The organism is Pseudomonas sp. TWI929 (assembly GCF_039673335.1).
Lineage (GTDB): Bacteria > Pseudomonadota > Gammaproteobacteria > Pseudomonadales > Pseudomonadaceae > Aquipseudomonas.
The window spans coordinates 1-81615 of record NZ_JBDJLK010000020.1 but is presented as its reverse complement, the minus strand read 5'-3'; the positions used below and the strand labels follow the sequence as shown (position 1 = coordinate 81615).

General features: G+C 59.9%; 69 protein-coding genes. 13 read left to right on the top strand and 56 right to left on the bottom strand.

Annotated elements, in window-relative coordinates:
• Positions 1 to 221 precede the first annotated feature (221 nt).
• From ABE456_RS11455 to mtnA, 40 genes are all read right to left on the bottom strand, one after another.
• Positions 222 to 875, bottom strand: coding sequence for an HAD family hydrolase (locus tag ABE456_RS11455; RefSeq protein WP_346644007.1), 654 nt, complete (start codon positions 873 to 875; stop codon positions 222 to 224).
• Positions 872 to 1558, bottom strand: a complete 687-nt coding sequence (locus tag ABE456_RS11450) for an acylneuraminate cytidylyltransferase family protein (protein ID WP_346644006.1) — start codon at positions 1556 to 1558, stop codon at positions 872 to 874. The genes ABE456_RS11455 and ABE456_RS11450 overlap by 4 nt, the downstream gene beginning before the upstream one ends.
• The gene (locus tag ABE456_RS11445) at positions 1555 to 3180 is read right to left on the bottom strand and encodes an aldolase catalytic domain-containing protein (RefSeq protein ID WP_346644005.1); all 1626 of its coding nucleotides are present in this window, start codon (positions 3178 to 3180) and stop codon (positions 1555 to 1557) included. The genes ABE456_RS11450 and ABE456_RS11445 overlap by 4 nt, the downstream gene beginning before the upstream one ends.
• The gene (locus ABE456_RS11440; RefSeq protein WP_346644004.1) at positions 3177 to 5027 is read right to left on the bottom strand and encodes a hypothetical protein; all 1851 of its coding nucleotides are present in this window, start codon (positions 5025 to 5027) and stop codon (positions 3177 to 3179) included. The genes ABE456_RS11445 and ABE456_RS11440 overlap by 4 nt, the downstream gene beginning before the upstream one ends.
• A gap of 53 nt (positions 5028 to 5080) precedes the next feature.
• Positions 5081 to 6202: a hypothetical protein gene (locus tag ABE456_RS11435; protein ID WP_346644003.1), complete on the bottom strand. Its 1122-nt coding sequence runs from the start codon at positions 6200 to 6202 to the stop codon at positions 5081 to 5083.
• 182 nt (positions 6203 to 6384) lie between these two features.
• Positions 6385 to 6843 carry a hypothetical protein gene (locus ABE456_RS11430; RefSeq protein WP_346644002.1) on the bottom strand — a complete coding sequence of 153 codons (459 nt, stop codon included), beginning with the start codon at positions 6841 to 6843 and terminating at the stop codon, positions 6385 to 6387.
• Positions 6844 to 6852: 9 nt separating this feature from the next.
• Positions 6853 to 7548, bottom strand: coding sequence for an ABC transporter ATP-binding protein (locus tag ABE456_RS11425; RefSeq protein ID WP_346644001.1), 696 nt, complete (start codon positions 7546 to 7548; stop codon positions 6853 to 6855).
• Positions 7545 to 9005: an ABC transporter permease gene (locus ABE456_RS11420; RefSeq protein WP_346644000.1), complete on the bottom strand. Its 1461-nt coding sequence runs from the start codon at positions 9003 to 9005 to the stop codon at positions 7545 to 7547. The genes ABE456_RS11425 and ABE456_RS11420 overlap by 4 nt, the downstream gene beginning before the upstream one ends.
• 61 nt (positions 9006 to 9066) lie before the next feature.
• On the bottom strand, positions 9067 to 9624 hold the full coding sequence (gene rfbC, locus ABE456_RS11415) for a dTDP-4-dehydrorhamnose 3,5-epimerase (protein WP_346643999.1): 558 nt from the start codon (positions 9622 to 9624) through the stop codon (positions 9067 to 9069).
• Positions 9624 to 10508 carry a glucose-1-phosphate thymidylyltransferase RfbA gene (rfbA, locus tag ABE456_RS11410; RefSeq protein ID WP_346643998.1) on the bottom strand — a complete coding sequence of 295 codons (885 nt, stop codon included), beginning with the start codon at positions 10506 to 10508 and terminating at the stop codon, positions 9624 to 9626. The genes rfbC (ABE456_RS11415) and rfbA (ABE456_RS11410) overlap by 1 nt, the downstream gene beginning before the upstream one ends.
• Positions 10508 to 11407, bottom strand: coding sequence for a dTDP-4-dehydrorhamnose reductase (rfbD, locus tag ABE456_RS11405; RefSeq protein WP_346643997.1), 900 nt, complete (start codon positions 11405 to 11407; stop codon positions 10508 to 10510). Before rfbD (ABE456_RS11405) ends, rfbA (ABE456_RS11410) begins: the two co-directional genes overlap by 1 nt.
• Entirely contained in the window at positions 11404 to 12474 is a 1071-nt protein-coding gene (gene rfbB, locus ABE456_RS11400; protein ID WP_346643996.1) for a dTDP-glucose 4,6-dehydratase, read from the bottom strand. The genes rfbD (ABE456_RS11405) and rfbB (ABE456_RS11400) overlap by 4 nt, the downstream gene beginning before the upstream one ends.
• A 4-nt stretch (positions 12475 to 12478) precedes the next feature.
• The gene (locus tag ABE456_RS11395) at positions 12479 to 13477 is read right to left on the bottom strand and encodes a glycosyltransferase family 2 protein (RefSeq protein WP_346643995.1); all 999 of its coding nucleotides are present in this window, start codon (positions 13475 to 13477) and stop codon (positions 12479 to 12481) included.
• 719 nt (positions 13478 to 14196) lie between these two features.
• The gene (rfbA, locus tag ABE456_RS11390) at positions 14197 to 15078 is read right to left on the bottom strand and encodes a glucose-1-phosphate thymidylyltransferase RfbA (RefSeq protein WP_346644009.1); all 882 of its coding nucleotides are present in this window, start codon (positions 15076 to 15078) and stop codon (positions 14197 to 14199) included.
• Positions 15079 to 15083: 5 nt separating this feature from the next.
• Positions 15084 to 15980, bottom strand: coding sequence for a dTDP-4-dehydrorhamnose reductase (gene rfbD, locus ABE456_RS11385; protein WP_346643994.1), 897 nt, complete (start codon positions 15978 to 15980; stop codon positions 15084 to 15086).
• Positions 15977 to 17047, bottom strand: coding sequence for a dTDP-glucose 4,6-dehydratase (gene rfbB / locus ABE456_RS11380; protein ID WP_346643993.1), 1071 nt, complete (start codon positions 17045 to 17047; stop codon positions 15977 to 15979). Before rfbB (ABE456_RS11380) ends, rfbD (ABE456_RS11385) begins: the two co-directional genes overlap by 4 nt.
• A gap of 129 nt (positions 17048 to 17176) precedes the next feature.
• A complete protein-coding gene (rfbC, locus tag ABE456_RS11375) occupies positions 17177 to 17719 on the bottom strand; it encodes a dTDP-4-dehydrorhamnose 3,5-epimerase (RefSeq protein ID WP_346643992.1) in 543 nt (180 codons plus the stop codon).
• A gap of 34 nt (positions 17720 to 17753) precedes the next feature.
• Complete coding sequence (locus ABE456_RS11370; RefSeq protein ID WP_346643991.1) at positions 17754 to 19757, bottom strand: nucleoside-diphosphate sugar epimerase/dehydratase; 2004 nt, start codon at positions 19755 to 19757, stop codon at positions 17754 to 17756.
• A gap of 60 nt (positions 19758 to 19817) precedes the next feature.
• Positions 19818 to 20831: a glycosyltransferase family 4 protein gene (locus ABE456_RS11365; RefSeq protein ID WP_346643990.1), complete on the bottom strand. Its 1014-nt coding sequence runs from the start codon at positions 20829 to 20831 to the stop codon at positions 19818 to 19820.
• A 272-nt stretch (positions 20832 to 21103) separates the two neighbouring features.
• Positions 21104 to 22069 carry an SDR family oxidoreductase gene (locus ABE456_RS11360; RefSeq protein WP_346643989.1) on the bottom strand — a complete coding sequence of 322 codons (966 nt, stop codon included), beginning with the start codon at positions 22067 to 22069 and terminating at the stop codon, positions 21104 to 21106.
• Position 22070: 1 nt separating this feature from the next.
• Positions 22071 to 23207: a glycosyltransferase family 4 protein gene (locus ABE456_RS11355; protein ID WP_346643988.1), complete on the bottom strand. Its 1137-nt coding sequence runs from the start codon at positions 23205 to 23207 to the stop codon at positions 22071 to 22073.
• 1 nt (position 23208) lies between these two features.
• Positions 23209 to 25161 carry an asparagine synthase (glutamine-hydrolyzing) gene (gene asnB, locus ABE456_RS11350; protein WP_346643987.1) on the bottom strand — a complete coding sequence of 651 codons (1953 nt, stop codon included), beginning with the start codon at positions 25159 to 25161 and terminating at the stop codon, positions 23209 to 23211.
• A gap of 36 nt (positions 25162 to 25197) precedes the next feature.
• On the bottom strand, positions 25198 to 26271 hold the full coding sequence (locus tag ABE456_RS11345; protein ID WP_346643986.1) for a glycosyltransferase family 4 protein: 1074 nt from the start codon (positions 26269 to 26271) through the stop codon (positions 25198 to 25200).
• Between the two features lie 29 nt (positions 26272 to 26300).
• The gene (locus ABE456_RS11340; RefSeq protein ID WP_346643985.1) at positions 26301 to 27218 is read right to left on the bottom strand and encodes a glycosyltransferase family 2 protein; all 918 of its coding nucleotides are present in this window, start codon (positions 27216 to 27218) and stop codon (positions 26301 to 26303) included.
• Positions 27208 to 28440 (bottom strand): hypothetical protein, encoded by a 1233-nt coding sequence (locus ABE456_RS11335; RefSeq protein ID WP_346643984.1) that lies wholly within the window; start codon positions 28438 to 28440, stop codon positions 27208 to 27210. The genes ABE456_RS11340 and ABE456_RS11335 overlap by 11 nt, the downstream gene beginning before the upstream one ends.
• A complete protein-coding gene (locus tag ABE456_RS11330) occupies positions 28427 to 29713 on the bottom strand; it encodes an oligosaccharide flippase family protein (protein ID WP_346643983.1) in 1287 nt (428 codons plus the stop codon). Before ABE456_RS11330 ends, ABE456_RS11335 begins: the two co-directional genes overlap by 14 nt.
• Before the next feature lie 99 nt (positions 29714 to 29812).
• Positions 29813 to 30838: an NAD-dependent epimerase/dehydratase family protein gene (locus ABE456_RS11325; RefSeq protein WP_346643982.1), complete on the bottom strand. Its 1026-nt coding sequence runs from the start codon at positions 30836 to 30838 to the stop codon at positions 29813 to 29815.
• Positions 30839 to 30885: 47 nt separating this feature from the next.
• Entirely contained in the window at positions 30886 to 32163 is a 1278-nt protein-coding gene (tviB, locus tag ABE456_RS11320) for a Vi polysaccharide biosynthesis UDP-N-acetylglucosamine C-6 dehydrogenase TviB (RefSeq protein WP_346643981.1), read from the bottom strand.
• A 106-nt stretch (positions 32164 to 32269) separates the two neighbouring features.
• Positions 32270 to 33331 carry a Wzz/FepE/Etk N-terminal domain-containing protein gene (locus ABE456_RS11315; RefSeq protein ID WP_346643980.1) on the bottom strand — a complete coding sequence of 354 codons (1062 nt, stop codon included), beginning with the start codon at positions 33329 to 33331 and terminating at the stop codon, positions 32270 to 32272.
• A 233-nt stretch (positions 33332 to 33564) separates the two neighbouring features.
• Positions 33565 to 34989 (bottom strand): MBL fold metallo-hydrolase, encoded by a 1425-nt coding sequence (locus ABE456_RS11310; RefSeq protein WP_346643979.1) that lies wholly within the window; start codon positions 34987 to 34989, stop codon positions 33565 to 33567.
• 102 nt (positions 34990 to 35091) lie between these two features.
• Positions 35092 to 35355 (bottom strand): lipopolysaccharide assembly protein LapA domain-containing protein, encoded by a 264-nt coding sequence (locus ABE456_RS11305; RefSeq protein ID WP_346643978.1) that lies wholly within the window; start codon positions 35353 to 35355, stop codon positions 35092 to 35094.
• 19 nt (positions 35356 to 35374) lie between these two features.
• Positions 35375 to 35677, bottom strand: a complete 303-nt coding sequence (gene ihfB, locus ABE456_RS11300; protein WP_010952810.1) for an integration host factor subunit beta — start codon at positions 35675 to 35677, stop codon at positions 35375 to 35377.
• Positions 35678 to 36037: 360 nt separating this feature from the next.
• On the bottom strand, positions 36038 to 37081 hold the full coding sequence (locus tag ABE456_RS11295) for an acyltransferase (protein ID WP_346643977.1): 1044 nt from the start codon (positions 37079 to 37081) through the stop codon (positions 36038 to 36040).
• A 105-nt stretch (positions 37082 to 37186) separates the two neighbouring features.
• Positions 37187 to 38863, bottom strand: coding sequence for a 30S ribosomal protein S1 (rpsA, locus tag ABE456_RS11290; RefSeq protein ID WP_003252673.1), 1677 nt, complete (start codon positions 38861 to 38863; stop codon positions 37187 to 37189).
• A 124-nt stretch (positions 38864 to 38987) separates the two neighbouring features.
• The gene (gene cmk / locus ABE456_RS11285) at positions 38988 to 39674 is read right to left on the bottom strand and encodes a (d)CMP kinase (RefSeq protein WP_051096740.1); all 687 of its coding nucleotides are present in this window, start codon (positions 39672 to 39674) and stop codon (positions 38988 to 38990) included.
• On the bottom strand, positions 39671 to 41878 hold the full coding sequence (locus ABE456_RS11280) for a bifunctional prephenate dehydrogenase/3-phosphoshikimate 1-carboxyvinyltransferase (protein ID WP_346644008.1): 2208 nt from the start codon (positions 41876 to 41878) through the stop codon (positions 39671 to 39673). The genes cmk and ABE456_RS11280 overlap by 4 nt, the downstream gene beginning before the upstream one ends.
• Positions 41879 to 42057: 179 nt before the next feature.
• The gene (gene pheA, locus ABE456_RS11275) at positions 42058 to 43152 is read right to left on the bottom strand and encodes a prephenate dehydratase (protein ID WP_346643976.1); all 1095 of its coding nucleotides are present in this window, start codon (positions 43150 to 43152) and stop codon (positions 42058 to 42060) included.
• Positions 43152 to 44237: a 3-phosphoserine/phosphohydroxythreonine transaminase gene (serC, locus tag ABE456_RS11270; RefSeq protein ID WP_346643975.1), complete on the bottom strand. Its 1086-nt coding sequence runs from the start codon at positions 44235 to 44237 to the stop codon at positions 43152 to 43154. Before serC ends, pheA begins: the two co-directional genes overlap by 1 nt.
• Positions 44238 to 44507: 270 nt before the next feature.
• Entirely contained in the window at positions 44508 to 47273 is a 2766-nt protein-coding gene (gene gyrA, locus ABE456_RS11265) for a DNA gyrase subunit A (protein WP_346643974.1), read from the bottom strand.
• Positions 47274 to 47634: 361 nt separating this feature from the next.
• A complete protein-coding gene (gene mtnA, locus ABE456_RS11260) occupies positions 47635 to 48711 on the bottom strand; it encodes an S-methyl-5-thioribose-1-phosphate isomerase (RefSeq protein WP_346643973.1) in 1077 nt (358 codons plus the stop codon).
• A gap of 110 nt (positions 48712 to 48821) precedes the next feature.
• On the opposite strand from mtnA, the gene ubiG reads away from it, so the two are divergent.
• The 3 genes from ubiG (at position 48822) to ABE456_RS11245 (ending at position 51081) form a co-directional block, all read left to right on the top strand.
• Positions 48822 to 49520, top strand: a complete 699-nt coding sequence (gene ubiG / locus ABE456_RS11255; protein ID WP_201206748.1) for a bifunctional 2-polyprenyl-6-hydroxyphenol methylase/3-demethylubiquinol 3-O-methyltransferase UbiG — start codon at positions 48822 to 48824, stop codon at positions 49518 to 49520.
• A gap of 2 nt (positions 49521 to 49522) precedes the next feature.
• A complete protein-coding gene (gene mupP, locus ABE456_RS11250; protein WP_346643972.1) occupies positions 49523 to 50194 on the top strand; it encodes an N-acetylmuramic acid 6-phosphate phosphatase MupP in 672 nt (223 codons plus the stop codon).
• Between the two features lie 146 nt (positions 50195 to 50340).
• Complete coding sequence (locus tag ABE456_RS11245) at positions 50341 to 51081, top strand: YciK family oxidoreductase (RefSeq protein ID WP_346643971.1); 741 nt, start codon at positions 50341 to 50343, stop codon at positions 51079 to 51081.
• Positions 51082 to 51205: 124 nt separating this feature from the next.
• Here ABE456_RS11245 and ABE456_RS11240 read toward each other — a convergent pair whose 3' ends face one another.
• From ABE456_RS11240 to ABE456_RS11210, 7 genes are all read right to left on the bottom strand, one after another.
• A complete protein-coding gene (locus ABE456_RS11240; RefSeq protein ID WP_346643970.1) occupies positions 51206 to 51991 on the bottom strand; it encodes an iron-containing redox enzyme family protein in 786 nt (261 codons plus the stop codon).
• 30 nt (positions 51992 to 52021) lie between these two features.
• Positions 52022 to 54478, bottom strand: coding sequence for an EAL domain-containing protein (locus tag ABE456_RS11235; RefSeq protein ID WP_346643969.1), 2457 nt, complete (start codon positions 54476 to 54478; stop codon positions 52022 to 52024).
• A 156-nt stretch (positions 54479 to 54634) separates the two neighbouring features.
• Positions 54635 to 56467 (bottom strand): ABC transporter ATP-binding protein, encoded by a 1833-nt coding sequence (locus tag ABE456_RS11230; protein ID WP_346643968.1) that lies wholly within the window; start codon positions 56465 to 56467, stop codon positions 54635 to 54637.
• Complete coding sequence (locus tag ABE456_RS11225; RefSeq protein ID WP_346643967.1) at positions 56460 to 57092, bottom strand: DsbA family protein; 633 nt, start codon at positions 57090 to 57092, stop codon at positions 56460 to 56462. The genes ABE456_RS11230 and ABE456_RS11225 overlap by 8 nt, the downstream gene beginning before the upstream one ends.
• 3 nt (positions 57093 to 57095) lie before the next feature.
• Positions 57096 to 58028 (bottom strand): rhodanese-related sulfurtransferase, encoded by a 933-nt coding sequence (locus ABE456_RS11220; protein ID WP_346643966.1) that lies wholly within the window; start codon positions 58026 to 58028, stop codon positions 57096 to 57098.
• Positions 58029 to 58236: 208 nt separating this feature from the next.
• Complete coding sequence (locus tag ABE456_RS11215; protein WP_003252644.1) at positions 58237 to 58533, bottom strand: BolA family protein; 297 nt, start codon at positions 58531 to 58533, stop codon at positions 58237 to 58239.
• Positions 58534 to 58543: 10 nt separating this feature from the next.
• Complete coding sequence (locus ABE456_RS11210; protein ID WP_114167997.1) at positions 58544 to 59068, bottom strand: DUF2059 domain-containing protein; 525 nt, start codon at positions 59066 to 59068, stop codon at positions 58544 to 58546.
• Between the two features lie 154 nt (positions 59069 to 59222).
• On the opposite strand from ABE456_RS11210, the gene ABE456_RS11205 reads away from it, so the two are divergent.
• Positions 59223 to 60617, top strand: a complete 1395-nt coding sequence (locus ABE456_RS11205; protein WP_346643965.1) for a class II fumarate hydratase — start codon at positions 59223 to 59225, stop codon at positions 60615 to 60617.
• 123 nt (positions 60618 to 60740) lie between these two features.
• Here the strand turns inward: ABE456_RS11205 and ABE456_RS11200 are convergent, their stop codons facing one another.
• Positions 60741 to 61703 carry a DMT family transporter gene (locus ABE456_RS11200; protein ID WP_346643964.1) on the bottom strand — a complete coding sequence of 321 codons (963 nt, stop codon included), beginning with the start codon at positions 61701 to 61703 and terminating at the stop codon, positions 60741 to 60743.
• Positions 61704 to 61956: 253 nt separating this feature from the next.
• The gene (pap, locus tag ABE456_RS11195) at positions 61957 to 63450 is read right to left on the bottom strand and encodes a polyphosphate:AMP phosphotransferase (RefSeq protein WP_346643963.1); all 1494 of its coding nucleotides are present in this window, start codon (positions 63448 to 63450) and stop codon (positions 61957 to 61959) included.
• A gap of 136 nt (positions 63451 to 63586) precedes the next feature.
• Between pap and mnmC the strand changes: the two genes are divergently transcribed.
• From mnmC to ABE456_RS11170, 5 genes are all read left to right on the top strand, one after another.
• The gene (gene mnmC, locus ABE456_RS11190; RefSeq protein ID WP_346643962.1) at positions 63587 to 65551 is read left to right on the top strand and encodes a bifunctional tRNA (5-methylaminomethyl-2-thiouridine)(34)-methyltransferase MnmD/FAD-dependent 5-carboxymethylaminomethyl-2-thiouridine(34) oxidoreductase MnmC; all 1965 of its coding nucleotides are present in this window, start codon (positions 63587 to 63589) and stop codon (positions 65549 to 65551) included.
• Between the two features lie 246 nt (positions 65552 to 65797).
• Positions 65798 to 67585, top strand: a complete 1788-nt coding sequence (locus ABE456_RS11185) for an N-acetylglutaminylglutamine amidotransferase (protein WP_346643961.1) — start codon at positions 65798 to 65800, stop codon at positions 67583 to 67585.
• 3 nt (positions 67586 to 67588) lie between these two features.
• Positions 67589 to 69334: an N-acetylglutaminylglutamine synthetase gene (gene ngg, locus ABE456_RS11180; RefSeq protein WP_346643960.1), complete on the top strand. Its 1746-nt coding sequence runs from the start codon at positions 67589 to 67591 to the stop codon at positions 69332 to 69334.
• Positions 69335 to 69447: 113 nt separating this feature from the next.
• Positions 69448 to 70632, top strand: a complete 1185-nt coding sequence (locus tag ABE456_RS11175; RefSeq protein ID WP_346643959.1) for an osmoprotectant NAGGN system M42 family peptidase — start codon at positions 69448 to 69450, stop codon at positions 70630 to 70632.
• Between the two features lie 84 nt (positions 70633 to 70716).
• Entirely contained in the window at positions 70717 to 70944 is a 228-nt protein-coding gene (locus tag ABE456_RS11170) for a YheU family protein (protein ID WP_013971435.1), read from the top strand.
• A 114-nt stretch (positions 70945 to 71058) separates the two neighbouring features.
• On the opposite strand, the gene ABE456_RS11165 is transcribed toward ABE456_RS11170, so the two are convergent.
• A complete protein-coding gene (locus tag ABE456_RS11165; RefSeq protein WP_346643958.1) occupies positions 71059 to 71238 on the bottom strand; it encodes a carbon storage regulator in 180 nt (59 codons plus the stop codon).
• Between the two features lie 120 nt (positions 71239 to 71358).
• A complete protein-coding gene (locus tag ABE456_RS11160; protein ID WP_346643957.1) occupies positions 71359 to 72168 on the bottom strand; it encodes an SDR family oxidoreductase in 810 nt (269 codons plus the stop codon).
• 313 nt (positions 72169 to 72481) lie between these two features.
• Here ABE456_RS11160 and ABE456_RS11155 point away from each other — a divergent pair, with 313 nt between their 5' ends.
• Positions 72482 to 72634, top strand: a complete 153-nt coding sequence (locus tag ABE456_RS11155; RefSeq protein WP_003252624.1) for a DUF3309 family protein — start codon at positions 72482 to 72484, stop codon at positions 72632 to 72634.
• Positions 72635 to 72690: 56 nt separating this feature from the next.
• Here the strand turns inward: ABE456_RS11155 and ABE456_RS11150 are convergent, their stop codons facing one another.
• The 3 genes from ABE456_RS11150 to ABE456_RS11140 form a co-directional block, all read right to left on the bottom strand.
• A complete protein-coding gene (locus ABE456_RS11150; RefSeq protein WP_105945961.1) occupies positions 72691 to 74355 on the bottom strand; it encodes a cation acetate symporter in 1665 nt (554 codons plus the stop codon).
• Entirely contained in the window at positions 74352 to 74663 is a 312-nt protein-coding gene (locus tag ABE456_RS11145; protein WP_346643956.1) for a DUF485 domain-containing protein, read from the bottom strand. The genes ABE456_RS11150 and ABE456_RS11145 overlap by 4 nt, the downstream gene beginning before the upstream one ends.
• 243 nt (positions 74664 to 74906) lie before the next feature.
• Positions 74907 to 75767: a glycine betaine ABC transporter substrate-binding protein gene (locus ABE456_RS11140; protein ID WP_346643955.1), complete on the bottom strand. Its 861-nt coding sequence runs from the start codon at positions 75765 to 75767 to the stop codon at positions 74907 to 74909.
• Between the two features lie 197 nt (positions 75768 to 75964).
• On the opposite strand from ABE456_RS11140, the gene ABE456_RS11135 reads away from it, so the two are divergent.
• Positions 75965 to 77530, top strand: coding sequence for a beta (1-6) glucans synthase (locus ABE456_RS11135; RefSeq protein WP_346643954.1), 1566 nt, complete (start codon positions 75965 to 75967; stop codon positions 77528 to 77530).
• A gap of 70 nt (positions 77531 to 77600) precedes the next feature.
• Here the strand turns inward: ABE456_RS11135 and ABE456_RS11130 are convergent, their stop codons facing one another.
• Complete coding sequence (locus ABE456_RS11130; RefSeq protein WP_346643953.1) at positions 77601 to 77954, bottom strand: hypothetical protein; 354 nt, start codon at positions 77952 to 77954, stop codon at positions 77601 to 77603.
• A 190-nt stretch (positions 77955 to 78144) separates the two neighbouring features.
• Here ABE456_RS11130 and ABE456_RS11125 point away from each other — a divergent pair, with 190 nt between their 5' ends.
• Both ABE456_RS11125 and ABE456_RS11120 read left to right on the top strand, forming a co-directional pair.
• Entirely contained in the window at positions 78145 to 79443 is a 1299-nt protein-coding gene (locus ABE456_RS11125) for a serine/threonine protein kinase (RefSeq protein ID WP_346643952.1), read from the top strand.
• Positions 79436 to 80260, top strand: coding sequence for a VacJ family lipoprotein (locus ABE456_RS11120; protein WP_346643951.1), 825 nt, complete (start codon positions 79436 to 79438; stop codon positions 80258 to 80260). The genes ABE456_RS11125 and ABE456_RS11120 overlap by 8 nt, the downstream gene beginning before the upstream one ends.
• 116 nt (positions 80261 to 80376) lie before the next feature.
• Here ABE456_RS11120 and ABE456_RS11115 read toward each other — a convergent pair whose 3' ends face one another.
• Positions 80377 to 81525, bottom strand: a complete 1149-nt coding sequence (locus ABE456_RS11115; protein WP_346643950.1) for a patatin-like phospholipase family protein — start codon at positions 81523 to 81525, stop codon at positions 80377 to 80379.
• Between the last annotated feature and the right edge of the window lie 90 nt (positions 81526 to 81615).

The window sequence follows — 81615 nt, the reverse complement described above, 5'->3', positions numbered from 1 at the left end:
GCGAACGCTTCGCGCATGCTGAAGCCTTGCATGGCGTCGCGGTGTTGCTGAAGCGCCTGCCAGGCGGGCAGGGCCGTCACATCATGGGGTGTACGGTAATACGCCATTGCGGGGGTCCTTGATGCATGGTGATGCCTCTAAAACGGCAGACATTGCCAGGCAGCGATAACGCAAATGGATAAGCCATTGCGCCACAGAGTATGCAGCGCACGGTGCCATCTTTACTGAGTGATTAAATCCGACAATGCGGATTTGCAGGTTACCCCAGTATTTGCAAAGTAATCTTGCCAGCCCTTGAACTCCGTCCAGGCAGAAACAAAAACAAAATCGGTCTTGAACACTTCAGAAACCGTATGATCGTAACGACTGTCCCCAATAAAGAGCGCAGGGAATTCAATGTTACCTGCAGCGATTTCCCGGGCGAAAATGGTTTCTTTGGGGTCGGGACTGCCAAAAATCCCACCATCGAAGTAATCAGATATGCCCCGCTCAGAAAACACATGCCTCAATTCGACCTGAGCACCACCAGAGACAATCAGCCATTTGGCATTCGGCGAAGCGCGTCGAAGATCCTCGAGGCCTTCTGCAATTTTACATTGCATCAGGCCGTCCGCAACTTCCTTGCTATAGGCATCAAGCAGGTACTGCATGTCCGACTCGGACGAGCGCACATCCACTATTTCGTTTAAAAAGTATTCAAACTTTTTAAACCTGGATATGCCGCCGTTGGCAGTATGATGCTCGACGAGCGCTTGCGCAGCTGCCTCACCATAGCGCAGCGCCGCCAAGTAGAAGGCGTGAGTTTTTACACGGTTCGAATCGAGGACGACACCATCACAGTCGAATACAACAGTCTTATATTCGCTGAGTTTCATGCTGTCGCCACGCCACTTGCGATCATGGCTTCAGCCAGTGCGAAATCATCAGGCCAGTCTATGTCAAAACCTTCGAGTTGGCTTGTAACATGCAAAAGTGGATTGACTCCGATACGGTCATTGTATTGCTGATAACCTGCCCTGCTGAGCATAAAAACAGCACTGTCTACTTCATAGATGGTTTTCAACGTTTGCGTACGGGGCCACTTTTCTACGTTGCGATCGTAATTTAGTGGCTTGCGCTCATCCCATAGAAACCCATGAATCGCTTTCACGGACATCAATGAATCGTAGCCATCCTCAAGCGCCTTAAAGTATGCCTGAATGGCTTTACCATAACTTTCAGAGCCATAAAAAGGCGAAGTTACATGCGTCCACAGAATATGCTCTTTACTGGTAACACTCTCAGCCAAGGCAACCAATTCGTCAGTACTGGTTGCGCTGCTCGACAATGAATCCTCACGCTTGTGAATCTTGAGCTTTGCACAATCAAACGCCGATGCGAAATCGATAATTTCTTCATCATTGGTACTAAGAACAATTTCGTCAATAAGCTCACAATACTTCAATTGATTGAGCTTGACTTCGATGAGCCCAAAATCGAAATCAGAAAATTTCTTTATATTCTTGCGAGGCACACGCTCGCTACCTTTTCTGCAAGGCAAGAAACATGAAACACTCATGGCGTAACTTCCAATTTACCGTAGACACTTGCAGCGGGAACATCATAGCGCGACGGGGTGATAGCCAATATATCGACCGCCCCGACGCTGCGGCGGTAGAGCGCTAGCAATTTATTCATCTCGGCATTTCGAGGATCATCTGCCTGATAGCCATCGAAACCAGCGAGCAAGATACGGCTGGCACCGCCACTAGCAGAAATTGCGAGCGCATAGGCAATCACCAATGCTGTAGGCAGTACACAGAAGCCTTCATGAAACTCAAACTGCCCATCCCTTACTTCGATACCGAAGTCTAGAAGCTCTTTACCTTCTAGAGCTTGACGCACCTCTTGCGGAAGCATCCCAGCAGGAGTGATCAGGGGCTGTGGCAATGTTGCATGCTGCTCACAGTCAGCGAGCAATCTGAGCGGGTGGCATGCAAGGCGAGCGTCAATTAATTCTGGAGCAATCTTGGCCTGTGTATTAAGTGCCATGACGAACGGCTTATACCCACGAATATAGGCCTCGATCGCGGCTCTATGCTTTTCCACTCCTGGGCCGGTACCCAGCAGTAATACTTCGCGCCCAGCTAGAACCTGCGCTGGCGCCCAGTTGCCTTGCGTAGGGCTCTGATAGAAGAAACGGGCGGAGTTCAATGTGCGCGAGCTGAACTTCTTACCGCCCTCAATACGCAGATGCTCTATAACGGCCAAGACATCTTCTTCACCGTAGCGCGAGTCCCCCAGCATTTCTTGAATATAAGTAGGGTGTATCCCATACTTACCCGCCAGGTAATAGTAAGCATTGGTACCCCACCCGCACTCGTGCTGCAGAGGTCGGAAGTAGCGATTGATAATGCTCATCAGGGGAACAATGTTCGTGCTTTGGCCACAGCGCTCCGATAGTTCGATTACCAAGTACTCTGTTTTCGCGTTGCCTGGACCACGCCCCATACCGGTAACGGTGGCATCCAACCAAGTGACGCCTTCGTCCAAGGCGCGCAGAGTGTTTTGGAGAGCAAAGCCCATATTGTCATGAGTGTGGATACCCAGAGGACCTTTCCAGCGCGAGCGCAACCAACCGACAACTTGTGCAACTTGATCTGGGCTCATGCTACCCATGCTGTCAGCGAAGTACAGCACATCCAATGGCCATTCAGCCGCAGCAGCTGCCAAGGTCTCGATTTCCTGCTGATTACGGTCAGCAATCTGCATGAGGTTGAATCCAACCTGGAAACCACGCTCTTTCAGCCAGGCGGATGCAGGGAGGGACTGTTCGAACTCGTGTACATGGCAGGCGATACGCACCAGCTCCACAGGCGACGTCGCTGCGGACTCCGGGAACAGCCGGCTCAAGACTTCTTCCATCGGCAAGTCACTTGCGAGCAGTTCCACAGCATTAATCATGACTGCGACTGAAAGTGAACCAGGCACTTCAAGGCTGCGAATGTAGTGATCGGTGGTATAAGCACTTGCCCCTTTGAAGCCGGAGTTATTAAGGGAGCGCAACCCAAGCTCGACAACCTTAACCCCTGCAGCAGCCATTGCCTTGAGATAGTCATCAACTACGGCTGCCGGGAAATCCCAAGAATTGTAGTAGCCACCGTCACGAAGCGTACAATCAATTACAGTACACGCACTCACTTTGAAACCCCCTCAATAACTTGTACAAGCTCATCATATACAACCTGCCAGTTAAGGCTGTAACTGATAAAGTCCATTCTCAAATCAGCATCTTCAGGACGATCGACAATATGCTTGGCATCAATGAGCTTGGTTCGTTTGCGAATATGATTAGTTTCCGTAAGCATCTTGGTATTGAGGTGCGCTACACCTGGGCGCCCTGCAAACCTAGCCACATGGAGACCACCTGTAGCGGAGTTCCCCACATACCCGTCAACAAAACTTGCATATTGAATTTTTTTGACGCTATCCGCACCAACAACACTGAACACCGGAATCGAACTATCCAGCCTTTCTCTTATCTGATTTACAACACCACTATCGAGATCAGTTTCGCGCTGATCTCTAGGTAGCGGGTGTACCGGAGAGGTCCATCCATCGAATACAACACCAACCCCCGGATACAAAAGCTTCAGGGAATTCAATATATTGGCAGCAGCATCAACCTGCTCCAGCCATGAGCGCTTCTGGACTGTGATTCCGAACCATATCAGCGGATAGCAGGACATCAATCCAGTCGTAATCGACGGGCTTAGAGACGCCATCGATTTCCTGGCCGACAAGTTAAATTTCCGGTCAAATCGAGTGACGCTTTCGCTTCGCTCATGGTCAAAATGGGCGCCAACATGGAAGTAGAAACCTTTCGCTTTAATCCCGTTAACCCACAACTCTTCAGCTGTCAGAAACAGCTCAGGGACTTTGACCTCAAACAACTGTGAAAACGAACAGAAATCGCCGCCTTTCAAATAAACAATGCTCGGCAGTCGAGCCAAGAGCCGCGCTTCATGAAGGTCACCCACTGCTGGAGCCACATCATAGTAAAAATGATACGGACGCCCGTGAGACGCAATGACCCCAGAGAATGTTCGAATCCCAGAGGAATACTCGCCAACCGCGGAAAAGTTTCTTATTAACCAATAGACAAATTCCCGCACAAGGCCATCAGTCATGTGCAGAGACAAAACAATCATATTCCGCGTAGGGAAATAGATAGCATCTGCAGAGCCTACCCGCTGGAATATGAAAAATGCTTCGCCAGTAGAAGAAATGAATCTCAGTACATTGATATCATTACTCATTACATAGCTTTCATTACAAAAAGCCATGCCATAACCAAATGGATCTGGAACTATCACCGACCCTTTTGACAAGGACGTTTCAACTGCATTAATGCAAAAATCGCTAGAGGACACATACTTCAAGAACGGCAAGGCTCGCATCATTTCTGCTGGTGCCTTGCCAGACACCAAGTCTTTTAAGGTACTGACCTTCACACCCTTGAATACAATATCATCAAGAATGTCGTCGCTAACCTTAGGCAAAATGGCAGCTAAATCTGGCGTGAGCCTTTTTATATCCCTGCATTTAATAAACTCAGACCACAACTGCTGCACACTTGCAGATTTGAACCCACTTGCTGCAGCTTGAATCAGCCGCCATGGATACTCTTCACCATCAACAACGAAGTTAACCTCAATCGGCTGACCCAGGTCTACCTCGACAGCAGCGTTGAATCCGCAGCGCAACTGGGGATGAACACCGATCAAATCGTCGGATACTTTAAGGATGATGCGCAGTACATCACGACGTTCAACGGTCGGGCGAATCTGGTGTTCCACATCACCGTTCCTGACTAGCAGGTAGACATCCGATTCATTTTTACTTTTTACAAACCAGCCAGCGAAAGAGAGCTTCTTACCACCCAACTGCCTAGTGGATGGAGTATCTAGGCATGAATTAGGCAAGACTTTCTTCAAGCTTGACTTGGCTTTATCGAGCACTGAAAGCTCTAAGATATCAGTATTCACTTCTTCCTCCCCAGCTATCCTTAACGAGCATTCAGCACTCGGACTTGCACTTATCAAATCAAGCCGCGGTAAAATGCGGCGCGTTTCCAACCAAAGAGAACATCACCACCAAAGGGGCGAGAGTACATTATCCAGCGGAACTCCCCACGTTGATCAGGTTCAAGGTCCAGAGCAAGGCGCTCGATATCATTAGATATAAACATCCCGCGATAAACGCCGTCTAACTTGATGATAGGCAAGCCAATACGATGAAGGAAAATTCCATTTTGATGGATTTGCGAACCATGCGCAAAGCAACCGATAAAGTTTGAGATAACCTCACCCTTTACAGTAGTTCGAATGTTCTCACCTGCAGAAGAAGAGTTCGTCACCGCCCCGCACACAAATTCAGAAAACCCTGTCAGGGAATCCGCGTAGTGGACCTCGACCTCTGACAAAGAGTCGAAGTCAGCGTTTAGTGCAGAGACACCAGCAATTGAAGCCGGAGAATGCAGAAACTTACTAATTACTTCTTTGCTGACAGAGGAAAATGAGAACCTCGGCCAGTGAGACAAACCAGAGTTACGAGAGAGATGCGCAATATCTTCCAGCACGACATCATCACTATGAAGTAGTGTCGACGCACGCTCGATATCATACAGCGACTTGAAGTTATCAGGCGAACTCACTATACGCTTGAGCGTTTTAGACAACTCCATCTCACCCGTTTTAATCACCACCGGGCGAACATCAGTACATTTATAATTTTTCCAGTACTTTTTGAGCTTGGGATGGTTTAGAACCTCCCCACTCAGGGCAATACAAAAAGACCCTAAATGGTGTTCAATCTCATAATTTTCTGTTGCTCCAAGCGCCTCTACAGTCGAGCCAAACATTTCTTCCAGGAAACGCATATTGTGCTTGCGACTGAAAAACACACTATCATTAACCAGCATCATACGCGGGCATTGTTCAGCCAACCCGCTAGAATAGAGATAGCCAAAGCCGGACTTATAGCTACCAAAATCGCGCCCATAATTGTACTTTTCAATATAGCAATCAACAACATCGCTATACCGGTCTGGATTTTTAACTTTGAGGGTATTTACACACACTACATACAGACCCAATTCCTTCGCCGAGCGGAGAAAATGGACCACATCATCGCGAATAATACCCTTTTGGTACAACGCCATAAGGACTATCTTTTGGCCCTGATAAGCGGACGAATAAAGTACCTTATCAGCTTTACCCAAGCTCTTGAACCAATTTACGCGAGACTGTAGCGATACGTAAGTATATGCCGCCGGATAAACTAGCTGATCAGCGATCCTATGAAAAATACCCACAAAAAACCCTCAACCCGATCTATTGAAAATTACAATTCAACAATAATATTTTTATTTACAGCACACGCCATCACACGGTCTTTTTCCGGTGTTTTAATCGATATTCCGTAGGCACCTGCTGGCAGATTCGACAAGTCGGCTTTTACGATGAAGCCAGACTGCTTGTAGTCTTCATTGTTGAAGGCTTTGGCAACATCAGGACGGTCATAGCGCGTTGCGCCTTCGAAGGTGTATACCTGCCCTTGAGCGTTTTTCAAAGTAACCAGCATTTTTGAAGTGCCCTGTGCAGTTTCGGCGCCAAGCGCCCACCCACGAAGTTCAACAACCTGTGGACGGACTTTAACACCACGCTCTCTGCTCCCCTGCACCACATCAAGCGAGCAGCGATTGGATTTCTCCACTGGCAAAGAGGCCACGGGATTGTCATTACCGCAACCAGCAAGTGTCATGGCGATTACTGCTGGAACCAATACCAACTTCAAGCTCATAAGATTTCCCTAGCGTTTATTTTCAATTAACTCTTTGTAAATTGCCATGACATGCCCAACACTCTCTCCGGTGATGAGCTTGCCACCCTCCAAGATGACACAACGATCGCACAAAGCTGCAATTTGACCTTGAGAGTGCGATACCAATACAACAGTTTGACCTGATGCAATTTTTTGAATCATGGTGCGCTCAGCTTTCTTTTTGAAACTGGCATCACCCACGCTAAGCACTTCATCCACGAGAATTACATCGGGACTCATAATCGTGCTGATCGCAAAACCCAACCGAGAGGCCATGCCTGTCGAGTAGCTTCTCACCGGCTCTTCGAAATAGTCACCAAGCTCAGAATATGCTTTGATTTCCTCTACCCGCTCGACCACCCGCTTTTTGGGATAACCCAGCAGCATGCCGCCAAAAATTGCGTTATCACGGCCAGTGAGATTACTGTCGAAGCCGGCCTGCAGTGCCAATAGCGCCACCGATGCACCATGGTTCAAAACTTGACCCGAATCGGGATTCAAAGCACCTGACAGGACCTTCAATAACGTCGATTTTCCTGCACCATTCCTGCCAAGAATGCCCAGCGTTTCGCCAGCCTTGATATCCAGGTCAATGCCTTTCAAGGGTTCATGGAACCCTCGTTTACCATTTAGTTTGAACCGCACACCTACGTTACGCAGCGAGAGGACTACATCAGACTTCATGCCATGCCCCGTCTTACAAACTTTTTTCGCTGCAGCTTATAAACAACGTAGTTGACAGCACCCAACAAAAAGCTCACTCCAAACACGTAAAGCAGCCCTTGTATTTCAGGAGCGTTACCTTGCAGAATCACTTCGCGATAGGCAGAAATGATAACCGCCAATGGGTTGTACTGAACCCACTCTCCCACCTTCGCGGGCAGGGACTGGTAGTTGTAAATCACCCCTGACAGGATCATCAGCAGGGTTAAGCCCGTCCCTACAATGTTGGCAATATCGCGAACTATTGAAACCAGCGCCGCAAGCAGCATAGCCAGCACGGTGATCAGCAGAAACTGCAACACAACTATCAGAGGGAAATAAATCAGACTTAAACTTAAACTGTCATCATCCGCCACAAAACGCAAAACAAGCAACAGCACCATGGCTGGACACTGCTTGAACGTCGACTGCACAATGCTGACGAGCGGAAAAAAGGCAGGCTGAACGTTACTATTCAGCATCAACGATTGACCGCCCAATATACTGGTCGCACTGGTCGATACCGCTTTGCTAAACCACATCCAAGGTACTAAACCGCAAAGCAGGAACAGCCCATAATTTTCAACCCCTGCATTCAACACCTTGCCGAACAGGAAGTAATAAATAACGAGGTGCAGCAGAGGCTCCAACACCACCCAGGCGTAATTAAGGTGTGTGCGCGACGACTCTGACTTAAGGTTTAAAATCGCCTTGGTTATCACTAATGCAGAAAAGTGCATAAGCGAAGATGATGGGCCTTTTACCTTTCGCACATCATCTTGAACGACAGTCGCCGGCGAGTTTAAAATTTCAGCCCCGTACTGCATCGCTAACCGGTAGCGCCGTGCCAAGACATGCTGCCCTGCCTGCCCATAAGCGTGTGACAGCTTTTGATAGGCATGGGGGTGTGCTGGTTTCAAGACAATTACGGCTTTCCAATACTCGGCAACTTCTTCCCACTGTTCGAGCTTTTCGGAAAATTCCGAGGCTTGAATTAGCGGTTCAATCTGCTCACTGGCCACATTACGAGCAAGCAGGTTATGCGCTTTTGCGGCGGCTACGTCACCGTTTCGCATCGCCAATGCAGCTATACGGCAAAGCAGCTCCCAGCGGTCCCCCAATACAGCACGACCTTGCGCCAGAAATTCCGCTTCAAGTGCCGCGTCATCTTTCAGCTGCGCCCAGTCTGCACTAACTAGCCAAGTCGAGAGGTGCTTATCAAATTGACGACGACTAAACTCTAACAGTTCACCCGCTTGCTGATACAACTCTTGCTTGAAGCAGCAAATAGCGCCTTGCATCCATGGTGTAGGATGGCCCTTATACTGCTCACGGAAGGCCTGCCATAGAGTACCGGCCTCCACCCAGCGCTTTTGCTGCATCAGCGCGTTCGCCAAATCGAATGCTTGCGCGGGTGCGAGATATTCTATCTGAGTCATAAGTTCCAATGCGCAAAACGCAGGGCATTAGCCCTGCGTCTCGTCGATCGCTACCGTGGTTTTATTTACTGTAATTCTCGAACACATCCACTTCGGCCAGCCGCTTGCCAAGCACGTCTTTCGTCGAAAGCTGCGGCTCAAAGTCAATCGGCCATTCAATGCCGATATCCGGGTCGTTCCAGATAATGCAGCGCTCATGCGCCGGGGCATAGAAGTCGGTGGTTTTGTAAAGAAACTCGGCAGTTTCCGACAGCACCACAAAACCGTGGGCGAAGCCTTCCGGCACCCATAGCTGATGCTTGTTTTCCGCCGACAGGTGCGCGCCAACCCATTTACCGAAGGTAGGCGAATTGCGACGGGCATCGACAGCAACGTCGAACACTTCACCCTGCACCACGCGCACCAGTTTGCCCTGTGGCTGTTGCAGTTGGTAGTGCAGCCCACGCAGCACGCCCTTGGCAGAGCGGGAGTGGTTGTCCTGAACAAATTTGACTTCGCGGCCTACCACTTCATCAAAAATCTTCTGATTGAAGCTTTCGAAGAAGAAACCACGATCATCACCGAAAACCCGAGGCTCAAACAAAATGACTTCGGGTATGGCCAAAGGAGTTGCTTTCATCAGTAGATTTTCTCCTGCAGCAAACGTTTCAGGTATTGGCCATAACCGTTCTTGGCCAGTGGAGCAGCCAGTTTTTCCAGCTGTTCCGCTGTAATCCACTGCTGGCGGAAAGCAACTTCTTCAGGGCAGGCAACTTTAAGGCCCTGGCGGTGTTCGATGGTGGCGATGTAGTGGCTGGCCTCGAGCAGCGAGTCGTGGGTGCCGGTGTCGAGCCATGCGTAGCCGCGACCCATGATCTCGACAGACAGGCTGCCCTGCTCCATGTAGATGCGGTTGAGGTCAGTGATCTCCAGTTCACCACGCGGCGAAGGCTGGATACTTTTGGCGATCTCAACCACTTGCTGGTCATAGAAATACAGGCCGGTTACCGCGTAGTTCGACTTCGGCTGCAGCGGCTTCTCTTCCAGGCTGACAGCTTTGCCCTGGTCGTTGAATTCGACCACACCGTAACGCTCGGGGTCGTTGACGTGATAGGCAAACACGGTCGCACCATGGTCACGGTCTGTTGCGCTGAGCAGCAGTTCGTTGAAGTGGTGCCCGTAGAAAATGTTGTCGCCCAACACCAATGCCGACAGATCGTTACCGATGAACTGCTCGCCAATGATGAAGGCTTGGGCCAGACCGTCCGGCGAAGGCTGGACTGCATACTGGATGTTCACCCCCCAACGCGCACCATCCCCAAGCAGCTGCTCAAAGCGCGGGGTGTCTTGCGGGGTGGAGATGATCAAGATGTCGCGAATACCCGCCAGCATCAGCGTAGTCAGCGGGTAGTAGATCATCGGCTTGTCGTATACCGGCAACAGCTGTTTGGAAATCGACAGCGTTGCAGGGTGAAGACGGGTGCCGGACCCACCGGCCAAAATAATCCCTTTACGTTTATTCATCATTGCTTCTCTATGATTTCTGTCAGCATCCGTGCCACACCGTATTCCCAGGACGGGAGATTCAGCTTGAAGGCGTTTTGCAGTTTTTCGGTATTCAGCCGGGAGTTGCCCGGGCGCTTGGCCGGGGTTGGGTAGGCATCCGTGGCAAGTGCATTGACTGCCTCAGCCGAAACCTTCAGCTCCACGCCAGCGGCAGCAGCCTGGCTGATGACATAGCGCGCGTAACCGCACCATGTGGTTTCACCGCCCGCTGCCAGGTGGTAGATACCATCCAGCTTCGGGTTGTGCCGCGCAGCCGGAATAGCATGCGCCGTCACGTCGGCGATCAGCTCGGCCCCTGTAGGTGCACCAAACTGGTCATCGATCACGCCCAAGGTGTCGCGCTCACGCGCCAGGCGCAGCATGGTTTTCGCGAAGTTGTTGCCGCGGGCTGCGTACACCCAACAAGTGCGGAAGACCAGGTGGCGACAGCCCGATGCCTGAATCGCCTGCTCCCCAGCCAGCTTGCTGACGCCGTATACGTTCAGCGGGCCGACACCATCAGTCTCGCGCCAGGCCTGCGTACCGTCGCCAGGGAACACGTAGTCGGTGGAGTAATGCACCAGCAGCGCACCACTGCTTGCCGCAGCCTCAGCCATTACCGCTACAGCCTCGGCGTTGACCAGGTGTGCCTGGCTCGGCTCGGATTCGGCCTTGTCTACTGCGGTGTAGGCGGCGGCATTGACGATAACGTCGGGGGTGTAACGCGCCAGCGTGTCCTTGAGCCCTTCGAGGTTGACCAGGTCACCGCAGAAATCAACGCTACGCGAATCCAGGGCAAGTACCTCGCCCAAGGGGGCGAGGCTGCGCTGCAGCTCCCAGCCCACTTGGCCATTCTTGCCCAGCAGTAGAATTTTCATGCGTTGCGCTCGGCGTAGTTCTTCTCTACCCAGTCACGGTAATTGCCGGACAGCACACTTTCGACCCAAGGCTGGTTATCCAGGTACCACTGAACGGTCTTGCGAATACCGGTTTCAAAGGTCTCGGCTGGCTTCCAACCCAGCTCGCGCTCCAGCTTGCGAGCATCAATGGCATAACGGCGGTCGTGGCCAGGGCGGTCGGTGACGTAGGTGATCTGGTCGCTGTAGAGCTTGCCGTCGGCACGTGGACGGAACTCGTCCAGCAAACCGCACACACGGTTTACGATTTCCAGATTCGGCTTTTCATTCCAGCCACCAACGTTGTAAACCTCGCCCACGGTACCTGCTTCGAGCACGCGGCGAATGGCGCTGCAGTGGTCTTTGACGTACAGCCAGTCACGAATTTGCTGGCCGTCGCCATACACCGGCAGCGCCTTGCCAGCCAGGGCATTGACGATCATCAGCGGGATCAACTTCTCAGGGAAGTGATACGGGCCGTAGTTGTTCGAGCAGTTGGTGGTCAGTACCGGCAGGCCATAAGTATGGTGGTAGGCGCGTACCAAGTGGTCGCTGGCGGCCTTGCTCGCGGAGTACGGGCTGTTCGGCTCGTACTGGTGCGTTTCCGTGAAAGCTGGCGCATCGCCAGCAAGCGAACCGTACACTTCATCGGTGGATACGTGAAGGAAGCGGAACTTTTGCTGCTCATCAGCTTCCAACCCATTCCAGTAGGCGCGAACGGCCTCTAGCAAACGGAAGGTGCCCACGATGTTGGTCTGGATGAAGTCTTCCGGGCCATGAATCGAGCGATCAACATGCGACTCTGCAGCAAAATTGATAATGGCGCGCGGGCGATGCTCCGCAAGCAGCTTACCTACCAGCTGGTTGTCAGCGATGTCGCCGTGCACGAACACATGCTGCGGGTTACCTTCCAGGGTGGAGAGGTTCTCCAGGTTCCCGGCATAGGTCAGCTTGTCCAGGTTGATGACGATTTCACCCGACTGGCCAACCCAGTCAAGTACGAAGTTGGCGCCGATGAAACCGGCACCACCAGTTACCAGAATTGTCATTTGATCAGATCTTTTTCAGTATTATCGCGAGCAGCAACCCGAGGTTGCCAAGGAGGGTCTGACGATGCAGGCCTGCTTTGATCACTTTGTAGACGCGAACAGGCAGGCTTCGTTTTCGGGCTGTCTTGAACAGCTTCAGGGTTTTGCGGTGGTCCTTGCTCAACCGGTGGCTCATGCTGTCCAAGGCGCGGATGTTCTGGGCATTCCATTCATAGAAACGCCCCTGGAACACCATCACCAAGCGCCGCAGGCGGGCACACCAGTCCGAATTGCTGCCAATGACATTGTCGGCGTGCTGCCGGTAATAAACCCGGGGTTTAGGGTCGTATCGAACGATGCCAGATGCACCCGTGACCAGCTGATAGCACCACCAATCGTGGGAAGGCACAGTCAGCTCAGCGCCGGCTTCCATGATCAAGGCTCGCGCCGCCTTGTTGAAGACCATGGTGTTGCCCCCACTGATGCTCTGCACCAAGGCATTCTTGAAGTGAGGAGGCGAGGCAAAATGTGGCGAAAAGCCGCGATGGATACCCTCGTCGCAAATAAGCAGGGTGCGGCCGCAATAGAGTGCAGGCTGGTCGGCAGGCAAGCTCGCAAGCCAGTCCACTGCTACCTGAAGCTTGCTTGGGCACCAAACGTCATCTTGGTCTGACCAGGCAAAATAGTCCGCGTCGATGTCCGACCTGCAGGTTAACGACAGGAAATTCCGTACATAACCAGCTCGCGGGCCGTTCACCAGCTTTATGCGGTGCTCGCCCCACGCGTCCACGTACCCCTTGATTACGTCGAGCGTACCGTCCTGCGAGTCGTCATCCGACACATGCAGCACCCAGTTTCGATAGGTTTGCTGCTCGAAGGAGTCCAGCTGCTGAGACAGGAAATTTGCACCGTTATAGGTGCACATGAGGATAGCCACACGCGCAAGCTCAGGAATGCTTAATTCCTGTGAAAATAGGAGCTTGGCTGGCGTTTGGACGCCTGGGGGTTGAGTGAGCACCGCCACGCTTGTCTTCCCTGAAATGACAACTGCTTGCGCAGAAAACCCTAATTAATTTTGAGTGCCATCAAAAAGCCATTGCACAAAATCGCGGGGAAGGATAGCACATTCGCACTAGTTTCTAAATATCTCGTGAAATTCTTGTCATACGGATAAATTTTTCTTTAAAAAGCAGGAACCAACACCGCATTTATCGTCATAAAAATTACGACGAATGGAATCTAGACCGAATTCAGACCACAAAGATATTCATCCCCACAGGATGGAGTTCACACAGCAAATACAGTGCCACACGCCGTGACGCGCTGGACTCCAACGGTGGTCTACTGCGCTACTCAAAAAGCGACTCCCCGCACCAATTGCCATCGGTTCGTGTTAATAGGGTTGGTAGTTGCCTGGAAGCGGCCAATGCCGCAGATGGGTACCCGAACCGTTTGCCGGATGCCGTCTTACCACTTGGCAGTGGCCATTTCTCGTGGTTTTCCGTCATCTTGCGAGCCACACCCGGGGACCGGACACGGAGCGGTGGGAACAGGTTGACCTGTTCGGCATGAGCTTTTAGCGGGAGGCCCTGGGCCGCGCAGCATGGCCCTGCAGGGCTGTTGCCGTATGCGCCGTACAAGCGGCAGCGTGGGCATTTGAAGCGAATGTACCCTTACGTAAAGCGTCTGGGTTACCTGAGGGCAGTTTCCTGCCCCCCCGAAGGACCAAGGCAGATGTGTCTTTCAATAAACCTTATCTTGCAGCAGCCCCTTCAAATACTGCCCATACCCATTCTTGGCCAACGGCTCAGCCAGCTTCAACAGCTGCTCCGCCCCAATCCACCCCTGCCTGAACGCCACTTCTTCCGGACAAGCTACCTTCAACCCCTGCCGCCGCTCAATGGTCGCGATATACCCGCTAGCCTCCAGCAGCGAGTCATGGGTGCCGGTATCCAGCCAGGCATACCCACGCCCCATGATCTCCACCGACAGCCGGCTCTGCTCCAGGTACACCCGGTTCAAATCGGTAATTTCCAGCTCGCCACGGGCAGACGGCTTGATACCCTTGGCTATCTCGACCACGTCCTTGTCGTAGAAGTACAACCCAGTCACGGCGTAGTGAGACTTGGGTTTGGCCGGCTTCTCTTCCAGGCTTATGGCCTTGCCCTTGCCATCGAACTCCACCACACCATAACGCTCGGGGTCCTGCACATGGTATGCGAACACGCTGGCGCCCTCGCCGCGCCCCATGGCATTGCGCAGTAACTGCTGGAAGTCATGGCCGTAGTAGATGTTGTCGCCCAGCACCAGCGCGGACAAGTCGTTGCCGATGAAGTCCTCGCCAATCAAAAACGCCTGGGCAAGGCCATCCGGGGAGGCCTGCACGGCGTAGGTGATATTGATACCCCAGCGGTGGCCATCACCCAGCAATTGCTCGAAACGCGGGGTGTCTTGCGGGGTGGAGATGATCAGGATGTCTTGAATGCCCGCCAGCATCAGGGTAGTCAGCGGGTAGTAGATCATCGGTTTGTCATACACTGGCAGCAGCTGCTTGGAAATTGCCAGGGTCGCCGGGTGCAGGCGAGTACCCGACCCGCCCGCCAGAATGATGCCTTTACGCTTCATAGTGGTCATTTCTCGTGTATTTCCGTGAGCATACGAGCCACACCCAGGCGCCAGTCTGGCAAGGTCAGGGCAAAGGCTTTCTGCAGTTTATGGGTGTCAAGACGCGAGTTGGCCGGCCGCTTGGCCGGGGTCGGGTAGGCATCGGTGGTCAACGGGTTGACCTGTTCGGCAAGAGCTTTCAATGGTACGTCCAGAGCAGCCGCTTGCTCCAACACGTAACGGGCGTAGCCACACCAGGTGGTTTCACCGGCGGCGGCCAGGTGGTACAGGCCACTCAGGGCCGGGTTGCAGCGGGTGGCAGTGATGGTGTGGGCGGTGATGTCGGCAATCAGCTCAGCACCGGTCGGGGCGCCATGCTGGTCGCCGATCACGCCCAGGCTGTCGCGCTCCGCGGCCAGGCGCAGCATGGTCTTGGCGAAGTTGTTGCCGCGTGCGGCATACACCCAGCAGGTGCGGAAGATCAGGTGCTGGCAACCAGCGGCCTGGATGGCTTGCTCGCCGGCCAGTTTGCTTGCGCCATAGGCATTCAGCGGGCCGACGGTGTCGTCCTCACGCCAAGCCTGAGTGCCCTGCCCCGGGAATACGTAGTCGGTGGAGTAATGCACCAACAGTGCCCCGCAGTCTGCGGCGGCGCGGGCCAGCACGCCGACGGCTTCGGCGTTTATCTTGAACGCTTGCTCGCGATCGCTTTCAGCCTTGTCCACGGCGGTATACGCGGCGGCGTTGACGATTACATCGGGACCATAGGCCCGCACGGTTTCGGCCAGACCTTCCAGGTTGGAAAGGTCGCCACAATGCGCTTGGCTGCGGGAGTTCAGCGCCAGCACCTGGCCCAACGGGGCCAGGCTGCGTTGCAGCTCCCAGCCTACCTGGCCGTCCTTGCCCAGAAGCAGAATCTTCATGCCGAGCGCCCTGAGTAGTTCTTCTCTACCCAATCTCGGTAGCTACCGGACTGTACGTTCTGTACCCACTCCTGGTTGTCGAGGTACCAGGCCACGGTTTTGCGAATGCCTGTCTCGAAGGTTTCGGCCGGTTTCCAGCCCAGCTCGCGCTCCAGCTTGCGGGCGTCGATGGCGTAGCGGCGGTCATGGCCGGGGCGGTCGGTCACGTAGGTGATCTGTTCGGCGTAAGGCTTGCCGTCGGCGCGGGGGCGCAGCTCGTCCAGCAGCGCACAAACGCGGTTGACGATTTCCAGGTTGGGCTTTTCGTTCCAGCCGCCGACGTTGTAAACCTCACCGGTTTTACCAGCTTCCAGCACACGGCGGATGGCGCTGCAGTGGTCCTTGACGTACAGCCAATCGCGAATCTGCTGGCCGTCGCCGTACACCGGCAGTGACTTGCCGGCCAGGGCATTGACGATCATCAGCGGAATGAGCTTTTCCGGGAAGTGGTACGGGCCGTAGTTGTTCGAACAGTTGGTGGTCAGCACCGGCAGGCCGTAGGTGTGGTGGTACGAGCGCACCAGGTGATCGCTGGCCGCCTTGCTGGCCGAGTACGGGCTGTTGGGCTGGTACTGGTGGGTTTCGGTGAAGGCCGGCTCGTCGGCGGCCAACGAACCGTAAACTTCGTCGGTGGACACGTGCAGGAAGCGGAACGCCTGGCGCGCCTGGTCATCTAGGCCACCCCAGTGGGCGCGCACCGCCTCCAGCAGGCGGAAGGTGCCTACGATGTTGGTTTCGATGAAGTCTTCCGGGCCGTGAATGGAGCGGTCGACGTGTGACTCGGCAGCAAAATTGACGATGGCGCGCGGCTGGTGCTCTTTCAGCAGGCGGGCTACCAGTTCGGAGTCGCCGATATCGCTATGCACGAAGATATGGCGCGTGTCACCCTGCAGGCTGCTCAGGGTTTGCAGGTTGCCTGCGTAGGTGAGCTTGTCGAGGTTGACCACGGGCTCGTTGGAGCCTACCAGCCAGTCCAGAACGAAATTAGCGCCAATGAAGCCTGCGCCGCCGGTTACCAGAATAGTCATTTAAGTTTGCTTCCGCTGTCATGGACTTCTTGTCCGGCCTCTGAATATTAGCCGCTTGGCAGGCAAACCGAGCGGCGGCTAAAAGATGTCATCGTGCTAGTCAATCAGGATGGCACGCCTATCTCCCGCCTAGTCGAAACATTCCATATCCTGCAACGCTTTGCCCAGGCGGTCTTTATCAGACAGCAGCGGCTGCTCAACAGGCCATTGAATGCCGACTGCCGGGTCATTCCAGGCCAGGCAACGTTCATACCGAGGGGCGTAGTAGGCGGTGGTCTTGTACAAGAATTCCGCCTGTTCGGACAACACGACAAACCCGTGGGCAAAGCCTTCGGGCACCCACAGTTGGTGCTTGTTATGCGCCGAGAGCCGGGCACCGACCCAGTGGCCGAAGGTGCGGGAAGAGCGGCGCATATCTACCGCGACGTCGAACACTTCGCCGGCCACCACCCTTACCAGTTTTCCCTGGGGCTGGCGAAGCTGGTAGTGCATGCCGCGCAGGACGTTTTGGCGCGAGCTGGAGTGGTTGTCCTGAACGAAGTTAACGGGGCGCCCAATGGCGCTTTCGAAGGCTGCGTGATTGAAGCTTTCGAAGAAAAATCCGCGGTCATCAGCGAAGACCTTTGGTTTAAGCAAAATGACTTCGGGTATTGCAAGAGGCGTTGCTTTCATTGGACTGCCTTCTAATCCGCGCACCATACCTGAATCAGGGCTCTAGGCGCCGCTGTTGGTAAATCCAGTCAACAATCTCGCCTTCCGGCGAATAGCCACTCACAGTCTCACGCAGTAGCTGCCGTACCCGCATGAAATCATCCACTTCCACTGCAGCCAACAGCTGCCGCAGGGTGTCCTTCAGCGAATCCCATGCGAGCAAGTCTTCGTTGGCACTCATGATCATCGGGTGGCGGGTGGCAATGACGTTATCGCCAATCAGCAGTTCCTCATACAGCTTTTCCCCAGGCCGCAGCCCGGTGAACTGGATGGAAATATCGCCCATCGGGTTACGCTCGGAGCGCACGCTGAAACCAGACAGGTGGATCATCTTCTCGGCCAACTCCACGATCTTGACTGGCTCCCCCATGTCGAGCACGAACACATCGCCGCCCTTACCCATCGAACCAGCCTGAATAACCAGCTGAGCTGCTTCGGGAATGGTCATGAAGTAGCGGGTGATCTTCGGGTGGGTAACCGTCAGCGGTCCGCCGGCCTTGATCTGCTTGTGGAACAGCGGAATCACCGAGCCCGAAGAGCCCAGCACGTTGCCAAAACGCACCATGGTGAAGCGAGTCTTGTTCACCTGCGATACTTTGCCGCTGTCGCCGAACAGCACCGGTGCCACTTCGCGACTCAAGGCCTGCAGGGTCATTTCGGCGAGGCGTTTTGTACTGCCCATCACGTTGGTAGGGCGTACTGCCTTGTCCGTGGAAATCAGCACGAAATTGGCAACGCCAGCCTGCAGGGCGGCTTGGGCGGTGTGCAGGGTGCCGATAACATTATTCATCAAGCCTTCGGCAATGTTGTGCTCCACCATCGGAACGTGTTTGTAGGCGGCTGCGTGGTACACCGTGTCGACTCGCCAGGTTTTCATGATGTCAAGCAACTGCGGTTGGTTGCGTACCGACCCCAGCATAGGCACCAGGCATACCGACAGCGACTCTCGAGCTATGCGCTGCTCCAGCTCGGAGAGGATGCTGTAAAGGTTGAATTCGCTGTGGTCGAACAGCAGTAGGTTTTTTGGCGCCTGGCCTAAAATCTGCCGACACAGTTCCGAACCGATCGAGCCGCCAGCACCGGTCACCAGCACGGTCTGCCCGACAATGCAGCGCTCCAGCAGGTCGGCTTGGGCGGGCACCGCATCGCGGCCAAGCAGGTCGGCAATGTCTACCTCCTGGATGTCGTCCACCTTTACCCGGCCGCTAGCAAGGTCCATGAAGCTGGGGATACTGCGCACGTGCAGTGGGTAGCCCTCAAGGAAGTTGAGGATCTCGCGGCGACGGGTGCGAGTGGAAGACGGTATGGCAAGCAGGATTTCCTGGGCGCCAGTTACATGGATCATGTCTTGCAACTGCTCGGGACGGTACACCTGCAGGCCGGCAATCACCCGGTCGGTAATGCTAGGGTCGTCGTCAATGAACGCGACTGGGCGTAGCGCCTTGTCAGCGCGCAAGGCGGCAACCAGTTGGTTGCCTGCGCCACCGGCGCCATAGATGGCCACCCGAGGCAAGCCGTCGTTGCGGCTAGTACTGGTAAAGGGTACGTGCTGCGCGGCTGCGGCAAACCAGTCGCCCAAGAAGTACTGACGCATAGCCAGGCGCAGACCACCAATCATGATCAGGCTCAGCCACCAGTAATTGAATGTGATGGAACGTGGCACCACGTTCTGATGGTTACCGGCCCAGTAGATGATAAAACCGAGAATAAGCGCAGAAAGAGTGACAGCCTTGGTGATGGCGATGAGCGCGTCGGTACCGAAATAGCGCATTACGGCGCGGTAAAGGCCAAAGCGGATGAACAGCGGGATGCCTACCACCGGCGCAGTAAGGAACAGCCAGCCGTGGTCGAGGATGGGGTTGGCCAATTCATCGATTCCAAGACGCACAACAAACGCCAGCCAGAGAGCGGCCCAGATCAGAACGATATCGGTCAACACCTGAAGCAGGCGTTTGTGCCTCCGAGGTAGAGCAAGCAGTTTAGCGCGCACCTTATCCATTGCTCCTCTTGAACGTTTCCAGAAATTCCCTGACATCGAGTCGCTCATAGTTCCCTTAGGTCACTCTTCAATTTCGCCCGCGCGAAAGCGCACCGCCAACAGCACCAACGGGATATAAGCCAGTACCACGCCCACTGCGCCATCCAAGCCCAGCCGAGCAACGCAGAAGGCTATTGGCAGTAACCAGCACAGGTTCAGTACAGCAACCGCCAATGTCACCGGCAAGTGCCTGCCAAACTTTCGCGAGGCGAACTGGTAGGCATGACTGCGGTGAGCCTCGTACACCTTGTCGCCACGCAGCAGGCGGCGCACCAGGGTGTAGGTCGCATCGACGATGAACACGCCGAGCAGGATCAGCCAGCACCAGAGCAAATCAGGCGACACCCAGGCCGCCTGCAACGACAGGCCGCCGAGGATAATGCCGAGGAAGCCACTGCCTGCGTCACCCATGAAGATCTTGGCAGGCGGGAAATTCCAGTACAGGAACCCTGCCACCGAAGCAGCCAGCAGCAGGGGCAGCACGGCATGGCTGAGCAATCCCGCCAATGAGTATAGCGAGGCAGCCCCAAGGCACACGGTGATGGCCTCGATGCTGGCAATGCCGTCAATGCCGTCCATGAAGTTGTACAGGTTGAGCAACCACACCAGATATACGGCAGCGAGCACGCCCCCCAGCCAGCCCAGGTCGACTTGCCAGCCGAACAGCGTCAGCGCTGGCAGGCCGCCCATCCACACGAGCATCCAGGCGGCAGCGACGAAGTGCCCCAGCAAGCGCCAACGGGCCGGAATGTGACCGTGGTCGTCCATGAAACCGATGATGGCAATCAGTGCGCCCCCGCCACCCAGGGCAACCAGTGAACGGCTGTCCTCTGCCCCAATCAGCATCGCGCCGACAATGGCCAAGAGAAATGTCACCACAATGGCAACGCCGCCGCCACGCGGCGTAGGCACGGTGTGCGAACTGCGGGCGTTAGGCACATCAATGACACTGCGCGCTAGCGCGTAGCGGCGCAAGCCGGCGGTCATCAGCAAGGACAGCAGCAGTACAGCGGGTAAAGCCCACAAAAGCATCATCGGTTGTCGTTTTCCTTATAGTACTTGGCCGCTACCAGTAGAGCTGCATCCACCAGAGCCCGGGGTGTCAGTCGAGCAATGCCCGGGTCTACCGATATCAATCTGCAACGAAGCGCACGATCCTCATTGGCCGGGATGCCAGGCAAGCGGACCGAAAGCTCGGTGGCGGACAGGCCTTCGCCAAATTGCCCAATTTATTGTTACTTCCGTACAGATCGCATGACATCAGAAGACACTCACGCCATATGCGGATATTCCTGACAAACCCTGCCTTAGCCGTCATGCCTCTGTGACCGCTTGAAATGCTCACCCGCTTGCATCAGGGCTGCTTCAGCGCTGATCGGCGGCCGCCATCCCAATAGCAATCGAGATTTCGATGCATCAACCTGAAGTGAACCACACAGCTGGGTATAGACATTTTTTTTCCCTACCAACTGTGCCCCTATGGCCATCAAACCGGTAGGCACTGGCAGCAGAAGCACGCGGCGCCCCATGCCGCGCCCCAGTAGCGTGAGCATCTGAGGCAGCGATACGTCCTCATCGTCGCTGACATGGAATGTTTCGCCTGCCGCCGCAGGATGACAAACACACAAGGCTATGAAGTCGACCAGGTTTTCCAGCGCCACCATGCTGCGCTGGTTACTCACATAGCCGAATGGCAGCGGCACACCAAGTGCCACCAGCTTTAACAGCCGGGCAAAGTTACCTGGGGCATGCGCTGCATAAACCAGCGGCGGCCGTACGATCACCAGCTCAACCCCACTCGACTGCGACAAGGCCTTCAATGCCTCCTCGGCTTCGAACTTCGAACAGGCGTAGTCGGCATGCGGCGCTGGCGGCGTGGTTTCGGTAAACGGCTTGCCTTGGGTGCTACCGCCGACCACGCCGATGGAGCTGATGAACACGAAGCGCTTGAGGCCGGCGTCGATAGCTTGCTGAAACAACGCTAGCGCCCCATCCACGTTCACCCGCCGAAACTCCGTGAGTGGATCTTTCGACTGTTCATTCAGCACGTGAGCGCGTGCAGCCAAGTGCACAACCACACTCACTCCAGCCAGGGCTTGAGACCAGTCGGTATGCTCGTCGATATCACCTACCGCTACAAGCTGTGAGCGGCCAAGGGCTTGTGCGGGCAACGCACGAACCGCGCCCACAACTTCAATGTCCTCGGCACCTTCAAGACACTTGCAAAGTGCCTGACCAATAAAGCCCCCGGCACCGGTAACCAACACCTTCATATCACTGCCCCCGTGCAATCCCCATTTCAGTGAGCATGACAGCGTTCACCGAGTGGACGTCATAACGCTGTTCTGCAATTTCCCTGGACCGCCGCCCCATGCGCGCAACCAGTTCGGGCTCTAGCACGAACCGCTTCATCGCCTCGACCAACTGCTCCACACTCTTCACTGCAACCAACATACCGTTGTCTTCCGGCACCACCGTTTCACGGCAACCGGGCGCATCGGTGGTTATGATCGGCCGCCCCATCGCCATGGCCTCAAGCACAGTCCGCGGGGTGCCTTCTCGATAAGAAGGCAAGACGTAGACACTACAGGTCTCGATCGCCGGACGGACATCGCTCATGCGCCCCAGATACTGCAAGGTGCCTTCAGCAATCCAGCAATCCAGTTCACGCTGAGAGATGGCATCCGGGTTGTCGTCAATCCAGCCAACCAGCGCAAAGCTGGCCTGTGGATAGAGTTGGCGCATTCGCTGCGCGGCGGCGGCGTACTCACGTACCCCTTTGTCACCCAACAGCCGAGCGATCAACAGAAAGCAGGGCGCCTCTGGCAACGGTGCAACCGCAAACGACGCCACGTCTACGCCCGAGCCATTGACCACGCAAGAGGGCACACGTTCGGGCAGAAGCTTCAATGCGCGAAATAACGCCTCATCGTCCGGGTTCTGAAAGAACACCTTATGCGTACAACGCAAGGCTGCACTGTACAGACGTTGCACCACCCGGCGCACGATACCCCGCTTTCCTTCCTGCTCTGGCTGCTGGAAGGCATAGCCCAGCCCGGGGATCAACGCAAAGCGCCGCGGCACTCTCGCGAGCCAGCCAGCTATCGCACCGTAAATGACTGGCTTGACTGTATAAGCCATCAAATAGGTTGGCCGGATCTGGCGCATTAGGCGCCAAAGCTGCAACAGCGAACGAACGTCCGCCAAGGGGTTCAAGCCCACGCGCTGCAGGCCGATGTTGTGCACGATGATGCCCTTGGCCTCGAACGCTGCCCGCACCTTGCTGCCAGCATCCAGATCGGGTGAGGCCACATGTACCTGCATACCTCTGTCGCGCACAGCCTCAAGCAGCGCCCCACGCAAGTTCAGCAGCGAGTCTGGATGACTCGAGATCATAAGAAATTTTTGCATTTTATTGCTCTGAATACCAAGCCTGGAACATGAGGACGTTCCACAGGTGGTGCTGCCAGTTACGTCGACCACTCAAATGCTCTTGCCACATCCGAGTAACCGGCTCGGGGTGGAAAATACCTTCCTGGCGCAACCTGGAAGGGTCCAATTGCGCCTCTGCCCACTCGCGCAGAGGGCCTCTGAGCCAGCTGTCCAGTGGCAAGGCAAAGCCCTGCTTGGGGCGCTCAATCAGTTCACGCGGTACATGCCGGTAGAGCACCTCGCGCAGCACTCGCTTGCCCTGCCCCTCATGAATCTTGTAGCCAAGTGGCAATGTCCACGCCAGCTCGACAACCCGTGGATCAAGCATCGGCACCCGGCTTTCAAGGCTCACGGCCATAGCGGCGCGATCGACTTTGACCAAGATGTCATCGGTCATGTATGTCTGGGCATCCATTGCCATCATCGTATGCGCAAAATGATCGGTAGATGGCCACTGCGCGCTGGCACTGAGCAACGTCTCGGGCTCCACGGCGCCGATGATCAGGCTGGAAGGGTCTTGCCAATGGCTCGTCAAGGTGCGGAAGAATTCGCGCTGATCCGCTAATCCAAGCAGCCCTGCCAGTTTGTGCGCCTTGTCACCCGGCGTTGAAATCTGCAAGCGAGACGGTATGGCTGGTTTGAGAAGCCCGTAGACATTGTCCCACTGCGAAGACGATAACGAACGCAAGGCCAACGAAGCCCCTTTGCGTGCGAACGCCGGCAACCGCGACAGCCTGCTCCACACCTTGTTACCCATCAGGTAACGGTTGTATCCGCCGAACAGTTCATCGCCGCCATCACCGCTCAAGGCAACCCTGACATGCGTGCTGGCCAACTGGCTGACCAAAAAGGTCGGGATCTGCGAGCTGTCGCTGAACGGTTCGCAATAGATCGAGGCAAGCCGCGGAATGACCGATTGGGCATCGCTGGGCGTTACATACAGCTCGGTATGATCAGTACCTAGATGACGCGCAACCTCTTTTGCAAATACGGCCTCGTTGTAGGCGGACTCACCAAAACCGATCGTAAAGGTACGCACAGGCTGACGGCTCTGCGCCTGCATCAAGGCGACAATGGTACTGCTGTCTACTCCACCACTAAGAAATGCCCCCAAAGGAACGTCAGATAGCATTTGCTCACCTACCGTCGCCGACAACTGCCGCTCAAGCAGGTCGGTGGCCTCAGCAAAAGAGCCCTCAAACGGCTTGCGCAACCCCTGCTCGACCACCTCGTTGAGTGACCAGTATGCAATGGGCTGGGCACGGCGGGCTGCGTCAGGCTCTCCCAGAGGAAACTTGATGCAGTAACCAGCGCGCAGTTTATGGATGCCCTTGTAGATACTGTAGGGCGCGGGGATGCAGTTGTGACGTAGCAGCAACGTCAATGCATCTCGATCGATCTCCTTCGTCGCAGCCGGGTGGCACTTCAAGGCTTTCAGCTCGGAGCCGAACAACAAGCTGCCGCCCTGCCACCCGTAATACAACGGCTTTTCGCCAAAACGGTCACGCGCCAGGCTCAGTGTCTGCTCCAAACGGTCCCACAGCGCGATGGCAAACATGCCAACCGCTTGCTGCAGCGTTTTTTCCAGCCCCCACGCCGCAATACCAGCAAGCAGTGTCTCGGTGTCCGAGTGCCCCCGCCATGCAGGTGCATGCCCTTGCGCCTCAAGCCTGGTACGCAGCTCCAGATGGTTATAGACCTCGCCGTTATAGACCATGATGAAGCGGTCGCAAGCGGATGCCATCGGCTGGTGGCCGGCTGGCGACAGGTCGAGGATTGCCAGGCGTCGATGACCTAAGACAAGGCCGATCGATTCGTCCATCCAGTGTCCAGCGTCATCAGGCCCCCGGTGGATGATTTCAGTTGTCATTCGCCCGATAAGCGCTGCCGCATTCGGCAGGCCAGGGCTATAAAATCCAGCAATTCCACACATTGAGGCGCACCTTGTGAATTCGACTTTGCAAGCTCATCAACCTGTCAGTCTTTTCAAGAGTTTTTCGAGAGCAGGCGCCTGCGCCTGTATCGAGTACCGGGACTCCACCGCATGCCTGCCAGCCAAGCCCATTCGCGTACGTTCTTCAGCCGAAGCCAGCAACCTAGACAATGCCGCCAGCCACTCGGCTTGATCACTGGCGAGCAAACCGCAGTGGTTGTCACCCACGATCTCGACGTTGACCCCAACCGGCGAGGCAACTACGGGTAGACCACAGGCCATGTACTGGATCAGCTTGTATCCGCATTTGCCCTTTTCCCACGGACCATCGATCAACGGCATGATCCCGACATCCATGCGCTCAATCAGCTGAGCTTCACTCTCTTCACTCCACGGCAGGGTTTCAACCTCGATGCCGGGTAACTGATCGGTGATATGCGAATTCGCACCTACCAGCATGAGTTTGGCACCGTATCGGCTACAGGCCTCGCGCAACGCCGCATGAATGCTGACGACATACTTCTGGGTCGAAGGCGAACCGATCCAGCCGATCGTCAACTGCTGCCCCGCGCCCCGCTTGCTTACCCGATAACGGGAATGATCGACCACGGTCGGAACAATCTCGACACACTCGGCACCTGCTTGCCTTGCCCGGTCCGCCAAATACTCATTGCCAGCAACAACGACATTCGACGCACGCATCACTTGGTCAATCTTTTTGCCCAGTAACCGGCGTATCCACAACTGGGGAGAGAGATCATAGTTATGGAACACTGCGTCATCGTAATCGACGAGGTACCGGACGCCTGCTGCCCGCAGCCAGCGCTCGAGTATCGCGGGCACGAAAGGAAATAGCTCTTTCTCAATCCACACCGCGTCGTAATGACGTGCTCGGATCAAGACCGCCACTCGCTTCAGGTAGTAGCGCAGGAGTTTGACAGGTGAGCGTCTGGACGAGGAATACAGTTCGTTCAGATAGTCCTCACCAAAGAACGCGCTGACTTCAAATTCGAGCCCGCTGTCCTGCAGCGCAGGGATGTATTGCAACATCCTCAAGCGGCTACTCGCACCCATGCGCGTGTAGCGGCTGAGGATAAGGACTTTCTTCATGGCTTTGCCCGAATCCTTATTCAAGCCCTTCATCGCGTCTTACCCGTAGCCAACCACTCGCCCAGCCAGACGTACAACATACGATAGGCCTGCAACGTCTCCCTGGCCCCCTTGCGCTTGAGCAGCGCCAGACCGACACGCAGAAATGGCTCGGGCACCATGGTGGCCAACAGAACGACACAGCCAGACACCCTTCCCAGATGCTTGAAGGCGTAGATTATCCTGCTTCTCAACGAGTAGAAGAGTCTTCGCGCCTTGACTTGGTCCGACGTCCCCCCGCCTTTGTGAAACGCCTTGACCTCGGTCAGATACTCGATGCTGTACCCTTCATCCTTGACCCGTTTCGACAGGTCCAGATCTTCGAGGTACACAAAGAAGCGCTCATCGAACCCGCCCAACTGATCAAAAAGCTCACGTCGAATCAGATAGAAAGCACCGATTACATGGTCCACCGAGCGGTCCGCATCATGCGCCCACTCGGCCATGAAAAAGCCCAGACGCGGCACGAAACGATCCAAACCCAGCGCGTGGGTAACGAAGCTTGCCGTTGTAGGCAAACGCGTGCAGCTGCGGGCTATATGGCCGCTCTCTTCTTCCAGCTGCACTCCACACACGCCAACCTTGGCATTGCGCGAATCACGCATGAACGACAAGACATAATCCAAGGTACCTGAATACACGGCTGCATCAGGATTGAGGAACAATACAAAGGGAGAACGCCCCTCGGCAGCACCTAGGTTGCAGGCACGCGCGAAACCAAGATTGGCGCCGGTGCGTAAAACGCTGACGCCCTCTTGTTCCAGACCGAAATCAGAACCATCGGTGGAGCCGTTGTCCACCACAATGACCCGGACCTGGCCCATGGTGATACTCGCCTGCAGCGAGTTGATACAGTCGCGGATCTGCGTGCCCGAATTCCAGTTAACGATAACTACATCAATGTCCATGAGCCAAGTTCCTGTCGACGCTCTCTATCAGCCGGTGATTCAACAAGGCCACAGGCACGAACAAAACCCACATGTAATCGAATTTTGCCAAATACGGATTGGTCGCTGTCGCCAACAAAAATGAAATAAGCCCGCACAGGTAATAGAATTCAAAGCTGTCGCGCCCCTTGCGGCGTACTTCCCGCGCCAGGAATACCATCAGCAGGAACACACCCATCGCATAAATAGAGAAGCCCAGCAGGCCATACTGAAAAATCAGCGCGACATAAAACAACTCGTACGCCCACGGCATCTCTTCAGAGCGAATATAGTCAGCCACCGCACCCGCACCCGCACCCCAGAAAGGATGAGCATAAATGCCATCCATCAACGCAACAAACTGGTACGTTCGCTCCAAGTTGCTGGCGCCGGCACCAAACTCAAAAATCGAGGAAACGCGCTCGTAGATGTATTCAGGCCACAGCGAATACATGAACGCTGCAAGGAAAATCGCACCACTGACAGAAAGGCCTACTTTGAATAGCGCCGATCCACGCCCACCCGGAGCGCCCCAGCTCATGCAGTAGGCAATGACCGGCCCAAAAATCGCTGTTACCAAAATGACTCGCCGCCCGGAAAGAAGAACGACCAGCACCAACCCGAGGAATGTCACCAGCCCAGTCAGGTTAATGCGCTGGCAAATGATCCGGCACAACATGAAAGACAACAGAAAAATCACACTAGAGACGTTAGGCAACGTAAATTTCAAGTACCCCGCGCCATGGTCGACGACTGCCTCATCACCATAGAGGGCACGCAATGTCGCGCCTAGCGGATTGCCTGGCAGGACGATTTCACCCAGTACGAACCCCAGGTCGATCATCACGATCAGCAACCCGGCGAACACCAACAAACGCTCCAGCCCGTGACTGTCCCCGCGATAAAGCATCGCGAGTATCGTGAACAGTACCGGGTACACCACCATCACATTGAGCACGCGCAGTGCTCCCAGGTTGCCCACCACGGTGCCATACAAGGACCAGCCGAGCCCGATGAAGGAAAACACCATCGCAGCACAGATCAACCGTTTATCAAGCCTGCCTACCCCCCCACCGCCCACGAGTAGGCAGCCAAGGGGCAACACAAGGGCCACGGTCTTGAAGGCAGTGAAGCTCGTTGGAAAAACTAGGGACAGCAGCAGTATCAGGCCCGCCACCTGCCGAGCGAAGTTACTCAACGGCATCGACTAAACCCCTATCGCCTTTTGCACGCGACACGGCCCAACCCAGCAACAGCGTATCCAGCAGCGTGCGCAGCATCCAGGCGATCGCCGCACCGATGACACCCATGTCCTGAATCAGCCAATAGAGAGCGCCGACAAACAACGGCAATTCTATCAGGTGGAAAATGGCAGTGATTTTGGTCTGCCCCTGAGCATGCAAAAAGGCATACAACATGGCGCCTAGCGCGTTCAGGAACACGCCCGCGCACAGGATCCGGCCCACCGCCACCGACTCCGCTGTAACGTATTCCCCTACCCACAGGTTGAGCACGATCGGCATCAGCAATGCCATGACACTCATGACAACCAGCATCATCAAGGCCACCCGCAGCGTCCAGGTGCGGAATAATGCCCACGCCTTGTCCACGCCCTGCTGCATCAATGCGGCGATTGCAGGAAACGCGACGGTGGTGACCGCACCGACCAAGATCATGGCCTGCACGGTAATTTCGTAAGGGATTACATAAGCAGTAACTGCAGCGGCAGATAACAGGATACCTACAAAAAATCGATCGGCTTGCACCAGGAACGGGCTGACAATGCTGCTGACCGTAACCCATCCACCAAATTGCAACAGTTTTACTGCCTGCTCTTTTGCGTATCGACCCGGGCCTTGACCATGCAGGCAACCTTTGGCGCTGATCCGATAGATAACCAGAGCAATCGCGCGCGAAACCACCAAGGTCGATACCAACCACGGCAGCTCATGGGTGAACTGGGCTACCAGGTATGGCCCTCCGAAGTTGGCAACACCCAGGCCTATTCGTAACAGGCTTATACCCTTGAAGTTCAGGTAGGCCTCATTCACCCCTCGGTACGTAGCGCTCACCGCTTGCATCGGCAACGCAAAGGCCAGGAGTATCAGGGAAAATGTGATTTCAGAAGCGGGTATGCTCTGGCGCGGAATGAACTGCTGCACGTCGGCAGCTGAACCCAGCACGATCACTACCAAACCGACGCCACCGACCACCGAGGTCAAGGTGACTGCCGTCGCAATGGCATCGGCAATGATCGCATCCTGCGGACCGTCTCGCAGCGAAGCGATGCGCTGGGTCAATGCGCGACCGATCCCCAGATCGAGCGCACCGGCGTAGCCGATCAAACCCCAGGCGAGTGCAAGAAGGCCAAAACGCTCAGTACCTACAATCGAAATCAACCCCGGAACTGTAAGTGCAGCGATGATCAGCGGCAGGCCCAGGCCGAGTAGATTCCAAACGATATTCTTGTAATGCACTGCGTCCTCTCACACCAATGGCAGCCGAGCCGGGGCTGCTTTACAGCGCCGGCGGGCTCAAGCCAAATGCACATTCAAAGCTATTGAAAAGGCTGACGTTCAGGCCAGGAAATCTATGTACCAAGGCATCGCCTTGGAAATACCCTTCTTGACGTCATAAGCAGGTGCATAACCCAGGAGCTTCTGCGCTTTGGAAATGTCCGCCTGCGAGTGCCTCACGTCGCCAGCGCGAAACTCTCGGTACACGGGAGCTTTGGTGTAGTCGACCCCGTTCTCTTGCAGCCCTGTACGCAACGCCTCGAACAACTGATTAAGGGTGGTACGACCACTGACCGCCACGTTGTAAATCTGATTGACAGCAGCTGGATCCACGCTGGTCGCAGCCAGAAGGTTCATCTGCACCACGTTTTCGATGAAGCAGAAATCGCGGCTAGTTTCGCCATCGCCATTGATGAACAGATCATCCCCGCTGACCATGGAAGCAAGCCATTTAGGAATGACCGCCGCGTAGGCACCTTGCGGATCCTGCCGACGCCCGAACACGTTGAAATAGCGCAAACCAACACTGTTGAAACCGTAGCTTTTAAAGAAAACGTCGGCATATAGCTCGTTCACATACTTTGTCACCGCATACGGCGACAAAGGCTTGCCAATCACATCTTCCACTTTCGGTAAGCCGGGATGATCGCCATAGGTAGAGCTACTTGCCGCATAGGTAAAACTTTTCACCGCTGCATCACGACCGGCAACCAGCATGTTAAGGAAGCCGTCGATATTAGTTGCATTCGTAGTAATCGGATCATTCAGCGAGCGCGGCACCGAGCCCAGTGCCGCCTGGTGCAGAACATAGTCCACATCGCAACAAGCCTTACGGCAATCGTCCAGATTGCGAATATCGCCCTGGATAAAGTTGAAGCGGCCCCATTGCTCGGCACTCACATTAGACTTTACTTCGTCCAGGTTGCGCTGGTGACCCGTGGCAAAATTATCTAAACCCACTACCGCCTGGTTAAGCAACAGCAGGTGCTCAAGCAGATTGGAGCCAATAAACCCTGCTACACCCGTGATCAGCCATCGCTTGGGCGCCTGCGGGAGCGATTGCTGAAGAATTTCGTATGCCGTCATTTTTCATCCCAACTTGCAATAATTGACGAACCTGATGCCACCGCCAATTACAGGCGAATATCGGAACTCTTAGCATCCAGCAGATACTTGAGGTCGTAGAGAACGTGGTCTGGCTTGCCATAAGCGCGAATGGCGTCCTCGCCAAGCGCTTTGAACTCCTGATGAGCAACAGCCAGGACAACGCCATCGTAGGTACCGGCTTGAGCCGTAGCCACTGGAGTAATGCCATACTCATGTTGAGCTTCGGCGACATCAACCCAGGGATCCAGAACATCGACAACAATGCCGTATTCGTTCAATTCAGCAATAACATCAACGATGCGTGTGTTACGCAGGTCGGGACAGTTTTCCTTGAACGTCAGCCCCATTACCAGAACGCGCGCGCCTTCGATTTGAATGCGGCGCTTGAGCATGCCCTTGACCAACTGCGTAGCGACATAACGGCCCATACCGTCGTTCAACCGCCGGCCAGCCAAGATGATCTCTGGATGATAACCAATGGCTTGAGCCTTGTGCGTGAGGTAGTAGGGATCCACACCGATACAGTGCCCACCAACCAGCCCAGGGCGAAATGGTAAGAAATTCCACTTGGTGCCCGCGGCTTCAAGAACGGCCTCTGTATCGATCCCTAGCCGATTGAAAATGATCGCCAGCTCGTTGATCAATGCAATGTTCAAATCACGCTGGGTGTTTTCAATCACCTTGGCTGCCTCAGCAATTTTGATGCTCGCTGCCTTGTGCGTGCCCGCAGTAATGATCTCTCGATAAAGCTTATCAACCACCTCAGCAACCGCTTCGGTCGAACCTGAAGTAACTTTTTTGATCGTCGTTACGCGGTGCTGTTTATCACCAGGATTGATACGCTCTGGGCTGTAGCCAGCAAAGAAATCCCGGTTAAAGGTAAGCCCGGAAATACGCTCCAGCACTGGAACGCAGACTTCTTCGGTCGCCCCTGGGTAGACTGTTGACTCATAAATTACGATATCGCCGGCTTTCAAGACGCGACCGATAGTTTCCGATGCCTTCACCAACGGCGTTAGATCGGGTTGCTTATACGCATCGATCGGCGTAGGGACCGTAACAATGAACACGTTACAACCGCGCATATCTTCGACGTCAGCGCTATAGCTCAGCAAATGGGCGCTAGCGAGGTCTTCAGCGCTTACCTCTTGAGTAGAATCGCGCCCCACCTTCAATGCGTCGATCCGCGCTTGATTTATGTCAAAACCAACCACTTCGCGACGCTTGCCGAACTCGACCGCCAGTGGCAGACCAACATAACCCAAACCAATAACTGCCAGCTTAATATTCATGAGTAATATCATCTGTAGAATTAAACTCGGCCATGCGAGTTGATGCGCTCGCCTCGCTGCTCTGCAGCATGCCGATATTTGAGGTCAGATTTTTGCGCCTTGACCAAGCAGGTGACTATCACTGCCTGGCACTGTTCGCGAGCCGATTGGTGATCAAGTAGGCTCGTAACAAGGCAATCAAGGTTCCGAGAAGCACTCCCAGGAACGCGCTCAACACCACGATGACAGCCTTTTGCGGTTTGATCGGCTTGTCAGGGACATCCAAGCCCCCATCCTGACGATAAACTTCAACTACCGACGGGTCTATTTGTAGCGTTTCGTAGAAAGCTATCGTTTCCTGATTCCGCCGCAAATTATCTACAAAGGGGTCGTCAGAGGTACGGGCTCGCAAGTTTTTGAGCTCCGCCTCAATCGCACGGCTGCCCCTCATGTATATCAACGAGCCTTCCATATCTGCCGACAGCTCGGAACTAGCATTACCGGAAATAATAGGCGGCTTTTCCAACCCGATCGACTGAGCCACAATCAACGCCTCGGACAGACGAGCGATACGGTCCTCGCGTACTTTGCGCGTTTCTTCTCTGGCGGAGCGAATCTTTTCTTTGAGGTTGTTTGCCTTGACCACGGCATCGGCCCGCACATCGCCGATGACTTCATTCTTGGCCCGCTCACCGGCTAGTTGCGCATAACGCACTACCCAATCTGCCGCTTGCTGGGGATCCTTGGAGGTAGCAACAATCTGAAAGCGCCCAGGAGAGTCTTTGACTGCGACCGGCCTGGAGACCGCCAGATTGAACTTTGCATACAGCTCATCTTGAACGCCGCGCTGCTCAGCCTCAGGCAGAGACTTCAAATAGACTTCACGATAAAACTGCCGACGTAGTGATTCGGACTGAATATAGCGTACATAGCTTTCATAGACAGTCTTGACCGACAGCATGGGCAACCCGCTCTCGCCACCTCGTCCATAATTGAGTTGTGCGATGTCCTTCTGAGCAGGTGATTGGACGAAAACCTTAGCCTCGTACAATGGAGTAGCCAACAGTGCATAGATGACCCCTACCAGCGTAGCCATCACCGTGGTGAACACCACCACCCACTTTTGCTTCCACAGCTCCCCGATCAGCTCCACCAGATCTACTACAGACTTGCCTTCTTGGCGCTCACGTTCATTGCGCATTTATTCTAAATTTTCCTTGGCTCACTCTGCTTTCTGACATCATCAAGACACCGGCCAACTAGCCGAACGCCAAAATGCATAAACCTTGTCATGCCAGTCAGGCCTGGCCCTACAAGGTAAGAGGGTAAGGTCAATCTGCACCCTGCCAATGTTTTAGCACAACGCATCGACGATAGCTCAGAAATTTTGGAGCCCAAAAAAGCCAGAATGTTCCCCGGCGCGATGACCTCTGATCAGTTGTTCGACTCCGCTAGAATAATCTCCATGCGTTGCTCCCGCACGTCGCAAGCTCTGGCTAGAGCCTGGGCCAGCACATCCTTGGCCTTGGCCTCGCCATGCACAAGCACTACCCGACGCGCAGGCACCTGCCCCTGCAGGGCAAACCGTACAAGCCCAGCCTGATCTGCATGCCCGGCAAAGCCAGCCAGCGTCATCACTTTGAGCCGCACCTCATACATCCGCCCATCCAGGTCAATCTGCACAAACCCTTCCGCTCCTTCACAGGCCTGTATCACCGCCCCCGGCGTGCCCTTGGCCTGATACCCCACAAACATCACCTCATGCCGCGGGTCCTCGAGCATGGCCTTGAGGTAGTTGACGATGCGCCCACCCGAGCACATACCGTTACCAGCAATCACGATCGCTGGCCGCCCGGTACTTTTCAGGTAATTGACCACCTGCTGGTGGCGGGCATGGGTGTCCACGCTGATCAACTGGCTGAAACCCAGCGGGTCACGCCCCTCGGCAAGGCGCGCCTTGGCTTCGGCATTCCAGTATTCGTGCAGCTCCCGGTACACACCGGTAATGCGTTGAGCCAGGGGCGAGTCGAGGATGATGGGCAACTGCGACCAGTCGAGTGGGTCACCATCGGGGGCCGGGCCGGCTTTGTTCAGCAGCGCCTTGCGGTGAAGAATGTCCTCGAGTTCGTACAGCAGCTCCTGGGTACGGCCAAGGCTGAATGCCGGGATGAGGATAGTGCCCTTGTCGGCCAGGGCACGATCGATGGCAGCTTCCAGCCGTTGCTGACGGTCGCTGACAGGCGCGTGCAGGCGGTCACCGTAAGTGCTTTCCAGCACCAGCACGTCGGCCCGCTCCGGGGGCTGCACGGGGCGCAGCAAAGGGTTGCCACACGCGCCGAGGTCGCCGGAAATCACGTAGCGAGTGCTGGTTTGCTCGTACTGCACGTCGCATTCGACATAGGCCGAACCCAGCAGATGGCCGGCACGCTGCAGGCGAATACGACAGGTGAGCCCGGGGCGCTCGACCAGTGTGTGCCACTGCTCGAAAGGCAGGGGCACGATAAGGTCGCGCAAGAACTCAAGGTACCGCGCCACATGGGCAGGCTCACTGCTGATGCTCAGCTTGTAGGCGTCTTCCAGCACCAGCGGCAGCAACCGGGCGGAGGGCTCGCTGCACAGGATGGGGCCACGGTAGCCGGCGGCCAGCAGGGCCGGGATGCGACCAACGTGGTCGAGATGCACATGGGTGATGATCAGGGCCTGTATGCCCTCTACGCCGAAACCGAGCGGCGCCGCCTCGGCGCCTTGCTCCAGGCCACAGTCGACCAGCAGGCTGATGGACGGATCGAGGTGCAACTGGTGGCAGGACCCGGTGACGCTGCGGGTACCACCGTGATGGGAAAGAACGGGATATTCCATGCTGCGCACACTCGTCTGGGCCGAAAATGAAGTGCGCTATTACTCCATGACGGCCGGTGCAGGCATAGGTGAGACTTTCCCAAACGGCGGTAGGAAACTTCCTTAGTTACCGTTCAGTGCTGCCTGGCGGGCAGAAGCCTTGATCTTGCGCTTGCTGCGCTGCACGCCGTAGGCACCCAGCAACGGTCCGACTGCCAGGCCAATGACCAGGGCGGCCAGCACCACTACGGCAACCGGCATGGCCGGCGCTGCCCAGCCGAACAGGACCAACGACACGGTTTGCTGGTTCTCCAGCACGAAGAACAGCACCACAGCCGCCAACAGCAGCACGAAAACCGCCGCCAGGGCGCGCTTGAGGTTACGCATCAGATTGCTCCTTGTGGAATCAGGTGTGGGCCTCTTCATGCTCGTCTTCATTGACCCGGTCGCGCAACTCTTTGCCGGGCTTGAAGTGCGGCACGAACTTGCCTTCAAGGCTGACCGACTGGCCGGTCTTCGGGTTACGGCCCACGCGAGGGGCGCGATAGTGCAGCGAGAAGCTGCCAAAACCGCGGATCTCGATGCGATCGCCGGTGGCAAGGCATTGTGACATCTGCTCAAGCATGGTCTTGATGGCCAGCTCCACGTCCTTGGACGAGAGCAGCCCCTGATGGGTGACAATACGTTCGATCAGCTCCGACTTCGTCATATTTTTCCCTTCGTTATCAAGCAGCTAGATCATTGCTTAACCAGTTTGTAGCACGCCGGGAAGGATTTGAACAGAGCGGTTCTTGACTTAATAAAAAAATTCAAGATTGAAGTTTTGCAAGAATGGTCTATTCGACAGAGGTGGCAGGATCGGCCTCATCGCCGGCAAGCCAGCTCCCACAGGTACTGCGCAGCTATCAGGCTCATGTGGTACCTGTGGGAGCGGGCATGCCCGCGAACACCGGCGCAGCCGGTGCCATGCACCGCGTTGAATTCTTCGCAGGCGCGCCCGCTCCCACAGGGTACGCGGAGCACCTGCCAGCGCAGCCCAAAGGGCTGGGCAACCTCCCACAGGGAAACCTCAGGCCAACTGCTGCCGGGTGCGTGCTCGGGAAAAGCGTTTTTTCATCGCCAGGGCAGGCTTCTCCACCAGCTCCCACGACACATACCCCGCCAACCAGGACGCCGGCACGGCAGCCAGCATCAACCAGTAAGGCCCGGCCGAGGGCATGGCCACTGCCAGCACTTGCTGAATCGGGAATGCATACAGGTAAATACCATACGAGTAATCCTGCACGTACGGCGGGAGCTTCAACGGCGGGCTATAAGCAGCGTACAACGTGCCGTACATGGTCAGCACGGCAAACGCAAAAACCTCAAAGCGCCCACCCTTGGCCAACAGGAACAACGCAACACAGGCAAGCAACAGCCACCCGCTATACGGGATCACCGCCCGGCACGAATAGAACGCCGACCCCGCCAGGAAACACACAACCAGCTTGAACGGGTAGCCCGCAAAGGCCGGATGCAAGGTATGCAACCCCAGCGCAATCCCCAACGCGGCAAGCGTCAGCGCCGTCATCGGCCATCGGCAAACCTTGGCCACCAGCACCAACATCCCCAGCACCACGTACATGCGCGCTTCCAGCGGAATGGTCCACAAGCTGCCATTGACCGATGCCCCATAGAGCCGCGGAGTAAAGCCCACCCCAGGCAACATGAACTGGGCATCCTTGAAAACCAACAGCGGGCTATAGACGTACCTGTAAACCTGGCGCTGGGAAAAATACTCAGCAAGCGGCAGCGAGGTAACCACAGGCCCCAGCACAAAGGCCATGAGCAACAGGCACACCAGTAAGCCCGGCAAAATCCGCAAGGCACGGGCCAGGTAGAAGTCCCGGGCGCTGTTCTTTTCACCACTGGCAGCGATCAGTAAACCGCTAACCATGAAGAACACCTCCACGCCCAGGCTATGAACGGGCACCGGCATACCCAACGCCAGCCCTGGGTCGGTGCAACTCAGGCACTCTTGATAGGAAAGCGCGAAGGAATGCCCCACCACCACGGCGGTTGCCGCCAGCAGCCTGATAATCAGGAAATTGTTATCGCGCCCGCGACCCTCCATCACACCGCCTAATTACCCCCACACCCGGCCCCTCCCCATGGTCTTTCTTTACCCAAAAAAAAAACGCGACCCGAGGGTCGCTTTTTTTTACCGATCAAACAGAACTCAGTTCTGCTTGGCCATTGCTTCGCGCAGCAGCGCAGCCATGGTGGTGTCGGCAGCCGCTTCCGGAGCGTTTTTCAGGCTCTGGATGGCTTCGCGCTCTTCAGCGTCGTCTTTCGATTTGATCGACAGGCTGATAACGCGGGACTTACGGTCAACGCTGATGATCTTGGCTTCGATCTCTTCGCCTTCCTTCAGAACGTTACGCGCGTCTTCAACGCGGTCACGGCTGATTTCGGAAGCTTTCAGAGTGGCTTCGATGTCGTCGGCCAGGGTGACGATGGCGCCTTTGGCGTCAACTTCTTTCACGATGCCCTTGACGATAGCGCCCTTGTCATTGACAGCAACGAAGTTGGAGAACGGATCGTCTTCCAGCTGCTTGATGCCCAGGGAGATGCGCTCGCGCTCTGGGTCGACCGACAGGATGACGGTTTCCAGCTCGTCGCCCTTCTTGAAACGACGTACGGCTTCTTCGCCGGTTTCGTTCCAGGAGATGTCGGACAGGTGAACCAGGCCGTCGATGCCGCCGTCCAGACCAATGAAGATACCGAAGTCGGTGATCGACTTGATGGTACCGGTGATCTTGTCACCCTTGTTGAACTGGCCGGAGAAGTCTTCCCATGGGTTGGACTTGCACTGCTTGATGCCCAGGGAGATACGACGACGCTCTTCGTCGATGTCCAGAACCATGACTTCCACTTCGTCGCCAACCTGAACGACTTTCGACGGGTGGATGTTCTTGTTGGTCCAGTCCATTTCGGAAACGTGTACCAGACCTTCAACGCCTTCTTCCAGCTCAGCGAAGCAGCCGTAGTCGGTCAGGTTGGTAACGCGAGCTTGTACGCGAGTACCTTCTGGGTAACGGGCAGTGATAGCTACCCACGGATCTTCGCCCATCTGCTTCAGACCCAGCGAAACGCGGTTGCGCTCACGGTCGAACTTCAGAACGCGTACGTCGACTTCGTCGCCAACGTTAACGATTTCCGATGGGTGCTTGATGCGTTTCCAAGCCATGTCGGTGATGTGCAGCAGGCCGTCGATACCGCCCAGGTCCACGAATGCGCCGTAGTCGGTGAGGTTCTTGACGATACCTTTGACTTGCTGGCCTTCCTGCAGGGTTTCCAGCAGGGCTTCGCGCTCGGCGGAGTTCTCGGCTTCCAGCACGCTGCGACGGGAAACGACAACGTTGTTGCGCTTCTGGTCCAGCTTGATGACCTTGAATTCCAGCTCTTTGCCTTCCAGGTGGGTGGTGTCGCGCACAGGGCGGACATCAACCAGGGAGCCCGGCAGGAACGCACGGATGCCGTTAACGTCGACAGTGAAGCCGCCCTTAACCTTACCGTTGATAACGCCCTTGACCACTTCTTCGGCGGCGAAAGCTGCTTCCAGAACAATCCAGCACTCGGCGCGCTTGGCTTTTTCACGGGACAGTTTGGTTTCGCCAAAGCCGTCTTCGACCGCGTCCAGCGCAACGTGAACTTCGTCACCGACCTTGATGGTCAGCTCGCCAGCTTCGTTGTAGAACTGCTCGAGCGGGATGACGCCCTCGGACTTCAGGCCAGCGTGTACGGTAACCCAGTCGCCGTCGATGTCGACAACGATACCGGTGATGATCGCACCCGGCTGAAGATTGAGGGTTTTCAGGCTTTCTTCAAAGAGTTCTGCAAAGCTTTCGCTCATTTTAATTCCTGTAGATTCGGGCGAAACAGACGCCCATAGCCACATTCCAGACAATGTGGGTTTGTTTTAAGTAAAGGAAAGCCGGCAGGACGTTGACTGGTGCCCCTGCCTGCTCTCCTGGCTATCAGAGAAGGTCGCGCAGCGCGATCTCGCTTCTGATACGTTGCAACACCTGCTCGATGGACAACTCGGTAGAGTCCAACTGAATGGCATCGGCCGCTGGCTTCAGCGGGGCCACTGCACGTTGGGTGTCGCGCTCATCACGCGCACGAATCTCATCCAGCAGACTCGACAGACTAACATCTTCACCCTTGCCCTTCAACTGCAGGTAGCGGCGACGTGCCCGCTCCTCCGCGCTGGCGGTGAGGAAGACCTTCAACGGCGCGTCCGGGAACACCACGGTGCCCATGTCGCGGCCGTCGGCGATCAGGCCCGGCGCCTCGCGGAATTCACGCTGGCGCACCAGCAGTGCATCACGCACTGCCGGCAGCGAGGCAACCATCGACGCGCCCGCACCGACGGTTTCGGTGCGGATGACGTTGCTGACGTCCTCACCCTCAAGGATGATTTGTTGCAGCTTACCGGGCTCGGCGGCGATGAACTGTACATCCAGATGGGCGGCAAGCTTGGTCAGCAGCTCTTCATTGGTAAGGTCGACGCCGTGGTTGCTGGCGTTGAACGCCAGCAAGCGGTACAGCGCGCCGGAGTCCAGCAGCTTCCAGCCCAGTTCGCGGGCCAGCAGGCCGGCAACCGTACCTTTGCCCGAACCGCTTGGCCCGTCGATGGTGATGACCGGTGCCAGCGAACTCACGACTTGCCCTCTTCCGCCACGCGGATGCCGACTTCGGCGCACAGCGCCAGGAAGTTGGGGAACGAGGTGGCGACGTTGGCGCAGTCATGGATGCGGATCGGCGCGCTGGCACGCAGCGAGGCCACGCTGAAGGCCATGGCAATGCGGTGGTCACCGTGGCCATGCACTTCACCGCCGCCCAGCTGGCCGCCATCGATGATGATGCCGTCCGGGGTCGGCTCGCACTTGATGCCCAGGGTGATCAGGCCGTCGGCCATGACCTGGATGCGGTCGGACTCCTTCACCCGCAGCTCTTCGGCGCCACGCAGCACGGTACGCCCTTCAGCGCAGGCGGCGGCAACGAACAGTACCGGGAACTCGTCGATGGCCAGTGGCACCAGCTCTTCAGGGATGTCGATACCTTTCAGCTTGGCACCGCGCACGCGCAGGTCTGCCACGGGCTCGCCGCCGACTTCACGCTGGTTTTCCAGGGTGATGTCGCCACCCATCAGGCGCAGGATGTCGATCACGCCGGTACGGGTCGGGTTGATGCCGACGTGCTCCAGCACCAGTTCGGAGCCTTCGGCGATGGACGCTGCCACCAGGAAGAACGCTGCCGAGGAAATGTCGGCCGGCACTTCGATGCGGGTAGCGGTCAGCTTGCCGCCGGCCTGCAGCGAGGCCACTGGGCCGTTGCTTTCAACCGAATAGCCAAAGCCGCGCAGCATGCGCTCGGTGTGGTCACGGGTAGGTGCAGGCTCGGTGACGGTGGTCTTGCCTTCGGCGTACAGGCCGGCCAGCAGCAGGCAGGATTTTACCTGGGCGCTGGCCATTGGCAGCGTGTAGGTCAGCCCCTTGAGCTTGTGGCCACCGCGGATGGTCAGCGGCGGGCGGCCTTCCGGCCCGGTCTCGACCACGGCACCCATTTCGCGCAGCGGGTTGGCCACACGGTTCATTGGGCGCTTGGACAGCGAGGCGTCACCGGTCATGGTCACGTCGAACGGCTGGCCGGCCAAAAGGCCCGACAGCAGGCGCATCGAGGTACCGGAGTTGCCCACGTACAGCGGCCCGGGTGGTGGCTTGAGGCCGTGCAGGCCAACGCCGTGAATGGTCACGCGACCGTGGTTGGGGCCTTCGATGACCACACCCATGTCACGGAATGCCTGCAGGGTCGCCAGCGCGTCTTCACCTTCGAGGAAGCCTTCGACCTCGGTGGTGCCTTCGGCCAGCGAGCCGAGCATGATCGAGCGGTGGGAAATCGACTTGTCGCCCGGTACGCGGATCCGCCCGTTCAGGCGGCCACCCGGTTGGGCCAGGAAAATCAGATCGTTGGCGTTCATAGCGTCCACATAGGCCCGGCGGGCCAGGATTTTACTGAAATGCTCGCGGGCAACCCGTGCGCGGGTGAACACACCCAGCAGCTGGTGCCCGTCCCCTTCAGCGATCGCGTCGCGCAGGGCGTCGAGATCGCTGCGATATGTATCAAGCGTGCGCAGGACAGCGTCGCGGTTGGCGAGGAAGATGTCGTGCCACATGGTCGGGTCGCTGCCGGCGATTCTCGTGAAATCGCGGAAGCCTCCCGCAGCGTACCGGAAGATCTCAAGGTTTTCATTGCGCTTGGCCAGCGAATCGACCAAGCCAAAGGCCAGCAAGTGCGGCAGGTGGCTGGTGGCGGCCAGCACTTCGTCATGGCGCTCGACCGGCATGTGCTCGACATCGGCGCCCAAAGCACGCCACAGGCGGTCGACCAGGGCCAGGGCGGCCGGGTCGGTTTCGGCCAGTGGCGTGAGGATGACCTTGTGTCGGCGGAACAGGGTGGCGTTGGAAGCCTCTACCCCGCTCTGCTCGGAACCGGCGATGGGGTGGCCGGGAACGAAGCGCGGCAGGCGCTGACCGAAGACGGCACGCGCTTCACGCACGACGTTGCCCTTGGCACTGCCGACATCGGTGATGATGGCATTGCCCAGGTCGAGCCGGGCCAGGCGGGCCAGGACTTTCTCCATGGCCAGGATCGGCACGGCCAGCTGGATGACATCGGCACCGACACAGGCCGCGGCGAGGTCTTCTTCGCAGCGGTCGACCACGCCCAAGGCCACGGCCTGCTTGCGCGAGGGGGCATCCAGGTCGACACCGACCACTTCGCGGCACAGGCCGCTTTCACGCAGGCCTTTGGCGAACGAGCCACCGATCAGGCCGAGGCCGACTACGACCAGGCGGTTGATGATTGGCGCGGGTTTGGTTTTTGCTGCTTTTACCACTGGTGCGAACCCTGTTCAGAAATCTAGACAGCCTGTGAGGGCCATTGGGGCTGCTTTGCAGCCCATCGCGACGCAAGGCCGCTCCCACAAGGGATTGCGTACTCCTGTGTCGCGATGGGGCGCGAAGCGGCCCCAACCATCTCAAATCAAAGCACCGCCTTTGGATAAGAGCCCAGCACCTTAAGCGCCACAGCCTCCTGGCTGATCTGCTCGAGCACGGCCTTGATCAGCGGGTCGCGGTGGTGGCCAACGAAGTCGATGAAGAACACGTAGGTCCACTTGCCGCTGCGCGACGGGCGGGTCTCGATGCGGGTCAGGTCGATGCCGTTCTCATGGAATGGCACCAGCAGCTCGTGCAGCGCGCCTGGCTTGTTGCTCATCGAAACGATGATCGAGGTCTTGTCGTCACCGGTCGGCGGCACTTCCTGGTTGCCGATCATCAGGAAGCGCGTGGAGTTGTCCGGGCGGTCTTCGATCTTCTCGGCCAGGCGGGTCAGGCCGTACAGGTTGGCCGCCATGTCACCGGCGATCGCCGCCGAATTCCACTCGCCCTTGACCCGCTTGGCCGCCTCGGCATTGCTCGACACCGCCACGCGCTCCACGTTCGGGTAGTGCGCGTCCAGCCACTTGCGGCACTGAGCCAGGGACTGGGCGTGGGAGTAGATGCGGGTGATGCTGTCGGTCTTGGTGTTCTCGCCCACCAGCAGGTGGTGGTGGATACGCAGCTCCACTTCGCCGCAAATCACCATGTCGTGCTCAAGGAAGCTGTCCAGCGTGTGGCTGACCGCGCCTTCGGTGGAGTTTTCCACCGGCACCACGCCGAAGTTGACGGCACCGGCCGCCACTTCGCGGAACACTTCGTCGATGGCCGCCATCGGCCGGCTGATGACCGCGTGGCCGAAGTGCTTCATGGCCGCTGCCTGGGTGAAGGTACCTTCAGGGCCGAGGTAGGCGATTTTCAGCGGCTCTTCCAGGGCCAGGCACGACGACATGATTTCGCGGAACAGCCGCGCCATCTCTTCGTTGCCCAGCGGCCCCTTGTTGCGCTCCATCACGCGCTTGAGCACGGCTGCTTCACGCTCAGGGCGGTAGAACACCGGCTTTTCGCCTTCTTTCAGCGAGGCGGTCTTGACCCGGGCAACTTCTTCGGCGCAACGGGCGCGGTCGCTGATCAGCTCGAGGATTTTCTCGTCGAGGCTGTCGATGCGTACGCGCAGCGCCTTGAGCTCCTGTTCGGACATCAGCCGTGCTCCTTCTCGAATTCAGCCATGTAGCCCACCAGCGCTTCTACCGCTTCCAGGCCCAGGGCGTTGTAGATGGAAGCGCGCATGCCGCCTACCGAGCGATGGCCCTTGAGGTTGAGCAGGCCGCGCGCGTCGGCACCGGCGAGGAAGGCCTTGTCCAGGCGCTCGTCAGCCAGGCGGAACGGCACGTTCATCCACGAACGGGCGTTGACGCTGATCGGGTTGGTGTAGAACTCGCTGCTGTCGATGAAGCCGTACAGGCGGTCTTTCTTGGCGCGGTTGCGCTGCTCCATGGCATCGACGCCACCCTGCTCTTTCAGCCACTCGAACACCAGGCCCGAGAGGTACCAGGAGTAGGTGGCCGGGGTGTTGTACATCGAGCCGTTGTCGGCCGAAACCTTGTAGTCGAGCATGGTCGGGCAGCTGCTGCGGGCGTGGCCCAGCAGGTCTTCACGCACGATCACCACCACCAGGCCGCTTGGGCCGATGTTCTTCTGCGCACCGGCATAGATCAGGCCGTACTGCGACACGTCGATCGGGCGCGAGAGGATGTCGGACGACATGTCGACCACCAGTGGCACGTCACCCGTCTCGGGCACCCAGTCAAACTGCAGGCCACCGATGGTCTCGTTGGAGGCATAGTGAACGTAGGCAGCGTTCTTGGTCAGTTTCCACTCGTTCTGGCCCGGGATGGCCAGGTAGTCGTAGGGCTTGGCGCTGGCGGCGACGTTGACGTTGCCGAAGCGGCGCGCTTCCTCGATGGCCTTTTTCGACCAGATACCGGTCTCGATGTAGTCGGCGGTGCCGCTTTCCGGCAGCAGGTTCAGCGGGATTTCGGCGAACTGCTGGCTGGCGCCACCCTGCAGGAACAGCACCTTGTAGTTGGAGGGGACGGACAGCAGGTCACGCAGGTCCTGCTCGGCCTTTTCGGCGATAGCCACGTAGTCGTCGCTGCGATGGCTCATTTCCATCACCGACAAGCCCTTGCCACGCCAATCCAGCATCTCGGCCTGGGCGCGCTGCAAGACAGCGTCAGGAAGCGCGGCAGGGCCTGCGCAGAAGTTAAAGGCTCGTTTGCTCACATCCACTCTCGCTCTGCCAAATGGTACAAATTCATAACTTGCGTACTGCGCACCGCTCTTTGTGGGAGCGGCCTTGTGTCGCGAATGGGGCGCGAAGCGGCCCCCACAGTCAGCGTTAACGCATAGATTGCCGGGGCTGCTTTGCAGCCCTTTCGCGACGCAAGGCCGCTCCCACAAAAAACAGATCCCACAATAAGCGGGCCAGGCGTTGCCTGCTGTAATCAGTCAAACGGGGCGACCTTGGTCGCCCCGTTCGGGTTTTACGCTTGCTTACTCCTGCGGGGCCTCTTCGGCGCCAGCAGCTTCTTCATTGTCTGGCGCTTCAGCCTCGACGCCCTCCTCGTCCGTCTCGATCACATCATCGAGTTCGTCCTCGGACGGCTCCTGGATACGCTCCAGGCCCACCAGCGTCTCGTCGGTGGCCAGCTTGATCAGGGTCACGCCCTGAGTGTTGCGGCCCAGGCTGGACACTTCGCCAACGCGGGTACGCACCAGCGTGCCCTGGTCGGAGATCAACATGATCTCTTCGCCTTCCTGCACCTGGATCGCGCCGATCAACAAACCGTTGCGCCCCTTGGTGCCCATGGCGATCACGCCCTGGCCACCACGGCCGCGACGCGGGAACTTGGACAGCGGCGTGCGCTTGCCAAAGCCACGCTCGGAGGCGGTAAGGATCTGCGCGCCGGATTCCGGAATCAGCATCGAGATGATCTGCTGGCCCTTGCCCAGCTTCATGCCGCGTACGCCACGGGCAGTACGGCCCATTTCGCGCACTACGCTCTCGGCGAAGCGGATCACCTTGCCCGCGTCGGAGAACATCATGACTTCCTTGGCACCGTCGGTGATGGCGGCAGCAATCAAGGTATCGCCTTCTTTGAGCTTCAGGGCGATCAGGCCATTGGAGCGCGGACGGGCGAACTGCACCAGCGGGGTTTTCTTGACGGTACCGGAGGCAGTGGCCATGAAGATATAGGCGCCGGTCGGCTCGGCAACCCATTCCGGGGTGTCGCCGTCCTCTTCGTCGATTTCTTCGGCCTCTACTACTTCGCCTTCGATCACGCCGTCGTCGCCATCCTCCAGCTCTTCGTCCGGGTCGGCGCTCTGCTGCAGGGCCTCGAGGTCGACCTGCAGCATGGCAGTGATGCGCTCACCCTCCTCCAGCGGCAACAGGTTGACCAGCGGGCGGCCGCGGGCAGCGCGGGACGCTTCTGGGATGTCGTAGGTCTTCAGCCAGTACACCTTGCCCTTGCTGGAGAACAGCAGCAGGGTGGCGTGGCTGTTGGCGACCAACAGGTGCTCGATGTAGTCCTCGTCCTTCACCCCGGTGGCCGACTTGCCTTTGCCGCCACGGCGCTGGGCCTGGTAGGCGGACAGCGGCTGGGTCTTGGCGTAGCCGCCGTGGGAGATGGTTACCACGCGCTCTTCTTCCGGGATCATGTCGCCGTAGTTGAGGTCGTGGCGCGCATCGAGGATTTCGGTGCGGCGGGCATCGCCGTATTCGGCGCGGATGGCTTCCAGCTCTTCGCGGATCACTTCCATCAGGCGCTCGGCGCTGCTGAGGATGCGGATCAGCTCGCCGATCTGCTCGAGGATTTCCTGGTACTCGGCCAGCAGCTTCTCGTGCTCCAGGCCGGTCAGGCGGTGCAGGCGCAGGTCCAGAATCGCCTGGGCCTGTTCCGGCGACAGGAAGTACTTGCCGTCATGCAGGCCATACTGCTCCGGCAGGTCCTCAGGGCGGCAGGAGTCGGCGCCAGCGCGCTCGACCATGACCTGCACGGCACTGGATTCCCACGGTGTGGCAACCAGGGCTTCCTTGGCTTCGGACGGGGTCGGCGAGGCCTTGATCAGGGCGATGACCGGGTCGATGTTGGACAGCGCAACCGCCTGGCCTTCAAGGATGTGGCCGCGCTCACGCGCCTTGCGCAGCTCGAACACGGTACGGCGGGTCACCACTTCACGGCGGTGACGGACGAACGCTTCAAGCAGGTCCTTGAGGTTGAGCAGGCGCGGGCGACCGTCGACCAGGGCAACCACGTTGATACCGAACACGCTCTGCAGCTGGGTTTGCTGGTAGAGGTTGTTGAGCACCACCTCCGGCACCTCGCCGCGACGCAGCTCGATGACGATGCGCATGCCGTCCTTGTCGGACTCGTCGCGCAGCTCGGTGATGCCTTCGATCTTCTTCTCTTTGACCAGCTCGGCGATCTTCTCGATCAAGCGCGCCTTGTTCAGCTGGTACGGCAGCTCGGTGACGACGATCTGCTGGCGGCCGCCGACCTTGTCGATGTCTTCGATTTCGGAGCGGGCACGCATGTAGATGCGGCCACGGCCGGTGCGATAGGCCTCGATGATGCCCTGGCGACCATTGATGATGCCGGCAGTCGGGAAGTCTGGCCCGGGGATGAACTGCATCAGTTCATCGATGGTGACTTCCGGGTTATCGATCAGCGCCAGGCAGCCGTCGATGACTTCACCGAGGTTGTGTGGCGGAATGTTGGTGGCCATGCCCACGGCGATACCGCTGGAGCCGTTGACCAGCAGGTTCGGGATACGGGTCGGCATGACCGCCGGGATCTGCTCGGTGCCGTCGTAGTTGGGCACCCAGTCGACGGTTTCCTTGTGCAGGTCGGACAGCAGCTCGTGGGCCAGCTTGGTCATGCGCACTTCGGTGTATCGCATGGCTGCGGCGTTGTCGCCGTCCACCGAACCGAAGTTGCCCTGGCCATCGACCAGCAGGTAGCGCAGCGAGAACGGCTGGGCCATACGCACGATGGTGTCGTAGACCGCAGTGTCGCCGTGCGGGTGGTACTTACCGATCACGTCACCGACCACACGGGCGGATTTCTTGTACGGTTTGTTCCAGTCGTTGCCCAGTTCGCTCATCGCATAGAGAACGCGACGATGCACGGGCTTCAAGCCGTCACGCGCATCGGGCAGCGCTCGCCCGACAATCACGCTCATCGCGTAGTCGAGGTAAGACTGTCTCAGTTCGTCTTCGATATTGACCGGGAGGATTTCTTTGGCCAGTTCGCCCATGAGAAGCCTGATTCCTTTTTCTGGTGAAACTTCGCAGCTCCATCAAGGGCCGAACGAAGCTCGCCGCCGCAGCGCATAAGGGTGCGACGACTTACGACAAATCAATGAGTTGTGCCATGGATCTGCGCAATGAAGGCCGCCGTGGTGGGCGGTCTTGGAAACTGCCGGATGTTATCACAAAGGCGGGGGCGGTGGGGAGATCTGTACGGCAGTGCACGGTCATAGTGGGAGCGGCCTTGTGTCGCGATCGGGCTGCGCAGCAGCCCCGGCAATTTTTGCTTCTTCGCCGAAATCCCGGGGCCGCTTTGCGGCCCAATCGCGACACAAGGCCGCTCCCACAATGTGCGCGTTTTACCGGCTATCAGTGCAGGCGCTTACGGCACATCAATTGCGCCAACTTGGCGGTATCCGGGCGCTCGACAATGCCACGCTCGGTCACGATCACGTCGATCAGGTCGGCCGGGGTCACGTCGAACACCGGGTTGAACACCTCGACATCCGGCGCCACCCGGGTACCGCCGATGTCCAGCAGCTCATCGGCGGCGCGCTCTTCCAGCGGGATGTCTTCGCCGGTGGCCAGGTTCAGGTCGATGCTGGAGCTTGGCGCCACCACCATGAAGCGCACGCCGTGGTGCATGGCGCTGACTGCCAGCTGATAAGTGCCGATCTTGCTGGCCATGTCGCCATTCGCGGCGATGCAGTCAGCGCCCACCACCACCCAGGTGATGCCCTTGGTCTTCATCAGGTGGGCCAGCGCCGAGTCGGCGCACAGGGTTACCGGGATGCCTTCGTTGGCCAGCTCCCAGGCAGTCACGCGCGAGCCATGCAGCCACGGCCGGGTTTCGCCGGCATACACCCGCTCGACCATGCCCTCCAGGTAGCCCGCACGAATCACCCCCAGCGCGGTGCCGAAGCCACCACTGGCCAAGGCACCGGCATTGCCGTAGGTGAGCAGGGTCTGGGCGTTGCCCTGGTGGCGGCGGATCAGCTCGATGCCGTGCTCGGCCATGGTCAGGTTGGCTTCACGGTCGCTTTCGTGAATGGCCACCGCTTCGGCCTCCAGCGCGGCCAGCACGTCTTCGCCGGCGCGCAGGCGCTGCAGGCGCTCGCGCATGCGGTTCAACGCCCAGAACAGGTTGGCGGCAGTGGGGCGCGCTTCGGCCAGGCTGAGGAAGTCCTCCTCCAGTTCCAGCTCCCAGTCGCCGCCTTCGGCCAGCCGCTCTTCCAGGGCCAGCACCAGGCCGTAGGCCGCGGCAATGCCGATGGCCGAGGCGCCACGCACCGCCATGTCGCGGATCGCCGCCACCACCTGCGCGAGATTGTCGCAGGCCAGCCAGCGCTCTTCAGACGGCAGCAGGCGCTGGTCGAGCAGGTGCAAGATGCCGCCCTGCCAGCGGATCCCGGTCACCTTCTCCGCCGCCAAAAGTCGCTCGCGCATCGCCTCTCCCCGTCGTTCGGATATCAAAAGCCGGCGATTATAGCGACCCTCGGGGCCGAGCGCTCGGGTATACTCCGGCGCAATTTTGCGAAGTTTCAGAGGACTGTTCAATGAGCAACGTCGACCGCGCCGAAATCGCCAAGTTCGAAGCGCTGGCCCACCGCTGGTGGGACCGCGAAAGCGAGTTCAAGCCGCTGCACGAAATCAACCCGCTGCGCGTCAACTGGATCGACGAGCGCGCCAGCCTGGCCGGCAAGAAGGTGCTGGACGTGGGTTGCGGTGGCGGCATCCTCAGCGAAGCCATGGCCCTGCGCGGCGCCACGGTCACCGGTATCGACATGGGCGAGGCGCCGCTGGCGGTGGCCCAGCTGCACCAGCTGGAATCCGGCGTGCAGGTGGAATACCGGCAGATCACTGCCGAAGCCCTGGCCGAGGAAATGCCCGAACAGTTCGACGTGGTCACCTGCCTGGAAATGCTCGAGCACGTGCCCGACCCGTCTTCGGTGATTCGCGCCTGCTACCGCATGGTCAAGCCAGGCGGCCAGGTGTTCTTCTCCACCATCAACCGCAACCCCAAGGCCTACATGCTGGCCATCGTCGGCGCCGAGTACATCCTGAAGATGCTGCCGCGCGGCACCCATGACTTCAAGAAGTTCATCCGCCCATCCGAACTGGGCGCCTGGAGCCGCGATGCCGGCCTGCAGGTGAAGGACATCATCGGCCTCACCTACAACCCGCTGACCAAGCACTACAAGCTCAACAGCGACGTCGACGTCAACTACATGATCCAGACCCTGCGCGAGGAATAAGCATGCGTTTGCGAGCAGTACTCTTCGACATGGACGGCACCTTGCTCGACACGGCGCCGGACTTCATCGCCATCTGCCAGGCCATGCTCGCCGAGCGCGGCCTGCCGGCCGTCGATGACAAGTTGATCCGCGACGTGATCTCCGGTGGCGCGCGCGCCATGGTCGCCGCCACCTTCGCCATGGACCCGGAGGCCGAAGGCTTCGAGGCCCTGCGCCTGGAATTCCTTGAGCGTTACCAACGCGACTGCGCGGTGCACAGCAAGCTGTTCGATGGCATGGGCGAGCTGCTGGCCGACATCGAGAAAGGCAACCTGCTGTGGGGCGTGGTCACCAACAAGCCGGTGCGCTTCGCCGAGCCGATCATGCAGCAACTGGGCCTGGCCGAGCGCTCGGCGCTGCTGATCTGCCCGGACCACGTGAAAAACAGCAAGCCCGACCCCGAGCCGCTGATCCTGGCCTGCAAGACCCTGGACCTGGACCCGGCCACGGTGCTGTTCGTTGGCGACGACCTGCGTGACATCGAGTCTGGCCGCGACGCCGGCACCCGCACGGCGGCCGTGCGCTACGGCTATATTCATCCAGAGGACAACCCCAACAACTGGGGTGCCGACGTGGTGGTGGACCACCCGCTGGAACTGCGCAAGGTAATCGACAGCGCGCTGTGCGGCTGCTGAGTTGCAACGGCTGACGACCGACCCTGTGGGAGCGGGCGCGCCCGCGAAGCAGGCACTGCGGTGGATGGCACCGGCTTTGCCGGTGTTCGCGGGTTCGCCCGCTCCCACAGGGTTCGGCGCTGCCCAATGAACAAGGGAAAAATCTGATGTTCGACTACACCGCCCGCCCCGGCCTGCTGCAAGGCCGGGTCATCCTGGTTACCGGTGCCGGCCGCGGCATCGGCGCCGCTGCCGCCAAGGCCTATGCCGCGCTGGGCGCCACCGTGCTGCTGCTGGGCAAGACCGAGGCCAACCTGAACGAGGTCTACGACCAGATCGAAGCCGCCGGGCACCCACAACCGGTGGTCATCCCGTTCAACCTGGAAACCGCCCTGCCCCACCAGTACGACGAACTGGCGGTAATGATCGAGGAGCAGTTCGGCCGCCTTGACGGCCTGCTCAACAATGCCTCGATCATTGGCCCGCGTACGCCGCTGGAACAGCTGTCAGGCGACAACTTCATGCGCGTGATGCACATCAACGTCGACGCCACCTTCATGCTCACCAGCACCCTGCTGCCACTGCTGAAGCTGTCGGAAGACGCCTCGGTGGTGTTCACCAGCAGCAGCGTCGGGCGCAAGGGCCGGGCCTACTGGGGTGCCTATGGGGTGTCGAAGTTCGCCACCGAGGGCTTGATGCAAACCCTGGCCGACGAACTGGAAGGCGTGGCGCCGGTACGCTCCAACAGCATCAACCCGGGCGCCACGCGCACGGCGATGCGGGCGCAGGCGTACCCTAGCGAGAACCCGCAGAACAACCCGCTGCCGGAAGACATCATGCCGGTGTACCTGTACCTGATGGGGCCGGACAGCAAAGAGGTGAATGGGCAGGCGTTCAACGCCCAGTAAGGTTTTTGCCTGTACTGGCTTTTTCGCGGGTGAACCCGCTCCCACAGGTACTGCACTGCCCTCATGGGCGGTGATCATCGTGTGGGAGCGGGTTCACCCGCGAAGGGGCGGGACAGGAAAGCGATCAGCCTGCGGCCAACGCCGGGCGCATACGCCCCTGCTGGCGCCCTTCCAGCTGCATGCACCGCTCCAGGAACAGGAACATGCAGTCGTAACTCTTGCAAATCGCCTTGCGCAGCTCGTTGCGCAGCCCCAGGCTCGGGTTTTCACCGGCCAGGGTACAAATGATCTCCAGCGCCTCCCACGGGTGGGCGTCGTCATACTGGGCGTGCATCTTCAGCCACTTCATCGCCCGCTTGCGCCCTTCCTCAGGGAAACCCATCGCGTAGGTGTCGGTGGCGCACACTACCGCCGACCATTCGCCGGTCGCACCTTCAATGGCGTAGTTGGTCGCCGCCATGGAAATGGCCAGGTTCTCGGTGGCACACACGCGCCAGCACCAGTCGTTCAGGCCATTCAGTTCGGGCGGCACTTCCTGGGCCTGCAATTCATGCAAGTGCACGCCGTGCGCCTGGCACCAGTTCACCCAGTAGTCGGCATGGTTGAGCTCGACGCGGATGTTACGCATCAGCCAGCGCCGCGCCATGTCCTCGCCCTGATGCCGGCCATAGCGGGTCTTGGTCAGGTTGTGGGCCATGTACAGCGAGAATTGCTCCACCACCGGCCAGCCACCGATCAGGTACTGGCGAATGGTCGATTGCTTCAGCTGGCCATCGCGCAGGCGCGCGTAGAACTCATGCTCAACTACCCGGCGTTTGCTCTCGCGGCAGTCCTCAATCAGTTGCTGGGCCCATTTGGGGTAGCTGGCGGGGTCCATCAAAGGCCCGATACGAACGAATGCATCAATCACTTTCAGCTCCTTGATCCTTGTGATTTCTAGCTAGCGAAACGTGCCAGGTGCCCGCTGCAACAGAGGCCGAGCGGCGATCCGTTGGCGCTGCAGACTGTCACAGGTGAACACCTGGGGGCGTTCAATCAGGTAGCCCTGGGCGTAATCCACGCCAATTTCCTGCAAGGCCTGCTCGATCAAGGGGGTTTCGACGAACTCGGCAATAGTGCGTTTACCCATCACGTGGCCGATATGGTTGATGACCTCGACCATGGCCCGGTTGACCGGGTCGTCGAGCATGTCCTTGACGAAACTACCGTCGATCTTCAGGTAATCCACGGGCAAATGCTTGAGGTAAGCGAACGACGACATGCCCGCGCAGAAATCGTCGAGCGAGAAGCGGCAGCCCAGCCCCTTCAACTCGTTGATGAAGCGGATGGCGCTGCCCAGGTTGGCAATGGCGCTGGTTTCGGTGATTTCGAAACAGATCATCCGTGGCGGGATGGCGTATTCGACGAACAGCCGCTGCAGGTACTCAAGGAACTTGTCGTCACCGATACTCGACCCCGACAGGTTGATTGCACAGATCGACAGCGGCCCCTCGCGCCCTTCGTCCAGGCACTGGCGGATCACCAGGAACACATTGCGTACCACCCAGCGGTCCAGCGCGGTCATCAGGCCGTAGCGCTCGGCCGCCGGGATGAAGCTGCTGGGCAGGATGGTGCGGCCGCTTTCGTCATGCAGGCGCAGCAAGATCTCGATATGGCCCGGGCCTTCAAAGGTTTTCAGCGGGGCAATTTCCTGGGCGTACAGGCAGAAGCGGTTTTCTTCCAGGGCCACATGCAAACGCTGGATCCAGGCCATTTCGCCAAAGCGCATGGAAAGTTCGCTGTCGTCGGCGTGGTACACCTGCACGCGGTTGCGGCCCTTTTCCTTGGCCATGTAGCAGGCCATGTCGGCGGCACGCAGCGAGGTTTCGAGGGTGCCGGGGGCTTGGGCCATGTGCACCAGGCCGACGCTGACAGTGGTGACGAACGGCCGCCCCTTCCACACAAAGTGCAGGCTCTGCACCATCTGGCGCAGTTGCTCGGCAATGCGCTCGGCCTGGTCGGCCGGGCAGTTTTCCAGCAGCACGCCAAATTCATCGCCACCCAGCCGCGCCAGGGTGTCGCCTTCGCGCAGGCCAGACTGCAGCACGGCACAGATGTGCCGCAGCAACTCGTCGCCGGCGGCATGGCCGCAGGTGTCGTTGACCAACTTGAACTGGTCGAGGTCAAGGAACATCAGCGAATGCCGCCCGGCCTGGCGGGCCAGGCCGTTGAGTGCCTGTTCCAGGCGGTATTCGAACTCGCGGCGGTTGGCCAGGCCGGTCAAGGCGTCATGGGTCGCCTGCCAGGACAGGTTGGCGATGTACTGGCGCTCCTGGGTCATGTCATGCAGCACCAGCACAATGCCGTTGACCACGCCGTCATTGACGATGGGCGAGCCCACCAGGTTGATCGACACGGTGCTGCCATCCAGGCGCTGGATCAGCCGGGCATGCTCGGCGCCGCCCTTGAGGCTGCCGCTGAGCACCTGCTCGACCAGGCTGCGGCCATCTTCCTCGGCCTGCTCGTCGACCAGGCTGAACAGCGCCGACAGCGGCAAGCCCTGGGCTTGGCCAGCCTGCCAGTGGGTCAGTTGTTCGGCGGCCGGGTTCATGTAGCCGATATTGCCCTCGACATCGGTGGTAATCACCGCATCGCCGATGGCCTGCAGGGTAATTTGCGCCCGCTCCTTTTCTTCCTGCAGGGCGTTGGCAAAGGCCTGGCGCTGGGCCAACAACTTGCTGGAACGGCGCCAGGCGATGGCAATCAGAAACATCGCTGTAAACAAATTGGTGACCAGCAGCACCCGCAGCAGCATGCGCGAGCCTTCGCCCAACGCATCGCTGAACGCCTTGGCGGCCGGCGTCACCCCTTCGTTGATGGTGGCGATGCGCACTTTCCAGTCGTTGATCGTGTGTGCGTCGACCGGGCCAGCAGTGAAGCTTTTGTGCATTTCAACAGCCAGGACATCCAGCTTGGCCAGGTAATCGTCGCCGATGTCCCAGTAGTCGACGGCCGTCTGCATGTAGCTGACATCACGGAAATTGCGGTAGAACCAGATGATCTGTTCGACATCGTCGGGGTGGTTGCCGCCTTGCAGTACCGCTTGGCGTGCGGCGTCCAGGTCGGGTGGCGACTGGTCGAGCACCTCGCGCAGCTGGTGGTCGCCCTGGGGCACGGTGATGGCCTGGCGGTAGCGCTGGTAGGTACTGTCGTCGCGGGTTTCGGCGTACAGGTTGAGGTAATAGATGGCGTCTTTCTGCGCCTTGGACCATAGGCTTTCACCGGCGACATAGGCGCGCACGGCCGAGAGCGTATACAAGCTGAGGCTGCCCAGCGCCACCTGGAGGACCACAACGGCGATGAAGGGCCAGGTGATACCGAGCAACTTTGGCGCTTCTAGAGTGCGATTTCCCTTCATGGATTCCCTGTCACAGAGCAGATAAGGCGCAAATCAACCCAGACAAGCACAGCGTAGGCCATTTGCCATCGTGGTGGTGGGGTTTTTTATGACAGGAAATCGGGAGGCTTTGTACAGCCTGTGCCGGCGACAGGGCCGGCACAGGCAAGCACACATTCAGCTTTGTTGCAGGTGCCCATAAAGCTTGGCGTACAACCCACCCTCGGCAATCAGCTGCTGGTGGTCACCATCCTCGGCTACATGCCCGCCATCGAACACCAGCACCCGATCGGCCTGTTTCACTGCCGAAAGCCGGTGGGCAATGATAAGCGTGGTGCGGCCGCTAAGGAAGCGCGCCAGGGCTTGGTGCAGGTTGTACTCGGTGGCGGCATCCAGGGCCGAGGTTGCCTCATCGAGAATGACCACCTTGGGCTCGGCCAGCACCATGCGGGCAATGGCCAGGCGCTGACGCTGGCCACCGGACAAACGCACACCAGAACGCCCCACCACACTGTCCAGGCCCTGCGGCAAGGCAGCGATGGTGGCATCCAGCTGGGCAATGCGCAGCGCCTGCCAGCAGGCATCGTCGCTGCAATCGCGGCCCATGGTCAGGTTGGCGCGCACGCTGTCGTTGAACAGCGATGGGTGCTGCAACACCACCGCAACGTTTTCGCGCAGGGTTTCCAGGCCTATTTCCTGCAGGCTGGCCCCACCAAAGCGGATGGTCCCGGCCTGGGCGCTGTACAGGCCCAACAGCAGCTGCACCAGGGTGCTTTTACCACCGCCACTGGCGCCGACAATCGCGACCTTCTCGCCTGGGGCAATGGACAGGTCCAGGTGCTCGAGCACCGGTTCGTCGGCATAGGCAAAGCGCAGGTCGCGCACTTCGATACCTACCGTCTCGCGGCCGGCGAACGGGTCGCTGGCGGCCGGGTACTGCGGCTCGTCGGCACGCGCCAACAACTCGTTGAGGCGGCTTAGCGCACCACCGGCGGCATAGTAGGCGTATTGCAGATTGAGCAGCTGTTCCACCGGGCCGATCATGAACCACAGGTAGCTGAACACCGCCAGCATCTGGCCGATCGACAGGTCGGAAAACAGCACGGTGAGCATCGCCGCCGCGCGGAAGATATCGATGCCGAACTGGAACAGCAGACCACTGGCACGGCCACTGGCATCGCTTTTCCATTGTGAGTCCACCGCGTAGTCGCGCACCTCGCGGGCACGCAGGCCCAAACGGCCGAGGAAGTAGCCCTGGCGGTTGCCGGCGCGGATTTCCTGGATGGCATCGAGGGTTTCCGCCAGCGCCTGGGTAAAGCGCGCAGTGCTGTCGTTTTCCAGCTTTTTCAGGTGCTTGACGCGCTTGCCCAACTGCACGGTGAAGTAGATCACCAGCGGGTTGAACAGCAAAATCAGCAAGGCCAGCTGCCAGTGCATCCAGATCAGGATCGCCGCCGTGCCGGTCAGGGTCAGCATGGCCACCAGGAAACGGCTGAGGGTTTCACCGACGAACTTGTCGAGGGTATCCAGGTCGGTGACCAGGTGGGTGGTGACCGTGCCGCTGCCCAGGCTTTCGTATTCCTTCAGCGAAATGCGCTTGAGCCGCTCGATCAGGCGAATACGCAGCCGGTAGACGATGTCCTTGGCCAGGCCAGCGAACAGCTTGGCCTGGATCACGTTGAACGCCAGGGCGGCCAGGCGCAGGCACAGGGTGAGCGCCAGCATCAGCCCGATGTAACCGGCTGCCACTTGCCAGCTGGAAGGCAGCAGGTGGTTCATCCACTTCAGCGCAGCATCGCCATGGCCAAGCAGCACTTCGTCCACCAGCAGCGGCAGCAGCAGCGGGATGGGCACGCTGCAGCAGGCCGCCAGCACGGCGATAAGGTTGGCGGACCAGAGGTTTTTCTTGTGATGCAGGGCCAGGCGGCGGATTTCCGCCCAGCTCAGTCGATCGGCCGCAGTATGAGGCTTGCCCGGCACCGGGTCGGGTGACCCAGGCAGATCAAGCACAGACGGCCTGCTGCAGCCAGCGGCCGAGCAAGGGTTGCAGGCGCTCCAGCGGCTGGTAGCCATTGGTCAGCAGGGCCAGTTGGCCATTGCGCTCGGCCAGCAGGGTCGGGAAACCGGCGATACCCAGGTCCTGGGCCCAGCTGAAATCGGCCGCGGTGGCGGCGCGCGTGTCGGCACGGGCAAAGGCCTCGGCGAACACGGCACGGTCGAAGCCCGCCTGCTCAGCCAGCTCTACCAGTTGCGGCGCCGTGGTTACATCCACGCCCTGCTGGTAGAACGAGCGCTGGATCAGCGCCAGCAACGGCCAGACGCGCTCGGCGTCCAGCTCACGGGCGGTGACCAGGGCACGGCAGGCTGGCTCGGTGTCGTAGACAAAGCCGTCAGGCATGGCGCCCTCGAAGCGGAACGGCTGGCCGGTGGCTTCTGCCACTGCCTGCCAGTGCTCGAGGATGTACTTGCGGGTGGAGCTGTCCAAGGCGCTGCCGCCAGTACGCAGCCCGCCCGTCACCAGGCGGGTGGGCACGCCTGCCTCACGCGCCTGGGCGATCAGGGCCGCAGCCACTGGCGCGAAACCCCAGCACCAGGAGCACATCGGGTCCATCACATAGATCAGGCGTGCAGACATGCATCAGGCCTCGGCTTTGTAGTTGTAACCGATCGGGTGCGGCAGGTTGCGGGCCTTGGCCAGCTCGATCTGCTTCTGCCGGTCGATGGCACTGCGCCGGGTCTTTTCGCTCAAGGTGTCCCAGCAATGCGGGCAGCTGACACCTGGCGAATAGTGCTCGGACGCGCGCTCCTCTGCATTGATTGGGTGGCGGCAGGCGTGGCACTGGTCGTACTCGCCTTCGCTCAGGTCATGGCGCACCGTGACGCGGTTGTCGAAGACGAAGCAGTCGCCGTCCCACAGGCTTTGTTCCTGAGGCACTTCCTCGAAGTACTTCAGGATGCCGCCCTTAAGATGATAGACCGCCTCGAAGCCTTCACCGAGCATGTAGCTGGAAGCTTTTTCGCAACGGATGCCGCCGGTGCAGAACATGGCAACTTTCTTGTGCTTGCTGGGGTCGAAGTTGGCCTTGATGTAGTCGGGGAACTCGCGGAAGGTTTCGGTCTTCGGGTCGATGGCGCCCTTGAAGGTGCCGATGGCCACTTCATAGTCGTTGCGGGTGTCGATCAGCAGCACTTCCGGGTCGCTGATCAGGGCGTTCCAGTCCTTGGGCTCGACGTAGGTGCCGACTGCCTGGTTGGGGTCTACGCCCGGCACGCCGAGGGTGACGATCTCTTTCTTGAGCTTGACCTTGGTGCGGTAGAACGGCTGTTCGTCGCAGTACGACTCTTTATGGTCGACATCGACCAGGCGCGGGTCGTTGCGCAGCCAGGCCAGCAGGCCATCGATGCCTTCGCGGGTGGCCGACACGGTGCCGTTGATGCCCTCGTGGGCCAGCAGCAGGGTGCCTTTGACATCATTGTCGAGCATGGCCTTGAGCAGTGGCTCACGCAACTCGACGTAGTCTTCCAGGGTGACGAACTTGTACAGCGCCGCGACGACGATGGCTTGGGACATTTGCGGTGAATCTCCAGGTGGGTGCCCTCGTAAGGGGCGAACCGTGGTTTGACTTGAAAAAAGCATGGGGCCGCTTCGCGCCCCTTTCGCGACACAAGGCCGCTCCCACAGGGGAATGCATATTCCTGTAGGAGCGGCCTTGTGTCGCGAAAGGGCCGCAAAGCGGCCCCCGGATTTTGCAAGATTCTACCAGAACAACAGAAAGGTTTCAGTGCCCGCCGCCCGCGCACACCGGCGAGGCTGGTGCAACGCCGACCTTGGCCCACTCTTCGGCGGTGTAGGTGTGGATGGCCAGGGCATGGATCTCGCCCATCAGCTCGCCCATGGTGGCGTACACCTTCTGGTGGCGCTTGACGCTGTTCAACCCGGCAAACTGCTCGCTGACGATCACTGCCTTGTAGTGGGTCTCCTGACCACGACTGTGCATGTGGCTTTCATTGAGCACTTGCAGGTGTTGCGGCGCCAGGGCGGCCAGCTGCTGTTCGATACGCTGTTGCATGGTCATCGCGGCGTACTCACTTCTTCGCGGGGGCGGCGGCCTTGCCAGCGTTCGGGTCCAGTTCCTTGGTCATGTCTTCCAGCAGCTTGTTCACTACCGGTACCGCTGGCTCCAGGCTCTGCTGGGTCAGCTGCGCCGATTGCTGGGTAACCTTGGGCATTTCACGCAGCACTTTCTTGCCCAGCGGCGATTCGTAGAACTTGACCAGATCCTTGAGCTCTTGCTCGGTGAAGGTCTGGGTGTACAGGTCGACCATCTTCGGCTTCAGCTTGTTCCAGCCAATGGCGTTGTCCAGCGCGGCGTTGGCCTTGGCCTGGTAGCTTTCCAGCACTGGCTGCTTGGTGGCCGGGGCCTTGGTCTGGGCAAAACGCTGGGCAAACATCTGCTGCACCTGCATGTACACCGGGGTGCCCAGCTTGTCGGCGTTGGCCAGGGTCAGGAACTTCTCGGCAGCAGCGTTGTGGCTGGCGGTGGCAGCAAGTACCTGGCCACTGGCGCAAGCCAGGGCAACGGCGGCACAAAGGACACGGAGACGGGTCATTGCATTTCCTTCAAAGAGAGGGAGGCGGGTACCTCAGAGTAGAGCATTCTGCGCCGTGGTGGCGATGTGCTCAAGTGGCACGACGAGCGACGGAACCGCTCGGTCGAATCAGGGCCTAAACTGCGAATTCGAACCACACAGGAGTGCGTACAGAATGAGCCGTATCGAGACAGACAGCCTGGGCCCGGTCGAAGTTCCGGAGGACGCCTACTGGGGTGCGCAGACCCAACGTTCGCTGATCAACTTCGCCATTGGCAAGGAACGCATGCCCCTCGCGGTACTGCACGCCCTGGCGCTGATCAAGAAGGCCGCAGCGCGCGTCAACGACCGCAACGGCGACCTGCCGGCCGACATCGCCCGGCTGATCGAGCAGGCCGCCGACGAAGTGCTGGCTGGCCAGCACGATAACCAGTTCCCGCTGGTGGTCTGGCAGACTGGCAGCGGCACCCAGAGCAACATGAACGTCAACGAGGTCATTGCCGGGCGCGCCAACGAACTGGCTGGCAAGGGCCGTGGCGGCAAGGCTCCGGTGCACCCCAATGACCACGTCAACCGCTCGCAGAGCTCCAACGACTGCTTCCCCACCGCCATGCACATTGCCGCAGCCCAGGCGGTGCACGGAAAACTGTTGCCGGCGATCACCGAACTGTCCTCGGGGTTGGCCGAACTGTCGGCGCGCCATCACAAGCTGGTGAAGACTGGCCGCACGCACATGATGGATGCCACGCCGATCACCTTCGGCCAGGAGGTGTCTGCCTTCGTCGCCCAGCTGGAATACGCCCAGCGCGCCATCCGCGCCACCCTGCCGGCAGTGTGCGAACTGGCCCAGGGCGGCACCGCCGTGGGTACCGGGCTAAACGCCCCGCACGGTTTTGCCGAAGCCATCGCCGCCGAGCTGGCGGCAGAGTCTGGCTTACCGTTCGTCACTGCGCCGAACAAGTTTGCCGCCCTCGCCGGCCACGAACCGCTGACCAGCCTGGCCGGCGCCCTGAAAACGCTGGCCGTGGCCCTGATGAAAATCGCCAACGACCTGCGCCTGCTGGGTTCAGGCCCGCGCGCCGGGCTGGCCGAAGTGCGCTTGCCAGCCAACGAGCCGGGCAGTTCGATCATGCCGGGCAAGGTCAACCCTACCCAGTGTGAAGCGCTATCGATGCTTGCCTGCCAGGTGCTGGGCAACGACGCGGCCATCGGCTTTGCCGCAAGCCAGGGGCATTTGCAGTTGAACGTGTTCAAGCCGGTGATCATCCACAACCTGCTGCAGTCGATCGAACTGCTGGCCGATGGCTGCCGCAACTTCCAGCAGCATTGCGTGGCGGGTATCGAGCCGGATGCCGAGCAGATGGCCGCGCACCTGGAGCGCGGGTTGATGCTGGTGACGGCGTTGAACCCGCATATTGGCTATGACAAGGCGGCGGAAATTGCCAAGAAGGCTTACAGCGAGGGCAAGACCCTGAGGGAGGCTGCGCTGGAGTTGAAGTATTTGACCAATGAGCAGTTCGACCAGTGGGTGAGGCCGGAGAACATGCTGGCGCCGGGGGGCAAGGGCTGAGTGAACTGTAGCCTGTGACGGCCTCTTCGCGGGTAAACCCGCACCCACAGGATCACCACAGTCCTGACTCTTGTGGGGTCCCTGTGGGAGCGGGTTTACCCGCGAAAGGGCCGGAACAGGCGATCAATGAACCTGCGCCAACCGCGCCCGCCGCGCCCGCCACCCGGCCACCAGCGACGGCCCCAATGCCACCAGCGCCGAACCCAGCACCACGGTCACCGCCCCCACATAGCCCAGGGCATTGATGTCCTCAGCCTGCACATACTCAGGCCACACCACTGCCGCCAGCGCCACCGCAACAAAGGTCACCAGCGGGGTCAGCGCCAGGGTGGCACTCACCCGCGACGCCTCCCAGTGCGCCAGCGCCTCGGCAAACGCGCCATAAGCCACCAGGGTGTTCAGGCAGCAAGCCAGCAACAACCAGCCCTGCACCGGGGTCAGCTGCAGCGCCTCCAGCGGGTGCACCCAGGGCGTGAGCAGCGCGGCGCAGCTCAGGTAGATCACCATCATTACCTGCTGCGACTGCCACACCGTCAGCAGCTGTTTCTGGCTCAGGGCGTAGAACACCCAGATGCTGGTGGCCAGCAAGATGGTCAGCACGCCAGTGGTGTAGGTGCCGAGCGAGGTCAGCAGCTCTTCCAGGCGCTGGTTGAAGAACAGGCCAAAACCGCCCAACAGAATCAACAGGCCCACGCCCTGCCCCAGGCTGAAGCGCTCGCGGAACACGAATACGCTGGCCACCAGCAACAGCACCGGGCCAATCTGCACCACCAGCTGCGCGGTGCCCGGGCTAAGCAGGTTGAGGCCGATCAGGTACAGCACGTAGTTGCCCATCAGGCCGAGCACGGCAACTGCCACCAGCGCCTTGCCCTTGGGCGCCAGTTTGCTGAAGGACGGTAGGCTCCGCTTGGCCGCCAACCAGGCAAACAGCAAGCCACCGGAGACCAGCAGGCGGTACCAGGTGACCGTGATCGGGTCGACCACCTGCAGCACCTGTTTGAGCTTGATCGGCAGGATGCCCCAGAGCAGTGCCGTCAGAAGGGCCAGGAACAGGCCATAGCCCCAGCGGCCGGAAGTGGTGTGCATAGTGTCCTCGATCAAGCCCGTGGTGGGGGTTGTTGAATTCTACGGGCTTGGAGGGCGGGGGCGATGGTGAGTGCCGAGAAAAGAATTCATCAGGTCATTCTTCCGGGGCATGGCTTGGCTGGTGGGTTGCCTTTGCTGGCCTCTTCGCGGGTGAACCCGCTCCCACAGGATCACCACAGGCCCGAACATTGTGAGGTACCTGTTGGAGCGGGTTTACCCGCGAAGAGGCCGTACCAGGCACCATCAACCTTGGCTATTTCTTGTCCTTGGCAAACGCCGCCTCAAGCGCCTGGTTGATGGTGCGCAATACCTTCACCCGGGCCCAGCGCTTGTCGTTGGCCTCCACCAGCGTCCATGGCGCAATCTCGCTGCTGGTGCGGTCGACCATGTCGCCCACTGCCTGGGTGTAGTCGCCCCACTTTTCGCGGTTGCGCCAGTCATCCTCGGTGATCTTGTAGCGCTTGAACGGAATCTGTTCACGCTCCTGGAAACGCTCCAGCTGGGTCTGCTGGTCAATCGCCAGCCAGAACTTGACCACCACCACGCCGGCATTCACCAACTGCTCCTCAAAGTCGTTGATCTCGCTGTAGGCGCGCATCCAGTCGGCCGGGGTGCAGAAGCCCTCTATCCGCTCCACCAGCACCCGGCCATACCACGAGCGGTCGAAGATGGTGAACTTGCCGCGCGCCGGAATATGCCGCCAGAACCGCCACAGGTAAGGCTGCGCGCGCTCTTCTTCGGTGGGCGCGGCAATCGGCACGATGCGGTACTGGCGCGGGTCCAGTGCTGCTGCCACACGGCGGATGGCTCCGCCCTTGCCAGCCGCGTCGTTGCCTTCGAACACCGCCACCAGAGCATGGCGGCGCATGTGCTTGTCGCGCAGCAGGCCGGCCAGGCGCGCCTGTTCGGTGACCAGCTGTTCCTGGTAGTCGGCCTTGTCCAGGCGCAGGGTCATGTCCAGCGCGCCGAGCAGGCTGCGGTCGTCGATGCTGCGGCCCAGCGGGGCGACATTGCCCTTGTGCTTGCCCTTGGGGTTGTTGGCCAGCGCGGCTTGCAGGCTCTCCAGCAGGATGCGCCCCACCGCCAGGCTGCGGTAATTCGGGTCTACCCCTTCAATGATATGCCACGGCGCATAGTCGCGGCTGGTACGGCGCAGCACGCGCTCGCCAAAGCGCACGAAACGGTCGTAGGTTTCTGACTGCTGCCAGTCCAGCGGGCTGATCTTCCAGCTGTGCAGCGGGTCGTCCTTGAGCGATTTCAGCCGCGCCTTCATCTGCTTCTTGGACAGGTGGAACCAGAACTTGATGATCAGCGCACCTTCATCGCAAAGCATCTGCTCCAGGCGTTCAGCGCCGGTGATGGCCTGGTCGAGCACGGCATCCTTGAACACCCCATGCACCCGCCCCTGCAGCATCTGGCTGTACCAGTTGCCGAAGAACACGCCCATCCGCCCCTTCGGTGGCAAGGCCCGCCAGTAGCGCCAAGCCGGTGGCCGGGCCAATTCCTCGTCGGTCTGCTGGTCGAAGGTGAGCACATCGATCATGCGCGGGTCCATCCACTCGTTGAGCAGTTTTACCGTCTCACCCTTGCCAGCGCCTTCAATGCCGTTGATCAGCACGATCACCGGGAAGCGCGCTTGCTGTTTGAGTTCGTACTGGGCTTCGAGCAGGGCCTCGCGCAAAGCGGGTACCTCGGCGTCGTAAGCCTCCTTGTCGATGCTGTGGCCGATTTCGGCGGATTCGAACATGCACTGGCTCCTTCAATGGATAAGCAAGACTAGCGGATTTCATTTCTGCCTGTACGGGCCTCTTCGCGGGTGAACCCGCTCCCACAGGTTCTGCGGATGGCATAAAATCCGCCCATCTGCTGCAACCGAGCCAACCATGTCCACCCTCCTCCAGCACGCCCAGATCGACTGGGACGACCAGGGCCGCCCCCATTCGCGGCAGTACGACGACGTCTACTTCGCGGTCAACGAAGGCATCGAAGAAACCAAGCACGTGTTCCTCGGCCAGACCCGCCTGGCCGAGCGTTTTGCCAACCTTGAGCCGCACGCCTGCATGGTGATCGGCGAAACCGGCTTTGGCACCGGCATGAACTTTTTCTGCGCCTGGCAGTTATTTGCCGAGCACGCGCACAGCGACGCGCGGCTGCACTTCGTCAGTGTCGAAAAATACCCCCTCGGCCGCGCTGACATGCTCCGTGCAGTACGCCTGTGGCCTGAACTTGCCGCCTATACCGAGCCGTTGCTGGAGCAGTACGTGGCAGTGCACCCGGGTTTTCAGCAGTTCACCTTCGACAACGGCAGGGTCACCCTCACCCTGTTGATTGGCGATGTGCTGGAACAGCTGCCGCAACTGGATGCGCAGATCGACGTGTGGTTCCTCGACGGTTTCGCCCCGGCCAAGAACCCCGACATGTGGACCCCGGAGCTGTTCGCGCAGCTGGCGCGGTTGTCGCACCCAGGCACGGTGCTGGGCACTTTCACCACCACCGGCTGGGTACGCCGCAGCCTGGTCGAAGCCGGCTTCGCCATGAAAAAGGTGCCGGGCATCGGCAAGAAGTGGGAGGTAATGAGCGGCGCCTACGTGGGCCCCCTGCCCTGTGCCAGCGCACCTTGGTACGCGCGCCCACCTGCCGTACAGGGGCCACGTGAAGCCCTGGTGATCGGTGCCGGGCTTGCCGGCAGCACCAGTGCCGCCAGCCTGGCACGGCGCGGCTGGCAGGTCACCGTGCTGGAGCGCCACGATGCCCCGGCCCGGGAAGCCTCTGGCAACCCGCAAGGGGTGCTGTACCTCAAGCTGTCTGCCTATGGTACGGCGCTGTCGCAGATGATCCTGTCCGGCTTTGGCTATACGCGGCGCCAGCTGGAGCGCCTGCAGCGTGGCCATGACTGGGATGCCTGCGGGGTGCTGCAGCTGGCCTTCGACAGCAAGGAGGCCGAGCGCCAGGGCAAGCTGGCCGCTGCTTTCGATCACAACCTGCTGCACTCGCTGGGGCGAGCAGAGGCTGAAGCCATCGCCGGGGTGGCCTTGCCGGCTGGCGGGCTGTTTTACCCCGAAGGCGGCTGGGTGCACCCGCCTGCGCTGTGCCAGCAGCAGTTGCAGCACCCGGGCATTCGCCTGGTGACCCATCAGGAAGTCATCGAGCTGCGCAAGGTCGGTGACCTGTGGCAGGCCTGGGCGGGCGAGCGCCTGCTGGCAAGCGCGCCGGTGGTGGTCCTGGCCGGCGCTGCCGAGGTGCGGCGCTTCGAAGCGTGTGCAGCATTGCCGCTCAAGCGCATCCGTGGGCAGATCACCCGCTTGCCGGCCACCGCCAGCAGCCGGGCGCTACGCACCGTGGTGTGCGCGGAGGGCTATGTGGCTCCGCCGCGCGGGGGTGAGCACACCCTGGGCGCGAGCTTTGATTTCCACAGTGAAGACCTGGCGCCGACGGTGGCCGAGCACCAGGGCAACCTGGCGTTGCTGGATGAGATCTCCACTGATTTGGCCCAGCGGCTGGGCGCGGCCGAGTTGGACGCTGAGCAGTTACAGGGGCGTGCGGCATTTCGTTGCACCAGCCCGGACTACTTGCCAATTGTCGGGCCGGTGGCCGATGGGCAGGCGTTTGCCGAGGCCTATGCGGTGCTGGGCCGGGATGCGCGACAGGTGCCAGATGTGACCTGCCCGTGGCTGGGCGGGCTGTATGTGAACAGCGGGCACGGCTCGCGCGGGTTGATCACGGCGCCGTTGAGCGGTGAACTGGTGGCGGCCTGGGTGTGCCGGGAACCGCTGCCGTTGCCGCGGGCGGTGGCTGAGGCTTGTCATCCGAACCGGTTTGCCTTGCGCAAGCTTATCCGAGGTAAGTGACAAGGCCGAGGGCTGCTGCGCAGCCCATTCGCGACACAAGGCCGCTCCCACAGGAGCCGCGCAAGCCTCAGGCCTGTGGTGATCCTGTGGGAGCGGCCTTGTGTCGCGATTGGGGCGCAAAGCGCCCCCAAGCCCTCATGCCTTATAACAGATTGTTCTAAAACTCTCACAAACCACATAGGTCAGTTCCTTAAGGTGCCCAAATCCAGGGCGCCCCCTCCCCAACGGAAAAACCGGTAAGGACCTATGTGCGGATTAGCAGGAGAGTTGCGTTTCACCCCCATCGACCAAGCCCCTCGCCCAGCCGACCTGGCTGCGGTAGAGCGCATCACCCACCACCTGGCGCCTCGCGGCCCGGATGCCTGGGGCTTCCATAGCCAGGGGCCGATTGCCCTCGGCCATCGGCGCCTGAAAATCATGGACCTGTCCGACGGCTCGGCGCAGCCGATGGTCGACAACACCCTGGGCCTGTCGCTGGCCTTCAATGGCGCCATCTACAACTTCCCCGAACTGCGCCAGGAACTGCAGGCCCTGGGCTACAACTTCTGGTCCGACGGCGACACCGAGGTGCTGCTCAAGGGCTACCACGCCTGGGGCGCGGCGCTGCTGCCCAAGCTCAACGGCATGTTCGCCCTGGCCATCTGGGAGCGCGACAACCAGCGCCTGTTTCTCGCCCGCGACCGCTTGGGCGTCAAACCCCTGTACCTGTCGCGCAACGGCGAGCGCCTGCGCTTTGCCTCGACCTTGCCAGCGCTGCTCAAGGGCGGCGACATCGACCCGATGCTCGACCCGGTGGCGCTCAACCACTACCTGAACTTCCACGCCGTGGTGCCGGCCCCGCGCACCCTGCTGGCCAATGTGCAAAAGCTTGAGCCCGGCACCTGGATGCGCATCGACCGCCATGGCGAAGTAGAACGCCAGACCTGGTGGCAGCTGAAATACGGCGCCAACCCTGATGAGCGTGAGCTGGACCTGGAAGGCTGGACCACCCGTGTGCTCGACGCCACCCGCGACGCCGTGGCCATCCGCCAGCGGGCTGCCGTGGATGTTGGTGTGCTGCTGTCTGGCGGGGTCGACTCCAGCCTGCTGGTCGGCCTGCTGCGCGAAGTGGGTGTGGATGACCTGTCGACCTTCTCCATCGGCTTTGAGGATGCCGGCGGCGAGCGCGGCGACGAGTTCCAGTATTCCGACCTGATCGCCAGGCACTACGGCACCCGCCACCACCAGCTGCGCATTGCCGAGCACGAAATCATCGACCAGCTGCCAGCGGCGTTCCGCGCCATGAGCGAGCCGATGGTCAGCCACGACTGCATCGCCTTCTACCTGCTGTCGCGGGAAGTGGCCAGGCACTGCAAGGGCGTGCAAAGCGGCCAGGGCGCGGATGAGCTGTTCGCCGGCTACCACTGGTACCCGCAAGTAGACGGCGCCGAGGATGCCTATGCCGCCTACCGCGAGGCCTTCTTCGACCGCAGCCACGCCGAGTACCGCGACACCGTACAGGCACCCTGGCTGCTGGAAACCGACGCCGCCGGTGACTTCGTGCGCGAGCACTTCGCCCGCCCCGGCGCACCGCATGCGGTGGACAAGGCCCTGCGCCTGGACAGCACGGTGATGCTGGTCGACGACCCGGTCAAGCGGGTGGACAACATGACCATGGCCTGGGGCCTGGAGGCGCGCACGCCGTTCCTCGACTACCGCCTGGTGGAGCTGTCGGCGCGCATCCCGGCGCGCTTCAAGCTGCCCGACGGCGGCAAGCAGGTGCTCAAGCAGGCGGCGCGGCGGGTGATCCCGCACGAGGTGATCGACCGCAAGAAGGGCTACTTCCCGGTACCGGGCCTGAAGCACCTGGAAGGCGCCACCCTGGGCTGGGTACGTGAGCTGCTGACCGACCCCAGCCAGGACCGTGGGCTGTTCAACCCGGCCATGCTCGACCGCCTGCTGAGCAACCCGCACGGCCAACTGACGCCGCTGCGCGGGTCCAAACTGTGGCAGCTGGCGGCGCTGAACCTGTGGTTGAGCGAACAAGGAATCTGACTGATGAAAGCCCACGAAATCGCTTACGGTCAGCGCCTGCTACGCGGCCAGGCGCCGTCCTACGAGCGCCTGCAGGCGCGCCTGGCCGGCGACGGCAGCCAGCCCCACGACCAGCCGCGCGCGGTGCATTGCGGCTGGGGTCGGCTGCTGATCGGCCACACTTACCCCGACCCGGCCAGCCTGGCCACCGACCTGCTCGACGAACGCCCCGGCGAGCGCGATATCGCCTTGTACGTGGCGGCGCCACAGCAGTTGCTGGCACAGGCCCCGCAGCAATTGTTCCTCGACCCGTCCGACACCCTGCGCCTGTGGTTTACCGACTACCGCCCGGCGCAGCGGGTGTTCCGTGGTTTCCGCGTACGCCGGGCACAGAACCCGGCCGACTGGCAGGCGATCAATACCCTGTACCAGGCACGTGGCATGCTGCCGGTCGATGCCGAACTGCTCACCCCCCGGCACCTTGGCGGCCCGGTGTACTGGCTGGCCGAGGACGAAGACAGCGGCGCGGTGATCGGTAGCGTCATGGGCCTGAACCACTCCAAGGCATTCGACGACCCGGAGCACGGCAGCAGCCTGTGGTGCCTGGCAGTAGACCCGCACTGTACGCGCCCCGGCGTGGGTGAAGTGCTGGTGCGCCACCTGATCGAGCACTTCATGAGCCGCGGCCTGGCCTACCTGGACCTGTCGGTGCTGCACGACAACCGCCAGGCCAAGCGCCTGTACCAGAAGCTCGGCTTTCGCAACCTGCCGACCTTTGCGGTCAAGCGCAAGAACGGCATCAACCAGCAGCTGTTCCTCGGCCCAGGCCCCGAGGCCGGGCTTAACCCGTACGCGCGTATCATCGTCGACGAGGCGCTGCGCCGGGGTATCGAGGTGCAGGTGGACGATGCCGCTGGCGGGCTGTTCACCCTCAGCCTGGGCGGGCGGCGCATTCGCTGCCGTGAGTCGCTCAGCGACCTGACCAGCGCCGTGACCATGACCCTGTGCCAGGACAAGCGCCTGACCCAGCATGCCCTGCATAACGCCGGGCTGCAGGTACCGGCCCAGCAACTGGCCGGCAATGCCGACGACAACCTGGCGTTTCTCGACGAGCATGGCGCGGTGGTGGTCAAGCCGGTGGATGGCGAGCAAGGCCAGGGCGTGGCGGTGAACCTGACCTGCATCGACGACATCACCCATGCCGTGGCGCACGCCCGCCAGTTCGACAACCGCGTGCTGCTGGAAAGCTTCCATGCCGGGTTCGACCTGCGCATCGTGGTGATCGGCTACGAAGTGGTGGCGGCGGCCATTCGCCACCCGGCGCAGGTGCTGGGCGATGGCAAGCACAACGTACGCCAGCTGATCGACGCCCAGAGCCGCCGGCGCCAGGCCGCTACCGGTGGTGAAAGCCGTATTCCGCTGGACGAAGAAACCGAGCGCACCCTGCGTGCAGCAGGTGTTGGCTATGACCACGTATTGCCCGCAGGCCAGCACCTGGCCGTGCGGCGCACCGCCAACCTGCACACTGGCGGCACCCTGGAAGACGTCACCGAACGCCTGCACCCTGTGCTGGCCGATGCGGCCGTGCGCGCTGCCCGGGCACTGGAGATACCGGTGGTGGGGTTGGACTTCATGGTGCGCGATGCCGGGCAACCGGAGTACGTGATCATCGAGGCCAACGAACGTGCCGGGTTGGCCAACCATGAACCACAGCCCACGGCCGAGCGGTTTATCGACCTGCTGTTTCCGCATAGCCGGCCTTTGGCGTAAACCCGTGCCGGCCTCTTCGCGGGTAAACCCGCTCCCACAAGGGTCGGTGATATCCCTGTGGGAGCGGGTTCACCCGCGAAAAGGCCGGGGCAGGAGTAAAGGAGTCCCCAACCATGTCCGACCGACACCCCGAACCCGATCTCGACTACCTCAAACGCGTGCTGCTGGAGATGCTCGCCATCCCCAGCCCCACCGGCTTCACCGACACCATCGTGCGTTACGTGGCCGAACGCCTGGACGAGCTGGGCATCCCTTTCGAGCTGACCCGCCGCGGCACCATCCGCGCCACCCTCAAGGGCCGGCAAACCTCGCCCGACCGCGCCGTGTCGGCCCACCTCGACACCATCGGCGCCAGCGTGCGCCAGTTGCAGGACAACGGCCGCCTGGCCCTGTCGCCGGTGGGCTGCTGGTCCAGCCGCTTTGCCGAAGGCAGCCGGGTCAGTGTATTCACCGACACCGGTGTGTTCCGTGGCAGCGTGCTGCCGCTGATGGCCAGCGGGCATGCCTTCAATACCGCCATCGACCAGATGCCGATCAGCTGGGAACACGTGGAAGTGCGCCTGGACGCCTACTGCGCCACCCGCGCCGACTGTGAGGCGCTGGGCGTGAGCATTGGTGACTTCGTTGCCTTCGACCCGTTGCCCGAGTTCACCGAAAGCGGCCATATCAGCGCCCGTCACCTTGACGACAAGGCCGGCGTGGCGGCGCTGCTGGCGGCGCTGAAGGCCGTGGTGGAAAGCGGCCGCCAGCCGCTGATCGACTGCCACCCGCTGTTCACCATCACCGAAGAGACCGGCTCGGGTGCTGCTGGCGCCCTGCCCTGGGACGTCAGCGAGTTCGTCGGCATCGACATTGCCCCGGTGGCACCAGGGCAGGCCTCCAGCGAACACGCGGTGAGCGTGGCCATGCAGGACTCATCAGGGCCTTACGACTACCACCTGTCCCGGCACCTGCTGAAGCTGGCCGGCGACCACGACTTGCCGGTGCGGCGCGATGTGTTCCGCTATTACTTCAGCGATGCCCATTCGGCAGTAACGGCGGGGCACGATATCCGCACGGCGCTGGTGGCGTTTGGTTGCGATGCCACCCACGGTTACGAGCGCACGCATATCGACAGCCTGGCGGCGCTGAGCCGCTTGTTGTCGGCGTACCTGCTGAGCCCACCAGTGTTCGCCAGCGACTCGCAGCCGGCCAATGCGTCGCTGGAGCGCTTTAGCCATCAACTTGAACATGATGCGCAGATGGAGAGCGACACGCGGGTGCCGGCGGTGGATAGCCTGGTCGGTAACAAGGGCTGAGGGCCCTGGGGGCTGCTTTGCAGCCCCAAAATCTCGAATGTTTCGCGTAGCATGCCCACATCTACTACGAAGACACCGCCCACCATGCTGATCCCCTACGACCAACTGCAAGCCGAAACCCTGACCCGCCTGATCGAGGACTTCGTCACCCGCGACGGCACCGACAACGGCGACGACACCCCGCTGGAAACCCGCGTGCTGCGGGTGCGCCAGGCATTGGCCAAAGGCCAGGCGTTCATCCTGTTCGACCCGGAAAGCCAGCAGTGCCAGTTGCTGGCCAAGCATGATGTGCCCCGCGAGTTGCTCGATTGACAGTTCCGGCCTCTTCGCGGGCATGCCCGCTCCCACAGCTTAATCACAGTTCTTGAGGCCTGTGGGGTACCTGTGGGAGCGGGCGTGCCCGCGAAGAGGCCGGCACAGGATGAATCAAGCTTTGCTTTGCTTGGCCTCCTTGATGCGCTTGTACACCTCAGCCCGATGTACCGGCACCTTGCGCGGGGCATCCACCCCAAAGCGCACCACCCCGTCTCGCGTTTCCACCACCATGATCCGGATGTCATCACGAATCACGATGACCTCCCCCACTTCGCGCCCTATTACCAACATGTTCCGATCCTCCTGCGAAAGGGAAAACCGGAGCCTGCCTCGCAGGCATTGGGCTACTCAATAGTTCCGCCACGATTCAGAAGCGCCCTACATTTTTGGGTAATTTCCCCTACAGACCTTTCATCGAGAATGAGCCTTTGCCCGCATTTTCACCGCCATTTCGGCCATCTCGTCATACAGCCGCTCAGGGGCCTGGCGTTTCAGTTGCCAGGCCTGGCGCCCAGCCTCATGGGGCAGGATGAGGAACTCGCCAGCGGCGACCTGCTGGTGAATGTACTCGGCAATTTCCGCCGCACTGATCGGCGACCCTTCCAGTAGCTTGCCAACCTGCGCCTTCATCGCCGGGTTCGGCCCGCGGAACGAGTCCAGCAGGTTGGTCTGGAAGAACGACGGGCACACCACGTGCACCGCCACCTCCAGCTGGCGCAGCTCCACCAGCAGGCTTTCCGACAGCGCCAGCACACCGGCCTTGGCCACGTTGTAATTGCTCATGCCTGGGCCCTGCATCAGCGCGGCCATCGAGGCGATGTTGATGATGCGCCCCTTGCTGCGTTCCAGCAGCGGCAAGAAGGCCTTGCAGCCCTTGACCACGCCCATCAGGTTGACCGCGATCTGCCAGTCCCAGTCCTCCAGCGACAGCTCGGCGAAGAACCCACCCGAGGCGACGCCTGCGTTGTTGACGATTACGTCGATGCCGCCGAACTGCTCGGTGCAGGCCTGGGCCAGCGCGGTGAGCTGGCTGTAGTCGCGCACGTCGCAGCGCTGGACGAACCCTTCGCCACCGGCCACGCGGACCAGCTCCAGGGTTTCGCGCAGGCCGCTTTCATTGACATCGGCCAGCGCCAGGCGCCAGCCCTCACGCGCCCAGCGCAGGGCGATTTCGCGACCGAGGCCGGACCCGGCGCCGGTGATCATGATGCGGTTTTGCATGGTGGCTGGCCTTGTTCTGATGACTGGTGAACGCAGTCTAAACAAGGGCCTGGGTAACGGCAGGGTTCATCAGGGTAGTGAATGGAGGGGCATGAATATGTGTGCCTGTACCGGCCCTATCGCCGGCAAGCCAGCGCCCACAGGTACACCACACGACTCCGAGGCTGTGGGGTACCTGTGGGCGCTGGCTTGCCGGCGATAGGGCCGCTGCAGGCAACACACAAATGGAATTTTTCACAACCCCCAAGAGTCCGAAAATACAAGAGGCCAGCAGTCCGAGGCCCTTGACCCTCAACTACGCAAGGACTCCGTCATGACCACGATCCTCATCATCATCCTGATCCTTCTGCTGATTGGTGGCTTACCGGTCTTCCCGCACTCGCGCAGCTGGGGCTACGGCCCATCCGGCATCATCGGCGTGGTGCTGGTGATCCTGCTGGTGCTATTGCTGCTAGGCATGATCTAGCTGCAGGGCATAAAAAAACCGCGCCAATTGGGCGCGGTTTTTAATTACCAGATGGATCAGTGCGAAACAGCGCCCGAAGCCCCCAGGCCAGTTTGCGAACGCACGAACTGCGGGTAGAACAGCGCACGCTCGTCGTCAGCAGCCTTGGACTTGTCGGTGACCGAGAAGAACCAGATGCTGACGAAGGCAATGGCCATCGAGAACAGCGCTGGGTACTCGTACGGGTAGATCGGTTTCTCGTGGCCGAGGATCTGCACCCAGATGGTCGGGCCAAGGATCATCAGCGTCACCGCACTCACCAGGCCCAGCCAGCCGCCGATCATGGCGCCGCGGGTGGTCAGCTTTTTCCAGTACATCGAAAGCAGCAGTACCGGGAAGTTGCAGCTGGCGGCGATGGAGAACGCCAGGCCGACCATGAAGGCGATGTTCTGCTTCTCGAACAGGATGCCCAAGCCGATCGCCAGTACACCCAGGGCGACGGTGGTGATCTTCGATACGCGGATCTCGTCCTTGTCGTTGGCCTTGCCCTTGCGCCATACGCTGGCGTACAGGTCGTGGGACACCGCCGAGGCGCCAGCCAGGGTCAGGCCGGCAACCACTGCCAGGATGGTGGCGAAGGCCACGGCTGAGATAAAGCCGAGGAACACGCTGCCACCCACGGCATTGGCCAGGTGCACCGCTGCCATGTTGTTGCCACCCAGCAGGGCGCCGGCGGCGTCCTTGAAGTCCGGGTTGGTGCTGACCAGCAGGATGGCGCCAAAGCCGATGATGAAGGTGAGGATGTAGAAGTAGCCGATGAAGCCGGTGGCGTACAGCACGCTCTTGCGCGCTTCCTTGGCGTCACTGACGGTGAAGAAGCGCATCAGGATGTGCGGCAGGCCAGCGGTACCGAACATCAGCGCCAGGCCCAGCGAGAACGCCGAGATCGGGTCCTTGACCAGGCCGCCCGGGCTCATGATCGCTTCGCCCTTGGCATGCACCTTGATCGCTTCGGAGAACAGGGTGTTGAAGTCAAAGCCCACGTGCTTCATCACCATCAGCGCCATGAAACTGGCACCGGACAGCAGCAGCACGGCCTTGATGATCTGTACCCAGGTGGTGGCCAGCATGCCGCCGAACAGCACATACAGGCACATCAGGATACCCACCAGGATCACCGCCACGTGGTAGTCCAGGCCGAACAGCAGCTCGATCAGCTTGCCGGCACCGACCATTTGCGCGATCAGGTAGAACGCCACCACCACCAGCGAACCGGAAGCCGACAGGGTGCGGATTTCCTTCTGCCCGAGGCGGTAGGAGGCCACGTCGGCGAAGGTGTACTTGCCCAGGTTGCGCAGGCGTTCGGCAATCAGGAAGAGGATGATCGGCCAGCCGACCAGGAAGCCGATCGAGTAGATCAGGCCATCGTAGCCAGAGGTGAACACCAGTGCGGAAATACCCAGGAACGAGGCGGCCGACATGTAGTCGCCGGCAATCGCCAGGCCGTTCTGGAAGCCGGTGATCTTGCCACCGGCGGCGTAGTAGTCCGACGCCGACTTGTTGCGCTTGGAAGCCCAGTAGGTGATACCCAGGGTGAAGGCGACGAAGGCCACGAACATGGCGATCGCGGAAACGTTCAGCGGTTGTTTCTGCACCTCGCCGGTCAGGGCATCGGCGGCCCACACGGCGGGTGCAAAGGCTCCGCAGGCCAGTACGGCCAGGGTTTTGGCGTGGCGAATCATTGTTGCGCCTCCTTCAGGATGGCCTTGTTCAGCTCATCGAATTCGCCGTTGGCGCGGCGCACGTAGATGGCGGTCAGGACGAATGCCGAGACGATCAGGCCGACGCCCAGGGGAATGCCCCAGGTAATCGATGACTCAGGGCTGAGCTTGGTGCCCAGAACATGAGGACCATAGGCGATCAGGAGGATGAAGGCGCAGTATAGGCCGAGCATGATCGCCGAGAGAATCCAGGCGAACCGTTCGCGTTTGGTGACCAGCTCCTTGAAGCGGGGGCTGTTTTGTATCGAGAGGTAAATGCTGTCGTTCATTGTTTTTGTCCTAGCAGCACAGGTAGGGGATGGTACCCACGCCCTTACTTTATGCTGCCGATGGACGCCAACCAGACGACCTTAGTCTTAGATGCAACGGTGTTTTACCGATTGCGTAACAAAGCTTAGGGCCCATTCGCGGGCTTGCCCGCTCCCACAGGGACATCACAGGGCCTGAGGGCAGTGATATACCTGTGGGAGCGGGCAAGCCCGCGAAGCAGCAAAACTGGCCCTAAAGGGTTGTTACTTGCCAGTCCACTCCTTCACACGGTCCGGGTGCTTGGCCACCCAGTCCTTGGCCGCCGCTTCAGGCTTGGCGCCTTCCTGGATCGCCAGCATCACTTCGCCAATCTCGTCTTTGGACTGCCAGTTGAACTTCTTCAGGAACTCCGCCACTTCCGGCGCCTTGGTCGCCAATTCCTTGCTGCCGATGCTGTTCACGGTTTCCGCCGCGCCATACACGCCTTTCGGGTCTTCGAGGAACTTAAGCTTCCACTTGGCGAACATCCAGTGCGGTACCCAGCCGGTCACCGCAATCGACTGCTGCTTGGCATACGCACGGCCCAGCTCGGCGGTCATCGCCGCACCAGAACTGGCCTGCAGCTTGTAGCCGGTCAGGTCGTAGTCCTTGATGGCCTGGTCGGTCTTCAGCATCACGCCGGAGCCGGCGTCGATGCCGACAATCTTCTGCTTGAAGCTGCTATCGGTCTTGAGGTCGGCGATGCTCACCGCCTTGACGTACTCGGGGACGATCAGGCCGATCTTGGCGTCCTTGAAGTTGGGGCCGTAGTCGACCACGTTGTCCTTGTTCTTGGCCCAGTACTCGCCATGAGTCACCGGCAACCAGGCCGACAACATGGCATCGAGTTTGCCGGTTGCCACGCCCTGCCACATGATGCCTGTGGCCACGGCCTGCAACTTCACGTCGTAGCCGAGTTTCTGCTTGATCACTTCGGCGGCCACGTTGGTGGTCGCCACGCTGTCGGCCCAACCATCCACGTAACCAATGCTTACTTCTTTGGCCATTGCCTGTGCAGCGCTCATGGCCATTACCAGGGCAGTGCCCACACCCAGGAAACGTCGCATTTTTTTCAAAGTTGCCATCAAAGCATCCCCTCGTCAGGTCTCGGAGTTTGCATCATCGTCCTGCAACAATAGTCGACCTGCTCCAGCTGCGACCTTTATCTGCCTCATATGCGACAGCACTATGCCATTAGCGCCAACGGCCTAAGCCGGCCTGCGCGATCCTTGCATGCCAAAGCTTTGGCGCCGGGCTACTATCTACCCTTTTGCGCCTGACGATGGACCGCCCGATGCCCAGTTCTGCCCGCTTGCTGCTGCCGTTGTACCTGCTTGCCTGCCTGTTGGCCCTGCTCGGGCTCGGGGGGCTCTGGTACGGGCTTGGCAAGCCGGTGCACCTGCCCGATGCGGCCAGCCCGACGCACAAGTTGCAATGCGCCTCGTACACCCCGTTCGACAAGGACCAGTCGCCTTACGACCAGCCGTTTCGCCTGCGCCCGGCGCGCATGGACGCCGACCTGGCCCTGCTGGCTGAGCGATTCCAGTGCATCCGTACTTATTCGCAGACAGGTCTTGAGGCAATCCCGGCGCTGGCGCGCAAACATGGCCTGAAGGTAATGCTAGGCGCCTGGGTCAACGCCCACCCGGCCGACACCGAGAAGGAAATCAACCTGCTGATTGCCGCTGCCAACGCCAACTCCGACGTGGTCAGCGCGGTGATCGTCGGCAACGAGACGCTGCTGCGCAAGGAAGTTACCGGCACGCACCTGGCCAAGCTGATCGCCCGGGTTAAAAGCCAGGTCAAGGTGCCGGTGACTTACGCGGATGTGTGGGAGTTCTGGCTACAGCACCCGCAGGTGGCGCCGGAAGTGGACTTCCTTACCATCCACTTGCTGCCTTACTGGGAGGACGACCCGCGCGGCATCGACGAGGCCCTGGCCCACGTCGCCGATGTGCGCCGGGTATTCGGCACACGCTTCGCCCCCAAGGACATCCTGATTGGCGAAACCGGCTGGCCCAGCGAAGGCCGCCAGCGCGAGACTGCGCTACCCAGCCGGGTCAACGAGGCGCGCTTCATTCGTGGCTTCGTGGCCATGGCCGAAAGCAACGGCTGGCACTACAACCTGATCGAAGCGTTCGACCAGCCGTGGAAACGCGCCAATGAAGGGGCAGTTGGCGGTTACTGGGGGCTGTACGACGCCGACCGGCAGGACAAGGGCGTGCTCGAAGGGCCAGTGAGCAACCTGCATTACTGGCCGCAGTGGTTGCTGGCCAGTGCTGTGCTGATGCTGACCATGCTGATGCTTGCCGGGCGCCCGGCTACCACGCAGGCGGCCTTGCTGCTGCCGTTGCTGGCGGCGTTTGGCGCAGGCTGCCTGGGCTTGTGGGGCGAGGTGATGCGCACCCATGCGCGCTTTGCCGGGGAATGGCTGTGGGCAGTGCTGTTGGCCGGGCTGAACCTGCTGGTGCTGGCCCATGCCGTGTTGGCGCTGGCGCGACGGGGGGATTGGCGCGAGCGTTTGTTTGCCTGGCTGCAGGCGCGGGCCGGCTGGCTGTTGCTGGCAGCGGGCTTTGCTGCGGCGGTGAGCATGCTGGCGATGGTGTTCGACCCGCGCTACCGCAGCTTCCCCAGCGCGGCGCTGGCGTTGCCGGCGCTGGTGTATGTGCTGTGGCCGGTGCGGGCACGGCGGGCAGAGGTGGCGCTGCTGGCATTCATCGTCGGTGCCGGGGTGGCGCCGCAGTTGTTTATCGAAGGGCTGGAGAACCAGCAGGCCTGGGGCTGGGCGGTGGTGAGTGTGCTGATGACGGCGGCGTTGTGGCGGAGTTTGCGGGTGCGATCGGCTTGATTGTAGCGGTGGCGCTCGATTTCCGTCCAAACCCAAAACCCACGCCAAGCCCCTACCAGCCCAACCCCAATTACCTGACCAACCGCAACCCCGCCAGCACCAGCGCAAACACGGCAATGCTGGCGGTATACAGCACCAGCGCCGGCACCGCGAACACCAGCGCCAGCACCGCCAGCCACCAGCCAGCGCGGCCGGCAACCACCTGCGCCAGCAGCGCCAAGCCCAACCCGCCCCAGGCCATCACCTGGTGGTGAATGCCCAACCCCAGCAACGCGCGCAACTCGCACTGCCAGAACGCTGTAGGCACCGTGCACAACCCAACCCACTGGCCATCCTCCATCAGCCCATAGCGCACGCCATAACTGGCCGCGAGCCACAACCCGAGGAACAGCACCAGCAGCGCAGCCGGCAGCGAACGAGACATCCAGTTCTCCAATAGCAGTAATCGAAAGTGTCCATGATCGCTTATGCCTTGTAGTAAGGCAAAATCGCACTCCTGCAGCTATGTTGCAGATAACAAGCACACCAAAGGCCACCGCACCCGGCAACTTTGCCCGGTTTGGTGTGGTCCTAGCCTGCACACCGCTCGACCTTGCGTACTTTTGGGGGATTACATGCTTCGATCTTTGCGCCTCGCTGCCTTGCTTGGCAGCCTGCTCATGGCTGCGGCCGCTTCGGCGCGAGATATCGACGCCGCAAGCTACGGCTTCCCCTTGACCAACCCGTTCGAGGCGACCATCGCCACCACACCGCCAGAGCAGCGCCCTACCCTGCCCAGCGACGACGATATCACCCAGTCCGACTACAGCCTCAACCTGCGCCCGGAGCGCGAGTTCACCCTGCCCGACAATTTCTGGGCAGTGAAAAAGCTCAAGTACCGCCTGGCCCGCCAGGACCGCGAGGCGCCGCTGATCTTCATCATCGCCGGCACCGGTGCGCCCTACACCAGCAGCATCAACGAGTACCTGAAAAAACTGTTCTACCAGGCTGGCTTCCACGTGGTGCAACTGTCGTCACCTACCAGCTACGACTTCATGAGCGCCGCCTCGCGCTTCGCTACCCCAGGAGTAAGCCAGGAAGACGCCGAAGACATGTACCGGGTGATGCAGGCCGTGCGCGCCCAGCACCCACGCCTGCCAGTAAGTGACTTCTACCTCACCGGCTACAGCCTGGGCGCCCTCGACGCGGCCTTTGTCAGCCACCTGGACGAAACCCGCCGCAGCTTCAATTTCAAGCGTGTGCTGCTGCTGAACCCGCCGGTCAACCTGTACACCTCGATCAACAACCTCGACAAGCTGGTGCAAACCCAGGTCAAGGGTATCGACCGCAGCACCACCTTCTATGAGCTGATGCTGGAAAAACTCACCCGCTACTTCCAGGACAAGGGCTACATCGACCTCAACGACGCCTTGCTGTACGACTTCCAGCAGTCGAAACAGCACCTGTCCAACGAACAGATGGCCATGCTCATCGGCACTTCGTTCCGCTTCTCGGCAGCCGACATTGCCTTCACTTCCGACCTGATCAACCGCCGCGGCCTGATCATTCCGCCGAAGTTCCCGATCACCGAGGGCAGCAGCCTCACGCCGTTCTTCAAACGCGCCCTGCAGTGTGACTTCGACTGCTACATGACCGAGCAGGTCATCCCCATGTGGCGCGCCCGCACCGACGGCAACAGCATCCTGCAACTGGTCAACCAGGTCAGCCTGTATGCCCTGGAAGACTACCTGCGCAGCAGCGACAAGATCGCCGTGATGCACAACGCCGACGACGTCATCCTCGGCCCAGGCGACATCGGCTTCCTGCGCAAGGTGTTCGGTGACCGCTTGACCCTTTACCCTCATGGCGGCCATTGCGGCAACCTCAATTACCGCGTCAACAGTGACGCCATGCTGGAGTTCTTCCGTGGTTAACAAACTCCTCTTCGCCACTGCCCTGTTCGCTGCCGGCCACACCCTGGCCGCTGAAACCGCACCCCGGGCCAGCGTGGTCGAGGCCGACCCGCAAGTGACTGCCGCGCCACTGGCGCCCGAGGCCGATGGCTTCATCGACCCGTTGCGCGAGCTGAAATTCAACCCGGGGCTGGACCAGCGCGAATTCGAGCGTTCCACCCTGGAGGCGCTGAACGTGTACGACCCGCTGGAGTCGATCAACCGGCGCATCTACCACTTCAACTACCGCCTCGACCAGTGGGTGCTGCTGCCGCTGGTAAGTGGCTACCAGTACGTCACCCCGCGCTTCGTGCGCACCGGGGTGAGCAACTTCTTCAACAACCTGGGCGATGTGCCGAACCTGTTCAACAGCGTGTTGCAGCTGAAGGCCAAGCGCTCGGCCGAGATCACCGCACGGCTGATGTTCAACACCATCATCGGCGTGGGCGGGCTATGGGACCCAGCGACCAGCATGGGCCTGCCGCGGCAGAATGAAGACTTCGGCCAGACCCTGGGCTTCTATGGCGTACCGGATGGCCCGTACCTGATGTTGCCGGTGCTGGGGCCCTCGAACCTGCGCGATACCACTGGGCTGGTGGTGGACTATGCCGGTGAGCAGGCGATCAACTACATGAATGTGGCCGAAGCCAGCGAGGAGCACCCGGAAATCTTTGCCCTGCGTGTGGTGGACAAGCGCTACACCACCCACTTCCGCTATGGCCAGCTCAACTCGCCGTTCGAGTATGAGAAGGTGCGCTATGTGTATACCCAGGCGCGCAAGTTGCAGATAGCTGAGTAAGCCTGCTCCGGCCCTTTCGCGGGTGAACCCGCTCCCACAGGGCCTGCACCCACCTCAGGTGCTGTGCAAAATCTGTGGGAGCGGGTTCACCCGCGAAAGGGCCAGTACAGCCAACATCAAATCCCCAGGAACTGGCACAGCTCACGCTTCTTGGCCAAGGCATCCCGCCGCCCCAGCTCGATCAGCTCACTGCAATAGCTGGCCTCGAACAGCAAATAGCTCAGTACCCCCGCGCCACTGGTGCGCGTCGCCCCCGGCCCGCGCAGGAACAGCCGCAACGCCGCCGGCAATTCGCGCCGGTGCCGTGCGGCAATTTCGTCCAGCGGCTGGCTGGGCGCCACCACCAGTACCTCGATCGGCGCCAGCCCCAGGCGCCGCGCGTCCAGGTGCGCCGGAAGCAGCCGGCTCAGGTGGTTGAGGCGCTGTAACAGTTCGATGTCGTCTTCCAGGCTGTCAATGAAGGTGCTGTTGAGCATGTGCCCACCAATCTGCGCCAGGCTCGGCTGCTGCCCGCTGAACACCCGCTGGGTGGGCAACGGCGGGGCTGGCCGCTGTGGGTTGCCACTGACCCCTACCACCAGCACCCGGCTGGCGCCCAGGTGCAAGGCCGGGCTGATCGGCGCCGACTGGCGTACCGCGCCGTCGCCGTAGAACTCGTCACCCAGCTGCACCGGGGCGAACAGCAGCGGGATGGCCGCGCTGGCCAGCAAGTGGTCGATGGTCAACGGCGTAGGTACGCCGATGCGGCGGTGGCGCAACCAGGCTTCGATGGTCCCGCGGCCCTGGTAGAACGTTACCGCCTGGCCGGACTCATAGCCGAAAGCGGTCACCGCCACGGCGCGCAACTGTTCGGCAGCCAGGGAATGGCCGATGCCACCCAGGTTCAGGTGCGCCTCCAGCAAGCCGCGCAATGGGCTGCTGTCGAGCAACGCCACCGGTGCCTGGCCGCCCAGGCCGAGCAGGCTGTGGCCAACGAAGCGGCTGGCCTGGCGGACTACGCCGGGCCAGTCGCTGCGGATGACCAGGTGGCTGCGAAAGTTCTGCCAGAAGGCGGTCAGCCGTTGCACGGCGTCATGGAACTGGGTGGCGCCGCTGGCCAGGGTGACGGCATTGATGGCCCCGGCGGAGGTGCCGACGATGACCGGGAACGGGTTGTGCGCGCCGGCGGGCAACAATTCGGCGATGCCGGCCAACACGCCGACCTGGTAGGCAGCCCGGGCGCCGCCGCCAGAAAGGATAAGACCGGTTACCGGGGATGGGGCCATGGAGTCCTTCCTGGAGGGTGATGTGTTTTCAGGCCTGGCCTCTTCGCGGGGAAACCCGCAACCACCGGGCTGGCGCCGAGGGCGTATAAA

Excerpts from the sequence above, each read along its gene's own strand:
- ABE456_RS11140 (WP_346643955.1), bottom strand. The coding sequence starts at position 75,767 with ATGGCAACTTTGAAAAAAATGCGACGTTTCCTGGGTGTGGGCACTGCC.
- ABE456_RS11355 (WP_346643988.1), bottom strand. The coding sequence starts at position 23,207 with ATGCAAAAATTTCTTATGATCTCGAGTCATCCAGACTCGCTGCTGAAC.
- ABE456_RS11325 (WP_346643982.1), bottom strand. The coding sequence starts at position 30,838 with ATGACGGCATACGAAATTCTTCAGCAATCGCTCCCGCAGGCGCCCAAG.
- ABE456_RS11210 (WP_114167997.1), bottom strand. The coding sequence starts at position 59,068 with ATGACCCGTCTCCGTGTCCTTTGTGCCGCCGTTGCCCTGGCTTGCGCC.
- rpsA (WP_003252673.1), bottom strand. The coding sequence starts at position 38,863 with ATGAGCGAAAGCTTTGCAGAACTCTTTGAAGAAAGCCTGAAAACCCTC.
- ABE456_RS11150 (WP_105945961.1), bottom strand. The coding sequence starts at position 74,355 with ATGATTCGCCACGCCAAAACCCTGGCCGTACTGGCCTGCGGAGCCTTT.
- ABE456_RS11160 (WP_346643957.1), bottom strand. The coding sequence starts at position 72,168 with ATGCAAAACCGCATCATGATCACCGGCGCCGGGTCCGGCCTCGGTCGC.
- ABE456_RS11420 (WP_346644000.1), bottom strand. The coding sequence starts at position 9,005 with ATGACTCAGATAGAATATCTCGCACCCGCGCAAGCATTCGATTTGGCG.
- mupP (WP_346643972.1), top strand. The coding sequence starts at position 49,523 with ATGCGTTTGCGAGCAGTACTCTTCGACATGGACGGCACCTTGCTCGAC.
- ABE456_RS11340 (WP_346643985.1), bottom strand. The coding sequence starts at position 27,218 with ATGGACATTGATGTAGTTATCGTTAACTGGAATTCGGGCACGCAGATC.
- pap (WP_346643963.1), bottom strand. The coding sequence starts at position 63,450 with ATGTTCGAATCCGCCGAAATCGGCCACAGCATCGACAAGGAGGCTTAC.
- ABE456_RS11305 (WP_346643978.1), bottom strand. The coding sequence starts at position 35,355 with ATGCGTAACCTCAAGCGCGCCCTGGCGGCGGTTTTCGTGCTGCTGTTG.
- ABE456_RS11170 (WP_013971435.1), top strand. The coding sequence starts at position 70,717 with ATGCTGATCCCCTACGACCAACTGCAAGCCGAAACCCTGACCCGCCTG.
- ABE456_RS11365 (WP_346643990.1), bottom strand. The coding sequence starts at position 20,831 with ATGATGCTTTTGTGGGCTTTACCCGCTGTACTGCTGCTGTCCTTGCTG.
- mtnA (WP_346643973.1), bottom strand. The coding sequence starts at position 48,711 with ATGCGCGAGCGACTTTTGGCGGCGGAGAAGGTGACCGGGATCCGCTGG.
- gyrA (WP_346643974.1), bottom strand. The coding sequence starts at position 47,273 with ATGGGCGAACTGGCCAAAGAAATCCTCCCGGTCAATATCGAAGACGAA.
- rfbB (WP_346643996.1), bottom strand. The coding sequence starts at position 12,474 with ATGACAATTCTGGTAACTGGTGGTGCCGGTTTCATCGGCGCCAACTTC.
- ABE456_RS11200 (WP_346643964.1), bottom strand. The coding sequence starts at position 61,703 with ATGCACACCACTTCCGGCCGCTGGGGCTATGGCCTGTTCCTGGCCCTT.
- tviB (WP_346643981.1), bottom strand. The coding sequence starts at position 32,163 with ATGATATTACTCATGAATATTAAGCTGGCAGTTATTGGTTTGGGTTAT.
- ABE456_RS11215 (WP_003252644.1), bottom strand. The coding sequence starts at position 58,533 with ATGACCATGCAACAGCGTATCGAACAGCAGCTGGCCGCCCTGGCGCCG.
- ABE456_RS11185 (WP_346643961.1), top strand. The coding sequence starts at position 65,798 with ATGTGCGGATTAGCAGGAGAGTTGCGTTTCACCCCCATCGACCAAGCC.
- ABE456_RS11425 (WP_346644001.1), bottom strand. The coding sequence starts at position 7,548 with ATGAAGTCTGATGTAGTCCTCTCGCTGCGTAACGTAGGTGTGCGGTTC.
- rfbA (WP_346643998.1), bottom strand. The coding sequence starts at position 10,508 with ATGAATAAACGTAAAGGGATTATTTTGGCCGGTGGGTCCGGCACCCGT.
- ABE456_RS11315 (WP_346643980.1), bottom strand. The coding sequence starts at position 33,331 with ATGCGCAATGAACGTGAGCGCCAAGAAGGCAAGTCTGTAGTAGATCTG.
- ABE456_RS11225 (WP_346643967.1), bottom strand. The coding sequence starts at position 57,092 with ATGTCTGCACGCCTGATCTATGTGATGGACCCGATGTGCTCCTGGTGC.
- ABE456_RS11245 (WP_346643971.1), top strand. The coding sequence starts at position 50,341 with ATGTTCGACTACACCGCCCGCCCCGGCCTGCTGCAAGGCCGGGTCATC.
- ABE456_RS11235 (WP_346643969.1), bottom strand. The coding sequence starts at position 54,478 with ATGAAGGGAAATCGCACTCTAGAAGCGCCAAAGTTGCTCGGTATCACC.
- asnB (WP_346643987.1), bottom strand. The coding sequence starts at position 25,161 with ATGTGTGGAATTGCTGGATTTTATAGCCCTGGCCTGCCGAATGCGGCA.
- rfbD (WP_346643997.1), bottom strand. The coding sequence starts at position 11,407 with ATGAAAATTCTACTGCTGGGCAAGAATGGCCAAGTGGGCTGGGAGCTG.
- ABE456_RS11295 (WP_346643977.1), bottom strand. The coding sequence starts at position 37,081 with ATGGAGGGTCGCGGGCGCGATAACAATTTCCTGATTATCAGGCTGCTG.
- ABE456_RS11165 (WP_346643958.1), bottom strand. The coding sequence starts at position 71,238 with ATGTTGGTAATAGGGCGCGAAGTGGGGGAGGTCATCGTGATTCGTGAT.
- ABE456_RS11370 (WP_346643991.1), bottom strand. The coding sequence starts at position 19,757 with ATGGATAAGGTGCGCGCTAAACTGCTTGCTCTACCTCGGAGGCACAAA.
- ABE456_RS11455 (WP_346644007.1), bottom strand. The coding sequence starts at position 875 with ATGAAACTCAGCGAATATAAGACTGTTGTATTCGACTGTGATGGTGTC.
- ABE456_RS11115 (WP_346643950.1), bottom strand. The coding sequence starts at position 81,525 with ATGGCCCCATCCCCGGTAACCGGTCTTATCCTTTCTGGCGGCGGCGCC.
- ABE456_RS11130 (WP_346643953.1), bottom strand. The coding sequence starts at position 77,954 with ATGTCTCGTTCGCTGCCGGCTGCGCTGCTGGTGCTGTTCCTCGGGTTG.
- ABE456_RS11345 (WP_346643986.1), bottom strand. The coding sequence starts at position 26,271 with ATGAAGAAAGTCCTTATCCTCAGCCGCTACACGCGCATGGGTGCGAGT.
- ABE456_RS11220 (WP_346643966.1), bottom strand. The coding sequence starts at position 58,028 with ATGTCCCAAGCCATCGTCGTCGCGGCGCTGTACAAGTTCGTCACCCTG.
- ihfB (WP_010952810.1), bottom strand. The coding sequence starts at position 35,677 with ATGACGAAGTCGGAGCTGATCGAACGTATTGTCACCCATCAGGGGCTG.
- ABE456_RS11205 (WP_346643965.1), top strand. The coding sequence starts at position 59,223 with ATGAGCCGTATCGAGACAGACAGCCTGGGCCCGGTCGAAGTTCCGGAG.
- rfbC (WP_346643999.1), bottom strand. The coding sequence starts at position 9,624 with ATGAAAGCAACTCCTTTGGCCATACCCGAAGTCATTTTGTTTGAGCCT.
- mnmC (WP_346643962.1), top strand. The coding sequence starts at position 63,587 with ATGTCCACCCTCCTCCAGCACGCCCAGATCGACTGGGACGACCAGGGC.
- ABE456_RS11310 (WP_346643979.1), bottom strand. The coding sequence starts at position 34,989 with ATGGAATATCCCGTTCTTTCCCATCACGGTGGTACCCGCAGCGTCACC.
- ABE456_RS11145 (WP_346643956.1), bottom strand. The coding sequence starts at position 74,663 with ATGAACGACAGCATTTACCTCTCGATACAAAACAGCCCCCGCTTCAAG.
- rfbC (WP_346643992.1), bottom strand. The coding sequence starts at position 17,719 with ATGAAAGCAACGCCTCTTGCAATACCCGAAGTCATTTTGCTTAAACCA.
- ABE456_RS11135 (WP_346643954.1), top strand. The coding sequence starts at position 75,965 with ATGGACCGCCCGATGCCCAGTTCTGCCCGCTTGCTGCTGCCGTTGTAC.
- ABE456_RS11155 (WP_003252624.1), top strand. The coding sequence starts at position 72,482 with ATGACCACGATCCTCATCATCATCCTGATCCTTCTGCTGATTGGTGGC.
- ubiG (WP_201206748.1), top strand. The coding sequence starts at position 48,822 with ATGAGCAACGTCGACCGCGCCGAAATCGCCAAGTTCGAAGCGCTGGCC.
- ABE456_RS11450 (WP_346644006.1), bottom strand. The coding sequence starts at position 1,558 with ATGAGTGTTTCATGTTTCTTGCCTTGCAGAAAAGGTAGCGAGCGTGTG.
- pheA (WP_346643976.1), bottom strand. The coding sequence starts at position 43,152 with ATGTCCGAACAGGAGCTCAAGGCGCTGCGCGTACGCATCGACAGCCTC.
- ABE456_RS11335 (WP_346643984.1), bottom strand. The coding sequence starts at position 28,440 with ATGCCGTTGAGTAACTTCGCTCGGCAGGTGGCGGGCCTGATACTGCTG.
- rfbD (WP_346643994.1), bottom strand. The coding sequence starts at position 15,980 with ATGAAGATTCTGCTTCTGGGCAAGGACGGCCAGGTAGGCTGGGAGCTG.
- rfbA (WP_346644009.1), bottom strand. The coding sequence starts at position 15,078 with ATGAAGCGTAAAGGCATCATTCTGGCGGGCGGGTCGGGTACTCGCCTG.
- ABE456_RS11435 (WP_346644003.1), bottom strand. The coding sequence starts at position 6,202 with ATGGCGTTGTACCAAAAGGGTATTATTCGCGATGATGTGGTCCATTTT.
- ABE456_RS11175 (WP_346643959.1), top strand. The coding sequence starts at position 69,448 with ATGTCCGACCGACACCCCGAACCCGATCTCGACTACCTCAAACGCGTG.
- ngg (WP_346643960.1), top strand. The coding sequence starts at position 67,589 with ATGAAAGCCCACGAAATCGCTTACGGTCAGCGCCTGCTACGCGGCCAG.
- rfbB (WP_346643993.1), bottom strand. The coding sequence starts at position 17,047 with ATGACTATTCTGGTAACCGGCGGCGCAGGCTTCATTGGCGCTAATTTC.
- ABE456_RS11125 (WP_346643952.1), top strand. The coding sequence starts at position 78,145 with ATGCTTCGATCTTTGCGCCTCGCTGCCTTGCTTGGCAGCCTGCTCATG.
- ABE456_RS11430 (WP_346644002.1), bottom strand. The coding sequence starts at position 6,843 with ATGAGCTTGAAGTTGGTATTGGTTCCAGCAGTAATCGCCATGACACTT.
- ABE456_RS11360 (WP_346643989.1), bottom strand. The coding sequence starts at position 22,069 with ATGAAGGTGTTGGTTACCGGTGCCGGGGGCTTTATTGGTCAGGCACTT.